Below are 105,949 nucleotides of genomic sequence, written 5' to 3'. Positions count from 1 at the left end.
CTGGGCAAGCATGACGGAGCCGATTACACCGCTGATCGCCGTATTCGGAGCTGCAGCGTCAAGCCACGATGATGGCGGCGATAGGTCGGAGACGGTCCAGTGCGCGGCGGCGGCCGCGGTGACGTGGCCGCCAGGCGATCGGCGCGCAGAGTTGGCCAGCTTATGGAGGCGCAGCAGCAGCCTGGAAAGGCTGGACACGACGGCGATCAGGGTGGCGCGGGCTTCATCCATGGCCCCAGGCTACGCCGGGGCGGTCTCACCGACTGGGAGCGCTGGTGATGTAGATCGAGCAGTTCAGGTTCGTGCCGTCGCCGGTGTCATACCATGCCACCAGGACATTCTCGGTGTTCGGGATGAGGACCGGGAAGGCATAGCCGAACTCCGAATCCGTCACCGACGTGACCGTCGTGTCGAACGACTTCTTGGCGCACGCGAGGATATTCCGCGGCGGGCTCTGCGAGGTGACACCGTCCCAGCCGACATAGGGAATCTGGAAGAAGGCGTCAAGGTCCACGACCGAGTAGCAGACTCGATTCGTCGACGTACGGGCCGCGAAGACCACGCCGACCTTCTTGGCGCTGATCTTCACGGCGTAGCAGGGGCACGCCAGGCTGATCGAGTCGCTGGTATAGAGCTGGCCGCCGAAGTATGCCCAAGTAGCGCCACCATCGGCCGACTTGTAGTAGCGGAATCGAGCATAGTCCGGCGTGGCGCCATCGTCGCGAAGGATGAGGATCACGCGACTGCTGTCCAGCGCGATCAGGTTCGGCTCATTGAACACCGCCGACTGGCTCAAGTTGTAGATGTAACCCTGCGCCGTCCAGGTCACACCGCCATCCGTGCTCTTGAGCAGGTAACACTTGTTGGCCTGGTAGAAGGTCATCAACCAGCCCAGCGAGGTGACCTGTGGCCGGCCGAACGGGCACCAGTCGACGCTGGCCGGCAGCGTGCTCACCAGAGACGTTGGAGACGACCAGGTTGCGCCGTTGTCCGTACTGGACACGAAGAAGACGTCGACGTTGGCATTGGACGTCACATTGTAGACGCGGCCGAAGACGACGATCCGCCCGCTCGTGGCATCGACGCCCACACCAGGGTTCCGCGTGTCGTATGTGCCCTGGTTGTAGATGGTGAACTCGGCTCCCCAGGTCGCTCCATTGTCGGTACTGATCTTGCCGACGATCAGGCCGCCATTGTTCTGATGCGCCGAGCCCTTGCGGTAGACGCAGAGCAGGTTGCCGTTGGCCATGTAGACCAGGTTGGGCTCGGACTTGTACTGCAGCGTGGCACCGGATCCGGAAGCCACAGTCGTCAGTGGAAGAGACATCGGCGCGGCGGCCGCGGCAACAGCCCAGGTGCCATCCTCACGCAGGAAACGCGTAGTGCCAGCGGTCGCTCCGGGGTCTGGCACAGCGCCTGCCGCATGGGAAGAGCCGGAGGGTCCGAAGACCGGCAGATCGGCGGCCACCAGCGCGCGAAACGACGGAGCGCCCGCACTACCCGATGCCGGACCGGCGAACACACGATTGGCCGACTGATTGACCCAGGCCAGGGTGATGGTGCCGGCGTTGGTGATCGGCGAGCCCGTCACGTTGAACTGCGCCGGCGCGCTGATGGCAACCGAGGTCACCGTACCAGCACCAGCGCCCGATACGACCACCCAGCCCCCATTCCGGCGACCATAGACGTTGCCGTCCGACGGAGCGTCGGAGATGAAGGGCGGCTTGTTCAGCAGGTCATTGTAGGAGCCGCTGAACGCCACCGTCGCCAGGCTGCTCACCTGCGCGGCGCCGTCAGCCTTGGCGCCCTGCGCCGCAGTCGCGAATGCTGCCGAGTTCTGGAACGCCGCCGAGCCGAGCGCCGGCCGGTTGATCAGGCTGTTGTAATCGCCGGTCGACGCCACCGGAGCCAGATTCGAGATCTGGACGAACAGATACTGCGTGCGGTTGAGCAGCGCCTGAGCCTGCGCGTTCATAGGCGCACCGGTACCACCCAGCGCAACGGTCGTCGTCTCAAGCTGGACGACGTTGTCGAAAGTGGCCGACGGAGTGAGATTGGACATGCGATTCCCCTATCGGCCGATGGCGATCCAGTAGAAGTTGATGAAAGTCGGCCCGGACTGATGCACGGCCACGCCCGTGGTCGTGGGAACATCCACCGCAAAGGTGTAGCCCGTGGGGATGATTCCGCCGTTGACCGGCGTGAGCGTCACGACCGGTGGCGATGTGAAGCCGCTTCCCGCCGGGAAGGTCAGCATCGTCGTGCTTCCGGTCTGCAGAAGCGCTCCGCGAGCGATGATCGTTCCGTCGGGAAACTTCGTCGTCGATCCATTCGAATCGGCAACCGTCGTGAACTGCGATCGCGTGACCACCGGAGATCCGGCGACGCTCAAATTTTGGGCCGTGGTCGCGCCTGTGAGGTTGGCGTTGTTGATGGGCGCCAGGAGGTTCAGCGTGGCCTGAAGGCCTGCGGTCTTGGCGATTGTCAGCGCGCCATCCGCGATCGACGTGGGCAGACTGATATTTCCCGATCCATCGAAGGACACCGCACCGCTGACGGTACCAGTCAGCGTCAGCGTGATCGGCGCCGCCCACTTAGACGAGCTCGCCGCATTGCCGGTGGTGCTCAGCTTTCCGTTGAGCGCCGTGGTCAGGCCGACCACATCGGAAATCTGGATCACTCGTCCGGCAGCCACGTTGAGGATGGCCTGCGCGAAGTTGGTCTCGATCGTCGCTATGGTGCCGTCGTCGACAACGTTGGCCGCCGCGTGATCGACGATGAACTGGCCTATCATGCTGGACATGATCGAGGTCTGGCGTAGCGTCTTGTTCACCGCCAGCGACGATGCCGTGCCAGTGACATAGCCCGTCTGCCGATCGGTGTTCGATGGGTCGGCATACGCCGACTGCGTCAGCACGTTCGCGCCGGATGCAGCGGCGAAGGTCAGGAAATCATTCGTTGCCATGGTCTGCCCAAAAAGAAAGGCGCCACCAGGGCGCCTTGAGTGTCAACAGGGATGTCGTGTCCTACCGATAGCCGTCCAGCGTCTCCGAGCCGTCCAGAGCAAACGAACCGTCGAGCAACAGGGTGTAGATGTTGTATTCGTAGTTCACCAGCACGCCGCAGGGGCGCACGGGGATGTAGCCGCCATCGATCAGCGCCTTCGAGAGCGCGGAGAGCTGGCCGCCGGCCAGGCTGATCGTCATGGTCATGTCCTGGTTGTCCGTCAGCGTCGGCGTCAGTCCCTCCGGCGCGAAGATGCCGTTGAGGATGGCGACCGAGTCCTCATTGGAGCCGTCCCAGTGGTTGGCGCCGATCTTGGCCCGGATCAACAGACGGTAGGAGTGATCGTCCAGCAGCGTGATCCCCGTGGCGGGATCGCTGGCCCTCTTCCACACACCCTGATCCCATCCCACGCCCAGCGTGTCCCAGGCGAAGTAGACGTTGCCGATCGGCACCCGGATGGCGCGCGACAGGCCTGCCCACAGCCCGACAGCATCCAGCTGTACACCAGAGGCTTGGTCAAGGTCGAAAGCCTTGACCATGTCCGATGTGGCATTGAACTGGTTGACGAAGCATCCAGCGACCAGGCCCAGCGTCGCCATGAACTTCGACTTGTCCGCGTGCTGCGGGGTGACCAGTGCCAGGTAATCGCTCACCTCGGCCATATCAGGTCACCGTCAGCACGATGGCCGAGGGAACGCAGGTCGCCGCCTGGTTGAAGGTAAGCGGGACGTCCGGGGTGCCGGCGCCGCCAGAGCCGGAGATGACAAAGCTGGAAATCTTGAAGGTGCCCGCTTGCGGAATGCTCTTGGCCGCAGTAATGCACTGGTCCCACTCCACCGCCGCCGCTTCGCCGCCACCGATCGGCACGCTGTTGACGTAGTCCGCCACGGCTTGCTGGATCGCAGCACCGATGTCCGAGGAATAACCGGGAAGCGCCTTCAGCGTGACCGCCGCGGTGATCGCCTGGTTGGTCGGCCGGTAGAAGTTGATGGTGATGGCGCCGCCGTACGGGTCGGTGACCACCTGGGGGGTCGTGCCGTAGGTGCCCGTGCCCGGCGTCTTCTTCAGGGCGATCTGCTGGGCAATCGCCGCCACGTCGCCGCCCTCCACCACCAGGCTGATGCTGTGTGCCGGAATGCCATTGGCGTCCGTCGTCCCGGTGGGGTTCTCGAAGGCGGCGTAGCGGGTGACGTTGGGCAGCGTGGCGATGGCGCCGACGATGCCGTCCAGGATCGACTGCGAAGGCAGCGCAGTGGACACCGCTTGCCGCGACCGGAGGGCGGCGTCGTTCTCCACGGGAACGCCAGGAGAGGCCGCGGTGGGGTTGGTGGCGGCCTGCCAGCCCAGCGTCGGGGTGGCGATCTGATTGACCGTATTGGTCGCCGCCGTGACCGCGCCCAGGGTCTGGCAGGTCGCGGTCACCGTGATGGTGCCACCCGAAGGGATGGTCACCGTCGCCGGCAGGCTCCAGCGGTTCTTGGCGATGTCCGTGACGACGCCGTTGGTGATCGTCGTCCCCGCCTGGCCGGTGAGTGTCAGGTCCACCGTGGAGAACGAGGCGACGTCCCGAGCGATGCCGTTGATCTTCACGTTGCTGCTGAGCGCGTCGCCGATCGCCGTGGCAGGGCTGAAGCTTCGATAGACCTGCGCCGTCACCGAATTCACGTCAAAGATGGCCTGGGCGATGATCGCTAGAAACTGGCCATCCTGCGAATCCGCTCCCAAGTAGACGTCGCTTCCGTAGATGCCTCGGTAGCCGGTCTGCAGGAAATCCAGGATGTCCGCCAGGCTCGGGGCGCTGAAGCCTGCGTCGCTGATCGTGGGGGCAACGGTCGTAATGGTCACAGAGTAGCCTGCACGGTCGCGGCTCCGAATGCGGTGTTGATCACCGCGCTGACGGAAAGGGTTCGAGACGAAGGGTCGAGAGTGCTGCTGTAGGAGTCGATCGAATCAACGCCAGGCGTAGAGACGATGCGATCCTTGATGATCGAGTCGTACAGGTTCGAGGTGTACTTTCCAAGGACGCCGCTCTGCCAATCGGTGCCTTCGGTGATGTCTAGAAACCATTGGCCAGTCCACAGCGCCAGCCGCGTCTCGACGGCCTGGGCCACCGCCTCAGGCTGGTCGACATAGAAATCAGCTTGGCTATGGCCGAAGGTGTAGTCACCGTTGGCGTCAAGCTTGCGATAGCGCATGGAGTCGTCCAATAAAAAACCCCGCCGAAGCGGGGTCGTGAATCGTGCTTTCTGCAATTACCCTATCGGCAACCATCCTGCACCCACTTGTCGTACCAGGCCGTGAAGTCCTGGCTGTTGCGGTGCATTTCCATGGTCTGCCGATCGTTGGCGCAGATGTAGTCGTGCTTCTGCTCCGGCGTCAGCTTGTTGAACCTCGCCTGCTCTTCAGCCGCCCGCTTGGCGTAGTACGCCTTGTCCGCGGCGATGCTTGCTGCGTGGTCCTTGTCGTACTGCGCATCCTTTGCCGCCAGGGCGCGGTTCTCGGCCACCTGAGGGTCAACCTGTTCTTGTGCAATCGCAGCAATCGAAACCAATGCAAGCGCTAAGACGATGATTCGCATATCCCTTACTCCGGCTGTCCAGTCGTACTGGAGCCGGATTGTACGTCCGGATGGACGTGATGCTGCAGGGAGATCGAGCCCGCCAGGACGTCACCGCCGGTAGAAGTGATTGTCTCGGCGGCCGTTACCGTCCCACTGAAGTTGGCCGAAGGTCCTTGAAACTGGAAACCGCCAGGGGCTACGAACTTCAGGATGCCGCCGGCGCTGTCCAGTTCCACATAGGTCGAGCCATCTCGACTACGTAGTTGCGTATGGTCGTTGTTGAACTCAGGAATCACCTTCGGCTGGCTCAAACCACCAAGCACGCAGATCGCATTGCGAAGGTCCAAACCTCTGGCGTCTGAAGGATCTTGCAAGCCACCGGATTGGATCCATGCCCCTATCGCCCGATTGGAGAAGGCCACCCAGCACTCGTCACCGGGCTGCACCGGAAAGGTGAGGACCGAATCAGCCGTCCCGGGGAACTGGACTGGCACATCCTTGAGCAAGGGGTACGGCACAGTATTCGAACTTCCATCCGAGGTGGCAACAACGCCACGTACGCCAATCTGTACCGTAGCGGTAACTGTAGACGGATTGAAATCCACGATGTAGCCAGGCATGCCTGTCCATGCCTTGACCATGAATGACTTGAAGGAGAGGCGATAAACCTCCTCGCTGTCATCCGTTCGCTGGGTGTTTTCAATCACTGGACGGCACCGAGTTTATGAAGTCCTGCGTAGCGGGAACGCCATCCTTTGGGTCGATCGATACGGACACGATGTCCGTGTACCACTGGTCACCGCGCGTGTCTCCGGTGTGCTTCACCTGAAAGGCGACGTAGAAACCATCATCGTTTAGCTTCGGCACCGGCAACTCATTGCCAGGCGAGGCCTTCTTGATGTCGAAGGTAGAAATGCTTTTGTTGCTCAGATTGAAAATACGACCGCACTTGATATCCGAACGGATCAAGCATCGAACATTGATGCCACCAATTGTCTGGACAGGAATGCCGATGAGACCACTTTCGGCATTTAGCTTTGGCACCGGCGCCTGGATGTACCCATTACGCTTCGGAACGAAGTTGAGCTTTCCATCTTCGAGGTTCCAGTAGCACTTCTGGTCATCGGCGAAGTCCCGAAGAATCTCTCTCGTCTGACCGAACATTGGCCACGCATTCACCGACGGCGTCGTGGTGAACTGCGGCGAGTAGCCGGCGGTGATGCCATATGGCGCCAAGTCGTTGAGCAGAGCCTTATGCACGTCCTGAGGCGTATGCCCCTTCGCCAGCGTCTGGTTCGTCACTGCCCAGTTGTAGACGTGGTCACCGTCCTGGCAATCCAATTCGAGGATCGTGTCCGTGGCGTTCACGCGGCCGTAGCGGACCATGTAGATCTCGCCACTGAAGATCAATCCCGGGCTGTCGCCGTACCCGGCCGACAGTTCGACCCGCTGGAACTCCTTTCGCGCCTTGGTCGCCAGCTGCGGCGACACATTGAAGATGCGAATGACAGCCGACTTCAGCGTCTGCGTCGTGGCGTTCCTTACCTCGAACTGGATGCGGAAATCTGACAAATCCACCGCCTCATCGCCCTGGCCGATCACCAGACGGCAGGATCGAATGTACTGGTCCGTCATGGCGTACCTACGTAGAGGTGGGATGTCAGGCCAAGGTTGTCGAACGTAGGGAGCGCCATGGGATCACCGTCTGAAACCACATAGACGGCGAAGCCGAGGCCAAGGTATGCGTATTGCGCCAGCAGATCAGCCCCGGTCACCAGCGGGATTCCGAGCACAATGGGTGCCTGGCTGACATCCATAATGTCCAGAAACCAAATCCCCGCAGCGTTGCGCCAGCTCACCGCAAAGACGTAGCTCACACCTAGGATCGTGACCTCCAGCGTCTGCGACTGGGGGATCAGCGGGATTTCATAGACCGAGTTGATGGCCATCACCCACCGGAGATCGTGCTGAGTACGCTGCGTGGAACCGGCTTCGGCTGGACCAGGCCGCGGTCCACCGGTGACGAGGTGGCGGCCGGATCAGCCTGGGTCGAATAGGCGAGCTGCGCTGTCTTTTCCGTCACGATGATGATCTGCTTGAAAATCAGCGTCACCAGAAGCGCGTTCTCGCTCTGCGCATCCGTTACGACTTCGATGCTCTTCAGGAGCATGTTGTCGTAAGACATCTTTCCCGTGACTAGACGGAAAGGCTGGCGTGACGCCTGCAGGTCGACCAGCTGCTGAAAGATGTCCTGCGGGTCCGACGAGATGATCTGGAACCGGTTGAAGTTAAAGATCGCCCCGCTATTGCTCCATGCGTAACGGGCCACGACTTCCGGCGGGATCGTGTAGGCGTGATCCGTGATCGACGCGCCGGCGCTGATCGGGTGCTGCGTGATTTCCAGGTCGTGCCGGTGCTGTTCCTCGATTGTGCACTGAGGGATGATGGCGCCGATGCTCCGGTTCACCTTCAGAAGGATGTCTTCGAGCTGCCCGGCAAGGACTACACCGGTCGCGGAAAGGATGCTCATTGCGTCGACGCCGCTTCGTAATTGCGCAGCTGCCGCTGGCTGGTCTCGCCCTGGGCGTCCGCTACCAGTTGCGCCGTCCGCATTGGGTCATTGGCACCCTGCACCACAATGGTGGTGTTGGCATTGAGCGTGCCTGGAGCACGCGATGTCGTTCCGCCGGCGCCCACCGCCCGGTTGAACATCTCCGCCGAATACGGGTTCTGGCCGTTTTCGTGCTGCACGATGCCCTTCATCAGCGCGGTCATCTGCGTCGGATCGTTGAGGTTCAACTGAGCGTCGGGGCTGACCCCCATCTGATCGGAGACGGCGCGGATGTATGCCGCAGTGTTGTTCTCGTTCTTCGGGGCGTAGGTGCTGATGATGTCGCGGACGGACTGCAAGGGCTTGTGGCCCGCCGCGGCAGACTGGCCGGTGTAGTAGAGGTTGAGCTGCCGATACAGAGCAGACAGGCCTTCGGCCGGCGATCCATAGGTGCCAAAGCTGCCGCCTGGCCCAGTGCGAAGGTTGCCCGGGTTGTTGTTTCGGATACCGATCGGCGATCCAGCCGCCGAAGAAGCAGCGCCGGTTGCGCCTGGATCGCTACCGAGCAGACGAATCTGCTCCGCCGACAGGTGGGTGGAAGCCCGTTCGGCGGGCGTCAGCGCCTTCCAGGCCGCGATGCGCTGGTTGCGCTGCTCGGTCGTGAGCGAGGCCCAGTTCGAGCGATCGATGGCGTCCTGGGCCTCCTGGCTACCGAAGAACGCCGCCACATGCGCCGCGGCATTGCCGATCGTGTCCCCCGCCTTGGTGCCGCCGAGGATCTTGTCCGAGACCTTTTCCATCCACTGGTAGGTCTTCTCCAGAAAGCCGATCAGCTTCTTCAATCCCTCGATGGCGGCCTCCACTCCAGGAGCCCACTTGTCCCAGTCGATGAGGTGCTGTCCGCCCTCCTTCCAGACCTTGTAGTCGTCCCACAGGGCGACAATGCCCGCGGCCAGGGCGGCGATGATGCCGATAGGTCCGGAATTGAGGATGGTCAGGCCGGCCACGATGCCGGCTACCCACTTGCCGAAGGTTTCGATGTTGTCCTTCGTGGTCTCGTCCAGCGAATCCCAGCGGTGAATCAGCTCGTCCAGCACACCGAGCACGCGGGTGCCGATCGTGATCCCGACCGACTCCAAGACCACCTTCGCGTCGCGCATGCGCAACATGAAGTTGCGACCCTGCTTGGTCACCTTGTCGTAGTCGATGCCCATCTTGGCCAGCATCTCGTGGTAGTGCCGCGAGAACTGGCCGACGCCTTGATCCAGCGCCAGCAGGGTCTTTTCGTCGATGCCGAGCAGGTTGGCGTATCGGTACTGCATGTACGGCTGCATCTTTCGCAGATGCTCGCCGATGTCCTCCAGGAGGTCGGAGGTATCCCGCAGATTGCCCTGGCCATCGCGCGTCTGAACGCCAATGGCACGGATCAGCGACTCGCCGGCTGGATTGGTGCGCAGGAACCTCGCCAGATTCTCGATCGAGCTGACGGCACCTTCCGCGGTTCCGCCCAACTGAGTGATCGCGTACTGCGTCGCCTTGATGTTCTCGGCGGATGCCCTGGAGCGCTGGCTGACGAAATACAGCTGCTCCATTGAGTTGGCGAGGTTGTTGATCCACGCCACAGCACCCGCCGCGCTCAACGCTCCCAGAGCGATGCCAAGACCTTCGACGGCCTTTGTCGCGCCCTTGATCGAGTCATTGAACTTGCGTTCGGTGCTGACGTCGATCTTGTAGCCGAGCGAGACCAGGAACTCCTTGATGACGTCGGTCATTTCCGCTCCACCGCGAGTCGCTCGTTCTCGGCGACCACATCAAGGCAATCGTTCATAAGGGCAATGTCAGCGAGATCTACGTCGCCGTTCTTCAGGCTTTCGTAGCGGCACATCCCGCGAACCACAGGGCGGAGTAACCAGTCCTCTCCGCCGGGCAGGGATTCCCACTTTACGGCGCTGCCTGCGCTTCCGCCTGAGGGGCGAGGCCGCCGCGAAAAAAATCGGTGAGGTTGTCCTGGAGCACGTTCTGCGCGATGGCAATCATGGCCCCCATATCGATGTCATCGAACATCAGCGACCTGCTTCGATCGTCGAACACCTTGGCCCACGACTGACCTTGTTGACGCTGTACGACCGAAAGAGCGGTGTTGAGGATGTAGTCGCAGTCGCCATCGCTCATACCTGCGATGGCATTGGAGATCGATTTGACGAAGCCGTCCATCGACGACTGGCCGGCCATGGAGCTCATGACCGGCACGAGGCGGCGGGAAACATGGAACTGCTTGAAGGCGTCCAGCTTGCCGCTGCGGTACTGCTGGCCCTTCACTTCGAACTCGGCCATCAGTAGGTCCCCAGCACGGTGTCGATGTAGACGGCGTTGAAGGACCATTCGTTGAACTGGCCCTCCTTCGCATAGACGACAGTGGGCTTCTTCTTGAACGCCACGCCGCGGCAACCCGTGTTGTCGTTGCTGCCGCTGTCCACGATGGCAATGACGTTCTGGCCGTGCAGACGCGAATTGGCGGTCTGGAAGTCATACATCGCCATCAACTTGGCATTGGTCGGCGAGGTCTTCAGCAGGCGCACCGTCACCGTACCGGACTTGTCGGCATGCAGGCTGTGCATGCCAGTTCCGTCGGCGCCGATGGTCATGGTGTCCTTGTCGCCGTTCATCTCGATGGTGATGCCCTCCTCGGCCACGCCAGCGCCCGAGGAAAGGTCCACCACGCCACCGGGACCGACCAGGCTGGCTTGGACATTGAGGAAGCTGTAGGTAGACATGGGCGCCCCTTAGCGGTTGACCGAAACGATCACGTTGACGAAATGGACGGCGCCGGCCAGCTTGATCGCGGCCTGGATGGTCGGAGCCTTGCGCGCCTGCCGATCCGCCGACGATTGGCTGGATACGGGCGCGGCATAGAGGTAGTAGCCCTTGGAGAGGTACTGGCCGGTCTGGATGGCACCGATCCCAGGTCCAGTCCAGGTGCCCGGAGCTACCAGGCCGTTGGTGACCGACTGCGCGAGCACCTGCTCCAGCGTGGTGAGGATCTGGTTCACGCCGGCATCGGTCTGCGGAATCTTCGTGGGGCTGGTGTAGAGCAGGTTGTAGGCCGCGGTCTGCATGGCGTTCTGCAGCCAGTCCAGGCCCTGCCGCTCGTCGAAGAAGGAACCGTTGGCCATCACGCCTTCCTGGATGATGGCGGTGGCGTTGTTGTAGTTGACGAAGACGTTGCAGCTCTTCGCCTTCAGCGTGGCCGCCTGCGTTTCGGTCAGTGTCTCCGCCGACACGCCCGGCTCGGTCTTGAACTTCAGCGTGATGGTCGTGTTGTTGCCGGTGAAGTCGACCGTGAAGGCTCGGCCGAACATGCTGGCGACGGCATACGGCGAGCTGCTGGAATACTGGGTGAAGGTTCGACTGTAGTTGCCGGCCTTGAGTTCGCTGGCGATGTCGGTGGTCTGCGTGCCATCCAGCACCGCGGCGGCCTGGGTGGTATGGCCGAAGACGCGCGAGGGATTCGCCGACTCGATGTAGGCGGCAATCGCCAGCACGTCCGAGTCGGAGACCGCCGTCACCGGGGCCAGGGCCAGCCCATACCAGTCGCTCGACTTCTGGGCGCAGGCCTGCACACCGGCCAGGAAGGTCTCCACGGCCGAGCCAGGCGCCGACCGCGCGCCCTCCGACGACTGCAGGCCCAGCAGTGGCGCCAGGTCGGTGCCGCTGGCCGGCGTCGTCGGGAAGGACACCGCCGAGCTGCCGCCGGTGGTGGAGCTGGTGACGACGAAGCGGCTATAGACGCTGTCCCAGACCACCGTGCCAGCGCCACCCAGCGCAGTGGTGACCGCGGACGCCACGCCGTTCAGATTGGTCACCAAGTGCAAGTCGATGCCAGTCAGGTCGTGCTCCGTGCCATCGATCGACACCGATAGCGACCCGCTGGTCACCGCGGTGAAGTTGGAGATCAGCTGCTGGGTGGCCGTCAGCGCCGCACCCAGCAGGCGCCCGGCCGTCGCCACCTGGGCGAACCGGCCGATGTACAGGATCGACGGCTGGGGCGACTGGGAGAAGTACAGGTTCGCCGCGAGGTATTCCGGCGCGGAACTGCCGAAGTCGGCAGCGACCTGGTCGATCGTCGCGTACTGCCGGATGCGCTCCTGCGTGTCGATGACATTCGACGATCCCAGCACCAGCAGCGCGCCGAAGTTTCGACCCGTGACCGCAGTGGGGGAAAGGTTGACCGAGACGTTGACCACGTCGCCGACAGAGAGACCGAGAGTCATGTAGTCGTTCCTCAGGGAGTGTCGGTGACGAGCTGCGTCGGAGCCGACAGAAGGTTGAGCACGGGGTAGATGCGTTCCACCTTGCGGCGGATGCGGATAGGCACGTCGTAACGACGGATCCATTGCAGATTGAGCTGTTCCGGCACGGCAACGATCCGGCCGACTTCTAGCAGCGCCATGTTGTTGGCGGTGAGCTGGTCGCGATTCTGGGCGACGTAAAGGCCGTTCTTCAGCAGCTTGGCGTTGGCGCCAGCGTTCGGGCCATAGAACGTCGCCAGCACCGGCAGCGTTTCGTGGACTGAGAAATTGTCGTGGCCGTCGCCGGTGCCGTCGTGCTGCTGCACCGGGTAGTCGTCCGAGTCCTCGCTCACGACGCCGATGGCACACCAGTCGACACTGGGTTCCGGCTGCTTCGGCACGGTGGGTTGCCAGCGCGGGCGAACCATGGGACCAGGCAGTCCCGTGATGCCGACCACGACCAGCTGGAGCAGGTTTTCCAGCGCTACATCTTCCAGCGGCGCAGGGCTGCTCGCCGGCGACAGATAGCCGCCGGTGGAGGAATCGTTCGCCATGGATCAGCCGCCGGATAGGTTGGTCGGGGTGCAGATCGCCGCGGTGAAGCCGGCGCCGTAGGTCGTCCAGTCGGACACGTTGAACACCGTGTACCAGCGTCCTTTCCAGTTCACGAGGTCCGCATCGTGAGTGTCATCGCTTTCGATCAGCGGGAATTTCGAATGCACCATGATCGAGCCGGTCACGTATGACCCCTCCGGCATGCGCTTCATGATGTCGCCCTGGTCGTTGGTGACTACCCCGGAGAAAGGCGTGTCCGCTGGCGTATCGACGGCCCGGCCGTCCTGGCCAACCGTCTGCGTGTTTCGACGGCACACGAGCGTACGGTCGACGAACTCGCGCGAGAACAACACGCGAGTGACGTTCAGACGCGCCATGGGCTACTTCTTCCGGATGACGTAGGTGATGGAGTTTCGGAGTTGCCCGGTATCGATCAGCGGCTTGGCCAGGTCGACACCAGCCTGCTTCCCTTCGGCGCGGCGGTCCAGCTCTTCCTGAGCCCCCTTCCTGCCGCGGCGCGCGCGTGCTTCCAGTGTGGCCTCGGCCAGCGGCGGCGGCACGCCTTCGTTGATCCTGGCCCGAACCGCGTTCTGGGCGACGATCCCAGCGTCATGCACGCGCTTGTCGGCGCCATCCATATTGCCGCCCAGCGCCGCCTGCGCCCCCTTCTTCAGCTGCTCCGTGGCGCCTGGCAGCGCGTCCTGCACGCCAGGGACCAGGAAGGGGCGCGCCGGTAGGTTGTTGGCCGGCGAGCCAGCCTCCTGGATGTACCCGATGGTGGCGTTGTTGATGGGCTCCGTGCCCTTCCGCTCGGTGGTGGTGGCCGGAATTCCCACCAGTACCTGCTGCGCCGCCAGCTGCTGAATCGACCGAAGGACTTTCTTGAGCTCGTCCTTCGTGACCTTGACGTTCATCTCAGCAGCCCCCGAACTGGAGACCTCCGGACCCGACCATCCGCGCGAACTGCAGGAACTGGATGCCATACCGGCTCATGTTCCAGAAGCCGCCGTCGGTCAACGACACCGCGCCGGAGTCATAGCCGACAGACACCTTGTCCACGGCCTTGGAATTGGTCGGACCGGTGACTTCGCCTGGCGTGGCTCCATCGGCCACGTCTTCCATAGCCTGGGCGGCCAGGACCAGGTGGTGAGCGGCGAATAGCTCCTGGCCAAGCACCCACCATGCGCCCCACCGGCTCTCCGGCAGACTGACCGCCGCCACGCCCAGCCACAGGTTGACCGCCGAGTCCGGATACACGGCGGTATCCGAGAACTCGGGAAAGTCTTCGCGCAGCTGGCTGGCGGGTACGGTCATGATCAGCTCTTGGGATTGGCCTTGGCGGCCGCTTTCGCCGCCTCGGCCTCAGCCTTGGCCTTGGCGGCCGCTTTCGCCGCCTCGGCCTCAGCCTTGGCCTTGGCGGCCGCTTCGGCTTCCTCGTCCGACTGGGTCACGCCTTCGGGGACGTCCGCCGAGTGTGCCTGCGTATACCAGTGCTCGGCAATGTCCTGCTCCAGGCGCTGAATGCCAGCCTTGATGGCTTCCTTCACCAGCTGACCATCGCGAACGATGGTCAGGGTGAAGCCCTTTACGATGTTGACGAGTTTCGTGGCCATCAGATGCCGTCCACGTAGCCGAGGGTTTCCGGATACACCACTTCCACGACGCCCAGGCGGCCGAAGTAGGTGGTGAGCTGGTGGATACCACGGTATTCCAGCGGGGTGCGCTGCAGGGGCACCAGCGGGAAGCGGACCAGGTTGCGGTCGTTGGTGTAGGCCACCATGCGCTGCTTGTTGGAGGCACCACGGTTGGTCAGCCACTTCAGCGGCTGGATGTCCAGCTCGCGGCCGTTGATGCTATTGCAGATGGAGTTCTTCTTGATGAACTCCAGGATGCTGATGTTGCCGGCGGTGCTGATCAGGGCGCTGACCAGGTAGCTGAACTGGATCGGCGGCAGCAGCAGCTTGTCCGGGCAGCGGGCGAAGGCCGAGGTCTGCCACACCGATTCCAGGAACGTGTTCACATCGGCCAGGATCTGCGCGGGCGTGGTGGTGCCGTTGTTCCAGTTGCCATTGACGGCATTGGTCACGGCGACGCTGGCGTTGTTGACCAGGCCGGTGAAGCCCAGCGGGCCGTCGCCGATGTAGACCTGCTCATCGACGTCCATGTTGTACTTCAGCTGCATGCCTTCGTACTTCTGCTGGTCGACCGGGCGGCCGAGCTTCTGGGCGGACTCCAGTTCCGGGATCGTCCAGCCGATCTGCTGGCCCCACAGGGTCAGCGGATTGGCGGTCTTGCCGATGTCCAGCTGGATGCCGGCGATGACGTTGGCGTCCTTGCCGATCCAGCTCTTGCCATTGGGCGACGGGCCGCCGGCCGCGGCGAAGGTGGAGTTCGTGAAGCTCGACACCTCGTCGGCGATCGAGACGTCTTCACGCAGCTGGATATCGCGCCCCCAGGTAACCGCCGCCAGCGGCATGTGCAGGGTCTGGTCCAGGCGTTCCAGCTCGCCGATGAGGAACGAGCCGGAGCTGTCGATGGTGGCCGCGTCGAAGGTCATCAGACCATCACGCGTGTAGGCGCGCTTCACCGAGCGCGGGAGGATCAGTTCTTTCATGTGTTTGGCTCCGAAACGCGCCCACAAAAAAACCGCCCGAAGGCGGTTTCAGTGCGTGGCAGCTTGTGGGTGGGATCAGATGTTGAAGGCGATCTCGACGTTGCCCGAGGCGTCGGCCGGACCCATGAAGGTGCAGTTCGCGACGACGATGGTGTTGGTGCTGTCCGCGGCGGCTTCGATACCACCGATCGGCTTGCCGGCGGAGGCGTTCGCCACGCGGACGTAGACAGTGCCGTTCAGCGCGGCCGTGCCGGCATTGAGCAGCACGGTGGCATAGCCACGGCGCAGCACATTGGCCGGCCCGGTGGTCGGCGGTACGGCCGTGCCCAGGCCTTCCTGGCTGGAGTTGGCCGGGTACGGCTTGACCAGCAGGCCGTAGACGGCGGTGGCAGCGTCGCCGGCGCCCACCGGCTGCAGCTTGCCGCTGACGATCTTGCCGAACAGGCCGAAGGCGGAGAACGGAGCCGTCGAATCGAACGGGACCGTTTCGATGGTCTTGTTCTCTTCGCGGGACACCATGCCGGGAATGCCCGACGGCATGCGATACAGGAAAGCGGTCATAGTCGGTGGTTCCTCAGCGCTTGGCGTAGAACTCGCGGTTCTTCGCGTTGATGTCGGAGACGGTGGTGGTGCGGCCGAAGTCGCGGGTGGTGAGGCTGGCCCGATGGTTGCCGTCGTTGTTCTTGGCGCGCATCAGGTTGGCGGCGCCGACGAACGCGGCGTTCAGGGCGGGCAGCGGCATGCGGCCGAAGTCGGCCTTCTGGCCGCCAAGGAAGGGGTCAATCGCGGACTTGCCGGCGTCGGTCTGGTAGGCCGCGTCCAGGGCCTTGCGCTGGCATTTGCAGAGCTGCAGCGCCCGCTGCGCGTCCGTGGTCTTGCCGTCGAAGGTGGGAAGCTTGGTGCCCGGCGCCAGGATCTCGGCCAGGGCCGGGATATGCTTGGCGCTGTCGCCGGTGTACAGCTTCACGCCGGCGTCGCTGAGCTTGCCCGCGGTCTCGGCGCCGATAACGGTGTCCATGGTGCCATCCGGGCCTTCCTCTTCTTCCTCGTCCTCGACCTTCTTCTTCAGCTCCTGGATGTCCGCATCCATGGCGGCGAGCTTGTCGAGTACCTTCTGCAGGCCGTCTGCGGTCTTGCCTTCCTTCTCGCGCTTCACGCGGTCTTCTTCGGACTCTTCCTCGTCCTTAACCTCGGAGGCGATCTTTTCGACCTCCTTCTCGTCGCCGGTCTTGAACGCCGCCATCATGCGGTCCTTCCACGACTTCTTTTTCAGTACGGGCATGTCTTCGTCTCCGATTGCGCACCGCGGGCCGCAACGGCCATTCGGAACCAGTGCGTTGTGGTTACCAATGATGTTGCGCTGAGCCGCGCGCCCCGGTTGCTGCTGTTCGTAGTCGGCTTCGTAGCCGTTGCTCACTTCTTCGATGCCACCCTTCTGAACCGCATCGATCGCCTTCCGATCGGTGATCAGAAAGTCGGCGAGCATGAGGTCATCCTGCATGCCAGTGCCGCGGCGCACGTTAAACATCGTGCCAACCGAGTACTGCTTAATGTTGTCCGGAGTGACGAACTCTTCCGGGTGGCCTAACGTGATCGGCTTTCCCTCGAAACTCGCGATGGTCTCAGGACGAAAAAGCTCTTCCGGACCGCGCGATACGCGGATCAGCTTGTCCGGGCCACCCAGGATCGCCTCGCCATCCTCGCCAGCGATCTCTCCCTCGGCGTAGACCATCTCGCCAGTGCGCGCCACTGGCACGTCCAGGCAGAGCAGATAGCCTTCCGGCGTCAGCGAACGCTTCGGACCGAGCTTGGACACCGTGTAATAGCGCGAATGACCAGCGCCGTCGAAGTCCGTAGTCTTGCGGGCTTCCTTGTAGGCGATGGCCTCCGCCTGGTCAGGATCATGCCCGGCCTCGATCAGCTCCTTGATGTTGGCCGAGATGACCTCGCGGGAGCTGCCTTTCTTCAGTGGCATTGCCTTACTCCGGTAGTACCGGCTCGGGGTAGCACCGGCAGTTGTAGATCTGACCGGCGTGCGTGGTGGTCCCGTCGGAGAGCTTCGGCGGCGAATCCCACCTGACGAACTTCCCATTCATCTGCTTGTGGCTGTGGCGCACATCGCCGTCACCGGCTGTTCGCCAGATGTAGCCATCCGATCCGACATGCTCCGCGCGGGCCTGCGTCAGCACTGAAGCACTGCGTGCAACTTCCGTCCTGGCGATCAGGTTGGCCCTACTGGCCGTCACCTGGCCGGACGCCGCGATCTCCTTCGCGATTTCGCTGGCCCGGGTCGAATCCTCCAATCCCTTCAACGTGAGTTCGTGCACTCGCTTCGCCGCATCCAGCGGCATGGACTTGATCAGCGTCACCTGCTCGTCCAACAGGCCACGCATCGCAACTCCTGTCGGCGCGTGGCGTATTTCCTGCTGAAGCTCGTGCGACATCTCGGCGGCCAACTCCTGCCAGGCCTGCCGGTCGCGCCGATTCACGTCCTCCAACATCGTGGCGGCCGTCCTGGTCGCCCAACCCGTCAGTGCTTCCGAGTAGTTTCGGAGCAGGTCAGTCATCGGTGGCACTGCGGCGGGATCGCCGGGCGGGAACAGATTGACGATCTGGCCTACCTGCCTGGCGACGCGCCTAAGCTGCGCGGCGTACTGGATTTCCGCCTTCCTGGCCCGGATGTGGCTTCGGTTCTTCAACCTGTCCCGGGTTTGCGTTCGCATCGGGAAGGTCCTCACTCATGTCCGGCAGCTCTTCTTCCGCTGCATTGATCAGTTTGTCGGTGATGTTGGACCAGACGCCAGTCACCTCGCTGGACTGCTTCAGCTCCTGCAGCGCCGTCTTCGCGCTGATCAGGCCAGCGTCGAAGGCTTCCAGCACCGTGGTGGTGGTCTTCTGGGCGATCTCGGCCTTGTCGCCGTCGGAGTTCTGCTCGAGCGAGTTGAACTCGAACCCGAAGTCGGCCGGCGGCGCATGCCCGAGCTCTGACCGGCACACCACGTCTAGCAGCTTGGTCACACCCGGGCGGAGGCGCCGTTCCTGCTTCGCACCGATGCCCTCGTGGTACTGCTTCATTTCGCCGTTGCCAGTAGCGTTCAGCCCGGACGGCGACTGACCGAACAGACGCGTAAGCGGCGTTTCCGCGGCGCCGGAGAGCTGCTGGCCAAACTGGGTCAACATGTCCGACAGGCCGGCAAACGTGTACTGGCTGGCGTCGAACTTGTCCTTGGCGTCAATGAGGGTCAGTCCCTCATTGCTCTGGAACCGGCGGATCATCTCGACGTTCTTGGCCAGCGCATCCAGCGCAGGGCCACCGGTGGCAATGATCTCGCGTAGCCCTTCAACCTGGATCGTGCGCAGGTGCGCCTTATAGACCAGCTGGGCCGCGCCCTGGGTCGTGCTGTCGAACGCCACCAGGCGGTCGAACAGGCGCTCCAGCACCGACTGACCCCACAGATTCTCGGCGATCTTTTGCCAGTACGGCAGGTCGACGCCGTCCACGCGGATCACTCGGCTATGGTGGATTCGCTGGCGTTTCAGCGCCATGGCATCCGCCACCACGTCGTAATACTCCGGCAGGCCGAAGTCGGGTCCGAAGTCCTTCACCAGCATCTGCAGCGTTGGCTGTACGAGCCAGCGGTCCAGCACCAGCAGGCCCTTAAACTGCCCTTCGCCGATGGAGTCGAGGTTCAGAGGCGTGTCCAGCTTCTGCCCGTCGATCAGCATCACCGCGATCGAGCCGCCGTACAGGCGACCCCACTTCAGGTTGTCGCAGAGCCGATCCCACAGCTGCATTCGTTCGAACGCGGCGTGGATCTTGGTCTGCTCCTCCGGGCTCAGCGACGTGTTCAGGTCGATGCCAGCCCGAGTCATGTCCTCGGCGATGCAATCCACGACCGCACCGCAGATCCAGCTGGAGCGATACATCGCCTCAATCTGGACGCGATTGCGGCTGATGTAGTCGAACTGGTAGCTGCTCTGGCTCGACTGGTTGTTCGTGCCAATGCCAACACGGGCTTCGAAGTTGGCAAAGCTGTCGATCGTGAATCGCTTTCCGGTGTTCCGCATGGGAGCCGCCGGCGCCCTCTGCTTTTGCCGGCGATGCTGTGCCATGTATTCGTCTCGTCAGGCGGCCAACTTGGCCCAAATCGAAAGTGCATGCGCGCCGGGCTGGTAGGCGATCATCACGGAGTCCGCCAAGTTGGGGGATTTCGCCCCTTCCGGCGCCTTATCCACGATGACCTTGCCCACCCCGTTGATCGTGTATGTCGGCTGCGAAAGCTCAGCCACCAGCGCTTCTCGGTGAGGAAGACCGCTGCTGATCGATATCAGATCGTCCTCATTGAACGGCATGCCCTCGACCACGGCGCGGTAGGTGGCCTGGAACCTAAGCCGCAATGCCCACCAGGCTTGAGCCTTGGCATTGGCGAAAAAGTCCTTGTTCTTGCGTCCCTTGACCATCTCGCCTTCGGGATCGTGCACACCACCAGAGCCGCGGAAGGGCTCAACGCGTAGCATCTCGCGCCCTTCATTGCGCCGGGTCTCGTTCAGAACCCTGGCATCGCCTCGCACGCCGGCACCAAGGCCGTCGGCGTCGTAGTCGAACTGGCGAATGCCATGCTGATCACACAGCCCGAACGCCCGTACCACGGTCCCGTAGATGTCCGATCCTTTACCGGACCACTGATCCAGAACATCCAGCACGATGCCGTGCCGGCCGGCGAACGCATTCAGATCGATTCCCTCATCCGCTACGTCCTGGCCCGCCTGTCGCGTTCCCGTGGGCGTGATGCCCAGCTTGACGTGCGCGTCGATGGCGGCCTGCACCCACGCCGATGGGATGAGCACACCTTCGACCGAGGCGGAGTAGTCGATGTCGACTTCTTGCGCCATCGTAACGGGGTCGCGCTTTTCCTTCTGCGCCGCATACCAAGCGTCGTCTTTCCTCGGATCATCGCGCCAGTGGAAGGTAAACACCTTGACCTTCCCGCTGAATCTCCGAACGGCAAATGAGTTTCCCCGTCCGTTCGGCGTACTGATGTCCTGGCGGCAGTTCGTCGTCGCTGAAAGCGATGCGTCTACGAGCTGTGGTCTGGCCAGGAATGCTGACTCGTCCACGATATAGAAGCTGGCTCGTCCACCTCGTCCAATGCCGTCGCCGGCCTCGCCGGTGATGATCGATCCCATTTCCGGGAACGACAGGCGCATGTACGACGCATGTTGCTTTCGATCCCATCCGCCACGGAATTCATGAGGCAACCCCTGAAGGAACAATCGTCCCTTCTCGAACAGTGAATCGGGGTCACCGATGACGTCGACGTATTCCTCTTTCCTTGAGCCGCATCCGACCGTGATCTCTGGACGAAACAGGCACACCGAGCACGACATCGCCATCGTGAGCCACGACATACCCATGTCGCGAGTCTTCTCGGTGATACCGTCCTCCTGGTTGCGCCATCGCTCCATAAACCATTCGACCCATTCCTCCTGCTTCGGGAACAGCAGGAACGGGATCGTGGATGGCAATCCGCGCTCTGGATTGCGAGGATCGAACGTCACGCCCCAGTCGATGATGAACTGGGCTGGATGATCCCGGTAATACGCTTTCAGCGCGGGTAGAACCGAAGGCTCCTTCCTTATCCTCTGCAGGCGTTCAATGCGCCACTGGAATACCGATGTGTAGTCGGGATTCTTGAAATCGAACGGAAACGGAATGGGCATCAGCCCTCTCCGGCCATGACCTTCTGGTAGATGGCAGCAGCCTCAGTCGGATCCTTGGCTGCAAACGTCACGCTGGTAGAAGCAAGAGGGATTGGCCCGCCATTGGGGCCGCTATGCTCCATCTTGTCGCCATACCGCTTCGGATCCCATTTCGCCAGCAACTTGAGGTCTGTCTCGACCGTCAGCTTGTCGCGCATGACGCTGGTAGCCGAATCCTTGCCCTTACGGTGCTCGCCGCGCGCGGTGGCGCGGGTGCGCTGGGCGATGACGTCGTAGCCGTCGTCCTTTGCCGCCTGCATCCGCGCGTCGATCTCCGGGTCTTCCTCGCGCCACTTGTTCACCGTGCGGCGCTCGAAGCCGATGTCGCGACAGATCACCGATAGCGGTTCGCCATCGGCCAGGCGCGGCAGAATCTTCGCCAGGATCGCCTCGCGGTCGTGCTCCTTCTTACCGGCCATGGCCTACTGCCCCAGGCTCCGGATCTGGTCCAGCTGCCGGTTGCACTGCTCCAGCGACTCCCTGCGCGCTGCGGCGACACGGACGGCTTCGGCCACGGTGCGCAGCTTCGGCTGCTCGATCGGGCAGGCAGCGGTGAGTTCGGCGGGCACGGCCACGTACTTCGTGACGGTCTGGGTCACCACCTTGGGCGTGACCACGGTCGGCTTCGTGGCGCATGCCGGCAGCACCAGCAGCACCGCGAGGATCAGTAGTTGCTGAGCGCGGGGCATAGCTCCTCCTGGGCCGCATGGCACGCTGGCGTCGCGAGTGCGGCCTGATATCGGGCCTGCCAGTTCGCGGCGTCCTGCTTGGCCTGCGCGGCCTGCTTCTGGATCAGCTCCACAGCGGCTTCGACCCGCCCCTGCTGGATGGCCGCATTCATCGCCTCGATGTGCGCGGTGGCGTTGACCTGCTTGAGCGCGGCGGCAGATTCGTCCACCTGGGCGATGGCCGCGGCGCGGTTCTCCATGGCCTGGGTGATCAGCGCCTGGTCTTTGGCCTGCTGGTGCGATTCGCCCTTGCCGTAGGCCCACCAGCCGCCGCCCAGAAGCAGACCGGCCAGCACTACCAGCACGGCGCCGTAGGCGTATAGGCGCAGGCTGATCACGGCTTGGAATCCTGGTTGGGCGGCGTGGTCACGGTCTGCGCGGGCGCCTGCAGGCTCTGCTGCTGCACCACGCGCGCGACAGCGGCCGACACCGACGTCAGCACCGTGGCACCGGCCAGCGCCAGCTTCACGCCGTTGGGAATGGCCGGTAGCCAATCCGCCGGCAGCGCCGCATAGGCGGTCGTCACGGCACCCGTGATCGAAGAGGCGATGGCGAAGCGGATCGACCAGAGGCGATGCCACTGGCTGGCTTGCGGGATCAGCTTCACTTCAGCCTCCTGACCTGTTCGAGATCACTGATGCGCCGCGTGTTGTCGTCCATCCTGACCTTCAGTGTCGAGATGTCGCTGTTCACCTGCGGCAGCGCATTGGTGAGGGCGTTGCTCATGGTGGCGTTGCTCTGCTGCAGCGCCTCAACCTGGGTCTGCAGGCGGACCGTGGCCTTCATCTGGTCAGACTGGTTGTTCAACGACCAGAGCAGCGCAGCGAGGATCAGGCCCTCAAGGATCGTCCGGACGCTCTGCCAATTCTTGCCGTCCGGCCGTTGCTCGGTCGTCATGCCTGCCTCAGGAAAAGGGTTCGCTCGGCGATGCGCCGGCGCAGCAGCCCCGGCAGCACGCGGCCGCCGGCGTAGCGCCACCGCTCGAACTCTGCGGCGGCGCCTTCGAAGTTGCGCTGGTTGATCAGCCGCAACATGGTCGAATCGTGGAAGGCGCCGCCGCCGACGTTGAAAACGAAGCTGGTAAGCGCATCAAACTGGTTCTGATTGAGCGGAACCTCGACGCGTTGAGCCACTGCAGCGGATGCCGTGGCGAGGTCATTCACCAGGAAGGCGTCAGCCTGGTCCTGGCTGATGGTCTGCCCGGGGCGCACGCCACCGGTATGGCCGTAGCCAATGGTCAGCACGCCGACCGAATCAGTGTACGCGGTCAGGCTGCAGCCCTCGAAGGACTTGACCAGATTGACGGCCTGCTGGCTGGGAAGCATGCGAATTCCGGGCAAGAAAAAACCCGCCTGGATGGGCGGGTTTGGGTATGCGGTTCGCGTTGTGGCTTCTTCGCGATGTAGCGAAAACTATCGGATTACCCTCTTGACAGTCAAGAGGCTGGAAGCGCCTGCCTCTTCCTGGGTTCCGATACCCGGCCACTCATGGCCCGCTCGGCCCGCTCTACAGCCATCTCCATGGTGATCCATAGCCAGCCGGCACCGATGTTCACCAGAAGCTCGAACTCCTTGGCGTGTTGCCGAGGCGGGCTGATGTGGCGCCGCAGACCGATGACGAGGTCATAGGACTGGCCGGCGATCAGGCCAAGTCTGGGTTGCGCCTTTCTACCGACCGATCCTGTTCCGCGCAGCAGCTTATCGGCCAACCATTCCATGACTTCGGTACGGTGGTGCGGAATCCCGGTTCCGACGCTGTATGCGACATCGGGGCCGACATCGCGGGGATTAGCGCGTGACATGGCCAGGGCGAGCGCCATGGCGTGCTCCATCGGGATCTTGCGCGTCACGTAAGACGTGCCATTGCCGCCACCCGGCTCGCGCCATGTCGTGCATCCCGCCAGTCGACCTAGCCGCTCAAGGAAGCCAGACCGATCCGCATGGTTGAAGGTATCGATGTTCATGGATTCACCCCTTGATGGTCGTCGCGTCGAATTCGAATGTAATGCCAGGTGTTTCTACGCAGGCCGGGAACTGGCGTCCTTCCCGTGGGCAGTGGCTGACACCCCAATGAGTCTGCCGATGGATGCAGTGGTCGCAGATGTTGACCATGTCGCTGCGGATGCGCTTCGCGAGTTCGCGTTCCGCTGATCGTTCCGGTCGGGTCAGCGCCTCACTCACTCCGGCGCGCCTCCTACGGCTTCTCATGGTCCCTGCAGTGGTGCTTCTGCGCCGGATACCGCGGCAGGTGCTGCTTCGCGCAGCTGCCCAGCCCGGCCGGCGGATTAACCGGATCGCGGCGGTAGTGGCGGCAGGTTTCGCAGGTGATCATCGCAGTGGACTCCAGCGCGACGTTTCCGGATCAATGGATGGCCTGCGCGGATACGCATGGCATGTCCAGTCGGCGCTTGCTCCGGCGGCAACCGGGATCGAACGATCCACCGTGACGAGGTAGCGGCACTGGACATCATCAGGCAGCGGCCGAATGTTCCTGATCACCCGTACGGTCAGAACGCGTGCAAAGCTGCACTTGCCAGTCGGGGTGACGTGCCGCACCAGCTGGCCAGGAGCTGGCGATCCTGCGCCGCGCCAGTCAATGCGCCACTTCGTCGGCTTGCGCTGGATCACGCCTCCACCTCCTCGCGCCGCGTGATCGACTCCGGCTCGGCGGGCGGGTCGAGCTTGCGTAACTGCCAATCGTGGATACAGCCCTCGAACCCGCCGACGACGGCGACAACATAATCAGCCCCACCGTTAACTGGTCGGCCAAAAGCGATCTCGTCGTGCTTCCATGGGCCAACCGCGATGACTTCGCAAAGTCGTCCGCGCAACTCATGCATCTCGCTGACCACAGCGATGATCGCAAGGTCACCCTCTTTGAATCGAAGTCCGCTCATGCCGTCGCTCCCAGATAAGCCCGCAGCACCACACGAGCCATCTCCCATCCATGGCAGACGACGGCCTTGTACTTCTGCTTGTTGAGCAGGTCGATCCAGACCTTCTGCTCGGCCGACACGCTGCCGCCCTTGCGCCGCTTCAGCTCGATATAGAGGCCGTGGTAGCCGCCGCGCGCGACCGGAAGGCAAAGATCAGGAACGCCGCAGCGCAGGCCCTCCGCCTTCATGTGCGCTGCCAGCCGAGGCGATCGCTTCGCTGCATTCGGGATGGCGTACAGCAGCCGCAAGTCGGGGTACTCGCATGTCGCCAGCCGAGCCCACTGCATCAGGCAAACCTGCTCCGAATGCTCCGTCGGCACCACCGCCTTCGGCTTGCGCGCGCGCGCGATCTGGGCCGTCATGCGTCAACCTCCGGTTCGGTGCCCATGAAGTAGGCGCCCGAATCCTTGACGTCCGTGGTATTGCCTTCGGCATACCGATCGAAGTCCCACATGCCCTGCGAATACCCGGCCTCGTAGCAGTCGCGCGCAAACGCCGCGATTTCTGGCGTGAGAACGATGGTCGGATTCCTGTGCAAGATGTCGTTGATATCGCTCATCGTTCGCTCCTATCCGGAATGCCATATCGAATGCGGCGATCCTCGTAGCTGCCATTGATATCGAACAGGGCCTCCCCGCATTCCTCTGAACACACACACGGATTGGTCGGCTGGCCCATGCACCCGCAATCGAATCCGCCGCCGCAGCAATAGATCGGCACGTATTGCTCGACCCATACGCTACAGATCAGGCAGTAGTCGCCCTGCTCGCTCATCGAATCCTCCTCGTAGTTTTGCCCGCCGCTATGTCGCGCATCATCTGCAGGCTGTACTGCGGCCACGCCTTGCCCTTCGTCGAAACACTTCCGGTGCGGCGAATCACCCCGCCGTCGCGGAGCGCATGAATGACACGGCTGACGGAATTGCGGGTGCTGGCCAGACACAGCGCGAGCTGGTCGACCGTCATGGGCTGCAGGGCGAGCGCAGCAGGGATGCGATCACGGAGCGGCGTCATGGCCCTGCTCCTCGTCGTCGTGGTTGATGCCCAGCATCGCGTTGATCTCGGCGATGGCGCGTATGCCGCAGGCCCGGGATTCGTCGCTGGTGAGGCGCCGGTGGCGCGGCTCGCCTGGTAGCGGCGGCATGGCATCGAGCAGGTCGCGCGGCGCCGGCCAGCTCTTGCAGCGGCCCTGCAGCGCACGGAACGCGGCCTTGAACCTCGGCGCGTCCCGCTGCTCCTCGAACACCCTGCCCTCCGTGATCGCTTCGACCCAGGCTGGGAGCGTGCCGCGCGTCAGCACGTCGAGCGCCGGTGCCCGATCAAGGCTCAGCAGGATCAGCTTCTGCAATCCGGAGCTGATCTCCCGGGTGATCCAGTCCTGTGCTGCCATGTTTCGCTGCCTCGAGTTCGTGAAGGGCTTGCAGGGTTTTGCTCATGGGGGGCGCGGTGTGGCCGTTGACCTGGCGCGGCGGCCCGGTGCTGATCGGCATCGCGCCCTCGGCGTGGCGGCTGCGTGCGGTGGTGATGGCCCAGGCGAAGGGCTTCGTCTTGCCGGCGGTGATCGCTTCCGCCGCGGTATCGGCCAGCTCCTCGGGCGTGACGCCTTCCCGGATGGCGGCGCGCAGGTCGGGGTGGCTGGGGTTGGTCTGGACGCACCCCGCCTTTCGCATCAGCAGGCACGCTCGCCCCTCCTCGGTCGGCGAGCCTGTAGTCCCCTGTGTGCTTGCCTCAGTACTACCTACGTAGTTATTGGCTTGTGGCTTGTGGCTAGTGGTAGCCGTGTTCACACCCGTGACATGGCGTGACATGTCACGGTCAGTCACGCGTGACATCACGTAATGGTCACGCGTGACATGTGCGGTGTGGAGGTCGCGAAGCTCGGCCATCGTGACCATCGCGTCAGGCACGATTCCCACCTCCCGCAGCTCCGCGAACATCTGCATCCGGCGCTCGCGGGTACGGCGCTGGCGCTCTGCCTCGTTGCTGCGCTTCTCGTCGGCACCGATTGCCCGCTCCCCGAACTTGGCTATCTCCGCATCGGCGCGCGCGTTGTGGCGCTTGCCGTCGGGGCCAATCGGAAAGAAGCGATCAGCGACCTTTCGTACAGCCGCCTTATCTGCCGCGCTGATGGCACCGGCGATGACATAGAGCTCTGCCGGCTCGGCGGGCAGCGGCGACTCCTCGGCGTAGTAGGTGAGCATCAGGCGCAAATAGGCGCCATGCTCGACGAGGCTGAGGCGCGTCGTATCGCGGAGGTAGTCGCCAGGGTAGAGCTCGAAGTAGTTCATGCGGCCGACCTGGCAACCGCCCTTCTTGCCTTCGCTTCCGCCAGAACCTGTGCATAGGCCTCCGGGTGCTGCTGGTCGAAGGCAGGAACGGTGCCGCGGCCCCAGCGTCCGTCACCGAGCTGGACGAGCCAGCCATCGGAGGCACAGAAGCGGCGCGCATCCACGTTGTGCTCGCGAACGCTCTTTGCCGTCACGAAGCCGTCAAGCTCAAGATCAGCCAGGACACGCAGCGCGCCGATCTTCCATGGCGTCAGTCGAATGGGCGCCGGAACGCCAGCGCGGACGTCGGGAACGATGCTGGGCAACTCACAGCGGCGCGGTGGATTCCAGTCGTGCCACGCCAAGTCCCACTCCATCAGCGAGCCGGAGGTGCTATCGAATGGACGCGCATCCGTTTCACCATATCGGCCCAGACGGAACTTCAGATGCCCATAGTTCTCCGGGGCGAAGACCTGCACGCCGAGGATGCGCAGCATCTCAGCGATGCCAGCATTGGACTCGGTTATGCAGGGGACGATGACGGCGCGGAAATCTGGGCCGGGACGATAGATCTCACAGCCCATATAGCCGCCTGGGATAATCTGACTGGCCACCTTGGCGTTGAGCTGCAGCTTGGCTTCTACGCCGAGCTGATGACCGGTGGCGTCACGCACCAGCAGGATGTCGAAGTCAGCGGTCTCCGGATAGATCGTCCACCCACCCATGGCACGCATGTCCCGGATGAACATGTCGCAGAGCGATGCCTCATCCGGGAAGTGGGCTTTGATCTCGGCTGCTTTCACGCCGCACTCCCCCCGAACACCAGCGACCGCCACAGCGGCGTGGGCGACAGGTGCCTGCGCTGGCTGACGCCGTAGCCGATGCGCTGGATGATGTTGTTGCGGGCGGCGCGCTGGAAGATGGCGCCCCATGCCCGCGGATCGGCCGGTGAGCTGTAGCCCATGCGGTCCGCCATCGCCGTCAGCTCCTCGCTGATGAACTGTTCGTGCGTTCTCGCATAGCGGACCAGGAAGCCGTAGGCCGCATCGGGCCAGTCTTCGTCGCGCCGTGCCGCGGCGTCGTGGGCGCGGCTCATGCCGGCATCGCGGTCAGCGCGCGCGGCGGTGAAGTCCAGGACGGACTGCTGCATATTCAGCTCCTCGCGCCTCTGCGCGATCTGCTTGCGGATGGCGCCGACCACTGGCTCCCAGCCGACCAGGTCGGGCTCGAGCGGCGGTAGCGAGTGGTCGTGGATGGTGGTCACTTGTCTGCGTACACCGCGCAGACGGCGACGATGCCAGTAACGATCAGCACCACCAGCAGCACAGCCAGCACGATCGCTAGCGGAATCCAGCTTGGTGCCAGCACCCACCACCAGGACCAGGTGATCTTGCCCAGCAGCTTCAAGACGATGAAGACGATGGTCAGCAGGCCGCAGAAGCCAATGCCGCCGGACGAACTCTTGCTGTTGTCGCTCATGCAGCTCTCCCATGTAGGGCATCAGTGAGGACGCGCACCTTCATGCGCTCGGCGTCCAGCGCTTCCTGGGCGTGGCGCAGTGCACGTTCGGTTTCGGTTTCCCGCTTCCGCAGGCTGGCGGCTTCGTAGCCGCGGGAATGCGTAAGCCAGATCAGTGGCGCTTCGTTGCCACACAGGTCCATCAGCGCCGGCAGCTTGTCGACCGGGAAATGGGCTTCGCCGCGGTGGATGCGCGTCCAGTGGCCGGCGTCGATATCCAGAGCGCCGTAGACCTGCTTGTCGGCCTCAAAGCCGCCGAGGGAGATGCAGAGCTTGATCGCGGCGAGCATGCTGGGCTGCGCGACTACCAGGGCCGGATCGACGGCCTGTGCCGTGCGCACGAGACGCAGGGGCAACTGGGGGTCGGCAAGCGTCGTCTTGACGTTTGACTTCATTGGACGGTCCTTGTCGGGGCAAAAAAGGGGGTATGAAACGTGAGCGAAAAAGACGAACCGATGCCCGACAAGCCGAAGCTGCCGGAGCCACTGGTGTGGGAGTCGGTGCCGGCGAACGACCCGCTATGGGAGGCGGACGTGGTGCCGCTGCCGTTGCCGGCGGCGCCCGAAAAGGAGGACTCCCCCCGGTGATAGGCTGGCTGTGCGACCAGTCCAACCACCACGCGGGAGGAATCCATGGAAGAGGCGGAACTTATTGCGCGGCTCAATCGAGCCGATGCAATGGCCTGCTTAGCAGCAGGCCGAACGAAAGCACTGGAATACGGCCTACGGTTGTTCATCGCGACGCATCCCGCCAGGGAAGAAGTCGCGAGAGCGTGGCAACAGCTGCTTGCGGTGATCGCCGAAGAGCACTGGAAAGCTTCACCAGCCATCCCAGACGTGTTGATGTATCAGGCTGGGATTCAGCAGGTACTGGAGGTGCTGACTGGTCAGTTCGAGGCGCGAGGCAGATCGCCAGATCCATCGGACTGATGCCGCGTCCGACTGCATCGATCAATGCTTGGCTGTCCATCTCAAGCCTCCCTCTTCCGCTGGACATAGGCCATGCCAGCATTGAGGACGCCGCCGAACACGATGCACGCGAGCGGGATCGCCCAGATTGGCAGCAGCCAGAAGAACGCTGCCACGATGCCGACACAGGAAAGGAGGAATGCGTAAACCAGCATTCCTTTGAGGAATTCCTTGACGAGGTAGCTCATGGCTCAAGCCACCCTCTTCCGCGGCTTGGCCGGGGCCTTGCCGAAGATGCGCGGGCACATGTCGTATCGGGTGACCTTGCCGCCAGTGGCCTCCTCGAGCGCAAGGCAGCGCTCAACGGGCACCTGCTTCCACTGGGAAACTGCCTGGCTGCTGATGCCAAACAGGGCCGCTACGGCGGTAGGACCGCCGGCTATCTCAATGATGGCTTTGATGTCCATGTGCGAATAGTAAGCATGGCTTACCCATGAGCGCAAGTATCACTTACTCGCGCCGCGTAAGGACTTCTTACAATTCGGGCATGACGACAGAACTGTGGCAACGACTTGCAGCAGCGCGGCGCCATGGGGGGAAAACCAAGACCCAGGCGGACATCGCAGCGGCGATCACGGCTGAATTGGGCCGCCCCATCACGCGTAATGCAGTTTCGTTGTGGGAATCCGCAAATCCTGAGACCAGGACGACTCCTAGCCTGGATCAGCTACGCGTTGTCTCGAAAGAGACCGGCGTGCCGCTCATCTGGCTGATGACCGATGCTGAAAACCTTGATATAGAGCCAATCTCAAACCATGAAGCGACGCTATACCAACCTTTCACGAACCAACGACAGAAGGTTCGCGTAGAGGGGATGGTGGCGATGGATGAGCATGGCTTCTGGAAACCTGGCTCGGACGAGGCGGACCTATGGGAGGTCAATACCGATGATCCTAAGGCCTACGCCATCCGCATGCTGACGCAGCACTTCCAGGACGTGGCCGCGCCTGGTCAGTGCCTACTGGTGTCGCCCAGCCAGGAACTGAAGCTCGGCCGGTGGGTGCTGGTGACGCTGCAGGATGGTCGCCAGACCTTCCGCACCTACCGTGGCCACGACTATGGGGTCTGGCACTTCGCCGCGGTGAATGATCGATCCGCTTACCTGGACCTGGCGGATGACGAAGTTTTGAAGGTCGAGCGGATCATGTCGGTGTCATGGACCGATTGACTAGAATTTCGAAAACACAGCTTCAACAAGGACGGGGGGAAATGCGATGGCTCTTATTCAATGCCAAGATTGCGGATCCAAGGTGAGTTCGGAGGCAGCGGCCTGCCCTACTTGCGCTAGGCCGATCAAGCCCGTTCAACCGCCGCCGGCAGCAGCAAAGAAAGTCGACAAAAGGCCTGAAAAGAAGAGCCTTTCGGTCGGACAAGTATTTTTGGGACTGCTTTTCGGCATCGGCGCGATCGTCTTCCTGGCCAGCCGAAACGATGATGGAAGTCCGAAACAGCAAGCCGACACTTCTGCCAATCCTGTCGGCCATGCCGCTGATCTACCACTGTTCGAAACCACGCCATCGCAGCTCTATCGCATGTATGAGCAAAACGAGGTGGCGGCGGATAACCAGATCGCAGGCCACACCATCAGCATGACCGGAAAAGTTAAGGAGATCCGCAAGGACTTCACCGACTCAGCGGTTCTTGTGTTCGACACCGGCGCGCCCTTTTCGGACGCACAGGCCGAGCTGAAGGATAGCGAGAAACCACGAGCGTCCGCTCTCCAGATCGGCCAGAACGTCACGGTTCATTGCGAGAAGGCCATGCGGGTCATGTCCTCCCCCATGCTGCGGAAGTGCGTAATGCTCTGACTAGCGCCCGCAAACCGAAAGTTCAAAGCCCGCTCCGGCGGGCTTTTTTGTGGCCGACGTCCAAATTTTCCTAAACGAACCATAAATGAGCGTAAGCTCAACTTACCCGCAGCGTAAGTAATGCTTGCATTCAAGGTAAGCCTGACTTACCTTAAGTCCCGACCCGCCACCCACCTGCGGAGAGGGAACCCATGCAGACCGACGCCAGCAAGACCCAGCAGCAGCCCGCTGCCAGCGTCCTCCAGGACCAAGCCCACCAGGACAACACCAGCCGCCTTCCGGCGATCGACGACGCGGTCCGCGCCCTGTTCGACGCCGACTTCCCGAACACGGCCGGCGAGCTGGTCAAGCTGGGCGACGAATATCTCGCGCTGCGTTCCGGCTTCCATGCGCTGTACCACGCCTACGTGGCGCAGCTGGAAGATTCCGCGCAGCGGATCATCGATCTGGGCGGCAGCTGCCATCCGGTCGAGGTGCTGGAGCAGAACGATCCGGCGCTGATGGTTGCCCGTGCACTCCTGGCTCGCCTCGGGGGTGCGGCATGAGCGCCCAGACCTACAACCAGCGCCACGCCCAGCAGGCGTACTGCGCTGTCCAGCGCGAGGAGCGCACGCAGCCCTGGCATGGCGAGGGCGTCGGTTATACGCCGGCGGTACCGGAGCCTGAGCTGGAGCAGCAGCCGGCCAGCTGGGCCGATGCCGCCCCTTTCCTCTGCGTGCTGTCGCTCTACATCGGCTTCCTGGCCGGTCTGAGCGCCGCGGGGGTGCTGTGATGGAAGTCATCACCGCAATCCACTCCCCGTTCGCCGTGAAGATCGGCTATGTCACCACGGGAATCCATGGAATGGCCGGCGAGAAGGCGTCTCTGGCGCTGAGCTTCATGACGGCCTCCTGCGGTCTCTCTGCGGGCTTCCATGGCACCACCGCTGAAATGCGTGCCTTCGCTGCCGAACTGATCCGCCACGCCGACATCACCGACGCCAAGCAGGCCGAGTTGAACGCGGAGGTGGTGGCATGAACGCCGACAAGACCCGCACCCACTACGAGACGCTGGCGAAGCAGGCGGCTGGCGAGAAGGTCGATGTGCTGGCACGCATCCTCAACTGCGGTGAATCGATGCGCGATGTGCACGAAGTCGCTGCCGAGCTGATCGCGGCGAATATCGAACAATTCGCCGCCACACAGGCATGCGTCGATGCGACGCGTTCCGGCGGGCACGACGCGATGTGCGCGGCCGGCTGGCGCGCATCCAAAGCGGGGGATCGTCTGCGTGAGGCCCTCGCCCGCATCGGGAGCACGCCATGAACAACGTGCACCCGATCTTCAAGGAAGCCCTGGCCCCGTTCGCCCCGAAGCCGCAGCCACCGACTCTCGACGACGTGCTGAAGCCATACGAGGTCGACATCAGCCCGAGCCACCACGCTGAGCCGACCTTTGTCACGCCTTCGCTGGACATCGTGAAGGCTGCTGCGGCCGAGGTGCTGCAGAACCACCCGCGTGAGATGGACGACGTGATCGTGCGGATGATCCGCGATCAGCGCCGGGGTGACCGCTGATGTGCCTCTCCGACCTGTACGACTTCACGCCCGAGCAGCGTATCGCTATTGCGCGCCTCGAACACCTCCGCGCGATGCGCTCCTACGTCCAAGGCGTACGCAATGCCATCCGCGCTGACCTTTCCATGCCGGCCAACGCGGGGAATGCGTCCCTCTGCGCGGAACCCGCTGCGGCCGGCGCCGCTTTCTCCATGGAGACCATCGCATGACCTCGAAGACTGCTGCCAAGAAGGCGGCGCCGAAGGTGGAAACGTCTCTCGTCCTGCGCGTCTGCCGCGAGGACTTCACCAGCCATAGCGGATTTGTCTGGCCCTCCGAGGTCGGCGCCGAAGTCTTGGCTCCGGATTGGAAGGAAAACAACAACTGCGGCAACGGTCTGCACGGCTGGCTTTACGGCCAGGGCGATGTCACCTGCGTCGATCATTGGGAGCGCGCCGGCGCGAAGTGGCTGGTGCTCGAGGTCGAGAGCGCGACCATCGTCATGCTCGGCGGCAAGGTGAAGTTCCCGCGCGCCGTAGTGCGCTTCGTCGGCGATCGCCAGGGCGCTGCGGCCTTCGTGCTGGAGCATGAGTCTCGCGCCAAGGCCGAGAACCTGATCGGGCATGCGGTGCATGTCGGTGACGGCCAGGTCGCCGCCGTTGGCTCCCTCGGCACGGCGACGGCTGGCGACAGCGGCACGGCGACGGCTGGCGACAGCGGCACGGCGACGGCTGGCTACCGCGGCACGGCGACGGCTGGCTACCGCGGCACGGCGACGGCTGGCGACAGCGGCACGGCGACGGCTGGCGACAGCGGCACGGCGACGGCTGGCGACAGCGGCACGGCGACGGCTGGCGACAGCGGAGAGCTACGGATCCACTGGTGGGATGCCAAAGCGGAACGCTACCGCACCCAGATTGCCTACGTTGGCGAGAACGGCATCAAGCCGAACGTGGCCTACCGGCTCAACGAGAAGCGCGAGTTCGTCGAGGTCGCGCCGTGAGCATGCCCTTCCCCGCCACCCTGGTTCTACACACGCCGAAGGGCGAGCAGCCTTATTGCGACAAGCACGCGGCCGAGGTGCGCGGCGCCATGTCGCTGCTCGGCGGCCAGGTGCTGACCGTGACGGCTCCCTTCGACAGCGAGTGCGCGGACTGCCGCGCCGAGGCGAGGGAGGTCGCATGAAGCCGCTCCTCTCCATCTTCCATACCAAGCCAAAGGACTGGTCCGGTTGCATGCCGATGAGCGCTGCCGAACGCATGGCTCGCTACTCGCCGCGGTACGCCGCCGAAATGCAGGACCGCGAGAACACGGGAGCCGCGCCGCCGCGCGTGCGCATCGTCGAAGGGCGCCCCGTGCTGGTCGCCCTGCCCGGCCGCCCAAATCTTCTTCCCAAGGACCAGGCCGAAGAACCGGCCAAACAGTAGCGCCATCACCCCATTCCAAGACCGCGCCGGCGGATACCGGCAAGGAATCTCAATGAATGCCATCGCTCAGGCAGTAGCCGTCCGCGAAGATTTCGGCGGCACCAGCACCACCCTTGCAGTACAGGAAACCGCGTCCTCGGCTGTCGCAGCCCAAGCGAAGGCCATGGTGGAGGCGCGCTATGTGATGGCCATGCGTCGCCCGCGCCAGTGGGACCAGGTGCGCCAGGACCTCCTTAAGGAGTGCCGTCGCCCGAGCTTCGCCAACAACAAGTCCGCGTACTACCGGAAGCCCATCGGCAAGGGCGTCGAAGGCTTGGGCATCCGCTTCGTGGAGGTGGCACTCCGGTGCATGACCAACGTCCTCGTGGAGACCACCATGATCTTCGAGGACGAGACGAAAGAGGTTCACCGTGTATCGGTGACGGACCTCGAATCGAACGTCACCTATCCGCTGGATGTGCGCGTCACGAAGACCGTCGAGCGCTCCAGCCCGAGCGACGACGGCAGCTATATCAGCGTCCGCAAGAACAGCTGGGGCAAGAACACCTACACCGTGCCCGGCACCGAGGACGACATCCTCAACAAGCGTGCGGCCCAGGTATCCAAGGCGATCCGTACCCTTGGCCTGCGCATCATCCCCGGCGACCTGCAAGACGAGGCCGAGGAAATCATCAAGTCAGTCCGCCTGAACGAAGCGGCACGCGACCCCGATGCCGAGCGCAAGCGCATCGCCGATGCCTTCGGCGAGATCGGCGTGAAGGCGGCCGACCTGTCCGCCTACCTCGGGCACGCTCTCGACACCTGTTCGCCGGCTGAGCTGGTCGACTTGCGCGGCATTTACGGCGCCATCCGTGACGGCGAGTCGTCCTGGAAGAGCGTCATGGAAAACAAGGCCGAGCAGGCTGGCAAGGGTGGCTCCGAATCCAAGGCGCTACCGACCTGCAGCGACGAATCGTTCGACAAGAAGAAGGCCGTATGGCGTAAGGCGGTCGAGGGCGGAAAGCCGGTCAACGACCTGATCGCCATGATCCAGACCAAGGAACTCCTCACCAGCGATCAGAAGATCGAGATCGCATCGTGGGCCAACGGCGGGGAGAAGCAGCCATGAAGATTCTCGATCTCGTCCAGGGATCGCCCGAATGGCACGCCCACCGCGCCACGCACTTCAATGCCAGTGACGCCCCGGCGATGCTCGGCGCGTCGCCTTACAAGAGCCGCGCTCAGTTGATCCGCGAGGCGACGACTGGCGTTTCGGCCGAGATAGACGAGGCCACTCAGCGTCGCTTCGATGATGGCCATCGCTACGAGGCCCTTGCCCGGCCGCTTGCCGAAGAGATCGTCGGGGAGGAGCTGTTTCCATGTGTCGGCGAAGACGGCAAGTTTTCGGCCAGCTTTGACGGCCTGACGATGCTCGGCGACATCGCGTTCGAGCATAAGACGCTGAACGATGCGCTGCGTGCGGCCATGCCGGCAACGGGCCTGAGCAGCGATGTGGCCCTGCCCGAAATGTTCCGCATTCAGATGGAACACCAGTGCCTCGTGTCCGGAGCCGGCCGCGTGCTGTTCATGGCGTCGAAATGGAACGGCAACGAACTGGTCGAGGAGCGCCACTGCTGGTACGTGCCGGATCAGGCCCTGCGCTCCCGGATCATAGCCGGCTGGGCGCAATTCGAGGCCGATGTTGCCGCCTATCAGCCCGACGAAGCTCCTGCGATCGTCGTCACCGGCCGCGCGCCTGACCAGCTTCCGGCACTCCGCGTCGAAGTCACCGGGATGGTCACCGCCAGCAACCTCGCCGAGTTCAAGGAAAACGCCCTGGCAGTGCTTGGCGCGATCAATCGCGACCTGCAGACCGACGAGGACTTCGCCGACGCCGATAAGACGGTGAAGTGGTGTAAGGACGTTGAAGAACGCCTGGAGCTGACCAAAGAGCAGGTCTTGAGCCAGACGGCCGACATAGCCGCCGTGTTCCGCACCATGGACGAGGTGGCCGAAGAGACCCGCCGCGTACGCCTGGACCTGGACAGGCTCGTCAAGGCCGAGAAGGAGCGGAGGCGCGGCGAGATCGTCGCCGAGGCGGCGGCCAGCGTTCGGGCGCACTACGAGGCGATCAACGCCTCCATGGGCGAGCACGCCATTCCGATCTGGGCATCCCTGTCTGCACATATCGGCGAGGCGATCAAGGGCAAGAAGACCATCGCCAGCATCCGCGAGGCGGCCAACGGCCGCGCGGCAACCATCAAGATCGAGGCTAGCCAACAGGCCGATCGCGTGCGCGCCAACGTCGCCGTGCTCGCCGATTACCCGGATCACGCCCATCTGTTCGCCGATCGCGTGACGCTCTGCGCCACAAAGACCGTGGAGGACCTACGCAACCTGGTCGCTGCGCGCATCGCCGAGCGGCTTCAGGTCGAGCCGGCCGCAGCGCCATCCAACACCCAGTCCATCGGAGCCGACCTGAAGGCCTTGGAAAGCCTACCATTCGATTCGATGCCCGACGTCGGCCCGCGCCGCACAGTGAAGCTCGGCGACATCAACCATCGCATCTCACCGCTGTCGATCACCGCCGACGGCCTTGCGCAACTCGGCTTCCATCCTGTCGGCACCGACCGCGCCGCAAAGCTCTACGCCGAGGACGACCTGGCCGCCATCTACCGGGGCTTGGTGCGAGTAATAAATCTGGCGGCCGATTCGACGATGAAGGCTGCGGCGTAGCCATGGCCGAGACCTACGTCCTCAACAAGGGCCATCCGGGGCGCGACCAGGTCAAGGCCAACCTGCACGCGATGATCGACCGCCTGCCGGAGTCGAAGTCCTGGCGCGTCGAGATCCGCATTGCACATCGCGAGCGCACCGACAAGCAGCTCGGCGCCCTGTTCGGCGTGGCCTACGACCGGATCATGGCCGCCACTGGCCTGCAAGGCGATTTCGAGAAGCGGAAGCTGCACCGGGACTTCTGCGGCGACTTCTTCGGCTGGGTGGATGGTCCGCTGGGCAAGCCACGCCCGCGCCGCACCACCACGACCGATGAGCGGGGCGAAGAGGACCGAATCGACACGGTCACCATGGCCGATTTCTACGACTTCATCCAGCGCCGCGCTGCGGAGTACGGCATCGACGTGCCGGACCCTGATCCGCTGTGGCGCGAGCACCAGAAGCACTGACCTTCAATGACGAGAGGAAGATCATGACCAAGCACCACGAAGAAATCCAAGCCGCCGCGAAGTCCGCCGCGGTCGAGATGGCCGCCGAGACCATGACCGGCGACCTTCTGGCCGCGTGCGTCGATGAGCTGAAGATCCAGCGCGACGTATGGGCCAAGCTCAACGAGCAGGATCAGCAGGAGGCGATCTACCGCCTCTCCAGCCGCATCACCGACAACGTGCGCCAGGCCGTCGAGATCATCGCCAGTGGCAACCGGCCAACCATCGTCGCCACCGTCGAAAGCGTCACGGTCAAGGACGGCATCAAGGCCGTGCTCACCCTGCAGAAGCACGACGCGCACCGCCATGAGCTGATCGACGCCGCCGGGCAGTCCGTGCTGCTGATCGTTGCCGGCGCCAGCGAGTTCTACGGCGGCACGGAAAACGTCAAGCCCGATCCCGACCAGACCACGCTCAGCGGCTTCGGCGAGGGCGAGCAGCCCATGCAGGACGCCGCCTGACCCCCACGGCCGGCGCCTTCGCTGAAGGCGCCTTCCGAGTGGGTTGGCCACAAAATTTATGGCAGTGAATGCGCAGTGGCGATGCGTAGGTCTATCGCCTGGACAACGAGATGCATGTAGGCGAGATGTCCGGACATCCTGCATCACAAAGCCGGGATCGCCTCCGGCCACTGCCGCCTACAAAGGAGAGCGTGATGAGTGAGATGGTCAAGATCAGGATTCATGTGCAAACCAACAAGGTCGGATCGAAGTGCGAAGCGCACCTTGAGATTCCTGCCGAGGAATGGGATGCCATGTCCGAGGACGAGCGAACCGAATGTTGCTCGGATGCCATGTGGAATATGGCCGAGTGGGGATTTAACGAAGAATCGCGCGGTTAAGCCAAAGGCCACTCCCTATGACGAGTTACACGGATGAGCAGGTGCTTAGCGCTATCGAAGCGCTCGGCAGCTACGAAACGATGTGCGGATTCGCTCACATCCTCGCATCAGTTCACAACGACCGCGCCCGCCTGCAAGCGGAGGTGGGGGCGTTGCGCCTGTGCGCCATCAAGTATCTGACGTGGCATCACGTCGTGAATCCGGTGGAAGGCTTGGATCGAGACTTGCGCGACCCCGATATGTGCGGTGACGCTGCGCTCAAGAGCGAATCCATCGACTCCGCCCGAGCCAAGAAGGGGGACGCATGACCACCAGCCACGAACATCTGCGCGACGTGGCGGAGAAGGCGACGCCCGGTCCGTGGTCGCGACTTAGCGGCAAGCTTCGCCCTCAGTTCTCGCTTCGCATAAACGAAATCCATGGACCCGACCATGAATGTCTAATTCGATGGAATGGCTTCGATGGCATTGACACAAACAAGCGTCAAGCAGACGCAAATGCGAAGTTCATCGCCGCCTTCAACCCCGCCACAGCCATAGCCATGCTTGACGAACTCGCCGCGCTACGTAAGGAGAACGAGGCGCTTAGGGCGTGTCTAAGCGATGTAACGGAATGCCTTGATCAACATGGTGGAGCGTATTGCGGCTTACGCGATGAAGGCGATGATCACTACATAGGCGAAGCGCGAAAGCTTCTCGCCGCCCGCGCATCCATCGGAGACAGCCATGAGCGTTGATCTGGCTTGGCTTCTGCTCACGATGGGTATTGCGATTCTCTACATTGCGGTGTTTGGATTTATCGCATACGTCGACGAATGCAGCCGCAGAGCAAACAAGAAGGACAACAGCCATGAGTGAGATGACGCTTGAGCAGATTCGCGACGAGTTGCGTAATTCGGTTTCCCTGGTCCATAAGCCGTCGTTTTCTAGGCTTGACGAACTCGCCGATGCCATCGACGCGCACCTGACCAGCGCTCCGGTGCAGATGACGGATGGCATGGTCTACGCCTCCGATGTCATGGCCGCACTTCGACAGGTAGCAGACTTCGTATTCGTGCATCAGGGCTGGGAACTGTCGAACATCCATCTCTGGATCGAAGAGTCATTCGGCGAATCCCTCTCCGCGCGTATGGCGCAGCCTATGGCGGCGAAGGTGCCGGAGGAACTGCCACGCAACGGGGTGACTGTTCGTGAGCATGAATACAACGCCGGCTGGAATGACTGCCGCGAAGTGATGCTGTCTCACATGAACGAATCCCAACCCCACTCGCAAGCCGCGCAAGGCGGTGAGGCGCAGGGGAAGGTGGTGGAGTGCGGAGGATGTGCGCCGCCCATCATCGCGATGCACAGCGCCGAGCGCGCGGCCGTGCCGGAGGGGATGGTGCTGGTGCCCCGTGAGCCGACACAGAAGATGATTATGGCTGGATCGGCATCGCTTAAATGCGATGTGGACTACACGCGCCGACCACAGATGCCGACTCGTCAGCGCGCAGCACGCAATGCCTATGTGTCGATGCTATCCGCCGCCCCGACGCTCGCCGGGAAGGAGAAGGGGTGATGATCGCTGCCTGCAAACGCCACAAGTGGAAGTGGTTAAAGAACGTCATCGTTAGAACCGAGCGCGGGTTCATGGTCCATATCATGAAACGCGGACGCTATGAATGCGAAAAGTGCGGCAAGCGTCGCATTGGCGTAGTCAAGCCGGAGGTGCAGCCATGACCGACGAGAAGAAGGTGCGAGAGGCGTTCGAGGCGTGGCTTGAAAGTTGCTACGGGCGAATTGCCATCGGCATGGATCGCGAAGGCAAATATGTGCGTGATTGGGTCAATGACCTATGGACCGGATGGAAAGCACGGGACGACCTATCCCACGCCAGCGCAACTGCCGAGGAATGCTCGGTAGATGCGAACGACGCATTCACGCTGATGCGCTTCATCTTCTCGCACTTCGGCGACGTGTCGATGTCGCATCACCTGACGGACGAAGTAGTCGCGGCAACTCGTCGAATCGAGTCCATGGCGGCGAAGACTGGCAACCAAGCGGCCGCCACTAAGCCACTCGGATGGTTCGACACACTCCGCGTAGGCACCAACTCCGGCCATGGACATGCGTGGGCGAGACCTGACGGTATGAAAGCACGCTGCGGCGGACCGGCGCTATGCAGTCAGTGTGCGAGAGACCAAGCCATCGCGGCCAAGAGGGGTGGGTGATGGGCGGCCTTCACTACTACAACGAAATCGACCCGTACTGCGCGGCCTGGCTGCGCAACCTCATGGACGCCGGCCACATCCCCGCCGGCGACATCGACACCAGGAGCATCGAGGATGTCATACCCGACGAGCTGCGCGGATACCGGCAGTGCCATTTCTTCGCAGGTCTCGGTGGCTGGGCCTACGCCGTCCAACTTGCAGGCTGGTCCGATCGGGAGTTATGGACCGGTTCCTGCCCTTGCCAGCCTTTCAGCGCGGCAGGTAAAGGCCTTGGGTTTAAAGACGAGCGGCATCTATGGCCCGCCTGGCAGCACCTCATCGCGCAGTGCCGACCTGCAGTCATCTTTGGAGAGCAGGTTGCGAGCAAGGACGCAGACCCTTGGATCGACCTTGTACACGCTGACATGGAGGGAATGGATTACGCCTTTGGGTGTGAGCCGTTTCCGTCTGCGGGCATCGGCTCAGCGCACATTCGAGATCGCAATATCTGGGTGGCCGACTTGCGCGGCGAGGGATTACCGGAGCGAGCAGGCAACGGACGAGTTCAACGAGAAGCGTTGGAGCCATCCGCGTGGCAAGCCACTGTCAGCGGTAGTGCTACTTGCGGGATGGCCGACTCCGACCTGTCCTGCGCCGCACGATTCAGATGCGACAGCGGGGCGAGCTCGCCCTCGGCCGGGATACGGAATGGACTTGCCGATCGCGGCAAACTTAGCCGGCTGGCCAACCCCGACCGCGCAGGACGCATCCAGGGGCACGGGAACATATCGGCCGCAGGACACGGGCATTCCACTGCCGCAGAGAGTAGCGATGCTGGATTTGGATTCGCCGGCGCGACTAACGGCTTCTGGCGAACTGCTGACTGGCTCCGATGCAGGGATGGGAAGTGGCGGCCTGTTGAACCCGGCACATTCCCGCTGGCTCATGGGATATCCAACCGTGTGGGACGACTGCGCGCCTACGGCAATGCCATCAACCCGTGGCAAGCGGCGGAGTTCATCCGCGCCTACGCCGAAGCGCGAGGGCTGAGCGTGGCCGATCCTGCTGAGGTGGTGGCCGCATGATCGCCGCCACGAACCGCCCACCCCGCAAGGTCGCCGACTTCACCTGGGGCCGCGTGGCGCCGAATGTCTTCGGTGGCAGCACCTACCGCCTGTTCTGGCGCGCCCACAACGGCCGGCTGCGCATGCTGGCCTGGACCTTCCCCACCGGCACGCCGCGGCGCGAGATCGCCAGCGAGCTGCGCCGGCTACGCAACAACGCCCGGGTGATGCGGGCGAACGATAGGAGTAAAGCAGCATGACCGAGAAGCGCCTCATCCCCCTGCCCGAAGTCACCCGGCTCACCGGGCTGAAGCGGACCGCCATTTATGAACGGATCGCCCGGAAGGAGTTTCCTCCGGTGATCAAGCTGGGCAGCACCTCCCGCTGGCTTCTTTCGGAGGTCGAGGCCTGGATTGACCAGAAAGTGGCGGCGCGAAACCAGCGGGAGGATCACCCAGCGGCTGCATAGGGAACCGCACCAGGTTGTGAGTACGGTTGTGAGTACGATTCGGCAATGGAAGGCCACAGACCGCGCCACAAAGCCATTTCTCGCAACTTTGACGGTCCTATTTCCGGCACCAGCTCGAAAACAAGAAAAGCCCTGGAAACCAAGCTTTCCAGGGCTTTTTTTGTGCTGTTCGGGCAGGCGCCGCCATCGCTTGCCATGCCCGCGCCGCTGCCTTGACGGCCCGCTCCTCCGCCTGCTGTGATGCCCCGGCCAGCGCTACGCCGCGGGCTGCGTGGCAGGGGCACGACACAGGGGGCAGGACCATGGATCGTCGAATCGCGGCGCGTCTTGCGCACGCTCAGCATGGAACACGCGCGGCCGGCCGCCGCCGATGCGGCTTCCGTTCGGACACCCCCGCGCCATTCCCATTCGCCTGACCACGAAAGCCCTGCCGCGCCCTTCCCGCCGGCGGCCTGCTTGTGCATCCGGTCGCAGGATCAGCGCCTTTTTCCAGCCGACAACGATCATCCCCTCAAGAAAGGAGTCCTTGAAGTGAAGCGATATCTCATCGAGCCCACGTTCCTGCCGGCGCACGAACCAGGTGCGGAAACCGGGCATGGCACCGGCGCCGCCTACCGGATCGTCGATACCAGGACGCAGCGCATCGTGCCTGCCGAAGGCGACGACATCGGCACCGTCGCGCGCGCCTGCGCCAGGCTCAACGAAGTGGACGAGCAAGCCGGGCCGGCATCCCCGAACCTGGCTTCGGGCGATTCGCTGCCAGACGACATCGTGCAGTCCATCGCCATCTCCAATGCGAAGTCGCTCGAAGCGCAACCGGCCATCCTGGCCAATCTCGAACTGGCCCAGCAGGTGTTCAACCAGAACCTGCGCCAGCAGAACGCGGTGGCCCAGCAGCAGGCGATGAACCTGATCCGCCTCGCCGTGGTGGCCAAGTGCGTGTCGATGATCGAAAGCGCCGACGGCAACGACGATTCGGCCATCGAGAAGATCGGCAGGAACGCGGAAAAACTGTTCCAGGACCTGGGCCGCAGCATCGCCGGCGAAGAACCGTCGCCGCACGCGCCCTGACGGTTGCCGGCCGCGGGCACCGCAAAGCCATCCGTACCCCATCACCATCATTCGAAGGAGCATCACCATGGCCAATCTTCCCGACGACATCATCGGCGCCGTCGCCATCGCCAACCTCAAGTCGATTGCCGAACAGCCCGCCATGCTGTCCAACCTGGCCTATTCGAACGCGGTGGCCACCACCAACCTGTCGCAGCAGAACGCCGTGGCCCACCAGCAGGCGATGAACGAGCTGAGCATCTCCATCCTGGCCAAGGCCGCCAACCTGATCAGCAACCTGGGCCCGCTGGAAGCGCGCTCGGCAGCCGAGGTGCTGACCAATAACGAGCTGGCGCAGACCATCGCCGACCTGAAGGCGACGACGCAGGCGTTTGCGGGCAAGTAAGCCGGCTGAAAAACGGAAGCCCCGGAAGGCGTGCTTTCCGGGGCTTTCTTATTCACCCATGCTTATCTCAAACGCTGGACAGCGAACGCGCCACGGCCTGCAGGCGGCGAGCGACGGGGGCAACCGTCTGCTTGTTCGCACCGAGCTTGAGCGCTGCCGCACCGGCCTCCGATGCGACCGCCACGATGTCGTCGACGATCCGCGCAGCCTCGCCGCGATCGATGCGGTAGTGATCCGCCAGGCGAAGCAGATCCTCGCGCGTGGGATCCGCCGACGTGCCGCCGGCGAAAGTCGTGGTGTGATGTCCGCCGGGGCCTTCCATGTAAGTCAGATCGAAAGCCGGCGACAGCTGCCACTGGCCGTGGCGGTCCAGCATGAAGGCGAAGTTCTTGGCGTGGTCGTCGCGCACGCTCATCGCGGCATTGAATACGGCACGCCGATAAGCCTGCGGATAAGCCGCTTCCGGTATCGAAAGCGCCTGCATGATCTCGGCCACGTTCGCATAATCGAGGCCGAGATCGCGATGCGAGAAATGAATCAGTCCGCCCAGCGACTGGCAGAAAACCCGCGCGCCTGCCGCGCGATCGAAGCGGCGGGTAGCGAAAGCCGGCTTGCCATTGACCTCCAGCAGCAGGCTTTCCATCACGTCCACGCCTGCTTCGCGGGCGCACTGCATATAGGCGAGTTCGAGTATTGGAGCATCCGCCGGTTCGTTGCGTGCGGCGAACTTGATCAGCCATGCGCTGTATCCCTGCTCCGGCACACCGGCGGTGACGCGTGCGCGCCGATGGTCGTCCGACAGGTCCACCATCACCTTGGGACGAGCGCCTTGAGGAGAACTTCCCGCGCGCAGAAGTTCGTCGGAAACCTCGTCGAGATGGCCCTCGATGGTCGCCTCGACGCCTCGGCCGAGCACTTCGAGCGACATCTCCTCGCCGTGATCGTCATCGATGGCCGGGCGAAAACTCAGCGAACCCCAGGCGCGATGGCCCAGATAAGCCAGGCGGACGGCGGGAGAAATGTATTCCGGCTTGATCGCCAGCCGGGCCAGCGCCTTGTCCAGCAGATACAGGCCCCAGCCGTCCGGCAGCGCGTCGTTGAGCATGCCCGGCAGGCCGCGATATTCCGTGGGCAGGTCGCCGGCGTTCCGGCTGGACCAGACAGCTTCGTGGAGCGGCAGCGTGAAGGGAGAAAGCTGCAGCTGGCGCTCGCGCGCCTCGTCGCTCCACTCGAAATATCCGGCCTTGGTTTCCGTCTCGTAGTTGAGACGACCGACCAGGACGGGCTCCGGAAGATGCTCGGTCCAGACTTCGAGCTGGTGGTTCTTGGCCTGGAGCCAGGCCTCGGTGAAGTTCACCGCGGTGCCTCCGCCACGGGCCGCACGCGCCTGGCCTTCAGCGTATCCGTCGCCGACAGCTCCAGATAAAGCTCCTGCGCGCGCAGCGTCGGAAAGTGGGGGGACTCCAGCATGCGCAGGAAGTCCGCGCCATGGCCGAGGGCAAGCAGCAGTCGAAGCAGGCTTTCGTAAGCGATGGACTCCCCTTTCTCCATCGCCTTGACGGTTTGCACGGACACACCGGCCCGTTCGGCGAGATCGGCCTGGCGCCAGCCAAACGCCATGCGCTGGCGGCGTAGCCTTGCGCCGACCTCGCTGGGGAAAGCAGATAGGGAGGGAGGCTTGCGCCGCGGCGCTGGGACGAGTTCATTCAGGCTTTTCATGCACTTAGCATACATCGCCACTTAAAGTATGTCCATGAATACCTTAATTTAAGGTATCCATGGACATACTTTATCTGGACGGAAACGCCGAGCCACGGCTTATCCGAGGGCATCCCGGCCCGCACCGATCGGGCACCCGTTTCCGGCACCCGCATGCAAAAAGGCCCGCATCAAGCGGGCCTTTTTCTTAAACGTCGAGCGGCCTCAGAGCCTGGCCGACGTCCCGCCCTCCGCCAGCCGCAGCTCCTTCGGCAGCGCGAAGGTGATGGTCTCCGCTTCGCCGTCCAGCTCGCGCACCTCGCCCGCGCCCCAGGACTGCAGGCGCGCGATCACGTCGCGCACCAGCTTCTCCGGGGCGGAGGCGCCGGCGGTAAGGCCGATGTGCTGCACGCCGTCCAGCCATTCGCGCTGGATATGTTCGGCGCCGTCGATCAGGAAGGAGCGCACGCCCTGCTTCTCGGCCAGTTCGCGCAGGCGGTTGGAGTTGGAGCTGTTGACCGAGCCGACCACCAGCATCAGGTCCACCGCGTCGGCAAGGCGGCGCACGGCGTCCTGGCGGTTCTGCGTGGCGTAGCAGATGTCGTCCTTGCGTGGGCCTTCGATGTCCGAAAACTTTTCGCGCAGGGCCGTGATGATCGCCTTGGTGTCGTCCACCGACAGCGTGGTCTGGGTGACGTAGGACAGCTCGTGCGGGAAGCGCGGCTCCAGCTTCGCCACGCATTCCACCGATTCGACCAGCAGGATCTCGCCGGCATTGGCCGGGTTCCACTGGCCCATGGTGCCTTCCACTTCCGGATGGCCGGCGTGGCCGATCAGCACCACGCTGCGGCCGGTGCGGCCCAGGCGCGCCACTTCCATGTGCACCTTGGTCACCAGCGGACAGGTGGCGTCGAACACGTTGAGCTTGCGGCTGTCGGCCTCTTCGCGCACCGCCTTGGACACGCCGTGCGCGCTGAAGATCACGGTGGCGCCGTCGGGTACTTCGTGCAGTTCCTCGACGAATACGGCGCCGCTGGCGCGCAGCTTGTCCACCACGTAGCGGTTGTGCACTACCTCGTGGCGCACATAGATGGGCGCGCCGTACGACTCGAGCGCGCGCTCGACGATGGCGATGGCGCGATCGACGCCGGCGCAGAAGCCGCGGGGGTTGGCGAGAAGAATGTCCACGTGAAGCCTCGACTGTCGCTGGCCGGCGCGCGGAGCGCCGAGACCGGAATTATCCCACGCCCCCGGCCTGCTTGCCGGTGAACAGGCCGAAAGCGATCAGCAGCACGGCGCCGACGGTAATCCCGCAGTCCGCGATGTTGAACACCGGGTAGTACCAGTCCTGGTAATGGACCTGGATGAAGTCGGTGACCTGGGCCGCGTGCAGGCGATCGATCAGGTTGCCCAGGGCGCCGCCGATGATCAGGCCCAGCGGCAGCGCGGTGCGCCAGTCGGCGCGCGCGGTGCGCTTGAGCCACACCAGCAGGGCGCCGCTGATCAGCACGGCCAGGCCGACGAAGAACCAGCGCTGCCAGCCGGCGCTGTCGGCCAGGAAGCTGAAGGCGGCGCCGGTATTGAAGGCAAGGGTCCAGTTGAGGAAGCCCGGGATGACGGCGTGCTGCACGCCGGCCGGTTGCAGCGCGGACAGCGCCCACCACTTGCTCGCCTGGTCCAGCGCGATCACCAGGGCGGACAGCCACAGCCAGGACAGGGCGTTGGGTTGCTTGCTCATGCGTCGTCCATGCAAGGGACTCAAAGAAAGCGGCCGGCTCGCGCCGGCCGCCCGCGTCTTCAGAACCAGCGGCGGTCTTCGCCCGGGCCGTCGACATTGCTCACGCAGCGTCCGCAGAGTTCCGGATGCTGCGCATGCTGGCCGACGTCGTCGCGGCGGTGCCAGCAGCGCACGCACTTGGCCGCGTCGCTGACCGTGGCCGACACCCACACGTCCGCGCCTTCCAGCTCCGACAGCACGGCGGTGTCCGGCTGGCCGCCGGCCACGTCCAGGCGCACGTCGGAAGTGATGAAGAAGAAGCGCAGCTCATCGGCTGCCGGCGCATAGCGGCTCACCAGCGCGGAGTCGGCGTGGATGGCCAGCTTCGCTTCCAGCGAGGCGCCGATCTGCTCGGCCTTGCGCATGCCTTCGAGCACGCGCGAGGCGGTGTCGCGGATGGCCAGCAGGTCGGACCAGTAGCGGCGCTGCTCCGGCGACCCTTGCGCGGCGGACAGGCCGTCGTACCAGGTTTCGAACAGCACGCTGTCGCTGCGCTGGCCCGGCATGGCCTTCCAGATTTCCTCGGCGGTGAAGCTCAGCACCGGCGCCAGCCAGCGCACCAGCGCCTCGGCGATGCGGTACATCGCGCTCTGTGCGCTGCGCCGGCCGCGGCTGTCGGTCGGCATGGTGTAGAGGCGGTCCTTGGTGATGTCCAGGTACAGCGCGCCCAGCTCGTTGGTGCAGAAGTTCTGCACGCGCTGGACGATCTCCGGGAAATCGTAGCGGTCGTAGGCCGCCGCCACCGCCTGCTGGGTGTCGTAGGCCTGCTGCACCGCCCACTGGTCCAGCAGCAGGCAGTCTTCCACCGGCAGCAGGTGCCGCGCGGGATCGAAGCCGTCCAGGTTGCCCAGCAGGAAGCGCGCCGTGTTGCGGATGCGGCGGTACATGTCGGAGACGCGCTTGAGGATCTCGTCCGACAGCGACATCTCGTTGCGGTAGTCGGTGGAGCAGATCCACAGGCGCAGGATGTCCGCGCCCAGGTTTTTCATGATGTCCTGCGGCTCGATGCCGTTGCCCAGCGACTTGGACATCTTGCGGCCCTGCGCATCCACGGTGAAGCCGTGGGTGAGCACGTCGTCGTAGGGCGCGCGGCCGTGGATGGCGGCCGAGGTGAGCAGCGAGGACTGGAACCAGCCGCGGTGCTGGTCCGAGCCTTCCAGGTACATCACCTTGTACGAATCGGCATCGCCCTGCTGCAGCTCCGGGCGCTGGCCGAGCACGGCGAAATGCGTGACGCCGGAATCGAACCAGACGTCGAGCACGTCGTTGACCTTCTCGTAGTCCGCCGCCTCGTCGCCGAGCAGCTCGGCCGGATCGAGCGCGTACCAGGCGTCGATGCTGCCCTGCTCCACGCGCTTCGCCACCTGCTCCAGCAGCTCGACCGAGCGCGGATGCGGCTCCTGCGTGCCCTTGTGCACGAACAGCGCGATCGGCACGCCCCAGGTGCGCTGGCGCGAGATGCACCAGTCCGGGCGGTCGCCGACCATGCCGGCGATGCGCTCCTCGCCCCAGCCCGGCACCCAGCGCACCTGGCGGATGGAATCCATCGCCGCCTTGCGCAGGCCGGCCTGCTCCATGCTGATGAACCACTGCGGGGTGGCGCGGAAGATCACTGGCGTCTTGTGGCGCCAGCAATGCGGATAGCTGTGCTCGATCTTGTGGTGGGCCAGCAGCACGCCGCGGCCGCGCAGCATCTCGACGATGGCGTTGTTGGACTTCCACAGATGGGTGCCGGCCAGCGCCAGCTCGCCGGCCGGCGGCGTGTCCGCGCGATAGGTGCCGCGCGGCTCGACGTAGTTGAGCGTCTCGATGCCGTACTTGCGCGAAACCACGAAGTCTTCCACGCCGTGGTCGGGCGAGGTGTGCACCGCGCCGGTGCCGTCTTCGGCCGACACGTGCTCGCCGAGCAGCACGGGAATCGTGCGCTCGTAGAACGGGTGCTGCAGCAGCACGCCTTCCAGCGCCTGGCCGGCGACGTGGCCGAGCACCGCCGGATGCTCCACGCCATAGCGATGCGAAGCCTTCTCCACCAGCGCGCAGGCCAGCACCAGCAGCACGCGGCGGCCGTCGCGCGCGGGGCCTTCGACCAGGGCGTATTCCAGTTCCGCACCCATCGACACCGCCTGGCTTTCCGGCAGCGTCCACGGCGTGGTGGTCCAGATCGGGATGGCCACGATGGCGTCGCCCGCGTCCACGCCGAACCTGGCGGCGAGCGCCTTCGGGTCGAGCGCGTCGTAGGCCACGTCGATCGCCGGCGAGACCTTGTCGGCGTATTCGATCTCCGCCTCGGCCAGGGCCGAGCCGCAGTCGAAGCACCAGTACACCGGCTTGAAGCCGCGCATCACATGGCCGTTGTCGACGATGCGCGCCAGCGCGCGCAGCATGTCGGCCTCGAACTTGAAGTCCATGGTGCGGTACGGGTTCTGCCAGTCGCCGAGCACGCCCAGGCGCTTGAAGTCGGTGCGCTGCAGGTCGATCTGCGCCTGCGCGTACTCGCGGCACTTCTGGCGGAAGGCCACCGCGTCGAGCTTGTCGCCGGCCTTGCCGTGCTTCTTTTCCACCGCGATTTCGATCGGCAGGCCGTGGCAGTCCCAGCCCGGCACGTAGGGCGAGCGGTAGCCGGCCAGCAGGCGCGACTTCACCACCACGTCCTTGAGCACCTTGTTCACCGCATGGCCCAGGTGGATCACGCCGTTGGCGTACGGCGGGCCGTCGTGCAGCACGAACACCTTGTCGCGGCCGGCGGTGCGCTGCTGGATCTGCGCGTAGCGGCCGACCGTTTCCCATTCCGCCAGCCACTGCGGCTCGCGCTTGGGCAGGTCGCCGCGCATCGGGAAGTCCGTCTGCGGCAGGTTGATGGTGTTCTTGTAATCCTGGGTCATTGCTCGGATGCCATCGGGGTTGTCGGGCGCGGCCCTCGTGCCGTCGCCGTGGGGTGTGCGGCCGGCGTGGAAGCGCCGGCTTGAAGCGGAAAGCTCAAGTCCATGCCTCGGTCAGGCGCGGATTCATGCCGAGCACCTCGCGCGCCATGCGGGCGTCGCGGCGGATCTGCTCGGTGAGCGCGTCCAGGCCGTCGAATTTCAGCTCGTCGCGCAGCTTGGCCACGAACTCCACCGCCATGCGCTGGCCGTAGAGGTCGCCTTCGAAATCGAACAGGTGCACTTCCAGCAGCGGCTGGGCCACTTCGTTGACGGTGGGGCGGACGCCGAGGCTGGCCACGCCCGGCCACGCGCATTCGCCCTCGCCCAGGCCCACGCGCACGGCGAAGATGCCCTGCACCGGCGGCACGCGGTCGCGCAGGTGGATATTGGCGGTGGGATAGCCCAGTTCGCGGCCGAGCTGGTTGCCGTATTCCACCTTGCCCTCGATCACGAAGGGCCGGCCCAGCAGCGGCGCGGCGCCGGAGAACTCGCCGGCGGCCAGCAGCATGCGCACGCGGGTGGCGGAGACGCGGGCGCCGTCGAGCAGCACCGGCGGCATCACGCGGGCGGCGAAGCCCAGTTCCGCGCCCATTTTTTCTAGCAGGGCGACGTCGCCGCCGCGCTTGTGGCCGAAGCGGAAATCGCCGCCGACCCACACCTCGCGGGTGCCCAGGCGCTGGACCAGCACGCGGCGCACGAAGTCTTCCGCCGGCATGGAGGTGAGCTCATGGTTGAAGCGCAGGATCAGCGCCTTCTTCACCCCGGCCGCCTCGAAACCCAGCAGCTTCTCGCGCACGCTGGACAGGCGCGGCACCGGCTCCTTCGAAAAGAAGGCGCGCGGCAGCGGCTCGAAACTCACCACGATCGGCGTCAGGCCGGTCGCCTGCGCGCGCTCGTGCACCTCGGTCAGCAGCGCCTGGTGCCCGCGATGCAGTCCGTCGAACGCGCCGACGGCGACTACGCTACCGCCGGGCGCCAGGCACGGACCGGCGATATCCCTGGAAAGTCTGGTCATCGCGCGAGTATAGCCGTAGGACCGCAGCCTGCGGCGGCGCATCAAACGCCGCGCAGTTCACGCAGCCGGAAGCCCGCGGCGAACAGCGTGGCGAGATAGGCGCCACCGCCGGCGCCGACCAGCGCGGCGAGATGCCACACGCGGGTCCACTTGTCCGCCGCGGTCCAATCCGGCCACAGCCACAGCCCCGCCAGCAGCACGCCGATCATCACCGCGCAGGCCAGCGCCAGCCGGCCCAGATGGCGCATCCAGCCCGGCTGCCGCTGGTACACCCCGGCCTTGCGCAGCCAGTGCCACAGCAGGGCCAGGTTGATATAGCTGGCCGCCGCGCTGGCCACGCCCAGCGCCATGTGCAGGCCCGGCACCTTGGCCAGGCCTTCGAACAGCGCGCCCTGCTTCACCTCGGCCGGCGCCCACAGCGCGTACAGCACGGCCAGGAACAGCACGTTCAGCACCATGTTGGCGATCAGCGAGGCCACGCCGGCGCGCACCGGGGTTCGCGTGTCCTGGCGGGCATAGAAGGCCGGCAGCACCACCTTGACCAGGGCGAAGGCCGGCAGGCCGAAGCTCAGCGCGGAGATCGACAGCGTGGCCATGCGCGTATCGAACGGGGTGAAGCGCCCATGCTGGAACAGCGTGGCGACCAGCGGTTCGGCCAGCAGCATCAGCGCGAACATCGCCGGCACCGCGATCAGCAGGGTGATGCGCAGCCCCCAGTCCAGCGCCTTGGAAAATCCCTCGCCATCGGTGGCCACGTGGTGGCGCGACAGCGACGGCAGGATCACCGTGCCCAGCGCCACGCCGAACACGCCCAGCGGCAGCTCCAGGAAACGGTCGGCCTGCGACAGCCAGCTCTGCGAGCCGATGAACAGCAGCGAGGCGATCACCGTATCCAGCAGCAGGTTGATCTGCGCCACCGAGGAGCCGAACAGGGTCGGCACCATCAGCTTGAGGATGCGCCGCACCTCCGGGTGGCTCCAGCCCCAGCGCGGCAGGGTGAGCAGGTCCAGCTGGCGCAGCGCCGGCAGCTGGAACAGCAGCTGCAGCATGCCCGCCGCCAGGATCGCCCAGCCCATCGCCATGATCGGCGTATGCAGCCGCGGCGCCAGCCACAGCGCGCCGGCGATCATGCACAGGTTGAGGATCACCGGCGTCAGCGCCGGCAGGCCGAAGCGGTGGAAGCTGTTGAGCGCGCCGCCGGACAGCGCGGTCAGCGAGACGAACAGCAGGAACGGAAAGGTCAGGCGCAGCAGGTTGACCGTGAGCTCGAACTTCTCCGGCGTCTCGATCGCGCCCGGCGAGAACAGCGTGGTGACCTGCGGCGCGAAGATCACGCCCAGCGCCGTGATCAGCATCAGCACCCCGCCCAGGGTGCCGGAGACGCGCGACATCAGCGTCTTCAGCTCCTGGTGGCTGCGTTTTTCCTTCACCTCGGTGAACACCGGCACGAAGGCGGTGGAGAACGAGCCCTCGGCGAACAGCCGGCGCATGAAATTGGGGATGCGGAACGCCACCCAGAATGCGTCGGTGGCCGCATTGGCGCCGAAAGCCGCGTTGATCGACATATCCCGGACCAGCCCGAGCACGCGCGAAATCATGGTCATGCCGCTGAACGACAGCAGCCCTCGGAACATGCTGGGTGACTTCATGCGCGCGCCGGTACCTTTCTTGTTGTGATGGTCATCGATGGAATCTGGCCCGCTCCGCCCCCTGGCGGCGCCGGCAAAGCGCGTAGTCTGACAGCGGCCGCGGGCGGGAACACAGCGCGTTTGTGGCAAAATCCCGCTTCTGTTCATGGGACCGGCCCGCCCCCCCGCCCGCAGGCCCCATCCGCACGGTCCAGGTGTCGCTAAGCTGTTGACGCAACGACCCATTACCGTCATAATTGCCCCCTTTTTCCAACCAACCCAAGCTATTTCGGAGTTCTACCTTGGCCAACATCAAGTCCGCGAAGAAGCGCGCGCGCCAGTCCGAGCAGCGCCGCCTGCGCAACGTCAGCGCCCGTTCCATGGTGCGCACCGCCCTCAAGAAGGTCGTCAAGGCCATCGAGAACAAGGACAAGGCTGCCGCTGTCGAGGCGTTCGCCGCCGCCCAGCCGGTCATGGATCGCTACGCTTCGCGTGGCCTGATCCACAAGAACAAGGCCGCTCGCCACAAGAGCCGCCTCAACGCGAAGATCCGCGAGCTGGCGTAAGCCGGCTTTATCAAGCGAATCGGGTTGGCGCAAAGGGCCGGCGAAAGCCGGCCCTTTCGTTATTTGGAAAACCAGCCGGCGCACCCTGCTCGTCATTCCGGCGCAGGCCGGAATCCAGTAACGAGGCGCTGCACGCAGGCGAGAGCGCCAAAAGGCTAGGTCTTGTGTTCTTCGCGACAAGCCAACCCTGACGCCACTGGATTCCGGCCTGCGCCGGAATGACGAGCCGTGGCGCTACGCCGGAATGACGGGCGAGCCGTGGCGTTCCCGGCCCCTTACCTACGCCACCGCCTCGCGCGCCTTCTCCGGCAACGCCAGCCGCCTCTCCTCCGCGTCGTACTCGATCAACAGCACGCCCGAATCGTGCCGTCCGTTGATATCCACGAAGCACGCGCCCCCGATAAACGGCTCCAGCGTCATCACCGACTTCAGCGGCGTCGCCACCACCATCTGGAAGCCGAAGTTCTCGAAGATATTCATTGCCAGTGCGGTGAATTCGTTGTCGGCCTTGTCGAAGGCCTCGTCCAGCACCACTGGCGCGTAGCGCGGCAGATGGCCGTCGTCGCCGCCGAGCTGATAGCGCAGCGCCGCGGCCAGGCAGGTGGTGGCCAGCTTCTGGCGCTGGCCGCCGGATTTGCCGGCGCCGCTGCGGTAGACCTCAACCTGGCGCCGCGTTTCCGCCTCGATCTCCACGCCGATGAATTCCACATGCAGGCGCACGTCCAGCACCTGCTCGCGCCAGCGGCGCAGTTCCGGATCCGGTGCGCCCAGCCGCTCGACCAGCCCGCGCAGCACGGCGAACTGCGCCTCGGCGCGTTCGCGGTCCTCGGTGGGGTGCTGCATCAGCACGTCGCGCAGCTGGGCCTGGAAATCGCGCACTTCCTGCAGGCCGCGGTCGCTCACTTCGATCTGCAGCAAGGTGCCGCGGTTGAACGGCACGCGCTCCAGGCTTTCGTTGACCTCTTCCATGCGCTGGCCGATCGACTTGCGCGCCTCGGTCATATGTTTCTGCAGCACCAGCAGGTCCTGCTTGCTCTGGCTCTGCAGCAGCTCGAAGAAGCGCGCCTCGTGCTTGGGCAGGCCGTCCAGCTCCAGCCGGCGCAGGCGGGCCAGGAAGCCTTCGGCGGAATCCAGGCGCGGAGTGAAATCGGCGCTGTCCTGCGGCCAGCGGCGGCAGAACGCGCGGAAGCATTCCTCCACCGACTGCACCAGCCGGTGGTCGCGTTCGGCCTGGCCGTCCAGCACCTCGTGCAGCGCGCGCTCCAGCGCGCGGAACTGGTGATCGATGTTCTCCAGCGACAGCAGCGGCTGCGCCGGCAGGCGGGCCTGCAGGCCTTCCTGCTGCAGCGGCGTCAGCGCGGCGGCGCTGGCGCGCATGGCGCAAGCTTCGCGCTGGTTTTCCACGCCGCGGCGCTCGCGCTCCACCGCGATGCGTTCGGCCGCGCTTTCCTCGTAGGACTTGGCGGCTTGCTGCCGCGCCGCGCGTTCGGCATCGAGGCGGCGGCCGAGCTCGTTGAGTCCTGCGTCGCCTTCGTTCAATTGCCGCAGCTGGTCCTCGATATCGGCCAGGCGCTGCAGCTTGGGCGCGATGTCGATCTCTTCCCATTCGATGCCGGCGAACGCGGCGGCGGCGACGCGGCGGTCGCCGTCGCGGTCGCGCTGCGCCTTCAGCTGGGCCAGCGCGTCGCCGGTGCGCGCGATGGACTGCGCCAGTTCCTGGCCTTCCTTCTCGAACAGCACCAGCTTGTCGCGGTTGTCGAAACCCAGCACCCAGTGCCGGCGGTCGTCGGCGGCGCGGCGATCGTCCTTCTCGTAGCGGTCGCCGGGATGCTTGACCTGGCCTTCGCGCGTGATCGCGCGGTCGGCCTGGCGCAGCGCCGCGGCGTTGTCGACGCAGGCGTAGTCGAAGCGGCGCGCCAGCTCGGCCTGCAGCCAGGCGCGATGCGCGTGGTCGCGCAGTTCCAGCCGATGCACCAGCGAACGGCCGTCCGGCTTGCGCTGGCCGAAGGCTTCCACGCGGCCGACGCGGTAGTACACCAGCTTGCCGCCCAGATGGGTCTTGTTGACCCAGGCCGCCACCGCCGCGTACTGCTGCTCGTCCACCAGCAGCGACAGCGCGAAGCCGTGCAGCACGCGCTCGATCGCGCCGCGCCAGGCGGCGAATTCGTCCTTTACCTGCAGCAACTCGCCGGCAAACGGCACGGTGTTCCCGGACCAGCCGAGTTCCTCGCACAGCCGCGCGCGCATGGCCTGGATCGGCGCGGGGATATTCGAAGGGTGTTTTTTCAGCGCGTCGATTTCCGCGCGCACCGCAGCGAAGCGCTGCGCGGCCTGGCCGCTGTCGCGCTTGATCGCGTCCATCTGTTCTTCCAGCGCGCCGCCCTGGCTGCGCACGCCGCTGGCCAATTCGCGCGCCTGCCCGGCCAGTTCGGCCAGCGCGCGCGCCGTGCCCGGCAGGGTCCAGCCCAGTTCGCGGCAAGCGCTTTCGAGCTTGTCGCGGCGGCGCAGGCGCTCGTCGCGTTCGCGCTGCACCTGGGCGCGCTCGCGTTCGAGCTGGTCGACCGCGTCGCCGCCCTGCTCGCGGCGCTGGCGCTCCATATCGGCCAGGCGCTGGTCGTGGTTCTCCAGCGCCTGCTTGCGCTGCGCCTGCTCGCCTTCCAGGCCTTGCGCCAGCACATCGAGTTCGGCGCGGCGGTCGTCCAGCAGGCGCAGGCGGCGCTGTTCGCGGAACAGGTCCACGCCCTGCTGCTGCTCGCGCAGCGCGGAAGTCTCGCGGCGCAGCGCCTGCAGTTCGTCGTAGGCCTGGCGCGCCGGTGCCAGCGTCTGCACCTGCTCCCGCGCGATCACCACGGCCTTGTGCGCGGCATCGAGCTCGGCGAAATCGGCGACGAGGCGGTCGGCCGCGGCGAAGGTTTCCGGCTCCTCCAGCATGAAGCCGCGCAGGAAATGATTGAGGTCGCCCAGGTTCTTGGCCGACTGCGTCTTGTGCAGCAGCTTCAGCGCCATGTCGTTCTGGATGCCGAGCAGGCGGCGGAAGCGTTCCGCGTAGCCGGCGAAGGCGTCGAAATGATGCACCTCGTCGCCCAGTCTGGCCTTGAGCCGGCGCAGGTCCAGGTCGAAGCCGTCCATCTCCTTGGCCACGTCGAACGCGCGCTCGGTGACCATGTAGTGCTTACGTACGTCGGCCGCGGCCGAGCCGTTGCCGGCGATCCAGAACAGGCGGATCAGCGAGACCGTCTCGCCCAGCGCATTGCGGTATTCCAGTGCCAGCGCCGACCAGGTGCTGCCCTTGCGCAGGTACTGGGTGGCGATCTCGCCGGAGTCGCTGTCGTGCTGGTCGGCCCAGGCGCCGCGCACGTACGAAGCGAGGCTGCGGTCGCGGCCACTGCGGTCCGCTTCGCGCGCGGCGGCGTTGAAGTCGACCAGGCTGGGCGGCACCAGCAGCGCGGACATCGCATCGAGCAGGGTCGACTTGCCGGAGCCGGAGCGGCCGACGAACAGGAAACCCTTCTCGGCGATCGGAATATCGACCAGGCCGCTGAAGGTGCCCCAGTTGAACACCTGCAGCCGGCGCATGCGGAACTGCTCATCGCGCGGGTCGGGCAGGTCGGAGAGGAACAGCGACGGCGCGGCGGGGCGTGCCGTCTTGGTTTTCGACGGGCGCACGGGAGATGCCGCGCCGGAATCAGGTTCCGGTGCGGCAACCGCCACAGGCGGCTGGATCGGTTCAACCGGCTTCGCTGCCTTCGCTTTCTTCGGCGCGGCCCTGTCGCTGACGCTCGCGCTCTTTGCCTTCGGCTGCTTCGCCACGGCCTTACTTGCCGTTTTCTTGGCGGCGGCCGTCTTCGCCGGCGCCTTGCTTTTACTGCTCATCCGCAGCCTCCTGCAGCACCACGTCCGCGCCGCGCAGCTCGCGGTACACCTGGGTCAGCGCCTGCACGTCCTCGGCCGAGAACAGCAGCTTCAGCGTGGGCGAGACCTCGTAGCGGTCCTCGCTGCCGCGCAGGCGTTCCAGCACGTGGCTCTCGCGCATCTTCGCGATCGCCGCGGCGACGCGCTTGGCAAAGCCGGCGCGGTCGGTGGAGAAATTCCTTTCGTAGACCGACAACGCATCCACCAGCGCGCCCTCCTCCACCACCGCGCGGCGCCCCTGCGCCTCGCCTTCCAGCAATTGCTGGCGCAGGTGCAGCAGCAGCACGGTGTCGATGAACGTGAGCGGCAGCGAGCGCAGCAGCACGGGCGTGTCGAGTTCGCCGGTGTCGGCCTGGCGCGCGAAGGCGACGCCGGCTTCGCGGTCGATCACCAGCTCCAGGAACAGCTCGCACAGCTGCGAATGCAGGGTGGCCTCGTAGCGCAGCAGCACCGGCCACAGCGCGGTGTGGCGGCCGGCGTCGATGCTGGGGCCGGCCAGCAGCTGGCACAGCACGCGGCGCACTTCCAGCGGCAGCACGCCGGTGTCGCCATCGAACAGCGCGCCCTTGGCGGTCGCGTCCGGCAGCGCCGGCGCTGTCACGGCCAGCTCGGCTTCTTCATGCAAATTCATGGCGTTTCTCTTTGAGGAACCACACCAGGGGCACGCGCGCGCGGCGCCACTGCCCGTCGCCGCCCTGCCACGACACTTCTTCCAACTCGCCTTCGGCCACCACGCCATGGCGCGTGGCCAGCGAGAGATAACCGATGATGCTGCCCAGGCCCTGCTCGGCCGGACGCGCGGCGAGCACTGCGCCGATCGACAGCTGGGGGGTGTCCTGCAGCAGTTCGTGCAGGTCGCGGCGCAGGCCGCGGTAATTGATTTCGGACTGCGCCACCAGCGCACCGACGCTGTCCAGCGAAATGGCGGCCGCGCCGGAGAGATCGATGCGCCCGTCGATGCGCGCATGCCGCGGATCGTGCAGGCGCCACTGCGAGAGCGAACGCAGGCGCGCGCCGGTCAGCGGCAGTTCGAGCGGCAGGCGGCGATGCGCGCCGAGTTCGTCGCGCAGCTGCAGCGCTTCGGCCTGGGCCTGCTTCAGCAGTTGATTGAGGCGGCGCTGCTCCAGGTAGCCGCGGCTCTGCACGAAGCCGCGCAAGCTGCGCGCGAAGTGCTGCATCACGTCGTGCACCTGGCCGCCGCGCTCCAGCATCACGCGGGTGAAGCCGCGCAGCAGCTGGCGCTCCTCGCGCTGCAGGCGGCGGGCGAAGCCGCGCGACAGCACGGTTTCCATGGCGGCGTCGAGCTGGTTGCTCTGCTCCACATTGTTGAGCAGTTTCCAGAACGCGCCGAAGCTGCGGCCGGCCTCGCTGCCGGCGATGACGTCGACGCCTTCGAACAGGCGGTCGAGCAGGTCGCCGCGCTGGCCTTCGTCGTCGATGATGCGTTCGCGGAATTCGCGGTTGAGGCGTTCGAAATCCTCGCGCACGCGGCGGAAATCCTCGGCCAGTTCGTCGGCGAGCTGGATCACCTCGCGCGTGCGTTCGAGCGCGCGCTGGCCGCCGACGGCGTCGAGCTTGCCGCTGCGCACGCGTTCGATCTCGGCGTCCAGGCGCGCGCGTTCGGCCAGCAGGCTGTCCAGGCGCGTGGCGGGATCGGTCTCGGTCTGCTCGGCCAGCTGCACCAGCTGCTGGATCACCAGCGACAGGCGGCTTTCGGTGGCGGCGTGGCGCGGCGAGTGCAGCCCGGCGATAAAGCGCACGGCCTGCACGGCCTGCGCCGACAGCTCGTATTCCTCTTCGCTCGAACCTTCCGGCAGGCGGCGTTCGAGATAACCCTGCGCCAGCCAGTGCGCCACGTAGGCCTGCGCGGTGCGCGGCAGCTCGGTGGGCAGCTCGGAGGCATTGATGGTGTCGAGGTGGTCCTGCAGGCGCTCATGCAGGGCCGAGGCGGGCAGCCGGCGCTCGCCGTCCTGCAACAGGGACTGCAGCAGGCCGATCAGTTCCGGCGCGTGGTCGGCGGCCAGCAGCCGCCACAGGGCTTGTTCGCGCAGCCGGCGGTAGCCGGCGATGCGGGCTTGCAGCTTCATGCGTGCGGGGTGCTCCGGGCGGGGCGCGGGACGGCGCGGGAGACGGCGTGGCGCGCGCGCTCAGTCGCGCGGCGCGTCCCCGCGCAGGCGCACGTCGCCCGGCAGCATGTCGGTGCGGCCTTCCTGCACTTCGCGCTGCGCCTCGAAGAACCGCTGGATCTGCTGGCACACCGCCAGGGTGTTGTCGCGCGCGATGGCCGAGACCAGGAACCACGGCTGGGTCCAGCCCAGGCGCTGCACGATGTCCTCGGCCACGGCCTGGCGCTCGTCTTCCGGCAGCACGTCGGCCTTGTTCAGCACCAGCCAGCGCGGGCGCTGCAGCAGTTCGGGGTCGAACTTCTGCAGCTCGTGCTCGATGGCGTGCACCTGTTCCACCACGTCGGAGCCGTCGATCGGCGCGATGTCTACCAGGTGCAGCAGCAGGCGCGTGCGCGCCACGTGGCGCAGGAACTGGATGCCCAGGCCGACGCCCTCGGCGGCGCCTTCGATCAGGCCGGGGATGTCGGCGATCACGAAGCTCTGGTCCGGCCCCAGGCTGACCACGCCCAGGTTCGGGTGCAGGGTGGTGAACGGGTAGTCGGCCACGCGCGGCGTGGCCGCCGACACGGCGCGGATGAAGGTGGACTTGCCGGCGTTGGGGAAGCCGAGCAGGCCGACGTCGGCCAGCAGCTTCAGCTCCAGCTTCAGCTCGCGCACCTCGCCCGGGGTGCCGGGCGTGGACTTGCGCGGCGCGCGGTTCACCGAGCTCTTGAAATGGATGTTGCCCAGGCCGCCCTTGCCGCCCTGCGCCACCAGCAGGCGCTGGCCGTGGGCGGTGAGGTCGCCGATGATTTCGTCGGTGTCGACATTGGTGACCACGGTGCCGACCGGCACGCGGACTTCGGTGTCGTCGCCGCCCTTGCCGTACATGTCGCTGCCCATGCCGTTCTCGCCGCGCTGCGCCTTGAACGCGCGCTGGTGGCGGAAGTCGACCAGGGTGTTGAGGCCTTCGTCGGCCACCAGCCAGATCGAGCCGCCGCTGCCGCCGTCGCCGCCGTCGGGACCGCCGAAGGGAATGAATTTTTCGCGACGGAAGCTGATGCATCCGTTGCCGCCGTCACCGGCCAGGACCTTGATGATGGCTTCGTCGACAAATTTCATGGCTTGGGTGCCGGGAATAGGGAATAGGGAATAGGGAATAGGGAATGGGGAATCGCAAAACCACGCGATCTCGGGAATTGTAGAGGAGGCTGGGTGCGGGGGCTCTTAAGCTATTCCCTATTCCCAATTCCCTATTCCCGCCCAAAAACAAAAGCCCCGCCGAAGCGGGGCTCTTGCGCTGCGCCGGCCGGGCTTAGCCCTGGACGACGTTCACGTACTTGCGGTTCTTCTCGCCACGGGTCTTGAACTCGACCGTGCCGTCGACCAGCGCGAACAGGGTGTGGTCGCGGCCGAGGCCCACGCCGGTACCGGGATGGAACTTGGTGCCGCGCTGACGCACGATGATGTTGCCGGCTTCGATGGCCTGGCCACCGTAGATCTTGACGCCGAGATACTTCGGGTTCGAATCGCGGCCGTTGCGCGACGAACCTACGCCTTTCTTATGTGCCATGACTGATTACTCCAGATTGGCGGATCAGGCGTTGATGCCCGTGATCTCGACTTCGGTGAAATGCTGACGGTGTCCCTGCTGCTTCTTGTGGTGCTTGCGGCGGCGGAACTTGATGATGCGGACCTTGTCGGCGCGGCCATGCTTGCGCACGGTGGCGGAGACGGTGGCGCCGGTCACGGTCGGCGCGCCGACGGTGATGGTCTCGCCCGAACCCACCAGCAGCACTTCGTCGAACTTCACGCTGGCGCCTTCTTCGGCGTTCAGCAGCTCCACGCGCAGGACGTCGCCCTGCTGGACGCGGTACTGCTTGCCGCCGGTCTTGATGACTGCATAACTCATGGGAATATCCCTTCTGTCGTTATTCTCTTGGGTGTTCTCGCTTGCGCGAGCCGGCGATCATAACCAAAAAAATCCCAAGGATCAATCCGATAGCCCCGGCCGCCGGCGACCCTGGCTCGCGGCGGTGGTGCCAGGCCCGTTCCGGCTCCGCGGTTACCCCCAACCGGCGGGCCTCGGCGCGCTCCAGGCGGGTGTCGCCAGCGGTCCGCCGGCCCTGGCGGGAGCCCGGCTATTGCGCGGGCGTGCTGGCCTTGCCGGTATCGGCCGCCGGCTTGGCCGGCGCCGCGGCGGGCTTGGCCGGCGCCTTGGTGGTGGTCTTGGCGGGCGTCTTCTTGGCCGGGGCCTTCCTGGTCGACTTCGATTTGGTCGTCGCCTTCCCCTTCGCCTTGCTCGCCGGCGCCGCCTTCTTGGCCGGAGCCGCCTCGGCCGCGGCCTCGTCGTCGTCATCGGCGCCGGCGGCATTCGCCGCCGCGGCGCCTGCCGCCACGCCGGTGGCCGCCGCCGCATGTTCGGCCGGGCAGCGGCCGCCCGCGTCGAGGCTGCCCTTCTGCTTGAGCTCGGCGATCATCTGGTCGCTGCGCTCCTTGCTCCACTGCAGGCCGGCCTGGTTGGCCTCGCCCATGGTGGTCGGCATCTCGGTGATCACTTTCTGGCCAAGTGGCGACCGGTAGAACTTCAGCATGCCGTCGATCTCGTCGGCGCTGAAATGGCGCTGGTAGATCGGCACCAGCCGCCCGATGAATTGCTGGGTGCCGTTGCTGTCCATGTAGCCCTGCCAGTAGCTGGCCGGGATGCACGGCAGCGACTGCTGCATCACCGTCACGGCCTGGCTGTTCATCTGGCTGAGCATCTTGCCCACCCCCACCACTTCCATCAGCTGGCGCACCTGCTCTTCGCTGGGCTGGGTCGCGGCCGAGGCCGTGCCCATGGATGCCACCAGCGCCAGGGAGAGCCCCCATCCTTTCCACTTGCGCATGTGTACTGGTCTCGCTGCATCGGCCTTGCGGCCAAAACGCGTATTAAGCCAAGCCACTTGTTAACACTTTGATGGAACCCCATTTTCAGGCTTCTCCCCCGATTCCTCCCCGACCCCGCCAGCGGCAATAACTGACCTGGCGAGTTTGGTATAGTGCAGTTTTTCCCCCTCCTACTGACTTCTCCCCGGCGTTCAATGGACACCATCCGCATCCGCGGCGCGCGCACGCACAACCTCAAGAACATCGATCTGGACCTCCCCCGCGACCAGTTGATCGTGATCACGGGCCTGTCCGGTTCCGGCAAATCCTCGCTGGCCTTCGACACCATCTATGCCGAAGGCCAGCGCCGCTACGTCGAGTCGCTGTCGGCCTACGCCCGCCAGTTCCTCTCGATGATGGAGAAGCCGGACGTCGACCATATCGAAGGCCTGTCGCCGGCCATCTCGATCGAGCAGAAATCCACCTCGCACAACCCGCGCTCTACCGTGGGCACCATCACCGAGGTCTACGACTACCTGCGCCTGCTGTACGCCCGCGTCGGCACGCCGCGCTGCCCGGACCACGGCATCCCGCTGGAAGCGCAGACGGTGAGCCAGATGGTGGACGCCACCCTGGCGCTGGATCCGGACAAGCGCTTCATGCTGCTGGCCCCGGTGATCCGCGAGCGCAAGGGCGAGCACGTGCAGGTGTTCGACCAGCTGCGCGCGCAGGGCTTCGTGCGCGCACGCGTCGACGGCGTGGTGTACGAGCTCGACGCCGTGCCGCCGCTGACCCTGCGCCAGAAGCACACCATCGAAGTGGTGATCGACCGCTTCCGCCCGCGCGACGACATCAAGCAGCGCCTGGCCGAATCCTTCGAGACCGCGCTGCGCCTGGGCGACGGGCTGGTGATCCTGGCCGACATGGACGATACGAAGGCACCGGAACAGCTGTTGTCCTCGCGCTATTCCTGCCCCGTGTGCGACTACTCGCTGCCGGAGCTGGAACCGCGCCTGTTCTCGTTCAACTCGCCGATCGGCGCCTGCCCCACCTGCGACGGCCTGGGTGTGACCCAGGTGTTCGATCCGGCGCGCGTGGTCGGCCATCCGGAGCTGCCGCTGTCCGGCGGCGCGATCCGCGGCTGGGACCGCCGCAACGCGCACTATTTCCAGCTGATCATCTCGCTGGCCAACCACTACCGCTTCGACGTCGACACGCCCTGGCAGAAGCTGCCGGCCGGCGTGCAGAAGGCCGTGCTGTACGGCAGCGGCAACGACAAGATCCAGTTCCGCTACCTCACCGAGCGCGGCGGCAAGGTCACCCGCGAGCACTCCTTCGAAGGCATCCTGCCGAACCTGGAGCGCCGCTATAAGGAAACCGAATCGCCCGCGGTGCGCGAGGAACTGGCCAAGTACATCGCGGACCATCCGTGCCCCGACTGCCACGGCCAGCGCCTGAACCGTTCGGCGCGCAACGTGTTCGTCGCCGACCACGCCCTGCCCTCGCTCACCTCGCGTTCCATCGACGACGCGCTGGGCTTCTTCGACACGCTCACCCTCACCGGCTGGCGCGGCGAGATCGCGGTGAAGATCGTCAAGGAAATCCGCGAGCGCCTGAGCTTCCTCAACGACGTGGGCCTGAACTACCTCACGCTCGACCGCCAGGCCGACTCGCTGTCCGGCGGCGAAGCGCAGCGCATCCGCCTGGCTTCGCAGATCGGCGCCGGCCTGGTCGGCGTGATGTACGTGCTGGACGAACCTTCGATCGGCCTGCACCAGCGCGACAACGAGCGCCTGCTCGGCACGCTCACCCGCCTGCGCGACCTGGGCAATACGGTAATCGTGGTGGAGCACGACGAAGACGCCATCCGCCTGGCCGACCACGTGCTCGACATCGGCCCGGGCGCCGGCGTGCACGGCGGCGAAGTGGTGGCGCAGGGCACGCTGAAGGACATCCTCGCCTCCAAGCGCTCGGTCACCGGCCAGTATCTTTCGGGCCGCCGCGCGATCGAGGTGCCGAAGGAGCGCCGCGAGCAGGAGGACAAGGACTCCTGGCTGCATCTGCGCGGCGCCACCGGCAACAACCTGAAGAACGTGGACCTGGCCATTCCAGCCGGCCTGTTCACCTGCATCACCGGCGTGTCCGGCTCGGGCAAGTCGACCCTGATCAACGACACGCTGTTCCGCCTCGCCGCCGCCGAACTCAACGGCGCCAGCGAGCAGCCGGCGGCGTACAAGTCGGTCGAAGGGCTGGAGCTGTTCGACAAGGTGGTCGATATCGACCAGTCGCCGATCGGCCGCACGCCGCGTTCGAATCCGGCTACGTATACCGGCCTGTTCACCCCGCTGCGCGAGCTGTACGCGCAGGTGCCGGAAGCGCGCTCGCGCGGCTACACCGCCGGCCGCTTCAGCTTCAACGTGCGCGGCGGCCGCTGCGAGGCCTGCGAAGGCGACGGCATGATCAAGGTGGAGATGCACTTCCTGCCGGACGTGTACGTGCCCTGCGACGTCTGCCACGGCAAGCGCTACAACCGCGAGACGCTGGAGATCGCCTACAAGGGCCACACGATCGCCGACGTGCTCGACATGACGGTGGAAGACGCGCTCAAGCTGTTCGAGAACGTGCCCACCATCGCGCGCAAGCTGGAAACCCTGCGCGCGGTCGGCCTGGACTACATCAAGCTGGGCCAGAGCGCGACCACGCTGTCCGGCGGCGAAGCGCAGCGCGTGAAGCTGTCGAAGGAGCTGTCCAAGCGCGACACCGGCCGCACGCTGTACATCCTGGACGAACCCACCACCGGCCTGCACTTCCACGATATCGAGCAGCTGCTCGACGTGCTGCACCAGCTGGTGGACCAGGGCAATACCGTGGTGGTGATCGAGCACAACCTCGACGTGATCAAGACCGCCGACTGGATCGTCGACCTCGGCCCCGAGGGCGGCGCCGGCGGTGGACGCATCCTGGTCGCCGGCACGCCGGAAGCGGTGGCCGAGACGGCCTCCTCGCACACCGGCCGCTTCCTTGCGCCGCACCTGGGCATCAAGCCGGCGAAGGCGCAGAACGATGCGCCGAAGAACGGTGCGCAGAAGACCGGTGCACAGAAGAGCAATGGCCGCGACACCAAGGCCGTACGGAAGAAGACCGCATGAGTTTCACCATCACCGAATCGAGCCCCGCGGCGGATGCCGCGGCGGAAGTCCAGCCGCTGTTCACCGCCTCCATCGGCGTGCGCTGGCGCGATCTCGACGCCTTCAACCACGTCAACAATTCCAACTACCTCACGTATCTGGAAGAAGCGCGGCTGCAGTGGCTGAAGCACGTGCCCGGGCCGTGGTTCGACGAGCAGTCGATGCCGGTGCTGGCGGCGAGCGAGATCAACTACCGCTTCCCGATCGAATGGCCGGCGCAGCTGCAGGTGGAGCTGTTCTGCCTGCGCCTGGGCAACAGCTCGATGACCATCGGGCATCGCATCGTCGATGCGGAACAGCCGGACAAGCTGTACAGCGACGGCCACGTGGTGATGGTCTGGATGAACCCGCACACCGGCAAGCCGGTGCCGCTGCCGCAGGCGATCCGCGACGCGGCTGAGCAGGCCTGATAGGCAACACACCGCCAACCAGCGTCATCCCGGCGCAGGCCGGGATCCAGTAACGTCACCGTTCGACCATCGCTGGAAGCTTCAAAGGCCCTGCCTTTTTGGGCCCGTATCTCCATGCAGCGCATCGCTACTGGATCCCGGCCTGCGCCGGGATGACGCATTAGCTAAGCTTCGCGGCTGGCGCGCATCTGGCGCCGACTTGAGTTGCGAAGGAATCCCGCCGTCATGTCCACGACATTCGCCCTCCCCCGCGTCGCCATCATCGGCTGCGGCGGCACCATCGCCTCGCTGGGCACTTCCAGCACCGACCTGATGGATTACCCGGAGCACGGCAGCAAGCTGGATGTCGCGCAGATCCTTGCGCGCGTGCCTGAAATCGCCGACGTGGCCGAAGCGGTGCCGGTGCCGTTCCGTTCGGTGGGCAGCAACAATCTCACCATGGCCGACTGGTTCGAGCTGCGCGCCACGCTGCGGCGCCTGTCGCGCGAGCAGCCGGAGCTGGCCGGCTTCGTGATCCTGCACGGCACGGCCACGCTGGAAGAAACCGCGTTCTTCCTCAACCTCACGCTGGATATCCCACAGACCGTGGTGCTTACCGGTTCCCAGCGGCCATTGAGCGCGGTGGGTTCGGATGCGCCGTCCAATCTGCTGGGTGCGATCCGCGTGGCCGGCGATGCGGATGCGCGCGGGCGCGGCGTGCTGGTGGTGTTCAACGACGGCATCTATCCGGCGCGCGACGTGATCAAGGTTTCCACCTTGCGGCTGGATACGTTCCGCTCGATGGATCACGGCGTGCTCGGCACGGTCGATCCGGACCGCATCCGCTACCGCCGCCGTCCCGAAGGCCGCCATGCCCCCGGCGCGGCGTTCGCGGCATTGCCCGACGATGCGCGGCCGCCGCGCGTGGACATCGCCTATTCGTACGTCGGCGCCGACGACACCATGATCGAAGCCGCACTGGCCAAGGGTGCGCAAGGCATCGTCTCCGCGGGCCTGGCGCCCGGCCTGGTCACCCAGGCCGAGCGCATCGCGCTGGAAGCGGCCATCGCCGGCGGCATCGCGGTGGTGCAGTGCACCCGCTCGCCGCTGGGCAGCGTGGCGCAGCGGCGCTACCTGCAGGAGACGGGCTTTATCGCGGGCGAGGATTTCAGCCCGCAGAAGGCGCGCATCCTGCTGGCGCTGGGCCTTGCGCTCACGCGCGACCTGGCCGCGCTGCGCGGCTTCTTCGCCACGCACTGAATTCCTCCGGGTCGGCCACAACGCAGCCGGCGCGATCCGGGGTTAACGCATTGGCGGCCACGGATGCCGCATCTTCATGCGCGCTGCGTAAGATCGGCGGCGCCCAACGAAAGGAGTTCGCCCGTGAGCAAGTTCCCCTTCACCACCCTCGCCCTGGCCTGCGCCACCACCCTGGCCGGCACCGCCGCCGCGGCCACGCCCGAACGCACCGAGCTGACCCTGTACCGCAGCGACGACGCCTCCCTGTTCACCGGCGGCGATGGCAGCAGCGTGGACAGCGGCTACGCCATGGCGCGCGAACCGCGCCGGCTGGATCTGCAGCAGGGTGTGCAGGACGTAAGCCTCGGCGGCCTGCCCGCCTTTCTCGATACCGAAGCGCTCTCGCTCGACGTCGAAGGCGACGCCGTCAAGGTGCTGTCGCAGCGCCTGCTGCTGGCCCAGGGCCGCGACGCCGCGCTGGGCAGCCTGGTCGGCCAGCCGGTGGAAGTGCTCGGCAGCAACGGCCAGCCACTGGCCAGCGGCACCTTGCTGCGCGCCGGCAACGGCCTGCTGGTGAGCGATGCCAGCGGCCGCACCAGCCTGGTCCGCGACTACGCGGCGGTGCGCGCCAGCGGCCACTTCAATACCGGTTCCAGCCTGGAACTGCGCGTGGATGCGGCCAGGGCCGGCAATGCGCGCGCCACCTTGAGCTATCCCACCGCCGGCCTCGGCTGGCGCGCGGCGTATATCGGCACCGTGCTGCCGGGCGCCGGCTGCAAGCTGCGCTTCGAGGCGCGCGCCAGCATCGCCAACCGCAGCGGCCGCGACTGGAACGACGTGCACCTGACCCTGATCGCCGGCGAACCGCAGATCACCCGCACGCCCGGCCCGATGCCGGCCGCCGCGCCGCGGATGATGTCCTTCAACGCCAAGGCGCAGGCGGCGGACATGCCGCAGCAGGGCTCGGTCGCCGACTACCGCAGCTACACCCTGCCCGGCGCGGTGAACCTGCCCGACGGCAGCGTCAGCCAGGTGCCGCTGTACGAAACGCGCCAGCTCGATTGCGAACGCACCCTGCTGTATGAAACGGGCGGCCACTGGACCCCGCCGCAACCGGCGACCAACCGCGACTTCAACACCGGCGGCAGCAATACCGTGACCAGCACGCTGAAGCTGCGCGCCTTCGACAGCCTGCCGGCCGGCAACCTGCGCGTGATGACCACCGACCGCAACGGCACGCCGCAATTCATCGGCGAAGGCCGCATCGAGGACACGCCCAAGGGCAGCGACGCCACCATCACCCTGGGCAATGCCTTCGACCTGCGCGCCGAGCGCGAACGCACGCAGTTCAAGCTGGACAAGGCCGGCCGTTCGATGGACGAAGCCTTCCGCATCACCCTCACCAATGCCGGCGACAGCGCGCGCACGGTGACGGTGCGCGAACACCCCAGCCGCTGGCGCGAATGGACGCTGCAGTCGTCCAGCACCAAGCCTTCGGAGCAGAAGCCCGACCTGCTGGAATTCCGCATCGAAGTGCCGGCCGGCGGCAAGGCCACGCTGGACTACGCGGTGCGCTACCGCTGGGCCGAGACCGACCAGCCGCAGCAGTAAGCCCGGCGTTTAAAGCGCCGGCGAGGCCCGCGAGTTTGCTACGCTCGCGGGCCTTACTTCTTTCGTCCGGGGACGCCGCCATGCTCAACCTCGTCAAGCACGACGCCATCGTCGAGATCAATCTCGCGCGCCCGCCGGTCAATGCGCTGAACCTCGAACTGCTGCAGGCGATCCAGGCGGCCATCGCCACCGCCGTGCAGGACGGCGCCGCGGGCATCGTGCTGTCGGGTACGTCCGGCATGTTCTCCGCGGGCGTCGACGTGCCCGCCCTGCTCGGCCAGGACCGCGACGGCGTGCGCCGCTTCTGGAGCACCTTCTTCGCCACCTGCTCGGCCATCGCCATGGCGCCGGTGCCGGTGGTGGCCGCGATTACCGGCCACGCACCCGCCGGCGGCGCGGTGCTGTCGCTGTTCTGCGATTACCGCGTGATGGCCGAAGGCCCGTACCGCATCGGCTTGAACGAAGTGCAGGTCGGCCTGATCGTGCCGGACTGCATCCAGCTCGCGCTGCGCCGCGTGGTCGGCCCGTATCGCGCGGAGCGGCTGCTGGTGGCCGGCGCGATGATCGATGCGCAGCAGGCGCTGTCGTTCGGCTTCGTCGACGAGCTGACCGGCGTGGACCAGGTCACCACGCGCGCCCTGCACTGGCTCAACGAACTGCTGGCGCTGCCGGCGGGCGCGATGCTGGCCACGCGCCAGCTGGCGCGCGCGGATCTGACCGAAGTGTGGGCGGATCCGGAAAAGCTGCCGATCGACGTGTTCGTCGATGCGTTCTTCAGCGAAGAGACGCAGGCGGTGCTGCAGCAGCTGGTGGCACGCCTGAAAAAGAAATAATCGCCACGGCGCCACGGCGTAGGTTGGGGTGAGCGCAGCGAACCCCAACAATGCGAGGCGCCTGGCGGTGCGGTGTTGGGGTTCGCTGCGCTCACCCCAACCTACGGTTACGCGGTTACGCGGTTACGCGGTTTCGACGGGCCGTGCCGGATCGCTGACCCAGCCGCTCCACGACGGCGCGTACAGGCGCGAACCCGCCAGCCCCGCGTGTTCCATCGCCAGCAGGTTGTGGCAGGCGGTGACGCCGGAGCCGCACATGTGCACGACCTGCGCGGGCGGCGTGTCGCCGATCAAGGCGGCGAAATCGCTGCGCAGCTGCCCTGCGGATTTGTAGCGGCCGTCCGCATCGAGATTGTCCGAATACGGGCGATTCAAGGCGCCGGGCACATGGCCGCCCACGCGGTCGATCGGTTCCACTTCGCCGCGGTAGCGCGGCGTGGCGCGCGCATCGATCAGCAACTCCGAGCGATCGGCAATCGCGCGGTGATCGACGATGTAGCGCGAGGCGTCGTAGCGCAGCGCAACGTCGCTCGGCTCGCGCGCCACCTCGCCGGACTCCAGCGGCAAGCCCGCCGCCTGCCATGCCTGGAAACCGCCATCGAGCACCGCCACCTCGCGCACGCCGGCCAGGCGCAGCAGCCACCACAGCCGCGCCGCGGCCAGCGCGCCGCCAGCCGCGTCGTAAGCCACCACCTGCAGGCCCGGACGCCAGCCCCAGCGCGACAGCACCGCGGAAAACGCCTGCTCGGACGGCATCGGGTGCCGGCCCAGCCCTTCGCTCTTGCGCGAGAGATCCGACAGGTCGCGATCCAGATGCGCATAGACCGCGCCCGGGATATGCCCCTCGCGATACGCGCGCTCGCCCTTGTCCGGATCGCCGCCGGCCACGGCCAGTTCGAAGCGGCAGTCGACGATCAGCACCTCGCGCGGCGGCAGCGCCGCCAGCGTGCGCGCATCGATCAGCGTGGTGTATGCAGCAGTCATAGACGCCCCATGCGGTGCAGCAGGTTGACCAGCATGGCGGCCGTCGCGCCCCAGATGCGATGGCCGCCGTGGATGAATTCCACCATCTCGCGGCGATGGCCGCGGAAATCCATGGTGTAGCGGCGCAGGTTGGCCGGGTCGAGGAAAAACGCCAGCGGCACCTCGAACACTTCGGCCACTTCCGCCGGTGCCGGATACAGGCTCGCTTCCGGCGCGATGCGCGCCACCACCGGCGTGATGCGGTAGCCGCTGATGGTGTCGAAGCTGTCGAGAAAGCCGATCGGCGTGACCAGGCGGCGATCGAGGCCGACTTCCTCCTCGCTCTCGCGCAAAGCGGTGGCGACGGCGTCGGCATCTTCCGGATCGGTACGTCCGCCGGGAAACGCCACCTGCCCTGCGTGCGCCTGCAGGCTGTCGTTGCGCACGGTCAGCACCAGGCGCGGCTGCACGCCTTCGCGCCAGCCCACCAGCACTGCGGCAGGACGGCGCGGCGCATCGCCGATCAGCTCGGCCATCTCGCGGTGGTTCCAGCCCGGCCCCTGCGGCGGCTCGGCCAGCGGGAGCACGGCGGCGGCGACCGGCGCCAGCGGGTCGCTCATGGCTGCGGTTCCCGCGCCGGCAGTACCTCGTGCATGTAGCGCAGGCGTTCGGCGTCGCTCATGCCGCGCCAGCGCGCGATCTCGTCGCCGGTGCGCAGGCAACCCTCGCAATAGCCGCGCTCGTCGAGCCGGCAGATGCCGATGCAGGGACTCAGGACGGCGGCAGGGATGGGGGCGGGATCGTTCGGCATGGACCGCACATCTTAGCCGAAGGCCCCGCCCGCGGCGGCGAACGCTTGCCTTACTGCTTGATTTCCAGCAGCTCGATCTCGAACACCAGGGCCTCGTTCGGGCCGATGCGCGGCAGGTTGCCGCGTTCGCCGTAGGCCAGCGCGGGGGGAATGACCACGCGCCACTTGTCGCCGACGTGCATGCGCTGGATCACGTCCTGCCAGCCGGGGATCACCTTGTTGTTGACGATGAAGCTCACCGGCGAACCGTGCGCCCAGGAGCTGTCGAACTCGGTGCCGTCGATCAGCGTGGCGCGGAAATTCACCGTGACGGTGCTGTTCACCGCCGGCTGGTCCTTGCCCGTGCCTTGCTTGAGCACCTGGTACTGGATGCCCGAAGGCAGCTGCACCACGCCGGGCTTCTGGCGGTTCCTGGCGAGGAAGTCGGCGCTCTTGCTGGCGTTGGAATTGGCCAGTTGCTGGAACTGGGACTCCGCCTTGTCGTGCATGTGCTTGTCGAGGCGGCGCAGCTGCTCGTGCATGTCCTGCATCGGCACGGACGGGCGGCGCTTGGTGTAGGCGTCCTGGATCGCGCGCTGCATCACGGCGATGTCGACGTCCGGGTCGCCGCTGGCGAACTGGCTGCCGATCTGGTAGCCGATCGCATAGGACAGCTTGTTCTTGTCCAGCCCCGCGGCCTGCGCGTCGGACGCGCTGTCGCGGCTCTGCGCATGCGTGGCCATCGCCGCGCTCATCAGCATCGTGAGCATCGTGCCATGGGCCAACCAACGCAGTCGTGTCATGCCTATCCTCCATCGCGGATGCGCGAAGCCCGGCCATCGTAAGGGGTTTGCCGGGCGCGTGCAGCGGGGCCGGGCGGGGGTGCCGGCGCCACCGGCATGAGAACGCCCGCGGCGGCAAAGGTTCCCGCCGCAACCCCACTGCTACCATGGGCGTTTTCGACCTCCGCTGGGAACCGCCATGGCTTATCGCAATCTGGAAATCGGCAACCGCGGCGAGGTGCGCCTGATCACCGTCAACCGCCCCGACAAGCTCAACGCGCTGAACCGCGACACCCTCAACGAACTGACCCTGGCCTTCGCCCAGGCCGCCCAGGACGACGCCGTGCGCGCCGTGGTGCTGGCCGGCGCGGGCGACAAGGCCTTCGTCGCCGGCGCCGACATCGCCGAGATGAACGGCTACACGCCGGTGCAGGCGCAGGGCTTCTCGCGCGCCGGCCAGCGCCTGATGAGCTCCATCGAGCGCCTGGGCAAGCCGGTGGTCGCGCGCATCCAGGGCTTCGCCCTCGGCGGCGGCATGGAGCTGGCCATGGCCTGCCACCTGCGCGTGGCCAGCGAGAAGGCGCGCTTCGGCCAGCCGGAAATCAATCTCGGCCTGATCCCCGGCTTCGGCGGCACCCAGCGCCTGCTGCGCCTGGCCGGCCGCGGCGCCGCGCTGGAGCTGTGCCTGACCGGCGCGATGATCGGCGCCCAGCGCGCCTGCGAGCTGGGCATCGTCAACCGCGTGGTGGCGCCGGAGGCGCTGGACGAAACGGTGGACGCGCTGGCCGACCGGCTCGCCGCCTCGGCGCCGCTGGCGGCGGCGGGCATTCTCGACGCCGTGCTGCAGGGCGGCGAGACCGCGCTGGATCAGGGGCTGGAGTTCGAGACGCAGGCGTTCGCGCTGGCGTTTTCGACGGAAGACATGCGCGAAGGGACCACGGCGTTCCTGGAGAAGCGCAAGCCGGAGTTCAAGGGACGCTGATTCGAAGGAAAACCTTCCGGCGTAGGTTGGGGTGAGCACAGCGAACCCCAACAATGCGCTACGGCTGAAAGTGCGATGTTGGGGTTCGCTGTGCTCACCCCAACCTACGCCGGGCGATCTAGTGCCCTGCGCCCTGGAACTTCTGCTCGCCCGCGGTCACTTCCAGCTTCATCCGATTCTCCGGCGGCGCCAGCGGGCACACCACGTGCGGCGTGATCGCGCACGGCGGGTTCTCGGCCAGATTGAAATCCAGCGTCACCTTGCCGTCCTTCGGCATGTCGGCATAGAGAAAACGCGCGCCGCCATAGGTGAGCTTGCCGGCGGTGCGGTCGCTGAACACGAAGAACAGGCGGCCGTCTTCTTCCATCGGTGTGAGCGTGTAGCGCTGGCCGCCGCGTTCGAACACCGCCTGGCCCGGCACCGGCTCGTCGTTTTCCGTGCCGACCACGTTGGCGATGCGCAGCGTGTGCGGCGTGGTGTACGCCCGCCACTGCGCTTCGATCTTCCACGAGGGATCGATCGGGAAATACGGAATGCCGGGGAAGTTCGTCCGCAGCGGCGCGGCATTGTCCTTCACCCGCAGCCCGCGCTGCTTGCCGCTTTCGACGACGTACAGATAGCGCTCCGCGCCGAGATAGGCGCGGGTGGGCTTGCGTTCGCCATGCGCGCCTTGCGTGAGCATCGGCGCGGCGGAGACGGGATGGCCGTCGATCGTCACCGTCACGCCGTCGGCGGTGCGCAGATCCACCGCGCCACTGGCATCGAGATGCAGCACGCCCAGATGCGCGGGTGCGCCCGGCACCTGGAAACGGTTGTCGGCGGCGGCGCCGACCGTGTTGTCACCTGGCTCGAGCCAACCGGAAGCGATCAGCGTGAGATAGCCATCCGCCCGCTTCAGCTTCGTCACGCGTTCGGCGCGCGCCTGCTCGACCTGTGCCGTGTAGTCGCTGGGCTGCGCATACACCGGCGCAGTCCATAGCGCGACCAACGCCGCGCCCGCAACGACGAGCGAACGCACGGCGCTCAATGATGGCCGCCGCGATACTTCTTCTCGCCCGCCGTCACCGCGACATCCAGCCGGTTCTCCGGCGGCGCCAGCGGACAGGTGGCGAACGGCGTGAACGCGCAGGGCGGGTTGTAGGCCTTGTTGAAATCCAGCACCACCTTGCCGTCCTTCGGCAGCGCGGCGTAAAGGAAACGCGCGGCGCCGTAGGTCTCCTTGCCGGAGGTGCGGTCGGCCAGCACGAAGAACAGTTCGCCACCCGGTTCTTCCTGGTACGGCAGCAGTTCAAAAGTGTGGCCGTCGCGCTGGAACACCGCCTTGCCCGGCACGTCGACCTTGTCGATGGTGCCGATCACCGAGCCGATCTCCAGCTTGTGCGGCGGATCGAACGGCACCCAGTCGGCCACCACGCGCCAGGACGGGTCGATCGGGAAGTAGTCGATGCCCAGGAAGTGCTTGCGCGTTTCGGCGTTGCTGTCCTTCACGCGCAGCGCCTTGCGGCCATCGCGCTCGATCACGTAGAAGTTGGCGCTGCCGAACGCCACCGTGGTGGGCGTGGCTTCGCCGGCATGCATGTCGTCGATCAGCGCGGCTTCGCGCACCTGCTTGCCGTCGATGGTGGCGCCGGATTTTTCATCCAGCACGATGTGCAGCGCGCCGCCCTTGCCCTGTGTCACCACGCCCAGATGCGCCGGGCCGGCCTTCAGCACGATGTCGTTGTCGCTGGCGCTGCCGATGCGGTTGGCGCCTTCCTGCAGCCATTCCAGGCCGATCAGGCTGAGCCAGCCGGTGGGCGCGGTGAGGTTGGCGGTGCGCTTGGCGCGCCACTGCTCGATCTCGTGCGGATAGTCGCCGGCAGCGGCGGCGGTGGCGGTTTCGGCTTGCACGGCGACGACTCCAAAGCTCAAGGCGACAACGAGGGCAAAGGCAACGCTACGCGACATGGCACGGCCCGCTCGACAGAGGAAGCCCGAGTATGGACGTCTATTTGCCGCAGCCGCAAGCGCCGGCTCAGCGCCCGCGCAGGAACAGTTTGTCCAGCTCGGCCAGGCCCAGCTGGGTCCAGGTGGGGCGGCCGTGGTTGCACTGGCCGGAGCGCTCGGTGGCTTCCATCTCGCGCAGCAGCGCGTTCATTTCCGGCGCGGTGAGGCGCCGGCCAGCGCGCACCGAGCCGTGGCAGGCCATGGTGGAGAGCAGTTCGTTCTCCAGCTCCTGCAGGCGGCGCGAACTGCCGTGCAGGGCCAGCTCCGCCAGCACGTCGCGGCACAGCTGCGCCACGTCGGCGCCTTCCAGCAAGGCCGGGATGCGCCGCACCACCACGCCGGACGGACCGCTGCGCGACAGCTCCAGGCCCCAGTCGGCCAGCGCGTCGGCGTGTTCCTCGGCGGCGGCGGCTTCCTTCGCGCTGACCGACACGTTGAGCGGCACCAGCAGCAGCTGCGAGCGCAGGTTGCTGCAGGCGCGGCCGCTTTTGAGCTTTTCGTAGGTGATGCGCTCGTGCGCCGCGTGCATGTCCACCAGCACCAGGCCGTGCGCATTCTCGGCCAGGATGTAGATGCCCTTGAGCTGCGCGATGGCGAAGCCCAGCGGCGGCGCCTCGTCGTCCTGCGCGGGCGGCATCGGGGTGTTGGCAGCATAGGCCGGCACCGCCTCGCGCGAAGACTCGCCCAGCAGCGCGGCGTAATCGGCCAGCGGCTCGTCGCGCACGCCCAGGCTCAGGCGGCTCTGGCTGAACTGCCCGGACCAGGCCGGCGTGGAGGTGACGGGCGCGCCGGCGGAGGCGGCCGCGGCATAGCTGACCAGCGTGGGCGCCGTGTCGATCGAGTCGACCACGCTGCCCACCTGCCCCGCGCGCGTCTGCGCCAGGGCCTCGTGCAGGGTGCGGAACAGGAAGTCGTGCACCAGCCGCTGCTCGCGGAAACGCACTTCGTGCTTGGCCGGATGCACGTTGACGTCGACGCCGGCCGGATCGAGTTCCAGATACAGCACGAAGGCCGGGTGCCGCCCGTGGAACAGCACGTCGGCATACGCCTGCCGCACCGCGTGCGCCACGATGCGGTCGCGCACCAGGCGGCCGTTGACGTAGAAGTATTGCGAATCGGCCTGCGAGCGCGACGCCGTGGGCAAGCCGACCCAGCCCGACAGATGCAGGCCGGCCGCCACATGATCGATACGCAGGCTCTGCGCGGGAAATTCCTCGCCCAGCACGTCGGCCACCCGCAGCAGAGCCGCCTGTTCGTCCTTGGCGGCCTTGAGGATGCGCACCGGCTTGCCGTTGTGGCTGAGGCGGAATTCCACCGAGCCGCGCGCCAGCGCCAGCGACTTCAGCAGGTCGTCGATATGCGCGAACTCGGTGCGCTCCGCGCGGAGGAATTTGCGCCGCGCCGGCACGTTGTAGAACAGGTCGCGCACCTCGACGCTGGTGCCTTGCGGATGCTGCGCGGGGCGCGCCGCCTGCAGCTTGCCGCCGTCCACTTCGATGCGGAAGGCGGTGTCCTGTCCGCGTGCGCGCGAGGTGAGCGCAAAGCGCGCCACCGACGAGACCGAGGCCAGCGCCTCGCCGCGGAAACCCATGCTGGCCACGTGTTCCAGGTCGTCGAAGCTGCGGATCTTGCTGGTGGCGTGCGAGGCCACCGCCAGCGGCAGGTCGTCCGGCTCGATGCCGCCGCCGTCGTCGCGGATGCGGATCAGGCGCTGGCCGCCCTGCTCGATATCCACTTCGATGCGGGTGGCGCCGGCGTCGAGGCTGTTTTCGACCAGTTCCTTCACGACGGAGGAAGGCCGTTCGATCACTTCGCCGGCGGCGATCTGGTTGATGAGTTCAGCAGGCAGGGGACGGATGACAGGCATCGCGCAAGCTTAAAGCAGGAACGCCACCCGAGGGGTGGCGTTCGTAAAAACAACATGTTGCGGCGGGACGAGCCGAATGGAATCGGCCGAACGGATCGGCCGGATGGATCAGCCGGATGGAATCGCCAGCACCATGCCCGCACGCACCGTGTCGCTGTTGATGCTGCGGTTGGCGTTCTTCAGCGCGGTGATGCTCACGCCGTACTGGCGCGCGATGCTGCGCAGGCTTTCGCCCGCGGTGACGCGGTGCAGGTCGCGCACGTTGGCGTCGGCGCGTTCGCTGTCGGCCTTCACGCTGGCCACCTTGACCTCGCCCGACTTCGAACCGGTCATCGCCTGCGCCACCGCCTTGTTGGCAGCGGTGGACACGGGATTGCCGTCGCCGTCGTCATCGTCGTTCTTCGCCGCCGACGCCACCACGTTGCCGTTGCGGCGCGCGGCCTGCGCGGCGAACCACGAACCCGGCGGCGGGGTCGCCTCGAAATAGCTGCGCACGCCGCCCATCACGGCTTCGGCCAGGTGCGCCTGGTGCGAGGGATCGCGCAGCTTGCGCTCTTCGTCCGGATTGCTGATGAATGCCGTCTCGACCAGGATCGAGGGCACGTCCGGCGAGCGCAGCACCACGAAGTTGGCGCGCTCCACGAAGCCGCGGTGGGTCGGCCCCAGGCCGCCCAGCGCCTTCAGCACATTGGTGGCCACCGCTTCGCTGGCCTGCATGGCGTAGCCCTGCTGCAGGTCCAGCAGCACGGCGGCGAGGCTGTCGTCCTTGTCGTCCAGCGACACGCCGCCGATCAGGTCGGCGCGGTTTTCGCGGTCGGCCAGCCAGCGGGCCGCCTCGCTGGTCTTGCCGCGCGGCGACAGCACCCACACCGAGGAACCCTTGGCGTCGCCGTTGACGAAGGCGTCTGCATGGACCGAGACGAACAAATCGGCGTTGTTGCGGCGGGCGATCTCGTAGCGCTGCTTGAGCGGGATGAAGAAATCCGCATCGCGCGTCAGCACCGCCTTCATGCCCGGCTGCTTGTTGATCTGTGCGGCCAGCTCGCGCGCCACCGCCAGGGTGACGTTCTTTTCCAGCGTGCCGCCGGGGCCGTGCGCGCCCGGGTCCTGGCCGCCGTGGCCGGCGTCGACCGCCACTACCACCTTGCGCTCGCCGTTGAGCAGCGCGGCGGCCTGGCGGGTGGAGGCCATGCCGCTCTGGGTGGAGCGCAGGCTGTTCTTGCTGGAGGCGGCGAGCTTGACCGCCACCGGCGCGGGCGGCGGCGCGGCGTCATCGTCGCCGTCGTCCTGTACCGGGGCCGGAGCGGGTGCGGCCTTGGCCGACGAGGCCACCCCGTTGCCGGGATAGACGTCGACCACCAAGCGGTAGCCGTAGCTGGCCTGCGGCTGCAGCACGAAGCTCTTGTAGTGGCTGGACGGGTCGACCTTGGCCACCAGCTGCAGGCGGTTGCCCTGCTGGCTGCTGTCCAGGCCCTTGAGCAGGCCCTGCGACTTCGGCGCCGAGTAGTCATCGCCCAGGGCGCTGCGGCCCAGGTCGATCACCAGCTGGTCGCCGTCCTGGCGGGTCTTGTAGTCCACGGGACCGGATACATCGAGCACCAGCCGGGTGTATTCCGGGCCGGCCCAGACGCGGGCCGACTTCACGTCGGTGGCGTGGACGGCGCACAGCTGCGCCATCGCCAGGGCGACGAGACAGGAAAACTGACGGATGCTGGCCGGATATCCCCTCATGGTCGCGCATTGAAGCTCAGCACTTTCCTGAATGCAAGTGCTTTTTCCTTGAAATATCCATAACCTGCAGCTGTTTTGTCAGGCTGGGTCCAGCTATCGGACGCAAGCCGCGCTGACGGAAGGGTTTCGCCCGGGGGCGAGACGGAACCCAAAATCTCATTAACGACGGATACTTAGCGCCGCGCCTCAGCTTGAGGCCGGCACCCGCGCCAGCAGGCGCTCGCCGCGCGGGCTGCGCGCGGCCACCTGAACGGTGCGGCCGGTGCCGGCATAGGCCAGGTCGATCTGCAGATCCGGCGCGGGCAAGGCCCCGGCGCCCCGCTCCGGCCATTCCACCAGCACCAGGGCGGCGGGGTCGGCCAGCGTGTCCAGGCCCAGCCATTCCAGTTCGCCGGGGTCGGCGATGCGGTACAGGTCCAGGTGCCAGGCCGTGCGGGCGGCCAGCCGGTAGGACTCGACCAGGCTGTAGGTCGGGCTTTTCACCCGCTCGCCCACGCCCAGGGCTTGCAGGAAGGCGCGGGCGAAGCTGGTCTTGCCCGCGCCCAGGTCGCCGTGCAGGTAGATGACCGCGCCCTCGTCCACCGCGCCGGCCATGCGCGCGGCGAAGCCGGTGGTGGCCTGTTCGTCGGGAAGCGCCTGCTGCAGGGTGGTCATGCGTCGAGTCCGTTGAGCAGCCGGCGCAGCGGCGCCAGCAGGTCGGTGGCCATCAGGCCGCGCTCGCCGCCGTCGGCGGCGGCCGCGTCGCCCGCGCGGGCATGCAGGCCGACGCCCAGGCAGGCGGCTTCCCAGGCTTCGCAGCCCTGGGCCAGCAAGGCGGCGACGATGCCGGTGAGCAGGTCGCCCATGCCGCCGGTGGCCATGCCGGGGTTGCCCCAGGGGCAGACGGCGACGCGGCCATGCGGGTCGGCGATCAGGCTGCCGGCGCCTTTGAGCACCGCCACCGCGCCGTATTTGCGCGCCAGTGCGCGTACCGCGGCGTAGCGGTCCGCTTCGATCCCGGCGACCGAGCTTTCCAGCAGCCGCGCCGCTTCGCCGGGATGCGGCGTGATCACCGTGGCCGCTTCGAACACCCGCGGCTCGCGCGCCAGCAGGTTGAGGCCGTCGGCATCCAGCACCGTCGGCATGGCCATGTCCAGCGCGGTCAGCCACAGCGCATGGCCCCAGGCGCCCTGCCCCAGGCCGGGGCCCAGGGCCAGCACGTCGGCGCGCTGCAGCAGCGGCTGCAGGGACTGCGGGCCGTCGACGCCGTGCGCCATCAGTTCCGGACGGGCGCTGTTGAGCGCGGTGAGATTCGCCTCGCGCGTCGCCACGCTGACCAGCCCCGCGCCGGCGCGCAGCGCGGCCTCTCCGCTCATGCGGATGGCCCCGGCGGTGCCGAGGTCGCCGCCGATCGCCAGCACGTGGCCATTGCTGCCCTTGTGGGCATGGCGCGGGCGCGGCGGCAGCGTGGCGGCGTGCAGCAGCTCGGCGTCGGGCGCGATGCCGTCCCAGAGTTCTTCCGGCAAGTCCAGCGTATCCAGCTCCAGCACGCCCACGCGGTCCGCCGCCTGGCCGGTATGCAGGCCGCGCTTGTGCGCGATGAAGCTGACGGTGACATCGGCCTTGATCGCCTCGCCGGGGCATTGCCCGGTGTCGGCGTTGAGGCCCGAAGGCACGTCCAGCGCGAGGATCGGTTCGCCCCCCGCGTTCAGCCGCCACAGCAGGTCGGCCACCGCAGGCTCCGGCGCGCGCGCGAGACCGGTGCCGTACAGCGCATCCACGTGCACGTCGGCCACCGGCAGGCCGGTGACGGCGCTCCACATTTGCACCTGTCCGCCGGCCTCCTCGAAACGCGCGCGCGCCGCCGCGGCATCGCCGCGCGCTTCGCCGCTGAGCGCGAACAGCATCACCTGATAGCCCTCCTGCAGCGCGAGCGCGCCGAGCAGGAAACCGTCGCCGCCGTTATTGCCCGGCCCGCAGTACACCGCGATGCGCCGCGCCTGCGGCCAATGGCGCTGCAGCGAGGCGAACGCGGCCGCGGCCGCGCGGCGCATCAGCTCGATGCCTGGAATGCCCAGCACCTCGATGGCGCGGCGATCCAGCGCGCGCACCTGGTCGACGGTATGGAGCTCGTGGCTGTGCGGGCGTGGCGTCATGCGCCGGATTATAGGCGGAGGCCGCGGCCCGGCGGACTTACAATGCCCGCCATGTCCGCCTCCTCCGCCCTCGCCCACGACTACGCCGCGCTCGCCGCGGACATCAAGCGCTGGGCGCGCGAGCTCGGCTTCGCCGACGCCGGCATCGCCGGCATCGAGCTGGGCGAGGACGAGCAGCACCTGCGGCGCTGGCTGGACGACGGCCACCACGGCGAGATGGACTACATGGCCCGCCACGGCACCAAGCGCAGCCGCCCGGCCGAACTGGAACCGGGCACCCTGCGCGTGATCTCGGTGCGCATGGACTACATCCCGCCCGGCACGCGCAATGCCTGGGCCGTGCTGGAAGACGCGGACGCCGGCTATGTCGCGCGCTACGCACTGGGCCGCGACTACCACAAGCTGATGCGCAACCGCCTGCAGAAGCTGGCCGAACGCATCCACGCCAAGGTCGGCGACTTCGGCTACCGCGCCTACGTGGATTCGGCGCCGGTGCTGGAGAAAGCCCTGGGCCGCAATGCGGGCCTGGGCTGGATCGGCAAGCACACCGTGCTGATCAACCGCAGCGCGGGTTCGTATTTCTTTCTCGGCGAGCTCTACACCGACCTGCCGCTGCCGGTGGACGAAGCGGCCACCGCGCACTGCGGCACGTGCCGCCGCTGCATCGATATCTGCCCGACCCAGGCCATCGTCGCGCCGTACCGGCTGGATGCGCGCCGCTGCATTTCCTATCTCACCATCGAACTCAAAGGCAGCATTCCGGAAGAGCTGCGCGCGCCGATGGGCAACCGCATCTTCGGCTGCGACGACTGCCAGCTGATCTGCCCCTGGAACAAGTTCGCGCGCGACGCGGCGGAGCCCGACTTCGCGCCGCGCCACAGCCTGGACGGCGCGCGCCTGGTGGAACTGTTCGCCTGGAGCGAAGAGGAATTCCTGCGCCGCACCGAAGGCATGGCGATCCGCCGCACGGGCTACGAGGGCTGGCTGCGCAATATCGCGGTGGCGCTGGGCAACGCGCCGGGCTCGGGCGAAGTGCTCGACGCGCTGCGTGCGCGTGCGGCGCATCCGTCGGAGCTGGTGCGCGAACACGTCGCCTGGGCGCTGGCGCGGCACCAGGCGACGTAAGAAAGAATCAACCCTCGCGGCGCTGGGCGATCTCGTCGAGCAAGGCGCGGGTGGCGGTGTCGAACGAAGACAGATCGTCCGTCTGGCCTTCCAGCGCCGGCAGGATCTGCCGCGCGATCGACTTGCCCAGCTCCACGCCCCACTGGTCGAACGCGTTGATGCTCCACAGATGGCCGAGCATGAACACCTTGTGCTCGTACAGCGCGATCAGCGCACCCAGGCTTTCCGGGGTGAGCGAATCGAGCAGGATCACCGTGCTCGGGCGGTCGCCCGGGAAGGTGCGCTGCGCGGCGAGCACGCGGCGTGCCTGTTCGTCGCCGCCCTTGCTCTCGGCGAGGGCCTCGTCGAAGGTCTTGCCCAGCGCCAGCGCGGCGGCCTGCGCCAGCAGGTTGGACAGCAGCGCGTCGTGATTGGCGCGCAGCGGATGCGCCGGGCGCACCACGCCGATGAATTCCAGCGGCACGGTGTCGGTGCCCTGGTGCAGCGACTGGAAATACGCATGCTGCGCATTGGTGCCCACGCTGCCCCACACCACCGGCGAGGTGGACTGCGCCACCGGCTCGCCCTGCGGAGTCACCTGCTTGCCCAGGCTCTCCATTTCCAGCTGCTGCAGGTACGAGGTGAGGTCGCCCATCAGATCGGCGTAAGGCACCACCGCGCGGCTGCTGCGGCCCAGCGCATTGCGGTTCCAGTATTCGACCAGGCTGAGCAGCACCGGCAGGTTTTCCTGCCACGGCTTGCTGCGGAAGTGGTCGTCGATCTGCGCCGCGCCGGCGAGCAGCGCGCGGAAATGCTCCATGCCGATGGCCAGCGCCAGCGACAGGCCCACCGCGGACCACAGCGAGAAACGGCCGCCGACGAAATCCCACATCGGATAGATGTTGGACGTGGCCACGCCCCAGCGCTCGGCTTCGGCGGTGTTGGCGCTGACCGCCAGGAAATGCTTCGACGCGGCGCGCGCATCGCCCTCGTACGAGCGCACGATCCAGTCGCGCAGCACGTTGCCGTTGAGCAGGGTTTCCTGCGTGGTGAAGGTCTTGGAGACCACGATCACCAGGGTGCGGCGCGGGTCGAGCTGGCGCATCAGCTCGTAGGCGGCCTGGCCGTCGACATTGGTGAGGAAGTGGCTGCGCAGCTCCGGCACGTGGAACGGCGCCAGCGCGCGCACGGCCAGGCGGGGGCCGAGGTCGGAGCCGCCGATGCCGATGTTCACCACGTCGGTGATCTTCGGCGGCAGGCCCATGCTGGCGGCGTCGCCGCGCTCGATCGCGCGCACCAGTTCGTCGATGCGCTGCAGGGTGCGTTCGATCTCGCTGCGCGCCTCGCGCGGCGCCAACGGCGGCAGGCGCGAGGCGCCGCCGCGCAGCGCGGTGTGCAGCACGGCGCGGTGTTCGGACGTGTTGATCGGCTCGCCGGCGAACATGGCGTCGCGGGCCTGCTGCCAGCCGCTGGCTTCGGCGTGCTCGCCCAGCGCCTGCAGCGCTTCGTGGTCCAGCTTCTGCCGGCTCAGGTCCAGCAGCAGCGGCCCCACGCGGTGGCGCAGGCGTTCGCCGCGCTCCCGGTCCTTCAGCAAGTCGCGCAGATGGGTGCGCGAAAGACGTTCGACGTGTGCTGCCAGGAAGGACGGACTGCGCTGCTGCGACATGGGCTCGTACTTGGCGGGAAGGGGAACCCCGATCTTAGAGCCATTGAGTGGCGCGTGAGTAGCGCGCCACGTGCCAATTCCGGCAGTTTTTGCCTTGAGCCGCGGCCTCAGGCCGCGGCCATCTGCTTCGGGATCGAGCGGTTGGTATGCGAGATGCGGTTGTCGGCATCCACGTACACCAGGGTCGGCTGGAACTGCTCGACCTCGGCCTCGGACAGCTGGGCGAACGCGGCGATGATGATCAGGTCGCCCGGCTGGGCGCGATGGGCCGCGCTGCCGTTCACCGAGATGATGCCGGAGCCTTCTTCCGCGCGCAGCGCATAGGTGACGAAGCGCTTGCCGTTGTTGATGTTCCACGCGTGGATCTGCTCGTACTCGCGGATGCCGGAGGCATCGAGCAGCAGGCCGTCGATCGCGATCGAGCCTTCGTAGTGCAGCTCGGCGTGCGTCACCGTGGCACGGTGGATCTTGGCCTTGAGCATGTTCAGGTTCATGGCATGACTTCCAGCAGAAAAGGTCTGCGTAGCGGGCAATTATCGATGGGCGGGCCGTCCGGCCGCAACGAGGCCGGATGCCGCGCTATGTGGGGTGCCTCAGTCGAAAGGCAAGTTGTCGATCAGGCGGGTCTTGCCCAGGCGGGCGGCGATCAGCGCCACCAGGCCTTCGCGCTCGCCTTCGGCCGGCTCGGACAGGTCCTCGGCCCGGCGGATCGCGGCGTAGTCCGGATCGAAGCCGCCGCGGGCCAGCTTGGAGGCCGCGGCCTGCTCCACCACCTTGATGGCGTGGCCTTTTTCGACCAGCTCGCGCATCTGCTGCAGGGTGGCGTAGATCTGCGGGGCCAGCTCGCGCTCGTCGCGCGACAGGTACTGGTTGCGCGAGCTCAGCGCCAGGCCGTCGTCGGCGCGCAGGGTGGGCGCGCCCATCACCTTCACCGGCAGGGCCAGGTCGCGCACCATGCGCTCGATCACCTTCAGCTGCTGGAAGTCCTTCTGGCCGAACACGGCCACGTCCGGCTGCACCAGGTTGAACAGCTTGCACACCACGGTGGCCACGCCGTCGAAATGGCCGGGACGGTGCGCACCTTCGAGCGTGTCGGTGATGGCCGGCACATGCACGCTCACGCTGCTGGCCGGGCCGAACGGATACATGGTGGCCACGTCGGGCGCGAACACCAGGTCGCAGTGCTGCTCGGCCAGGCCGGCCTGGTCCTGGCTCAGCGTGCGCGGATAGCGGTCGAAATCCTCGTTCGGGCCGAACTGGGTCGGGTTGACGAACACGCTCGCCACCACGCGGTCGGTGCGCGCGCGCGCCAGCTTGATCAGCGAGTGGTGGCCGGCATGGAGGTTGCCCATGGTCGGCACGAATCCCACGGTCTGGCCCTGGGAGCGCCAGCCGCGGATCACGGCACGCAAGGCCGCGGCGTCTTGCACAGTCTGCATGGGTGTGTCTCAGCTGAAACAGTGTTCGGGTGCGGGAAAGGCGCCGCTGCGCACGTCTTCCGCATACGCGGCGAGCGCAGCCGCCACAGAATCGCGTCCGGCCAGGAAATCCTTGCTGAACTTGGGGCGCTTGCCCGGCGTGATGCCCAGCATGTCCTGCAGCACCAGCACCTGGCCGTCGCAATGCGGGCCCGCGCCGATGCCGATCACGGGAATGCCGACGGCCTTGGTGACGCGCTCGCCCAGCGAGGTCGGCACGCCTTCCAGCACCAGCAGATCCGCGCCGGCCTGCTCCACCGCCTTGGCCTCGGCCACCACGCGGTCGGCGGCTTCCTGCTCGCGGCCCTGGATGCGGAATCCGCCGAACTTGTGCACCGACTGCGGCGTGAGGCCCAGGTGCGCGCACACCGGAATGGCGCGCGTGGCCAGCGCATGGATGCCGTCGAGGATATGCGGCGCCGCGCCTTCGATCTTCACCATCGCCGCGCCGCCTTCGCCGACCAGGCGCGCGCCAGCGTCGAGCAGATGCGGCACGTCGCGGTCGCTCATGAACGGCAGGTCGCTCACCAGCAAGGTGGCGGACAGGCCGCGCGCCACGGCGGCGGTGTGGTAGACCATGTGATCGAGCGTCACCGGCAGCGTGCTCGCATGCCCCTGCACCACCATGCCGAGCGAATCGCCGACCAGGGCGACGTCGATGCCGGCGGTTTCCAGCTGCCAGGCGAAGCTGTAGTCGTAGGCGGTGAGCACCACGATCGGCTTGCCTTCCGCCTTCATGGCCCGCAGGCCGGGCACCGTCACGGGCTTGCGGGCGGGAGCACTGGCATTCTGGACGTACACGGCAACGCCTTCAGGTGGGTAAGAAGCGGATTATCCGCCGCATTGCACAAAAGGCTCAAGGCAGCACTTCACAGCCGCTGCGATCGAGCGCGGCGAGCAGCGCGCCCACCTTGCCCTGCCCCGGCAGCTCCAGTTCCGGCGCCAGGTCCGCCAGCGGCAGCAGCACGAAGGCGCGTTCGGCGATGCGCGGGTGCGGCAGGGTCAGGCGTTCGCCGTCGCGGCGCACGCCGTCCATGTGCAGCAGGTCCAGGTCCAGCGTGCGCGGTCCCCAGCGCTCGCCCTCGCGGACGCGGCCGGCGGCGCGCTCGATCGCCAGCAGGGCGTCCAGCAGCTCGTCCGCACTCAGCCCGGTATCCAGCTGCACGGCGGCGTTGAAGAACGGCGGCTGCTCCAGCATGCCCCACGGCGGCGTGCGGTACAGGCGCGAACGCGCGGTCACCCGCGTCGAGGGCAACTGCGCCATCGCTTCGATGGCTTCGCTCAGGTAGCGCCGGGAATCGCCCAGATTGCTGCCCAGCGCCACATAGGCGGTGCTCACGCCGCGCCCGATTTGCCGCCGGATTTGCCACCCGGCTTGCGGCGCCGCCGCTTGCGCGGCTTGCTCGCCGGCGCGGGCTCGGCATCGCCCGCCGACGGCACGTCGGCGCCGGTGCCGGACAGCGCGGCGGCCAGCGTCTCGTGCGACAGCTGCTGGGCATGCGCCCACCACTGGCCCAGCTGGTCGATCGCCTGGGATTCGGTGGCGCGCAGCAGCAGGAAGTCGAACGCGGCGCGGAAGCGCGGATGCGCCATCAGGCGGAACACGCGCTTGCGCTGCACCTGCTCGAAGCGCGGCTGCAGCGCCCAGATCTCTTCCATGGTGATGGTGAAGCGGCGCGGGATGGCCACGCGCTGGCACTGCTCCGACACCACGTGCGCCACCGCGCGGCCCCAGGCCGTGGCGCTTTCCACGCCCTTGACGATCCACGCATGCGCCAGGTCGCGCACCTCGCCCCACAGCAGCACGGCGAACAGAAAGGCCGGCGTCACCGACTTGCCTTCGGCCACGCGCGCATCGGTGCTGCCGAGGCCTTCCTCGATCAGCTTGCGCAGGGCCTCGTCACCGCGCTTGAGCGAGCGCGCGGTGGCCGGGAACATGAACTTCAGCAGGCCGCTCTTCTCCAGCATGCGGAAGCTCTTCAGGCCATGGCCGCTCAGGAACAGCTTGAGCGATTCGTCGAACAGGCGCGCCGGCGAGGCATCCAGCAGCAGCGGGCCGAGTTCCTCGAACGGCGCGGCGGCCGCGGCGTCGATGCGGAAGTTGAGCTTGGCCGCCAGGCGCACCGCGCGCAGCATGCGCACCGGGTCCTCGCGGTAGCGCGTGACCGGGTCGCCGATCAGGTGCAGCACGCGGTTCTCCACGTCCTGCATGCCGCCGACGTAGTCGCGCACGGAGAAGTCGCTGATGTCGTAGTACAGCGCGTTGACGCGGAAGTCGCGGCGCAGCGCGTCTTCCTCGATGCTGCCCCATACGTTGTCGCGCACGATGCGGCCGTCGACGATGTGGCGGTCGCCGCCGCCTTCGTTGCCGTCGTCCTCGCCGGTGCCGCGGAAGGTGGCCACCTCGATGATCTCCGGCCCGTACACCACGTGGGCGAGGCGGAAACGGCGGCCGATCAGGCGGCAGTTGCGGAACAGCTTCTTGACGTCTTCCGGCGTGGCGTTGGTGGCCACGTCGAAGTCCTTGGGATGGCCGCCGAGCAGGAGGTCGCGCACGGCGCCTCCGACCAGGAAGGCGTCGTAGCCGGCTTCATGGAGGCGGTACAGCACGCGCAGCGCGGCCTTGCTGATGTTCTTGCGCGATATCACGTGCTGCTCGCGCGGAATGATGCGCAGCGATGGCGTGGCCTCGTTCCTTGCTTTCAAGTTCAAGCGGTTTGAATCCTTGCAGCGAAAGGGTTGCCGCATGGCCTTGGGCCTAGGCTGGCGCCGGGTCGGAACCCGTGGCTGCGCATGGCTTCGGGCATGAGACAGCTGTCACGGAGGGCATTGCCGGCCGCAACAATTTCGCTATACTAGCGCGCTCCGGTGCTTTTCGCTCCCTTCGTCTAGTGGCCTAGGACACCGCCCTCTCAAGGCGGGAACACGAGTTCGAACCTCGTAGGGAGCGCCACTTCCGGGCCGCACAGGCCCATCCGGCATACACAGGCCCGCGATCGCATGACCTTTGTCGTCACCGACAACTGCATCAAGTGCAAGTACACCGACTGCGTCGAAGTCTGCCCTGTCGATGCCTTCCACGAAGGCCCGAATTTCCTGGTGATCGATCCGGACGAGTGCATCGACTGCACCTTGTGCGAGCCGGAATGCCCGATCAACGCCATCTATCCGGAAGACGACGTGCCCGCCGGGCAGGAGTCCTTCGTGGCGCTCAACGCAGAACTGGCCAAGGCCTGGCCGGTGATCACCGAGCGCAAGGACGGCCTGCCGGACGCCAAGGAATGGGAAAACAAGCCGGGCAAGCTGGACCAACTGCAGCGCTGATTTTCCGACTGTTCCGAATCTTTTCTTCGGACTTCGCCCTATAAAAAAGCCGCCCGATGGGCGGCTTTTTCGTTCAATGAGCAACCGGGGCGCGGAATCAATTACCGCCCAGGCGCGACTTCAGCGTATCCACCACCTTGGCCACGGCGGCGGCATCGCCCTGCGCGCGCACTTCGCTGGCGCTCTGGCCGCTGGGGCCGATCACCACCTGCACCTGGTGCGGCGCGGCGCCCGGCGCGGGGGCGGAGGCGTCCTTCTTGCCGCCGCCGAACATGCGGCGGAAGAAGCCCGGCTTGCTGCCCTGCGTGGCCGAGGCCACCACGCTCAGCGTGTAGGCATGGCCGGCGTCGTCGTGGCTCAGCACCTGGCCGATGTCGCCCTGCTCCAGCGCCTGGCCGACGCGGCGGTAGGCGTTGTCGACCGTGTCGGTGAGCACGAAGCCGTCGGCGATCACGCCGCCGCCCTTGCCCACGCGCGCCGTGGCGCCGTTGGAGGTGGGGTTGTTGGCGCCCTGCTCCGGGATCACCAGGGCGGCGCTGGTCGACGGCGTATCCAGGCCCGGCGGGATCTCCAGCGGCGTTTCCTGCTTGGCGGCCTCCCAGGCCTTCTCCGAGCGGAACATGCCGCAACCGGAAAGCAGCAAGGCGGACAGGGCGAGGGCCGGCATGGCGAGGAGGAGCGGGGATTTCTTCATTGAATTGGAGTTCCGTTGAGAGATCGGGCGGCCGTCAGGCCGCGTTTGCCAAGGATGCCAGAGCCGCCAGCGCTTCGGCGATGCGCGCCCGTTCCGGCCCTTCCTGCAGTTCGACCAGGGGCAGGCGCGGCACCGCCGAACCCAGCCCCAGCGCCGGCAGGCCGGCCTTCACGGCGATCGGGTTGGGAGCGCAGTTCAACGCCTGAACCAGCGCGGCGAGGACATCGTCGCAGCGCGCGGTGGCGGCCGCGTCGCCCGCGGCCGCCGCGTCGCACAGCGCGCGGAAGGCCTTGGGCGCCAGGTTGGCCACCACCGAGATGGTGCCGGCCGCGCCGGCCAGCATGGCCTTGCCGGCGGTGGGGTCGTCACCGGACAGGTAGACGAAATCGGCGCGCGCAAGTTCCGCCAGGGCGTGGATGCGCTCGTCGCTGCCCACCGCTTCCTTGATGCCGACGATGGCCGGATGGTCGCGCAGCGCGGCCACCGTCTCCGGCAGCAGGTCGCAGCCGGTGCGGCCGGGCACGTTGTAGAGGATCACCGGCAGCCCGCCCTGCTCGGCCACCGCGAGGAAATGCCGGCGCAGGCCTTCCTGCGTGGGGCGCACGTAGAACGGCGCCACCACCAGCGCGACGTCCGCGCCCAGTTCGCGCGCGCGGCGGGTCAGCGCCACGGTCCTGGCCGTACCTGCCTCGCCGGTGCCGGCGAGCACCGGGATGCGTCCGGCCACGCGTTTCACCGCGAAGGCCAGCAGGGTTTCGTATTCGTCGTGCTCGAGCATGTGGGCTTCGCCGGTGGAACCGGCCACCACCACGGCCTGCGTCCCGCCGGCGATCTGGTAGTCCAGCAGCCGCCCGAAGGCGTCCAGATCCAGCGCGCCGTCCGACGTGAACGGGGTCGCCAGGGCGCAGATGCTTCCACGAATCTTCAAGACATACTCCGGCCAGAAGCCAAGCCCTGCATGTTACTTGCGACCTCGGAGGGGCGACAAGTAAGCTCGCCGGGCCTTGCGCCGCCGTCCCGCGCTGCGCGGGTCCACGCTACAGGCCGACCTCCTTGAACCGTTCCTCGCGTACCGGCAACGACCACCAGCTGCTGATCCAGGCCCTGACCCCGTCGCCGCGCACTCCCCTGCTGAACCTGGCCCGCCGCATCGCCGATGCCGGCTGCAATCTGGCCGACGCGCGCGTGTCGACCATCGGCGTGGACACCTCGCTGACCCTGCTGGCCACCGGCTCCTGGGACGCGGTGGCGAAGCTGGAGTCCGCCCTGGCCAAGTTCGCGCGCGAAGAAGACGTGCACCTGATGCACTACCGCACCGACGGCCGCAGCCAGGCCTCGCGCCTGCTGCCCTACCTGGTGGAAGTGATCTCGGCCGACCGTCCCGGCATCCTGGTACGCATCATCGATTTCTTCGACCGCCACGGTATCGCGGTGGAACAGCTGCACTCGATGCGCTACCAGGCCATGCAGACCGGCGCGGCGATGTTCCAGGCGCAGATCACCGTGGGCATTCCCGCCGACACGCACATCGCCGCCTTGCGCGACGACTTCCTGGAGTTCTGCGACGGCCTCAACCTGGATGCCATCATGGATCCGGTCAAGTTCTAAGCGCCTGGATTCCAGAGCGGGGCCGCCAAAAACTTCTTCCGGGCCCCAGCGCGAGGGAAAGCCAGCATGCCCCCGCCACGCCGCGGTTGGCAAGGGCTGTCATCCGCCGCCGCAGGCGCGCTAGTCTTGGCCCCGAAGAGGCAATACCGGAGGGCCGGCGCGCATGCAGTACGCAGATCGAGCGAGCACCATCGCACGACGCGCCGCCTTCCCCTCCGTGCCGGCCACCGGCCGCCAGCCTCACTCCCCCACTAAAACCACAAGACGAAGCCAGGTGCTGGCTTCGCAGGAGCAGTCATGCCAGACCTCGGCAAAAAAGCCCCCAAGCTCAAAGGCCCGCTCGGCGACGGCGGCGAGCTGAAACTCGACAGCCTCAAGGGCCAATGGGTGGTGGTGTACTTCTATCCCAAGGACAGCACGCCGGGCTGCACCAACGAAGCCAAGGACTTCCGCGATCTCTACCCGAAGTTCCGCAAGCGCAACGCCGAGGTGATCGGCGTCTCGCGCGACTCGGTGAAGTCGCACGCCAACTTCGCCGCCAAGCAGGAGCTGCCGTTCCCGCTGGTTTCCGACCCCGAGGAAACCTGGTGCCAGGCCTTCGACGTGATCCACGAGAAGGTGCTGTACGGAAAACGTCACATGGGTGTCGTACGAAGTAGCTTCCTGATCGATCCCGAAGGCAGGCTGGTGCAGGAATGGCGCAACGTCAAAGTCCCAGGTCACGCTCAAGCCGTGCTCGACGCCATCCCCGCCAAGTGAACCCTTCCGACCTATCCGCTCCGTTCCGTCGGCGCTCACCGCGCAGGCGGCACGGACGCGCATGTTCCGGCCCGCGGGGCCGGATTCCCACGGCATCCCGCATGCCGCGTTTTCTCAACCAGCACGCCAGCGAGGCAACTTCCGTATGACCGGAAGCAAGCGCATTTACGCTCTCGATACCAATGTTCTGCTGCACGATCCCACGTCGCTGTTCCGCTTCGAGGAGCACGACGTGTTCATCCCCATGACGGTGCTGGAGGAGCTGGACGAAAAGAAGAAAGGCGGCTCGGAAGTCTCGCGCAACGGCCGCCAGGTCAGCCGCTTCCTCAACGAGCTGATCGAGCGCGGCAATGGCCACGGCATCAGCAACGGGCTGGAATTGAGCAGCCCGCAGGGCATCAAGCTCAAACGCAACAACACGGTGGGCCGGCTGTATTTCCAGCAGCGCGCCACCAACGGCCACGGCAAGGCCGACAACCTGATCCTGGCCGCGGTGATCGAGCTGCGCGACCAGAATCCCGACCGCGCGGTGATCCTGGTCAGCAAGGACATCAACCTGCGCATCAAGGCCAAGATCTACGGCATCGATGCGGAGGACTACGAGAACGACCGCGCGCTCGACGACTTCGCCCTGCTCTACACCGGTTCCACCGAACTGACCGAGGACTTCTGGGACCGCCACCCCGAAGTGCAGTCGTGGAACGAGCGCGGCCGCACCTTCTACAAGGTCAAGCGCCGCGACGACGAGGACTGGCATCCGAACCAGTGCCTGTTCCTGCCCGGCGACAACAGCGTCGAGCTGCGCGTGCTGCACGTCGACGAGGAAGAAGCCACCCTGGTGCTGCTGGACGACCACAGCCATGCCAACCATGCCGTATGGGGCATCGCGGCGCGCAACCGCGAGCAGAACTTCGCGCTCAACGTGCTGATGGATCCGGACGTCGACTTCGTCACCCTGCTCGGCACCGCCGGCACCGGCAAGACCTTGCTCGCGCTGGCCGCCGGCCTGGCCCAGGTGATGGACCAGCAGCGCTACCGCGAGATCATCATGACCCGCGCCACGGTCTCGGTCGGCGAGGACATCGGCTTCCTGCCCGGCACCGAGGAAGAAAAGATGACGCCGTGGATGGGCGCGCTCACCGACAACCTCGAAGTGCTCGCCAACCCCGAGGAAGGCGGCAGCTGGGGCCGCCAGGCCACCAACGACCTGCTCGCCTCGCGCATCAAGATCCGCTCGCTGAACTTCATGCGCGGCCGCACCTTCCTGTCGCGCTACCTGATCATCGACGAGGCGCAGAACCTCACGCCGAAGCAGATGAAAACCCTGATCACCCGCGCCGGCCCCGGCACCAAGATCGTCTGCCTGGGCAACGTGGAGCAGATCGACACGCCCTACCTCACCGAAACGACCTCCGGCCTGACTTACGCGGTGGATCGCTTCAAGGGATGGGAACATTCGGCGCATATCACCTTGCGGCGCGGCGAGCGTTCGCGGCTGGCGGATTTCGCCTCGGAGGCTTTGTAGAATTAGAGCAACCTCACCCCTTCACCGTCATTCCGGCGTAGGCCGGAATCCAGTAGCGACCACGCCATGGACAGGCGACAACCCTGCGTCTACATGCTCTCCAGCGGACACAACGGCACCCTCTACACAGGCGTGACCAGCGACCTCCTGAAGCGCGTATGGCAGCATAAACATGGCGTGGTCGATGGTTTCTCCAGGCAATACGACGTCCATGATCTCGTGTGGTACGAACTGCACGAGACCATGGAGTCGGCCATCCTCCGCGAGAAAGCCCTGAAGAACTGGAAGCGGCAGTGGAAGATTCGCCTTATCGAAGGCGAAAACCCTGAATGGAACGACCTTTACCCAGCGTTGCTGTAACTGGATTCCGGCCTGCGCCGGAATGACGAGCAAAAAAACGTGTCGACGAATCCCCCCTCCATCGCCCTCACCATCGCCGGCTCCGACTCCGGCGGCGGCGCCGGCATCCAGGCCGACCTCAAGGCCTTCCATGCGCGCGGCGTGCACGGCCTTTCCGCCATCGCTGCCATCACCTCGCAGAACACGCGCGGGGTCAGCGCCGTGCATCCGGTGCCGCTGGCGCATATCCGCAGCCAGCTCGATGCGGTGTTCGACGACTTCGCCATCGGCGCGGTGAAGACCGGCATGCTCGGCAACGCCGCGATCGTGCGGCTGGTGGCGCGCGAATTGCGCCGACGCCAGCCCGCATGGCTGGTGGTGGATCCGGTGATGATCGCCACCAGCGGTGCGCGCCTGCTGACGGAAGACGCGGTGCAGGCCGTGGTGCGCGAGCTGATCCCGCTGGCCGACGTGCTCACGCCCAATCTGCCGGAAGCCGAAGCCCTGCTCGGCTACTCCATCCGCAACGCCCGCGACTACGACCGCGCCGGCGGCGACCTGCGCGCGCTGGGCGCGCAGGCCGTGCTGCTCAAGGGCGGCCACGCCCGCGGCGGCGAGGTGGTGGACCGTTTCTACGACGCCGCCGGCGTGATGGAACTGCGCCACCCGCGCCTGCGCGTGGAAGGCCACGGCACCGGCTGCACGCTGGCCTCCGCGGTCGCCGCGGAGCTGGCCAAGGGGCGCACGCCGCGCGCCGCGGTGCGCCAGGCGGTGGCCTATGTGCAGCGGGCGCTGGCCCAGGGCTACCGCCCCGGCAAGGGCGCGGTGCGGGTGCTGCGGCACTGAGCCTCAAGGCGGCGGCAGGCTTGGGAGTAGAATGGCGGCTGGTCTTTCCGCCTTCGCCGCCCACGACATGATCCTCGCTCCGCGCCTGATCCTGCTGCTCATCTTCGCCGTGTTCGCGCTGTGCGTGCTCGCGGTGCATCTGCGCGGCCGCTCGCGCCTGCGCTTCGACCGGCAGCTGGTCGACCATTCGGCGATCTTCGCGCCGTACAACCTGCTGATGTACACCTTCTCGGCGGTGCCGGCGCGGCCGATCCTGGACCGCCGCGGCTTCCCCCAGCTGGACCTGCTGCAGGCGAACTGGCAGGTCATCCGCGAAGAAGCCATGCACCTGTTCGACGAGGGCTTCATCCGCGCCGCGGAAAAGCACAACGACGCCAGCTTCAACAGCTTCTTCAAGCAGGGCTGGAAGCGTTTTTACCTGAAGTGGTACGGCGAGCCGCTGGCCTCGGCCGAGGCGCTGTGCCCGGAGACGGTGAAGCTGCTCAACGCCATTCCCAGCGTGAAGGCGGCGATGTTCGCCCTGCTGCCGCCGGGCAGCAAGCTCAATCCGCACCGCGATCCGTTCGCCGGTTCGCTGCGCTATCACCTGGGTCTCATCACGCCCAACTCCGAGGACTGCCGCATCTTCGTCGACGGCGAGATCCACGCCTGGGGCGACGGCAAGGACGTGGTGTTCGACGAAACCTACGTGCACTGGGCCGAGAACCGCACCGACCAGACCCGCGTGATCCTGTTCGCCGACGTCGAGCGCCCGCTGCGCACGCGCCTGATGACCGCGGTCAACCGCCGCGTCGGCGCCTTCATGGGCAAGATCACCGCCTCGCCCAATACCGAATCGCCGGAGGAGAAGACCGGCTTCGTCAATCGCATGTTCGCGCTCAACCAGCGCTCGCGCGAACGCAGCCGGGCCTTCAAGAAGCGCAGCCCCCGGCTGTTCCGGGTGCTGAAATACATCGGCATCGTGCTGATGATCTGGCTGGTATTCCTGGCGCCGTATCCGTTCTTCCGCTGAGGCGGTCACGTTCCGCCCGCCTGGCGCGTCCTGGCCTTGTCATCCACGCTCAGGAACCGCCAATGGACCCGCAGACCGCCTTGTTCCAGCAGCATCGCCAGCGCCTGTTCGGCCTGGCCTACCGCATGCTCGGCCGCCCGGCCGATGCCGAAGACGTGCTGCACGACGCCTGGCTGCGCTGGCACGAGCAGGACACCTCCACCCTGGACGACCCGGAAGCCTGGCTGGTCACCGTCACCACCCGCCTCGCCCTGGACCGCCTGCGCCGCGCCAAGACCGAGCGCGAGCACTACACCGGCCCCTGGCTGCCCGAGCCGCTGGAACCGATGGACGAAGCGCCATCGGAACAGCTCGAACGCGCCGAGACGCTGAGCCTTTCGTTCCTGCTGCTGCTCGAACGGCTCAGCCCCGAGGAACGCGCGGCGTTTCTGCTGAAGGAAGTGTTCGACTACAGCCACGCCGAGGCCGCCGCCATCCTGGGCATCGCCGAGGACGCCTGCCGCCAGCGCGTGCATCGCGCGAAGACGCGGCTGCGCGAAGGACGCCCGCGCTTCAACGTGGACCATTCGATGCAGCAGCGCATGCTGCAGCGCTTCCTCGCCGCGATGGACCGCCCGGATCTCGATTCGCTGCGCGCGCTGTTCGCTGAGGATGCCGTGCATATCTCCGACGGCGGCGGCGTGGTGCGCGCGGTGCTGCGTCCGCTGTACGGGCAGGATCGCGTGGCGCGGCTGTATCGCCAGATCGCGCTGCATTCCGGCGGCCCGGAAACGGTGCGCCAGCTGAGCCAGCTCAATGGCGCGCCGGCGTTGCTGATCTGGACCGGCGGCCGCCTCACCTCCGCGCTGTGGGTGGAGTGCGATGGCGAGCGGATCACCGCGATTCACTCGATCCGCCATCCGGAAAAACTCGCGCGGCTGGAAGCGGTCACGAAACGCGCGGCGTCTGCGTCCTTGCATTGAAGAGCGGCCATTGCGGCCGTTCCCTTTCAAGGAAACCGCCATGTCCCGCTTCAATATCGCCCATCACTTCAAGTCGCTGCAGCCGCTGTTCGTGCTGAGCAAGAACCTCAAGTCCGGCGGCCTGGAGCCGGCCATGATCGAACTGGTGCTGACCCGCGTTTCGCAGATCAACGGCTGCTGCTACTGCCTGGACATGCACACCAAGGACGCGCGCGCCGCCGGCGAAACCGAGCAGCGCCTGTACCTGCTGGCCGGCTGGCGCGAAGCGGCGTGCTACAGCGAACGCGAACGCGCGGCTCTGGCCTGGGCCGAGGCGCTGACCCGCCTGGTGCCCGGCGACTCGGTGCCGGACGCGCTGTACCAGCAGACCAGCCAGCTGTTCAATGAGAAGGAGCTGGTCGACCTGACCTTGCTGGTCACGCTGATCAACAGCTGGAACCGCATCAACCTGGCGGCGCATACGGCGGGCGGGGATTACCAGCCGGGGATGTTCGGCTGAGCAGGGCTCGTCATGCCGGCGCAGGCCGGAATCCAGTGGTGAAAGCGCCGCAATAGAAGCGGAAAACCACCCAGCGCTTTCGCGATAATCGTACGGCATCGTTACTGGATTCCGGCCTGCGCCGGAATGACGGCAGAAAAGAAAAAAGCCGCGGCGAACGCCGCGGCTTTTTCGTGAAACGGCGGAAAACTCAGGCCGCTTTGACGCGCTTGACGATGGCGTCGCCGAAGCTGTCGGTGTTGCCCTTGCCGCCCAGGTCCGGGGTGACGGCGTCGCGGTCGTTGGTCAGGGTGTCGCGGATGGCCGCGCGCACCTTGTTGCCCTTCTCCGCCATGCCCAGGTGGTCGAGCATGTCCGCCGCCGCCAGCAGCAGCGCGCAGGGGTTGGCGACGCCCTTGCCGGCGATGTCCGGCGCCGAGCCGTGCACGGCCTCGAAAATCGCCGCGCCCGCGCCGATGTTGTCGCCCGGGGCCAGGCCCAGGCCGCCGACCAGGCCGGCGCACAGGTCGGACAGGATGTCGCCGAACAAGTTGGTGGTGACGATCACGTCGAACTGCTCGGGTCTCATCACCAGCTGCATGCAGGTGTTGTCCACGATCATCTCGTTGAACTCGATGTCGGGATATTCCTTGGCCACTTCGCGGGCCACATTGAGGAACAGGCCCGAGCTGGTCTTCATGATGTTGGCCTTGTGCACGGCCGTGATCTTCTTGCGGCCCTTCTGGCGCGCCATCTCGAAGGCGTACTTGACGATGCGCGTGCTGCCCTTGCGGGTGTTGCGCACCATCGAGGTGGCGACCTCGCCGTCTTCGGACAGGGTCTGGCCTTCGGACAGGTAGGCGCCTTCGGTGTTCTCGCGCACCGTGATGATGTCGATGTTCTCGAAGCGCGCCTTGGTGCCCGGGAAGCTGATCGCCGGACGCACGTTGGCGTACAGGTCGAAGTGGCGGCGCAGGGTGACGTTGATCGAGGTGAAGCCGCCGCCGATCGGCGTGGTCAACGGGCCCTTCAGGGCGATCTTGTGCCTGGCGATGGCGTCCAGCGTGTCCTTGGGCAGCAGGTCGCCGTGCTTCTCCAGCGCCACCATGCCGGCGTCGACGAACTCGTAGGACAGGCCGCAGTCCAGGGCGTCGAGCACGCGCAGCGTCGCCTTCATGATCTCCGGGCCGATGCCGTCACCCGGGATTACGGCGATGGTCTTGCTCATGGGGGAACTCCTTGGAGGAAAGAAATCGGGCGGCGCGGCGGGGGAAGGCCGGCCGAAAAATCCTATGAATTATCCCCGATGCCGGCAGGAGCGGCCAGTGCGGGCGCCCGCCGCGGCGTTGCAAATCCTCGTACGGAGCATTTCGCAAACTCGCACGGACGAGCCCGGCGCGGGGCCGGGCCCGCGGGGCGGATCAGGCAGGCGGATGGATCAGGCGTGGTCGGCGCAGGCGTCGCCGGAGCCGGAGGCGCCGGCTTCGAGCTGATCCAGGAAGTCCACCGCGCGGCGCAGGTGAGGAATCACGATGGAACCGCCCACCACCAGGCCGACGCTGAAGGTCTCGAAGAATTCCTCGCGGCTGACCCCGGCTTCCTTGCACTGGGCCACGTGGTAGCTGATGCAGTCGTCGCAGCGCAGCACCATCGAGGCGACCAGGCCGAGCAGTTCCTTGGTTTTGACGTCCAGGGCGCCAGGCTTGTAGGTCTGCGTGTCCAGGGCGAAGAAGCGGCGCACGACCTGGTTGTCCTCGGCCAGGATGCGTTCGTTCATGCGCTGGCGGAACGCGGTGAACTCGGCCACGCGGTCCTTGCTCTTGTCCGCACCGTTGTCATGGGCGCTCATGCCGCGCTCCCCAGCAGCTGGGCCAGCTTGCCGCTGCGGTCGGCGGCGACCAGGTCGTCGAAGCCGCCGACGTGCTGGTCGTTGATGAAGATCTGCGGCACCGTGCGGCGGCCGCCGCTGCGCTGGAGCATTTCGTCGCGGCGCGCCGGATCGGTGTCGACCATCACCTCGGTCCACTCCAGTCCCTTGGATTTCAGCAGGTTCTTGGCGGATACGCAGTAGGGGCAGTAACCGGTCGAATAGACCTCGATCTTGGGCACGACGGACTCCGGAAAAGAAACGGCGATGGCGGCCTAACTGGGGGCCATGGCCCCTGAAAACAAGCCGCCTGAGACGGTGAACCGGACCCATGGGACGCGGTCACAAGTGCTATTGTCACCTACCTATGCGCATGGCACCACGTACCGTTACCACCCGTCTGGCGACCGCCCTGGCCTGCGCCCTGCTGAGCTTCGGCGCGGGCGCCCAGGACACCAATGTGCGCCTGCCGGACCTGGGCAGTTCCGCCAACGCCCTGGTCTCCCCGCAGGAGGCGCAGGAATACGGCGCCGCCATGCTGCGCCAGATGCGTTCGATGGACATGGTGGTCGACGACGCCCTGCTCGACGACTACATCAACGACCTCGGCTACCGCCTGGTCGCCGCCAGCGACAAGCCCAAGGACCACTTCTCCTTCTTCATCGTGAAGGAGGACGTGATCAACGCCTTCGCCGCCCCCGGCGGCTATATCGCGGTGAACTCGGGCCTGATCGACATCACCAACAGCGAAAGCGAACTGGCCGGCGTGATCGCGCACGAGATCGGCCACATCACGCAGAACCACCTGCAGCGCGCGTTCGAGTCCTCGAAAAAAGATGCGCCGCTGATGGCCCTGGTGCTGCTGGGCGCGATCGCCGCCGGCGCCGGCGCGCATGCCGGCGACGCCGCCGGCGCGGTGCTGATGGGCGGCCAGGGCCTGATGCTGCAGCGGCAGATCAACTTCACCCGCAAGGACGAGGTCGAGGCCGACCGCGCCGGCATCCAGACGCTGTCCAACGCCGGCTACGATCCCAACGCCATGGCCACCTTCTTCGAGCGCATGCAGGACACCCTGCGCGCCGGCGCGGGCGGCGACCGCGACGTGCCCGAACTGCTGCAGACCCACCCGGTGACGCTGTCGCGCATCAGCGACGCCAAGTCGCGCGCCGACGCCCTGGCCGCGCAGCAGAAGCTGCGTCCCACCGCGCCCACGCTCACCAAGACGCAGTGGGAAAAAAGCACTGCGCCGATCGCCTACGTGAAAGACCCGACCGTGCTGGCCGGCGCGCGCGGGCAGAAGGACGGCCTGGACACCTATGCGCTGATGCGCGAGCGCGTGCGCGTGCTGTCCGGCGACGCGCTGCCGCTCAGCACCTACTACGCGAACAACCTGGACAAGCACCAGGAATTCAACACGCCGGCCAACCACTACGGCTATGCGCTCGCGCTTACCCGCAGTGGCCGCGGCGCCAAGGCGGTGGAGGAACTGCAGCCGCTGCTGAAGAACCATCCGGACAACCAGATCGTGCAGCTGGCCATGGCCGACGCGAAACTGCAGTCCGGCCAGCGCGGCGAGGCGCTGGCGATGTATGCCGCGCTCAACGGGCAGTCGCCGCGCAACCGCGCCATCGCACTGGGCTATGCGCATGCGCTCACCGAAGGCGGCAGCCATGCGGATGCCGTGCAGGCCGCCGACATGCTGCGCCCGATGCTGGACAACGCCGACGAGCCCGAGCTCTACCGCAGCTACGCCCGCGCCAGCGAGAAAGCCGGCGAGGCGATCCGCGCGGGCGAGGCCTATGCCGACGCCAGCTATCTGTCCGGCCGCCCGTTCGACGCCATGGAACAGCTCAAGCGCCTGCTCAAGCGCCAGGACCTGGACTACTACGCCCGCGCCCGCATCCAGGCCCGCATCGCCGACCTCACTCCGCTGGTGATGGAGCTGCGCAAGCGCCGCGTGCAGACCGAGGACAACCCGGACGGCCGCACCCAGCAGCTGCAGCAGCAGCCGAACCAGGCCTGCGCCGGCCGCCTGTGCTTCAGCGCGGGGCGCTGAAAGCCCGCCGGCACCCCGCCGCCGGGGCCAAAAATCGACGATTTCGTTGCGTTCTCGTGAAATGTCATAGGGGCGTAACATTGAATCGTTGCAATATTTGCGTCACAGGCCCCCAAGCGGACCCCTACGCGTGCACAAGCGCATTCTTATCGTCGAAGACGAAGCTTCGATCCGCGACATGGTCGCCTTCGCCCTGCGCAAGGCCGGCATGGACGCAGTCCACGCCGCCGATGCCCGGGCTGCCCAGATCGCCATCGCCGAACAGGTCCCCGACCTGATCCTGCTCGACTGGATGCTTCCGGGCACCAGCGGCCTGGAACTGGCCCGGCGCCTGCGCAAGGAAGAACTGAGCCGGGAAGTCCCGATCATCATGCTCACCGCCCGCGGCGAGGAGATGGACCGGGTCAACGGCCTGGAAGCCGGCGTCGACGACTACGTGGTCAAGCCCTTCTCCACCCGCGAGCTGATCGCCCGCATCAAGGCGGTACTGCGCCGCAGCCAGGGCGACGACGGCTCGGGCATGGTGGAACTGGGCGGCCTGCGCATCGACGGCCCGGCCCACCGCGTGTTCGCCGGCGAGGACTCGGTGCCGATCGGCCCGACCGAATACCGCCTGCTGTACTTCTTCATGACCCATCCGGAACGCGTCTACTCGCGCGCGCAGCTGCTCGACCACGTGTGGGGCGGCAGCGTGTACGTGGAGGAGCGCACCGTCGACGTGCATATCCGCCGCCTGCGCAAGACGCTGGAGCCGTGGAAGCTGGACGAGATGGTGCAGACCGTGCGCGGCGCGGGCTACCGTTTCTCGGCCAGCGTCTAAGCGCCCGCGGGCGATTGCCGGGCCGGCGGCGGCTGTCGACAGCATTTGCCGATATGCTTGCCCGCCTTGTGGCGACCATGGCCCGACTGCATGCCTGAGCCGTTCGATCGTTCGTGGAAACTGCCGGCCGCCCTCGCGGCCGGCCTCGTGCTGGGCGGCCTGATCGGCGCCTGGGCGGGCGACCGCGCGGTGCTTGGCGTGGCGCTTGTCGCTATCGCGGAAACCGTCTTGCTGCTGACCCGAATCCGTCATGAAACACGGCACATCATGCCGCCGCCCCCCACCATCAGCCCCCTGCAGCATGACCGCTTCATGACGCGTTCCCGTCGCATTGCCTCCAGTTTGCGCGATCTGCGCAGCGCCGCCGGCAGCCTGCCGGATGCCGTCGTGCTGCTCGACAACGAGCAGCACGTGCGCTGGTTCAATCACGCCGCCGAAGACCTGCTCGGCCTGCGCCGCCCGCAGGACCGCGGCATCCACCTGCATGAGCGCCTGGGCACCACCGAGCTGGCCGGCTGGCTGCAGGACGGCGCGCACGAGCCGCTCAACGACGTGGTCGCGCCCGGCCATCCGAACCGGCACATCAATGTCACCCTGCTGCCGTTCGGCCGCCGCCAGCGCCTGTTGCTGGCGCGCGACATCAGCCACCTGACCCGGCTGGAGCAGATCCGCCGCGACTTCGTGGCCAATGTGTCGCACGAGCTGCGCACGCCGCTGACGGTGATCCACGGCTATCTGGAACTGATCGATCCGGAAGACGTGCCGGAACTGGCGCCGGTGCTCGGCGAGATGCGCGCGCAGTCCAAGCGCATGGGCCAGATCGTGGAAGACCTGCTCACCCTGTCGCGCCTGGAAACCCAGGACCACGTCACCGACGAACGCGTGCCGATGTCGCCGCTGCTGGCCACCGTGCGCAAGGAAGCCGAGGCGCTGAGCCAGGGCCGCCACCATATCGCGGTGGAAAACACCGCCGAGGCCGACCTGCTGGGTTCGTCCAAGGACCTGCACAGCGCGCTGTCCAACCTGGTCAGCAATGCCGTGCGCTACACCCCCACCGGCGGCAATATCACGATCCGCTGGAAGCGCACCCCGGAAGGCGCCACCTATTCAGTCAGCGACACCGGCTTCGGCATCCCCGCCGCGCACCTGGCCCGCCTGACCGAGCGCTTCTACCGCGTCTCCTCCAGCCGCTCGCGCGACAGCGGCGGCACCGGGCTGGGCCTGTCGATCGTCAAGCACGTACTGAACCTGCACCAGGCCAGGCTGGAGATCCAGAGCGAGCCGGGCCAGGGGTCGACGTTCTCGTGCTGCTTCGGGCATGAGCGGCTGTTGAAGCCGGGCGGCCCGGACGAGGCCTGAGGACTTACTCCCTCTCCCCTCCGGGGAGAGGGCTGGGGTGAGGGGTCGGGCGGAGCGGCCAAGCAGGAGCGGCAAGCGCGCCTCGCCCTGTCGATCTTCCACCGCAAGCCCCGGCCCCTCATCCGGCTGCCGCCACCTTCTCCCCGGAGGGGAGAAGGATTCGATTTGGCGAAGCCAGATGAATCCCACATCACACTACGCGGCACCGCCGCATGAGCTTGCGCCCCGCATCGGCCAGAATGCCGCGATGCGCCGTAAACCGTCCTCGTCGTCCCCCGTGATCGACCACACCATCGACCCCGCCGCCCCCGAGCTGTACCTCAGCCGCGAGCTGGCCGCGCTGGAATTCAATTTCCGCGTGCTGGCCCAGGCCCGCGACACCGCCGTGCCGCTGCTGGAGCGCCTGCGTTTCCTCAGCATCGTGGCCAATAACCTCGACGAGTTCTTCGAGGTGCGCGTGGCCATGCTCAAGCATCACCACAGCTTCGGCTCGGCCGCGCCGGGGCCGGACGGCATTCCCTCCGGCGAGCTGCTGGCGCGCATCCGCAAGCGCGTGCTGGACCTGGTCGACGCGCAGTACACCACCTGGCAGCACGAGCTCAAACCCGCGCTGGACGCCGAGGAGATCCATTTCCTCACCCGCGACCGCTGGAGCGAGCGCCAGCGCCGCTGGCTGCAGGGCTATTTCGAAAACGAAGTGCTGCCGGTGCTGTCGCCGCTGGGCCTGGACCCGGCGCATCCGTTCCCGCGCATCCTCAACAAGACGCTCAACCTCGCCGTGGTGCTGAAGGGCCGCGACGCCTTCGGCCGCGAAGGCCACATGGCCCTGGTGCGCGCGCCGCGCTCGCTGCCGCGGATCATCCGCCTGCCCAACGAGGTCTGCGGCGAGGGCGACCATTTCGTGTTCCTGGCCGAGCTGCTGCAGGGCTTCGTCGACCAGATGTTCCCCGGCTTCAAGGTGGCCGGCTCGTACCAGTTCCGCGTCACGCGCAACAGCGAGCTGATGGTCGAGGAAGCCGAGGTGGAGAACCTGGCGCGCGCGCTGAGCGAGGAGCTGCTCGGCCGCGGCTATGCCAAGCCGGTGCGGCTGGAGATCGGCGCGGATTGCCCGAAGGCGATCGTGTCGATGCTGATCGCCAACTTCGAGCTGGAAGAGAACGACGTCTACCGCTGCGACGGCCCGGTCAACATCATCCGCGCCGGCAGCGTGTACGACAGCCTGGACCGCCCCGCGCTGAAGTTCCCGCGCTTCACCCCGCAGCTGCCCAAGGCCTTCGACGCCAGCAAGTGCAAGTTCGAAGTGCTGCGCGAGCGCGACGTGCTGCTGCACCATCCGTACGAGTCCTTCATGACCGTGGTGGAACTGCTCGGCCAGGCCGCGCAGGACCCGAGCGTGCTGGCGATCAAGCAGACCCTGTACCGCGCCGGCGCCGACACGCCGCTGGTGGACCTGCTGGTGGAAGCGGCGCGCAACGGCAAGGACGTCACCGTGGTGATCGAGCTGCGCGCGCGCTTCGACGAGGAGGCCAACATCCGCCTCGCTACGCGCCTGCAGGAAGCCGGCGTGCAGGTGGTGTACGGCGTGGTGGGCTACAAGACCCACGCCAAGATGCTGCTGATCGTGCGCCGCGAAGGCGAGGTGCTGCGCCGCTACGTGCACCTGTCCACCGGCAACTATCACCAGGCCAACAGCCGCGCCTATACCGACATCGGCCTGATGACCGCGCAACCGGAGATCGGCGAGGACCTGCACAAGGTCTTCCAGCAGCTCTCCGGCTTAGGTCCCATGATCCAGCTCAAGCGCCTGCTGCATTCGCCGTTCACGCTGTACAAGAGCGTGGTGGCCAAGATCGAACGCGAAACCGCACATGCCCGGGCCGGCAAGCCGGCGCGTATCGTGGCCAAGCTCAATGCGCTGAACGAGGCGCATGTGATCGAGGCGCTGTACCGCGCCTCGCAGGCGGGGGTGGAGATCGACCTGATCGTGCGCGGCGCCTGCACCCTGCGGCCGGGGCTGGCGGGCGTATCCGAGCGTATCCGCGTGCGTTCCATCGTCGGCCGCTTCCTGGAGCACAGCCGGGTGTACTGGTTCGCCAACGACGGCGCGCCGGAAACCTATTGCGCCAGTGCGGACTGGATGGAGCGCAACCTGATGCGCCGCATCGAGGTGGCCTTCCCCATCCTCGAACCGGCGCTGGCCCAGCGCGTGTACGACGAAACCCTGGCCAACTATCTGGCGGACAACACCCAGGCCTGGCTGCTGGACAGCGAGGGCCGCTACACCCGCGCCGAGGCAGGCGACGCCGCGCCGCACAGCGCGCAGGAGTACCTGCTGAACAAGCTCAGCCCCACGGTGCCCAAGGCCGTCCGCGGCTGAGGTGCCGCGGACTGACGCAGGCCGGCGCCTGCGTGCGAGAATTCGTACTCAATCGCACGGAATACGAGCCCCGGATGATTCAAGGCGAGCAGTCCCCGATCAAGGATGGCGAGCTGATCGCCGCCATCGATATGGGTTCCAACAGCTTTCACATGGTCGTGGCGCGGGTGGAGCATGGCGAACCCCGGGTGATCGACCGCCTGCGCGACACCGTGCGCATGGCCGCCGGCCTGCGCGCCGACGGCACGCTGGACGCCGAGCACCGCGCGCGGGCGCTGAACTGCCTGGCCCGCTTCGGCCAGCGCATCGCCGGCCTGCCCTCGGCCCGGGTGCGCGCGGTGGCCACCAATACGGTGCGCCGGCTGGCTTCGCCGCAATCCTTCCTGACTGCCGCCGAGACCGCGCTGGGCCATCCGGTGGAAATCGTCTCCGGCCGCGAGGAAGGCCGCCTGATCTTCCTGGGCGCCTCGCACGACCTGCCCGCCTCGCGCGAGAACCGCCTGGTGATCGACGTCGGCGGCGGCAGTACGGAATTCATCATCGGCCGCGGCCTGGCCCCGATGCACACCGAAAGCGTACAGGCCGGCTGCATCGCCTCGACCATGCGCTTCTTTCCCGGCGGCAAGCTCAATCGCAAGCGCTGGCAGCGCGCCACCGGCGAGCTGGGCGTGCTGCTGCAGCAGTTCGCCGAGGATTACCGCGAGGCCGGCTGGGTGGATGCCTTCGGCTCCTCCGGCACGGCCAAGGCGATCGGCGGCGTGGTGCAGGCCATGAAGTTCTCCGACGACGGCATCACGCCGGCCTCGCTGGCCCAGCTGCGCGACGCCCTGCTGGCCCAGGGCCAGATCGGCGCGCTGAAGCTGCCGGGCCTGTCCGACGACCGCGCGCCGGTGATTGCCGGCGGCGTGGTGATCTTCGAAGCCGCCTTCGAGGCGCTGGGCATCCAGCG

132 protein-coding genes, 1 tRNA gene and 2 pseudogenes (2 of these 135 cut by a window edge) are annotated in these 105,949 nt (G+C 66.3%); 53 read left to right on the top strand and 82 right to left on the bottom strand.

What is annotated here, in order from left to right; all coding sequences use genetic code 11:
• From FHW84_RS09185 to FHW84_RS08960, 46 genes are all read right to left on the bottom strand, one after another.
• Positions 1 to 231: the start of a hypothetical protein gene (locus FHW84_RS09185; protein WP_167254622.1), read on the bottom strand. Its footprint begins 261 nt before the window's first position; only the first 231 of its 492 coding nucleotides appear in the window; it begins with the start codon at positions 229 to 231; the stop codon falls past the left edge of the window.
• 25 nt (positions 232 to 256) lie between these two features.
• Positions 257 to 2,062 carry a sialidase family protein gene (locus tag FHW84_RS09180; protein ID WP_167254620.1) on the bottom strand — a complete coding sequence of 602 codons (1,806 nt, stop codon included), beginning with the start codon at positions 2,060 to 2,062 and terminating at the stop codon, positions 257 to 259.
• A 9-nt stretch (positions 2,063 to 2,071) separates the two neighbouring features.
• On the bottom strand, positions 2,072 to 2,965 hold the full coding sequence (locus FHW84_RS09175) for a hypothetical protein (protein ID WP_167254618.1): 894 nt from the start codon (positions 2,963 to 2,965) through the stop codon (positions 2,072 to 2,074).
• Between the two features lie 61 nt (positions 2,966 to 3,026).
• Positions 3,027 to 3,668: a DUF2612 domain-containing protein gene (locus tag FHW84_RS09170; protein WP_167254615.1), complete on the bottom strand. Its 642-nt coding sequence runs from the start codon at positions 3,666 to 3,668 to the stop codon at positions 3,027 to 3,029.
• A gap of 1 nt (position 3,669) precedes the next feature.
• Positions 3,670 to 4,851, bottom strand: a complete 1,182-nt coding sequence (locus FHW84_RS09165; RefSeq protein WP_167254613.1) for a baseplate J/gp47 family protein — start codon at positions 4,849 to 4,851, stop codon at positions 3,670 to 3,672.
• On the bottom strand, positions 4,848 to 5,201 hold the full coding sequence (locus FHW84_RS09160; RefSeq protein ID WP_167254612.1) for a hypothetical protein: 354 nt from the start codon (positions 5,199 to 5,201) through the stop codon (positions 4,848 to 4,850). Before FHW84_RS09160 ends, FHW84_RS09165 begins: the two co-directional genes overlap by 4 nt.
• A gap of 62 nt (positions 5,202 to 5,263) precedes the next feature.
• Entirely contained in the window at positions 5,264 to 5,584 is a 321-nt protein-coding gene (locus FHW84_RS09155; RefSeq protein ID WP_167254610.1) for a hypothetical protein, read from the bottom strand.
• A 5-nt stretch (positions 5,585 to 5,589) separates the two neighbouring features.
• Complete coding sequence (locus FHW84_RS09150) at positions 5,590 to 6,273, bottom strand: Gp138 family membrane-puncturing spike protein (RefSeq protein ID WP_167254608.1); 684 nt, start codon at positions 6,271 to 6,273, stop codon at positions 5,590 to 5,592.
• Positions 6,266 to 7,201 carry a hypothetical protein gene (locus FHW84_RS09145; protein ID WP_167254607.1) on the bottom strand — a complete coding sequence of 312 codons (936 nt, stop codon included), beginning with the start codon at positions 7,199 to 7,201 and terminating at the stop codon, positions 6,266 to 6,268. The genes FHW84_RS09150 and FHW84_RS09145 overlap by 8 nt, the downstream gene beginning before the upstream one ends.
• Positions 7,198 to 7,515 carry a hypothetical protein gene (locus FHW84_RS23230; RefSeq protein WP_167254605.1) on the bottom strand — a complete coding sequence of 106 codons (318 nt, stop codon included), beginning with the start codon at positions 7,513 to 7,515 and terminating at the stop codon, positions 7,198 to 7,200. The genes FHW84_RS09145 and FHW84_RS23230 overlap by 4 nt, the downstream gene beginning before the upstream one ends.
• Complete coding sequence (locus FHW84_RS09135; protein ID WP_167254603.1) at positions 7,515 to 8,096, bottom strand: phage baseplate protein; 582 nt, start codon at positions 8,094 to 8,096, stop codon at positions 7,515 to 7,517. The genes FHW84_RS23230 and FHW84_RS09135 overlap by 1 nt, the downstream gene beginning before the upstream one ends.
• Positions 8,093 to 9,889: a hypothetical protein gene (locus FHW84_RS09130; protein ID WP_167254601.1), complete on the bottom strand. Its 1,797-nt coding sequence runs from the start codon at positions 9,887 to 9,889 to the stop codon at positions 8,093 to 8,095. Before FHW84_RS09130 ends, FHW84_RS09135 begins: the two co-directional genes overlap by 4 nt.
• A gap of 169 nt (positions 9,890 to 10,058) precedes the next feature.
• Positions 10,059 to 10,451, bottom strand: a complete 393-nt coding sequence (locus tag FHW84_RS09125; protein ID WP_167254600.1) for a phage tail assembly chaperone — start codon at positions 10,449 to 10,451, stop codon at positions 10,059 to 10,061.
• Complete coding sequence (locus tag FHW84_RS09120) at positions 10,451 to 10,891, bottom strand: phage protein (RefSeq protein WP_167254598.1); 441 nt, start codon at positions 10,889 to 10,891, stop codon at positions 10,451 to 10,453. The genes FHW84_RS09125 and FHW84_RS09120 overlap by 1 nt, the downstream gene beginning before the upstream one ends.
• A gap of 9 nt (positions 10,892 to 10,900) precedes the next feature.
• Positions 10,901 to 12,388, bottom strand: coding sequence for a DUF3383 domain-containing protein (locus tag FHW84_RS09115; RefSeq protein ID WP_167254596.1), 1,488 nt, complete (start codon positions 12,386 to 12,388; stop codon positions 10,901 to 10,903).
• 11 nt (positions 12,389 to 12,399) lie between these two features.
• Positions 12,400 to 12,960 carry a hypothetical protein gene (locus FHW84_RS09110; RefSeq protein ID WP_167254594.1) on the bottom strand — a complete coding sequence of 187 codons (561 nt, stop codon included), beginning with the start codon at positions 12,958 to 12,960 and terminating at the stop codon, positions 12,400 to 12,402.
• Between the two features lie 3 nt (positions 12,961 to 12,963).
• A complete protein-coding gene (locus tag FHW84_RS09105) occupies positions 12,964 to 13,338 on the bottom strand; it encodes a hypothetical protein (RefSeq protein WP_167254592.1) in 375 nt (124 codons plus the stop codon).
• A gap of 3 nt (positions 13,339 to 13,341) precedes the next feature.
• Positions 13,342 to 13,875, bottom strand: coding sequence for a hypothetical protein (locus FHW84_RS09100; protein ID WP_167254590.1), 534 nt, complete (start codon positions 13,873 to 13,875; stop codon positions 13,342 to 13,344).
• 1 nt (position 13,876) lies between these two features.
• Complete coding sequence (locus FHW84_RS09095; protein WP_167254588.1) at positions 13,877 to 14,275, bottom strand: DUF4054 domain-containing protein; 399 nt, start codon at positions 14,273 to 14,275, stop codon at positions 13,877 to 13,879.
• A 2-nt stretch (positions 14,276 to 14,277) separates the two neighbouring features.
• Positions 14,278 to 14,574 carry a hypothetical protein gene (locus tag FHW84_RS23080; protein WP_208399707.1) on the bottom strand — a complete coding sequence of 99 codons (297 nt, stop codon included), beginning with the start codon at positions 14,572 to 14,574 and terminating at the stop codon, positions 14,278 to 14,280.
• On the bottom strand, positions 14,574 to 15,575 hold the full coding sequence (locus tag FHW84_RS09085) for a DUF2184 domain-containing protein (protein ID WP_167254586.1): 1,002 nt from the start codon (positions 15,573 to 15,575) through the stop codon (positions 14,574 to 14,576). Before FHW84_RS09085 ends, FHW84_RS23080 begins: the two co-directional genes overlap by 1 nt.
• 75 nt (positions 15,576 to 15,650) lie before the next feature.
• Positions 15,651 to 16,136 (bottom strand): hypothetical protein, encoded by a 486-nt coding sequence (locus FHW84_RS09080; protein WP_167254584.1) that lies wholly within the window; start codon positions 16,134 to 16,136, stop codon positions 15,651 to 15,653.
• 13 nt (positions 16,137 to 16,149) lie between these two features.
• Complete coding sequence (locus FHW84_RS09075; protein ID WP_167254762.1) at positions 16,150 to 17,550, bottom strand: DUF2213 domain-containing protein; 1,401 nt, start codon at positions 17,548 to 17,550, stop codon at positions 16,150 to 16,152.
• A gap of 4 nt (positions 17,551 to 17,554) precedes the next feature.
• Positions 17,555 to 18,142 carry a phage minor head protein gene (locus FHW84_RS09070; RefSeq protein WP_243868010.1) on the bottom strand — a complete coding sequence of 196 codons (588 nt, stop codon included), beginning with the start codon at positions 18,140 to 18,142 and terminating at the stop codon, positions 17,555 to 17,557.
• A gap of 70 nt (positions 18,143 to 18,212) precedes the next feature.
• Complete coding sequence (locus tag FHW84_RS09065; RefSeq protein WP_208399706.1) at positions 18,213 to 19,688, bottom strand: DUF1073 domain-containing protein; 1,476 nt, start codon at positions 19,686 to 19,688, stop codon at positions 18,213 to 18,215.
• 12 nt (positions 19,689 to 19,700) lie between these two features.
• Positions 19,701 to 21,296 carry a TerL protein gene (locus tag FHW84_RS09060; RefSeq protein WP_167254580.1) on the bottom strand — a complete coding sequence of 532 codons (1,596 nt, stop codon included), beginning with the start codon at positions 21,294 to 21,296 and terminating at the stop codon, positions 19,701 to 19,703.
• Complete coding sequence (locus FHW84_RS09055; RefSeq protein WP_167254578.1) at positions 21,296 to 21,754, bottom strand: helix-turn-helix domain-containing protein; 459 nt, start codon at positions 21,752 to 21,754, stop codon at positions 21,296 to 21,298. Before FHW84_RS09055 ends, FHW84_RS09060 begins: the two co-directional genes overlap by 1 nt.
• A gap of 3 nt (positions 21,755 to 21,757) precedes the next feature.
• The gene (locus tag FHW84_RS09050; protein ID WP_167254576.1) at positions 21,758 to 22,024 is read right to left on the bottom strand and encodes a hypothetical protein; all 267 of its coding nucleotides are present in this window, start codon (positions 22,022 to 22,024) and stop codon (positions 21,758 to 21,760) included.
• Positions 22,000 to 22,401 carry a hypothetical protein gene (locus FHW84_RS09045; RefSeq protein ID WP_167254574.1) on the bottom strand — a complete coding sequence of 134 codons (402 nt, stop codon included), beginning with the start codon at positions 22,399 to 22,401 and terminating at the stop codon, positions 22,000 to 22,002. Before FHW84_RS09045 ends, FHW84_RS09050 begins: the two co-directional genes overlap by 25 nt.
• Positions 22,398 to 22,670, bottom strand: a complete 273-nt coding sequence (locus tag FHW84_RS09040; protein ID WP_167254572.1) for a hypothetical protein — start codon at positions 22,668 to 22,670, stop codon at positions 22,398 to 22,400. Before FHW84_RS09040 ends, FHW84_RS09045 begins: the two co-directional genes overlap by 4 nt.
• On the bottom strand, positions 22,667 to 22,960 hold the full coding sequence (locus tag FHW84_RS09035) for a hypothetical protein (RefSeq protein ID WP_167254570.1): 294 nt from the start codon (positions 22,958 to 22,960) through the stop codon (positions 22,667 to 22,669). Before FHW84_RS09035 ends, FHW84_RS09040 begins: the two co-directional genes overlap by 4 nt.
• Complete coding sequence (locus FHW84_RS09030; RefSeq protein ID WP_167254568.1) at positions 22,957 to 23,388, bottom strand: lysozyme; 432 nt, start codon at positions 23,386 to 23,388, stop codon at positions 22,957 to 22,959. The genes FHW84_RS09035 and FHW84_RS09030 overlap by 4 nt, the downstream gene beginning before the upstream one ends.
• Before the next feature lie 110 nt (positions 23,389 to 23,498).
• Positions 23,499 to 24,026: a hypothetical protein gene (locus tag FHW84_RS09025; protein WP_167254565.1), complete on the bottom strand. Its 528-nt coding sequence runs from the start codon at positions 24,024 to 24,026 to the stop codon at positions 23,499 to 23,501.
• A gap of 230 nt (positions 24,027 to 24,256) precedes the next feature.
• Positions 24,257 to 24,394, bottom strand: a complete 138-nt coding sequence (locus tag FHW84_RS09020) for a hypothetical protein (protein ID WP_167254564.1) — start codon at positions 24,392 to 24,394, stop codon at positions 24,257 to 24,259.
• Positions 24,391 to 24,690 carry a hypothetical protein gene (locus tag FHW84_RS09015; RefSeq protein ID WP_167254561.1) on the bottom strand — a complete coding sequence of 100 codons (300 nt, stop codon included), beginning with the start codon at positions 24,688 to 24,690 and terminating at the stop codon, positions 24,391 to 24,393. Before FHW84_RS09015 ends, FHW84_RS09020 begins: the two co-directional genes overlap by 4 nt.
• Entirely contained in the window at positions 24,687 to 24,959 is a 273-nt protein-coding gene (locus tag FHW84_RS09010) for a hypothetical protein (protein WP_167254559.1), read from the bottom strand. Before FHW84_RS09010 ends, FHW84_RS09015 begins: the two co-directional genes overlap by 4 nt.
• Positions 24,956 to 25,360 carry a VRR-NUC domain-containing protein gene (locus tag FHW84_RS09005; RefSeq protein WP_167254557.1) on the bottom strand — a complete coding sequence of 135 codons (405 nt, stop codon included), beginning with the start codon at positions 25,358 to 25,360 and terminating at the stop codon, positions 24,956 to 24,958. Before FHW84_RS09005 ends, FHW84_RS09010 begins: the two co-directional genes overlap by 4 nt.
• The gene (locus tag FHW84_RS09000; protein ID WP_167254555.1) at positions 25,357 to 25,557 is read right to left on the bottom strand and encodes a hypothetical protein; all 201 of its coding nucleotides are present in this window, start codon (positions 25,555 to 25,557) and stop codon (positions 25,357 to 25,359) included. The genes FHW84_RS09005 and FHW84_RS09000 overlap by 4 nt, the downstream gene beginning before the upstream one ends.
• Positions 25,554 to 25,772, bottom strand: coding sequence for a hypothetical protein (locus tag FHW84_RS08995; protein ID WP_167254553.1), 219 nt, complete (start codon positions 25,770 to 25,772; stop codon positions 25,554 to 25,556). The genes FHW84_RS09000 and FHW84_RS08995 overlap by 4 nt, the downstream gene beginning before the upstream one ends.
• Entirely contained in the window at positions 25,769 to 26,011 is a 243-nt protein-coding gene (locus FHW84_RS08990; protein ID WP_167254551.1) for a helix-turn-helix domain-containing protein, read from the bottom strand. Before FHW84_RS08990 ends, FHW84_RS08995 begins: the two co-directional genes overlap by 4 nt.
• Entirely contained in the window at positions 25,995 to 26,387 is a 393-nt protein-coding gene (locus tag FHW84_RS08985; protein WP_167254549.1) for a hypothetical protein, read from the bottom strand. The genes FHW84_RS08990 and FHW84_RS08985 overlap by 17 nt, the downstream gene beginning before the upstream one ends.
• Entirely contained in the window at positions 26,317 to 27,285 is a 969-nt protein-coding gene (locus tag FHW84_RS08980) for a YdaU family protein (RefSeq protein WP_167254547.1), read from the bottom strand. The genes FHW84_RS08985 and FHW84_RS08980 overlap by 71 nt, the downstream gene beginning before the upstream one ends.
• Complete coding sequence (locus FHW84_RS08975) at positions 27,282 to 28,067, bottom strand: hypothetical protein (RefSeq protein WP_167254545.1); 786 nt, start codon at positions 28,065 to 28,067, stop codon at positions 27,282 to 27,284. The genes FHW84_RS08980 and FHW84_RS08975 overlap by 4 nt, the downstream gene beginning before the upstream one ends.
• Positions 28,064 to 28,528, bottom strand: coding sequence for a hypothetical protein (locus FHW84_RS08970; protein ID WP_167254543.1), 465 nt, complete (start codon positions 28,526 to 28,528; stop codon positions 28,064 to 28,066). Before FHW84_RS08970 ends, FHW84_RS08975 begins: the two co-directional genes overlap by 4 nt.
• Positions 28,525 to 28,743, bottom strand: a complete 219-nt coding sequence (locus FHW84_RS08965; RefSeq protein ID WP_167254541.1) for a hypothetical protein — start codon at positions 28,741 to 28,743, stop codon at positions 28,525 to 28,527. Before FHW84_RS08965 ends, FHW84_RS08970 begins: the two co-directional genes overlap by 4 nt.
• Complete coding sequence (locus FHW84_RS08960; protein WP_167254539.1) at positions 28,740 to 29,177, bottom strand: hypothetical protein; 438 nt, start codon at positions 29,175 to 29,177, stop codon at positions 28,740 to 28,742. Before FHW84_RS08960 ends, FHW84_RS08965 begins: the two co-directional genes overlap by 4 nt.
• A gap of 39 nt (positions 29,178 to 29,216) precedes the next feature.
• Here FHW84_RS08960 and FHW84_RS08955 point away from each other — a divergent pair, with 39 nt between their 5' ends.
• Together FHW84_RS08955 and FHW84_RS08950 are read left to right on the top strand one after the other, a co-directional pair.
• Positions 29,217 to 29,369 carry a hypothetical protein gene (locus tag FHW84_RS08955; RefSeq protein WP_167254537.1) on the top strand — a complete coding sequence of 51 codons (153 nt, stop codon included), beginning with the start codon at positions 29,217 to 29,219 and terminating at the stop codon, positions 29,367 to 29,369.
• Between the two features lie 45 nt (positions 29,370 to 29,414).
• On the top strand, positions 29,415 to 29,711 hold the full coding sequence (locus FHW84_RS08950) for a hypothetical protein (RefSeq protein WP_167254535.1): 297 nt from the start codon (positions 29,415 to 29,417) through the stop codon (positions 29,709 to 29,711).
• A gap of 41 nt (positions 29,712 to 29,752) precedes the next feature.
• Here FHW84_RS08950 and FHW84_RS08945 read toward each other — a convergent pair whose 3' ends face one another.
• Both FHW84_RS08945 and FHW84_RS08940 read right to left on the bottom strand, forming a co-directional pair.
• Positions 29,753 to 29,938, bottom strand: a complete 186-nt coding sequence (locus tag FHW84_RS08945) for a hypothetical protein (protein WP_167254533.1) — start codon at positions 29,936 to 29,938, stop codon at positions 29,753 to 29,755.
• 3 nt (positions 29,939 to 29,941) lie between these two features.
• Complete coding sequence (locus FHW84_RS08940; RefSeq protein WP_167254531.1) at positions 29,942 to 30,157, bottom strand: Cro/CI family transcriptional regulator; 216 nt, start codon at positions 30,155 to 30,157, stop codon at positions 29,942 to 29,944.
• Between the two features lie 26 nt (positions 30,158 to 30,183).
• On the opposite strand from FHW84_RS08940, the gene FHW84_RS08935 reads away from it, so the two are divergent.
• The 28 genes from FHW84_RS08935 (at position 30,184) to FHW84_RS08805 (ending at position 43,740) form a co-directional block, all read left to right on the top strand.
• On the top strand, positions 30,184 to 30,918 hold the full coding sequence (locus tag FHW84_RS08935; RefSeq protein ID WP_167254529.1) for a helix-turn-helix transcriptional regulator: 735 nt from the start codon (positions 30,184 to 30,186) through the stop codon (positions 30,916 to 30,918).
• Between the two features lie 46 nt (positions 30,919 to 30,964).
• Positions 30,965 to 31,558: a hypothetical protein gene (locus FHW84_RS08930; RefSeq protein WP_167254528.1), complete on the top strand. Its 594-nt coding sequence runs from the start codon at positions 30,965 to 30,967 to the stop codon at positions 31,556 to 31,558.
• A gap of 191 nt (positions 31,559 to 31,749) precedes the next feature.
• On the top strand, positions 31,750 to 32,103 hold the full coding sequence (locus tag FHW84_RS08925) for a hypothetical protein (protein ID WP_167254526.1): 354 nt from the start codon (positions 31,750 to 31,752) through the stop codon (positions 32,101 to 32,103).
• On the top strand, positions 32,100 to 32,330 hold the full coding sequence (locus FHW84_RS08920; protein ID WP_167254524.1) for a hypothetical protein: 231 nt from the start codon (positions 32,100 to 32,102) through the stop codon (positions 32,328 to 32,330). The genes FHW84_RS08925 and FHW84_RS08920 overlap by 4 nt, the downstream gene beginning before the upstream one ends.
• The gene (locus FHW84_RS08915; protein ID WP_167254522.1) at positions 32,330 to 32,575 is read left to right on the top strand and encodes a hypothetical protein; all 246 of its coding nucleotides are present in this window, start codon (positions 32,330 to 32,332) and stop codon (positions 32,573 to 32,575) included. The genes FHW84_RS08920 and FHW84_RS08915 overlap by 1 nt, the downstream gene beginning before the upstream one ends.
• Positions 32,572 to 32,862 (top strand): hypothetical protein, encoded by a 291-nt coding sequence (locus FHW84_RS08910; RefSeq protein WP_167254520.1) that lies wholly within the window; start codon positions 32,572 to 32,574, stop codon positions 32,860 to 32,862. Before FHW84_RS08915 ends, FHW84_RS08910 begins: the two co-directional genes overlap by 4 nt.
• A complete protein-coding gene (locus FHW84_RS08905; RefSeq protein ID WP_167254518.1) occupies positions 32,859 to 33,113 on the top strand; it encodes a hypothetical protein in 255 nt (84 codons plus the stop codon). Before FHW84_RS08910 ends, FHW84_RS08905 begins: the two co-directional genes overlap by 4 nt.
• Positions 33,113 to 33,322, top strand: coding sequence for a hypothetical protein (locus tag FHW84_RS08900; protein WP_167254516.1), 210 nt, complete (start codon positions 33,113 to 33,115; stop codon positions 33,320 to 33,322). The genes FHW84_RS08905 and FHW84_RS08900 overlap by 1 nt, the downstream gene beginning before the upstream one ends.
• The gene (locus FHW84_RS23225) at positions 33,319 to 34,095 is read left to right on the top strand and encodes a hypothetical protein (protein ID WP_243868008.1); all 777 of its coding nucleotides are present in this window, start codon (positions 33,319 to 33,321) and stop codon (positions 34,093 to 34,095) included. Before FHW84_RS08900 ends, FHW84_RS23225 begins: the two co-directional genes overlap by 4 nt.
• Entirely contained in the window at positions 34,092 to 34,277 is a 186-nt protein-coding gene (locus FHW84_RS08890; protein ID WP_167254514.1) for a hypothetical protein, read from the top strand. Before FHW84_RS23225 ends, FHW84_RS08890 begins: the two co-directional genes overlap by 4 nt.
• On the top strand, positions 34,274 to 34,519 hold the full coding sequence (locus FHW84_RS08885; protein ID WP_167254512.1) for a hypothetical protein: 246 nt from the start codon (positions 34,274 to 34,276) through the stop codon (positions 34,517 to 34,519). The genes FHW84_RS08890 and FHW84_RS08885 overlap by 4 nt, the downstream gene beginning before the upstream one ends.
• A gap of 52 nt (positions 34,520 to 34,571) precedes the next feature.
• Complete coding sequence (locus FHW84_RS08880) at positions 34,572 to 35,627, top strand: hypothetical protein (protein ID WP_208399705.1); 1,056 nt, start codon at positions 34,572 to 34,574, stop codon at positions 35,625 to 35,627.
• Positions 35,624 to 37,234 (top strand): YqaJ viral recombinase family protein, encoded by a 1,611-nt coding sequence (locus tag FHW84_RS08875; RefSeq protein ID WP_167254510.1) that lies wholly within the window; start codon positions 35,624 to 35,626, stop codon positions 37,232 to 37,234. The genes FHW84_RS08880 and FHW84_RS08875 overlap by 4 nt, the downstream gene beginning before the upstream one ends.
• A gap of 2 nt (positions 37,235 to 37,236) precedes the next feature.
• The gene (locus FHW84_RS08870; RefSeq protein ID WP_167254508.1) at positions 37,237 to 37,683 is read left to right on the top strand and encodes a hypothetical protein; all 447 of its coding nucleotides are present in this window, start codon (positions 37,237 to 37,239) and stop codon (positions 37,681 to 37,683) included.
• A gap of 23 nt (positions 37,684 to 37,706) precedes the next feature.
• The gene (locus FHW84_RS08865; protein WP_167254506.1) at positions 37,707 to 38,183 is read left to right on the top strand and encodes a hypothetical protein; all 477 of its coding nucleotides are present in this window, start codon (positions 37,707 to 37,709) and stop codon (positions 38,181 to 38,183) included.
• A gap of 194 nt (positions 38,184 to 38,377) precedes the next feature.
• On the top strand, positions 38,378 to 38,563 hold the full coding sequence (locus FHW84_RS08860; protein WP_167254504.1) for a hypothetical protein: 186 nt from the start codon (positions 38,378 to 38,380) through the stop codon (positions 38,561 to 38,563).
• A 17-nt stretch (positions 38,564 to 38,580) separates the two neighbouring features.
• A complete protein-coding gene (locus tag FHW84_RS08855) occupies positions 38,581 to 38,871 on the top strand; it encodes a hypothetical protein (RefSeq protein ID WP_167254502.1) in 291 nt (96 codons plus the stop codon).
• A complete protein-coding gene (locus tag FHW84_RS08850; protein ID WP_167254500.1) occupies positions 38,868 to 39,299 on the top strand; it encodes an ead/Ea22-like family protein in 432 nt (143 codons plus the stop codon). Before FHW84_RS08855 ends, FHW84_RS08850 begins: the two co-directional genes overlap by 4 nt.
• Entirely contained in the window at positions 39,289 to 39,420 is a 132-nt protein-coding gene (locus FHW84_RS23375) for a hypothetical protein (RefSeq protein WP_279589704.1), read from the top strand. The genes FHW84_RS08850 and FHW84_RS23375 overlap by 11 nt, the downstream gene beginning before the upstream one ends.
• Positions 39,413 to 40,120, top strand: a complete 708-nt coding sequence (locus tag FHW84_RS08845) for a hypothetical protein (protein WP_167254498.1) — start codon at positions 39,413 to 39,415, stop codon at positions 40,118 to 40,120. The genes FHW84_RS23375 and FHW84_RS08845 overlap by 8 nt, the downstream gene beginning before the upstream one ends.
• Positions 40,120 to 40,281 carry a hypothetical protein gene (locus FHW84_RS08840; protein ID WP_167254496.1) on the top strand — a complete coding sequence of 54 codons (162 nt, stop codon included), beginning with the start codon at positions 40,120 to 40,122 and terminating at the stop codon, positions 40,279 to 40,281. Before FHW84_RS08845 ends, FHW84_RS08840 begins: the two co-directional genes overlap by 1 nt.
• On the top strand, positions 40,278 to 40,772 hold the full coding sequence (locus FHW84_RS08835; protein WP_167254494.1) for a hypothetical protein: 495 nt from the start codon (positions 40,278 to 40,280) through the stop codon (positions 40,770 to 40,772). Before FHW84_RS08840 ends, FHW84_RS08835 begins: the two co-directional genes overlap by 4 nt.
• Entirely contained in the window at positions 40,772 to 41,836 is a 1,065-nt protein-coding gene (locus FHW84_RS08830) for a DNA cytosine methyltransferase (protein ID WP_167254492.1), read from the top strand. The genes FHW84_RS08835 and FHW84_RS08830 overlap by 1 nt, the downstream gene beginning before the upstream one ends.
• Positions 41,833 to 42,075, top strand: coding sequence for a hypothetical protein (locus FHW84_RS08825; protein WP_167254490.1), 243 nt, complete (start codon positions 41,833 to 41,835; stop codon positions 42,073 to 42,075). The genes FHW84_RS08830 and FHW84_RS08825 overlap by 4 nt, the downstream gene beginning before the upstream one ends.
• Positions 42,072 to 42,284 carry an AlpA family phage regulatory protein gene (locus FHW84_RS08820; protein WP_167254488.1) on the top strand — a complete coding sequence of 71 codons (213 nt, stop codon included), beginning with the start codon at positions 42,072 to 42,074 and terminating at the stop codon, positions 42,282 to 42,284. The genes FHW84_RS08825 and FHW84_RS08820 overlap by 4 nt, the downstream gene beginning before the upstream one ends.
• A gap of 45 nt (positions 42,285 to 42,329) precedes the next feature.
• The gene (locus FHW84_RS08815) at positions 42,330 to 42,500 is read left to right on the top strand and encodes a hypothetical protein (protein WP_167254486.1); all 171 of its coding nucleotides are present in this window, start codon (positions 42,330 to 42,332) and stop codon (positions 42,498 to 42,500) included.
• Positions 42,501 to 42,815: 315 nt separating this feature from the next.
• Positions 42,816 to 43,355 carry a hypothetical protein gene (locus FHW84_RS23220; RefSeq protein WP_243868006.1) on the top strand — a complete coding sequence of 180 codons (540 nt, stop codon included), beginning with the start codon at positions 42,816 to 42,818 and terminating at the stop codon, positions 43,353 to 43,355.
• Between the two features lie 67 nt (positions 43,356 to 43,422).
• On the top strand, positions 43,423 to 43,740 hold the full coding sequence (locus FHW84_RS08805) for a RebB family R body protein (RefSeq protein WP_167254484.1): 318 nt from the start codon (positions 43,423 to 43,425) through the stop codon (positions 43,738 to 43,740).
• A 67-nt stretch (positions 43,741 to 43,807) separates the two neighbouring features.
• On the opposite strand, the gene FHW84_RS08800 is transcribed toward FHW84_RS08805, so the two are convergent.
• The 7 genes from FHW84_RS08800 to murJ form a co-directional block, all read right to left on the bottom strand.
• Positions 43,808 to 45,097: a type II toxin-antitoxin system HipA family toxin gene (locus FHW84_RS08800; protein ID WP_167254481.1), complete on the bottom strand. Its 1,290-nt coding sequence runs from the start codon at positions 45,095 to 45,097 to the stop codon at positions 43,808 to 43,810.
• The gene (locus FHW84_RS08795; protein WP_167254479.1) at positions 45,094 to 45,459 is read right to left on the bottom strand and encodes a helix-turn-helix transcriptional regulator; all 366 of its coding nucleotides are present in this window, start codon (positions 45,457 to 45,459) and stop codon (positions 45,094 to 45,096) included. Before FHW84_RS08795 ends, FHW84_RS08800 begins: the two co-directional genes overlap by 4 nt.
• 204 nt (positions 45,460 to 45,663) lie before the next feature.
• Complete coding sequence (gene ispH, locus FHW84_RS08790) at positions 45,664 to 46,626, bottom strand: 4-hydroxy-3-methylbut-2-enyl diphosphate reductase (RefSeq protein WP_167254478.1); 963 nt, start codon at positions 46,624 to 46,626, stop codon at positions 45,664 to 45,666.
• A gap of 49 nt (positions 46,627 to 46,675) precedes the next feature.
• Positions 46,676 to 47,176 carry a signal peptidase II gene (gene lspA, locus FHW84_RS08785; RefSeq protein ID WP_167254476.1) on the bottom strand — a complete coding sequence of 167 codons (501 nt, stop codon included), beginning with the start codon at positions 47,174 to 47,176 and terminating at the stop codon, positions 46,676 to 46,678.
• A gap of 59 nt (positions 47,177 to 47,235) precedes the next feature.
• Entirely contained in the window at positions 47,236 to 50,097 is a 2,862-nt protein-coding gene (ileS, locus tag FHW84_RS08780) for an isoleucine--tRNA ligase (RefSeq protein ID WP_167254474.1), read from the bottom strand.
• A 94-nt stretch (positions 50,098 to 50,191) separates the two neighbouring features.
• Positions 50,192 to 51,151 carry a bifunctional riboflavin kinase/FAD synthetase gene (locus FHW84_RS08775; protein WP_167254472.1) on the bottom strand — a complete coding sequence of 320 codons (960 nt, stop codon included), beginning with the start codon at positions 51,149 to 51,151 and terminating at the stop codon, positions 50,192 to 50,194.
• A 41-nt stretch (positions 51,152 to 51,192) separates the two neighbouring features.
• Positions 51,193 to 52,800: a murein biosynthesis integral membrane protein MurJ gene (gene murJ, locus FHW84_RS08770; RefSeq protein ID WP_167254470.1), complete on the bottom strand. Its 1,608-nt coding sequence runs from the start codon at positions 52,798 to 52,800 to the stop codon at positions 51,193 to 51,195.
• 281 nt (positions 52,801 to 53,081) lie between these two features.
• Here murJ and rpsT point away from each other — a divergent pair, with 281 nt between their 5' ends.
• A complete protein-coding gene (rpsT, locus tag FHW84_RS08765) occupies positions 53,082 to 53,345 on the top strand; it encodes a 30S ribosomal protein S20 (RefSeq protein ID WP_167254468.1) in 264 nt (87 codons plus the stop codon).
• Positions 53,346 to 53,642: 297 nt separating this feature from the next.
• Here the strand turns inward: rpsT and FHW84_RS08760 are convergent.
• From FHW84_RS08760 to FHW84_RS08730, 7 genes and pseudogenes are all read right to left on the bottom strand, one after another.
• Positions 53,643 to 56,966, bottom strand: a pseudogene (locus FHW84_RS08760) (SbcC/MukB-like Walker B domain-containing protein); the annotation flags it as partial.
• 241 nt (positions 56,967 to 57,207) lie between these two features.
• Entirely contained in the window at positions 57,208 to 57,888 is a 681-nt protein-coding gene (locus FHW84_RS08755; RefSeq protein WP_167254466.1) for a DUF4194 domain-containing protein, read from the bottom strand.
• Positions 57,875 to 59,344: a DUF3375 domain-containing protein gene (locus FHW84_RS08750; RefSeq protein ID WP_167254464.1), complete on the bottom strand. Its 1,470-nt coding sequence runs from the start codon at positions 59,342 to 59,344 to the stop codon at positions 57,875 to 57,877. Before FHW84_RS08750 ends, FHW84_RS08755 begins: the two co-directional genes overlap by 14 nt.
• A gap of 60 nt (positions 59,345 to 59,404) precedes the next feature.
• A complete protein-coding gene (gene cgtA / locus FHW84_RS08745; protein WP_167254462.1) occupies positions 59,405 to 60,484 on the bottom strand; it encodes an Obg family GTPase CgtA in 1,080 nt (359 codons plus the stop codon).
• 193 nt (positions 60,485 to 60,677) lie between these two features.
• On the bottom strand, positions 60,678 to 60,935 hold the full coding sequence (gene rpmA / locus FHW84_RS08740; RefSeq protein ID WP_026636285.1) for a 50S ribosomal protein L27: 258 nt from the start codon (positions 60,933 to 60,935) through the stop codon (positions 60,678 to 60,680).
• 24 nt (positions 60,936 to 60,959) lie between these two features.
• Positions 60,960 to 61,274 (bottom strand): 50S ribosomal protein L21, encoded by a 315-nt coding sequence (gene rplU / locus FHW84_RS08735; RefSeq protein WP_167254461.1) that lies wholly within the window; start codon positions 61,272 to 61,274, stop codon positions 60,960 to 60,962.
• Positions 61,275 to 61,503: 229 nt separating this feature from the next.
• Complete coding sequence (locus FHW84_RS08730) at positions 61,504 to 62,202, bottom strand: DUF2059 domain-containing protein (protein WP_243868004.1); 699 nt, start codon at positions 62,200 to 62,202, stop codon at positions 61,504 to 61,506.
• Positions 62,203 to 62,445: 243 nt separating this feature from the next.
• Here FHW84_RS08730 and uvrA point away from each other — a divergent pair, with 243 nt between their 5' ends.
• From uvrA to FHW84_RS08705, 5 genes are all read left to right on the top strand, one after another.
• Complete coding sequence (uvrA, locus tag FHW84_RS08725) at positions 62,446 to 65,379, top strand: excinuclease ABC subunit UvrA (protein ID WP_167254457.1); 2,934 nt, start codon at positions 62,446 to 62,448, stop codon at positions 65,377 to 65,379.
• Positions 65,376 to 65,828 carry a thioesterase family protein gene (locus tag FHW84_RS08720; RefSeq protein ID WP_167254455.1) on the top strand — a complete coding sequence of 151 codons (453 nt, stop codon included), beginning with the start codon at positions 65,376 to 65,378 and terminating at the stop codon, positions 65,826 to 65,828. Before uvrA ends, FHW84_RS08720 begins: the two co-directional genes overlap by 4 nt.
• Positions 65,829 to 66,053: 225 nt before the next feature.
• Complete coding sequence (locus tag FHW84_RS08715; protein WP_167254453.1) at positions 66,054 to 67,067, top strand: asparaginase; 1,014 nt, start codon at positions 66,054 to 66,056, stop codon at positions 67,065 to 67,067.
• Positions 67,068 to 67,190: 123 nt separating this feature from the next.
• Positions 67,191 to 68,657 (top strand): DUF4139 domain-containing protein, encoded by a 1,467-nt coding sequence (locus tag FHW84_RS08710; protein ID WP_343203582.1) that lies wholly within the window; start codon positions 67,191 to 67,193, stop codon positions 68,655 to 68,657.
• An 80-nt stretch (positions 68,658 to 68,737) separates the two neighbouring features.
• Entirely contained in the window at positions 68,738 to 69,490 is a 753-nt protein-coding gene (locus tag FHW84_RS08705; RefSeq protein ID WP_167254449.1) for an enoyl-CoA hydratase/isomerase family protein, read from the top strand.
• A 123-nt stretch (positions 69,491 to 69,613) separates the two neighbouring features.
• On the opposite strand, the gene FHW84_RS08700 is transcribed toward FHW84_RS08705, so the two are convergent.
• The 3 genes and pseudogenes from FHW84_RS08700 to FHW84_RS08690 all read right to left on the bottom strand — a co-directional run bounded on the left by FHW84_RS08700 (position 69,614) and on the right by FHW84_RS08690 (position 72,046).
• Complete coding sequence (locus FHW84_RS08700) at positions 69,614 to 70,474, bottom strand: sulfurtransferase (protein ID WP_167254447.1); 861 nt, start codon at positions 70,472 to 70,474, stop codon at positions 69,614 to 69,616.
• A pseudogene (locus FHW84_RS08695) lies at positions 70,471 to 71,264 on the bottom strand (CoA pyrophosphatase). The gene FHW84_RS08700 and the pseudogene FHW84_RS08695 overlap by 4 nt, the downstream one beginning before the upstream one ends.
• Positions 71,265 to 71,314: 50 nt before the next feature.
• Entirely contained in the window at positions 71,315 to 72,046 is a 732-nt protein-coding gene (locus tag FHW84_RS08690) for an FKBP-type peptidyl-prolyl cis-trans isomerase (protein ID WP_167254445.1), read from the bottom strand.
• 178 nt (positions 72,047 to 72,224) lie between these two features.
• Here FHW84_RS08690 and FHW84_RS08685 point away from each other — a divergent pair, with 178 nt between their 5' ends.
• Complete coding sequence (locus tag FHW84_RS08685; protein ID WP_167254442.1) at positions 72,225 to 73,007, top strand: enoyl-CoA hydratase-related protein; 783 nt, start codon at positions 72,225 to 72,227, stop codon at positions 73,005 to 73,007.
• Positions 73,008 to 73,125: 118 nt separating this feature from the next.
• On the opposite strand, the gene FHW84_RS08680 is transcribed toward FHW84_RS08685, so the two are convergent.
• From FHW84_RS08680 to FHW84_RS08655, 6 genes are all read right to left on the bottom strand, one after another.
• Positions 73,126 to 74,025: a DUF1684 domain-containing protein gene (locus FHW84_RS08680; protein ID WP_343203581.1), complete on the bottom strand. Its 900-nt coding sequence runs from the start codon at positions 74,023 to 74,025 to the stop codon at positions 73,126 to 73,128.
• 5 nt (positions 74,026 to 74,030) lie between these two features.
• Positions 74,031 to 74,954, bottom strand: a complete 924-nt coding sequence (locus FHW84_RS08675) for a DUF1684 domain-containing protein (RefSeq protein WP_167254440.1) — start codon at positions 74,952 to 74,954, stop codon at positions 74,031 to 74,033.
• Between the two features lie 67 nt (positions 74,955 to 75,021).
• A complete protein-coding gene (gene mutL, locus FHW84_RS08670) occupies positions 75,022 to 76,860 on the bottom strand; it encodes a DNA mismatch repair endonuclease MutL (protein WP_167254438.1) in 1,839 nt (612 codons plus the stop codon).
• A gap of 108 nt (positions 76,861 to 76,968) precedes the next feature.
• Positions 76,969 to 78,591, bottom strand: a complete 1,623-nt coding sequence (locus FHW84_RS08665; RefSeq protein WP_167254436.1) for an N-acetylmuramoyl-L-alanine amidase — start codon at positions 78,589 to 78,591, stop codon at positions 76,969 to 76,971.
• A 186-nt stretch (positions 78,592 to 78,777) separates the two neighbouring features.
• Positions 78,778 to 79,245 carry a tRNA (adenosine(37)-N6)-threonylcarbamoyltransferase complex ATPase subunit type 1 TsaE gene (gene tsaE, locus FHW84_RS08660; protein WP_167254434.1) on the bottom strand — a complete coding sequence of 156 codons (468 nt, stop codon included), beginning with the start codon at positions 79,243 to 79,245 and terminating at the stop codon, positions 78,778 to 78,780.
• Positions 79,242 to 80,726 (bottom strand): NAD(P)H-hydrate dehydratase, encoded by a 1,485-nt coding sequence (locus tag FHW84_RS08655; RefSeq protein WP_167254425.1) that lies wholly within the window; start codon positions 80,724 to 80,726, stop codon positions 79,242 to 79,244. The genes tsaE and FHW84_RS08655 overlap by 4 nt, the downstream gene beginning before the upstream one ends.
• Positions 80,727 to 80,777: 51 nt before the next feature.
• Between FHW84_RS08655 and queG the strand changes: the two genes are divergently transcribed.
• Positions 80,778 to 81,851, top strand: coding sequence for a tRNA epoxyqueuosine(34) reductase QueG (gene queG, locus FHW84_RS08650; protein ID WP_243868002.1), 1,074 nt, complete (start codon positions 80,778 to 80,780; stop codon positions 81,849 to 81,851).
• Between the two features lie 7 nt (positions 81,852 to 81,858).
• Here the strand turns inward: queG and pgi are convergent, their stop codons facing one another.
• The 6 genes from pgi to pcnB form a co-directional block, all read right to left on the bottom strand.
• The gene (gene pgi / locus FHW84_RS08645) at positions 81,859 to 83,496 is read right to left on the bottom strand and encodes a glucose-6-phosphate isomerase (RefSeq protein ID WP_167254421.1); all 1,638 of its coding nucleotides are present in this window, start codon (positions 83,494 to 83,496) and stop codon (positions 81,859 to 81,861) included.
• A 107-nt stretch (positions 83,497 to 83,603) separates the two neighbouring features.
• Entirely contained in the window at positions 83,604 to 83,990 is a 387-nt protein-coding gene (gene panD, locus FHW84_RS08640) for an aspartate 1-decarboxylase (protein ID WP_090450268.1), read from the bottom strand.
• 99 nt (positions 83,991 to 84,089) lie between these two features.
• Entirely contained in the window at positions 84,090 to 84,935 is an 846-nt protein-coding gene (gene panC / locus FHW84_RS08635) for a pantoate--beta-alanine ligase (RefSeq protein WP_167254419.1), read from the bottom strand.
• A gap of 9 nt (positions 84,936 to 84,944) precedes the next feature.
• Positions 84,945 to 85,775 (bottom strand): 3-methyl-2-oxobutanoate hydroxymethyltransferase, encoded by an 831-nt coding sequence (panB, locus tag FHW84_RS08630; protein WP_167254417.1) that lies wholly within the window; start codon positions 85,773 to 85,775, stop codon positions 84,945 to 84,947.
• A 55-nt stretch (positions 85,776 to 85,830) separates the two neighbouring features.
• Complete coding sequence (folK, locus tag FHW84_RS08625; RefSeq protein WP_167254415.1) at positions 85,831 to 86,313, bottom strand: 2-amino-4-hydroxy-6-hydroxymethyldihydropteridine diphosphokinase; 483 nt, start codon at positions 86,311 to 86,313, stop codon at positions 85,831 to 85,833.
• Positions 86,310 to 87,686, bottom strand: coding sequence for a polynucleotide adenylyltransferase PcnB (pcnB, locus tag FHW84_RS08620; protein WP_167254413.1), 1,377 nt, complete (start codon positions 87,684 to 87,686; stop codon positions 86,310 to 86,312). The genes folK and pcnB overlap by 4 nt, the downstream gene beginning before the upstream one ends.
• Before the next feature lie 165 nt (positions 87,687 to 87,851).
• Between pcnB and FHW84_RS08615 the strand changes: the two genes are divergently transcribed.
• Together FHW84_RS08615 and fdxA are read left to right on the top strand one after the other, a co-directional pair.
• Positions 87,852 to 87,927, top strand: a tRNA-Glu gene (locus FHW84_RS08615).
• Positions 87,928 to 87,974: 47 nt separating this feature from the next.
• Positions 87,975 to 88,298 carry a ferredoxin FdxA gene (gene fdxA / locus FHW84_RS08610; protein ID WP_167254411.1) on the top strand — a complete coding sequence of 108 codons (324 nt, stop codon included), beginning with the start codon at positions 87,975 to 87,977 and terminating at the stop codon, positions 88,296 to 88,298.
• A 97-nt stretch (positions 88,299 to 88,395) separates the two neighbouring features.
• On the opposite strand, the gene FHW84_RS08605 is transcribed toward fdxA, so the two are convergent.
• Complete coding sequence (locus tag FHW84_RS08605; protein ID WP_167254409.1) at positions 88,396 to 88,992, bottom strand: hypothetical protein; 597 nt, start codon at positions 88,990 to 88,992, stop codon at positions 88,396 to 88,398.
• 34 nt (positions 88,993 to 89,026) lie between these two features.
• A complete protein-coding gene (dapA, locus tag FHW84_RS08600; RefSeq protein WP_167254407.1) occupies positions 89,027 to 89,920 on the bottom strand; it encodes a 4-hydroxy-tetrahydrodipicolinate synthase in 894 nt (297 codons plus the stop codon).
• Positions 89,921 to 90,045: 125 nt separating this feature from the next.
• Between dapA and FHW84_RS08595 the strand changes: the two genes are divergently transcribed.
• From FHW84_RS08595 to FHW84_RS08560, 8 genes are all read left to right on the top strand, one after another.
• On the top strand, positions 90,046 to 90,600 hold the full coding sequence (locus tag FHW84_RS08595; RefSeq protein ID WP_243868001.1) for a glycine cleavage system protein R: 555 nt from the start codon (positions 90,046 to 90,048) through the stop codon (positions 90,598 to 90,600).
• 297 nt (positions 90,601 to 90,897) lie between these two features.
• Positions 90,898 to 91,359, top strand: coding sequence for a peroxiredoxin (locus tag FHW84_RS08590; protein ID WP_167254405.1), 462 nt, complete (start codon positions 90,898 to 90,900; stop codon positions 91,357 to 91,359).
• 145 nt (positions 91,360 to 91,504) lie between these two features.
• The gene (locus FHW84_RS08585) at positions 91,505 to 92,884 is read left to right on the top strand and encodes a PhoH family protein (protein WP_167254403.1); all 1,380 of its coding nucleotides are present in this window, start codon (positions 91,505 to 91,507) and stop codon (positions 92,882 to 92,884) included.
• A 66-nt stretch (positions 92,885 to 92,950) separates the two neighbouring features.
• Positions 92,951 to 93,244, top strand: a complete 294-nt coding sequence (locus FHW84_RS08580) for a GIY-YIG nuclease family protein (RefSeq protein WP_167254401.1) — start codon at positions 92,951 to 92,953, stop codon at positions 93,242 to 93,244.
• A 39-nt stretch (positions 93,245 to 93,283) separates the two neighbouring features.
• Entirely contained in the window at positions 93,284 to 94,069 is a 786-nt protein-coding gene (thiD, locus tag FHW84_RS08575) for a bifunctional hydroxymethylpyrimidine kinase/phosphomethylpyrimidine kinase (protein WP_167254399.1), read from the top strand.
• Between the two features lie 85 nt (positions 94,070 to 94,154).
• On the top strand, positions 94,155 to 95,081 hold the full coding sequence (locus FHW84_RS08570; RefSeq protein WP_279589716.1) for an aspartyl/asparaginyl beta-hydroxylase domain-containing protein: 927 nt from the start codon (positions 94,155 to 94,157) through the stop codon (positions 95,079 to 95,081).
• 62 nt (positions 95,082 to 95,143) lie between these two features.
• Positions 95,144 to 96,043: an RNA polymerase sigma factor SigJ gene (gene sigJ, locus FHW84_RS08565; protein WP_167254397.1), complete on the top strand. Its 900-nt coding sequence runs from the start codon at positions 95,144 to 95,146 to the stop codon at positions 96,041 to 96,043.
• 40 nt (positions 96,044 to 96,083) lie between these two features.
• Positions 96,084 to 96,542, top strand: coding sequence for a carboxymuconolactone decarboxylase family protein (locus FHW84_RS08560; RefSeq protein WP_167254395.1), 459 nt, complete (start codon positions 96,084 to 96,086; stop codon positions 96,540 to 96,542).
• 190 nt (positions 96,543 to 96,732) lie between these two features.
• Here FHW84_RS08560 and FHW84_RS08555 read toward each other — a convergent pair whose 3' ends face one another.
• From FHW84_RS08555 to grxC, 3 genes are all read right to left on the bottom strand, one after another.
• The gene (locus FHW84_RS08555) at positions 96,733 to 97,749 is read right to left on the bottom strand and encodes an isocitrate dehydrogenase (RefSeq protein ID WP_167254393.1); all 1,017 of its coding nucleotides are present in this window, start codon (positions 97,747 to 97,749) and stop codon (positions 96,733 to 96,735) included.
• A gap of 210 nt (positions 97,750 to 97,959) precedes the next feature.
• Positions 97,960 to 98,370 carry a carboxymuconolactone decarboxylase family protein gene (locus tag FHW84_RS08550; RefSeq protein ID WP_167254391.1) on the bottom strand — a complete coding sequence of 137 codons (411 nt, stop codon included), beginning with the start codon at positions 98,368 to 98,370 and terminating at the stop codon, positions 97,960 to 97,962.
• Positions 98,367 to 98,630 (bottom strand): glutaredoxin 3, encoded by a 264-nt coding sequence (grxC, locus tag FHW84_RS08545; RefSeq protein WP_167254389.1) that lies wholly within the window; start codon positions 98,628 to 98,630, stop codon positions 98,367 to 98,369. The genes FHW84_RS08550 and grxC overlap by 4 nt, the downstream gene beginning before the upstream one ends.
• Before the next feature lie 125 nt (positions 98,631 to 98,755).
• On the opposite strand from grxC, the gene FHW84_RS08540 reads away from it, so the two are divergent.
• From FHW84_RS08540 to FHW84_RS08520, 5 genes are all read left to right on the top strand, one after another.
• Positions 98,756 to 100,444, top strand: coding sequence for a M48 family metalloprotease (locus FHW84_RS08540; protein WP_167254387.1), 1,689 nt, complete (start codon positions 98,756 to 98,758; stop codon positions 100,442 to 100,444).
• A 130-nt stretch (positions 100,445 to 100,574) separates the two neighbouring features.
• Positions 100,575 to 101,264 (top strand): phosphate regulon transcriptional regulator PhoB, encoded by a 690-nt coding sequence (gene phoB / locus FHW84_RS08535; protein ID WP_026636248.1) that lies wholly within the window; start codon positions 100,575 to 100,577, stop codon positions 101,262 to 101,264.
• Between the two features lie 267 nt (positions 101,265 to 101,531).
• On the top strand, positions 101,532 to 102,623 hold the full coding sequence (phoR, locus tag FHW84_RS08530) for a phosphate regulon sensor histidine kinase PhoR (protein ID WP_243868042.1): 1,092 nt from the start codon (positions 101,532 to 101,534) through the stop codon (positions 102,621 to 102,623).
• A gap of 247 nt (positions 102,624 to 102,870) precedes the next feature.
• The gene (gene ppk1 / locus FHW84_RS08525) at positions 102,871 to 105,000 is read left to right on the top strand and encodes a polyphosphate kinase 1 (protein ID WP_167254746.1); all 2,130 of its coding nucleotides are present in this window, start codon (positions 102,871 to 102,873) and stop codon (positions 104,998 to 105,000) included.
• Positions 105,001 to 105,074: 74 nt separating this feature from the next.
• A protein-coding gene (locus FHW84_RS08520; RefSeq protein WP_167254383.1) for a Ppx/GppA phosphatase family protein crosses the window boundary here: on the top strand, positions 105,075 to 105,949 show its 5' portion. The gene runs 643 nt beyond the window's last position; 875 of the gene's 1,518 nt are visible here — the first part of the coding sequence; the start codon lies at positions 105,075 to 105,077; its stop codon lies off the right edge, out of view.

Origin of the sequence: Dyella sp. SG562 (genome assembly GCF_011759495.1) — a bacterium.
In the GTDB taxonomy this organism is placed as follows: domain Bacteria; phylum Pseudomonadota; class Gammaproteobacteria; order Xanthomonadales; family Rhodanobacteraceae; genus Dyella_D; species Dyella_D marensis.
Note: the sequence above shows the minus strand (reverse complement) of the source record. Positions and strands in the feature narration are given on the sequence as shown.

What these genes read in the sequence shown, in the direction of transcription:
- FHW84_RS09180 (WP_167254620.1), bottom strand. Translation starts at nt 2,062, where the DNA reads ATGTCCAATCTCACTCCGTCGGCCACTTTCGACAACGTCGTCCAGCTT.
- FHW84_RS09175 (WP_167254618.1), bottom strand. Translation starts at nt 2,965, where the DNA reads ATGGCAACGAATGATTTCCTGACCTTCGCCGCTGCATCCGGCGCGAAC.
- FHW84_RS09170 (WP_167254615.1), bottom strand. Translation starts at nt 3,668, where the DNA reads ATGGCCGAGGTGAGCGATTACCTGGCACTGGTCACCCCGCAGCACGCG.
- FHW84_RS09160 (WP_167254612.1), bottom strand. Translation starts at nt 5,201, where the DNA reads ATGCGCTATCGCAAGCTTGACGCCAACGGTGACTACACCTTCGGCCAT.
- FHW84_RS09155 (WP_167254610.1), bottom strand. Translation starts at nt 5,584, where the DNA reads ATGCGAATCATCGTCTTAGCGCTTGCATTGGTTTCGATTGCTGCGATT.
- FHW84_RS09145 (WP_167254607.1), bottom strand. Translation starts at nt 7,201, where the DNA reads ATGACGGACCAGTACATTCGATCCTGCCGTCTGGTGATCGGCCAGGGC.
- FHW84_RS23230 (WP_167254605.1), bottom strand. Translation starts at nt 7,515, where the DNA reads ATGGCCATCAACTCGGTCTATGAAATCCCGCTGATCCCCCAGTCGCAG.
- FHW84_RS09135 (WP_167254603.1), bottom strand. Translation starts at nt 8,096, where the DNA reads ATGAGCATCCTTTCCGCGACCGGTGTAGTCCTTGCCGGGCAGCTCGAA.
- FHW84_RS09130 (WP_167254601.1), bottom strand. Translation starts at nt 9,889, where the DNA reads ATGACCGACGTCATCAAGGAGTTCCTGGTCTCGCTCGGCTACAAGATC.
- FHW84_RS09125 (WP_167254600.1), bottom strand. Translation starts at nt 10,451, where the DNA reads ATGGCCGAGTTCGAAGTGAAGGGCCAGCAGTACCGCAGCGGCAAGCTG.
- FHW84_RS09120 (WP_167254598.1), bottom strand. Translation starts at nt 10,891, where the DNA reads ATGTCTACCTACAGCTTCCTCAATGTCCAAGCCAGCCTGGTCGGTCCC.
- FHW84_RS09115 (WP_167254596.1), bottom strand. Translation starts at nt 12,388, where the DNA reads ATGACTCTCGGTCTCTCTGTCGGCGACGTGGTCAACGTCTCGGTCAAC.
- FHW84_RS09110 (WP_167254594.1), bottom strand. Translation starts at nt 12,960, where the DNA reads ATGGCGAACGATTCCTCCACCGGCGGCTATCTGTCGCCGGCGAGCAGC.
- FHW84_RS09105 (WP_167254592.1), bottom strand. Translation starts at nt 13,338, where the DNA reads ATGGCGCGTCTGAACGTCACTCGCGTGTTGTTCTCGCGCGAGTTCGTC.
- FHW84_RS09100 (WP_167254590.1), bottom strand. Translation starts at nt 13,875, where the DNA reads ATGAACGTCAAGGTCACGAAGGACGAGCTCAAGAAAGTCCTTCGGTCG.
- FHW84_RS09095 (WP_167254588.1), bottom strand. Translation starts at nt 14,275, where the DNA reads ATGACCGTACCCGCCAGCCAGCTGCGCGAAGACTTTCCCGAGTTCTCG.
- FHW84_RS23080 (WP_208399707.1), bottom strand. Translation starts at nt 14,574, where the DNA reads ATGGCCACGAAACTCGTCAACATCGTAAAGGGCTTCACCCTGACCATC.
- FHW84_RS09085 (WP_167254586.1), bottom strand. Translation starts at nt 15,575, where the DNA reads ATGAAAGAACTGATCCTCCCGCGCTCGGTGAAGCGCGCCTACACGCGT.
- FHW84_RS09080 (WP_167254584.1), bottom strand. Translation starts at nt 16,136, where the DNA reads ATGACCGCTTTCCTGTATCGCATGCCGTCGGGCATTCCCGGCATGGTG.
- FHW84_RS09075 (WP_167254762.1), bottom strand. Translation starts at nt 17,550, where the DNA reads ATGCCACTGAAGAAAGGCAGCTCCCGCGAGGTCATCTCGGCCAACATC.
- FHW84_RS09070 (WP_243868010.1), bottom strand. Translation starts at nt 18,142, where the DNA reads ATGACTGACCTGCTCCGAAACTACTCGGAAGCACTGACGGGTTGGGCG.
- FHW84_RS09065 (WP_208399706.1), bottom strand. Translation starts at nt 19,688, where the DNA reads ATGGCACAGCATCGCCGGCAAAAGCAGAGGGCGCCGGCGGCTCCCATG.
- FHW84_RS09060 (WP_167254580.1), bottom strand. Translation starts at nt 21,296, where the DNA reads ATGCCCATTCCGTTTCCGTTCGATTTCAAGAATCCCGACTACACATCG.
- FHW84_RS09055 (WP_167254578.1), bottom strand. Translation starts at nt 21,754, where the DNA reads ATGGCCGGTAAGAAGGAGCACGACCGCGAGGCGATCCTGGCGAAGATT.
- FHW84_RS09050 (WP_167254576.1), bottom strand. Translation starts at nt 22,024, where the DNA reads ATGCCCCGCGCTCAGCAACTACTGATCCTCGCGGTGCTGCTGGTGCTG.
- FHW84_RS09035 (WP_167254570.1), bottom strand. Translation starts at nt 22,960, where the DNA reads ATGACGACCGAGCAACGGCCGGACGGCAAGAATTGGCAGAGCGTCCGG.
- FHW84_RS09030 (WP_167254568.1), bottom strand. Translation starts at nt 23,388, where the DNA reads ATGCTTCCCAGCCAGCAGGCCGTCAATCTGGTCAAGTCCTTCGAGGGC.
- FHW84_RS09025 (WP_167254565.1), bottom strand. Translation starts at nt 24,026, where the DNA reads ATGAACATCGATACCTTCAACCATGCGGATCGGTCTGGCTTCCTTGAG.
- FHW84_RS09020 (WP_167254564.1), bottom strand. Translation starts at nt 24,394, where the DNA reads ATGATCACCTGCGAAACCTGCCGCCACTACCGCCGCGATCCGGTTAAT.
- FHW84_RS09010 (WP_167254559.1), bottom strand. Translation starts at nt 24,959, where the DNA reads ATGAGCGGACTTCGATTCAAAGAGGGTGACCTTGCGATCATCGCTGTG.
- FHW84_RS09005 (WP_167254557.1), bottom strand. Translation starts at nt 25,360, where the DNA reads ATGACGGCCCAGATCGCGCGCGCGCGCAAGCCGAAGGCGGTGGTGCCG.
- FHW84_RS09000 (WP_167254555.1), bottom strand. Translation starts at nt 25,557, where the DNA reads ATGAGCGATATCAACGACATCTTGCACAGGAATCCGACCATCGTTCTC.
- FHW84_RS08995 (WP_167254553.1), bottom strand. Translation starts at nt 25,772, where the DNA reads ATGAGCGAGCAGGGCGACTACTGCCTGATCTGTAGCGTATGGGTCGAG.
- FHW84_RS08990 (WP_167254551.1), bottom strand. Translation starts at nt 26,011, where the DNA reads ATGACGCCGCTCCGTGATCGCATCCCTGCTGCGCTCGCCCTGCAGCCC.
- FHW84_RS08985 (WP_167254549.1), bottom strand. Translation starts at nt 26,387, where the DNA reads ATGGCAGCACAGGACTGGATCACCCGGGAGATCAGCTCCGGATTGCAG.
- FHW84_RS08980 (WP_167254547.1), bottom strand. Translation starts at nt 27,285, where the DNA reads ATGAACTACTTCGAGCTCTACCCTGGCGACTACCTCCGCGATACGACG.
- FHW84_RS08965 (WP_167254541.1), bottom strand. Translation starts at nt 28,743, where the DNA reads ATGAGCGACAACAGCAAGAGTTCGTCCGGCGGCATTGGCTTCTGCGGC.
- FHW84_RS08960 (WP_167254539.1), bottom strand. Translation starts at nt 29,177, where the DNA reads ATGAAGTCAAACGTCAAGACGACGCTTGCCGACCCCCAGTTGCCCCTG.
- FHW84_RS08950 (WP_167254535.1), top strand. Translation starts at nt 29,415, where the DNA reads ATGGAAGAGGCGGAACTTATTGCGCGGCTCAATCGAGCCGATGCAATG.
- FHW84_RS08945 (WP_167254533.1), bottom strand. Translation starts at nt 29,938, where the DNA reads ATGAGCTACCTCGTCAAGGAATTCCTCAAAGGAATGCTGGTTTACGCA.
- FHW84_RS08940 (WP_167254531.1), bottom strand. Translation starts at nt 30,157, where the DNA reads ATGGACATCAAAGCCATCATTGAGATAGCCGGCGGTCCTACCGCCGTA.
- FHW84_RS08935 (WP_167254529.1), top strand. Translation starts at nt 30,184, where the DNA reads ATGAGCGCAAGTATCACTTACTCGCGCCGCGTAAGGACTTCTTACAAT.
- FHW84_RS08930 (WP_167254528.1), top strand. Translation starts at nt 30,965, where the DNA reads ATGGCTCTTATTCAATGCCAAGATTGCGGATCCAAGGTGAGTTCGGAG.
- FHW84_RS08925 (WP_167254526.1), top strand. Translation starts at nt 31,750, where the DNA reads ATGCAGACCGACGCCAGCAAGACCCAGCAGCAGCCCGCTGCCAGCGTC.
- FHW84_RS08920 (WP_167254524.1), top strand. Translation starts at nt 32,100, where the DNA reads ATGAGCGCCCAGACCTACAACCAGCGCCACGCCCAGCAGGCGTACTGC.
- FHW84_RS08915 (WP_167254522.1), top strand. Translation starts at nt 32,330, where the DNA reads ATGGAAGTCATCACCGCAATCCACTCCCCGTTCGCCGTGAAGATCGGC.
- FHW84_RS08910 (WP_167254520.1), top strand. Translation starts at nt 32,572, where the DNA reads ATGAACGCCGACAAGACCCGCACCCACTACGAGACGCTGGCGAAGCAG.
- FHW84_RS08905 (WP_167254518.1), top strand. Translation starts at nt 32,859, where the DNA reads ATGAACAACGTGCACCCGATCTTCAAGGAAGCCCTGGCCCCGTTCGCC.
- FHW84_RS08900 (WP_167254516.1), top strand. Translation starts at nt 33,113, where the DNA reads ATGTGCCTCTCCGACCTGTACGACTTCACGCCCGAGCAGCGTATCGCT.
- FHW84_RS23225 (WP_243868008.1), top strand. Translation starts at nt 33,319, where the DNA reads ATGACCTCGAAGACTGCTGCCAAGAAGGCGGCGCCGAAGGTGGAAACG.
- FHW84_RS08885 (WP_167254512.1), top strand. Translation starts at nt 34,274, where the DNA reads ATGAAGCCGCTCCTCTCCATCTTCCATACCAAGCCAAAGGACTGGTCC.
- FHW84_RS08880 (WP_208399705.1), top strand. Translation starts at nt 34,572, where the DNA reads ATGAATGCCATCGCTCAGGCAGTAGCCGTCCGCGAAGATTTCGGCGGC.
- FHW84_RS08875 (WP_167254510.1), top strand. Translation starts at nt 35,624, where the DNA reads ATGAAGATTCTCGATCTCGTCCAGGGATCGCCCGAATGGCACGCCCAC.
- FHW84_RS08870 (WP_167254508.1), top strand. Translation starts at nt 37,237, where the DNA reads ATGGCCGAGACCTACGTCCTCAACAAGGGCCATCCGGGGCGCGACCAG.
- FHW84_RS08865 (WP_167254506.1), top strand. Translation starts at nt 37,707, where the DNA reads ATGACCAAGCACCACGAAGAAATCCAAGCCGCCGCGAAGTCCGCCGCG.
- FHW84_RS08860 (WP_167254504.1), top strand. Translation starts at nt 38,378, where the DNA reads ATGAGTGAGATGGTCAAGATCAGGATTCATGTGCAAACCAACAAGGTC.
- FHW84_RS08855 (WP_167254502.1), top strand. Translation starts at nt 38,581, where the DNA reads ATGACGAGTTACACGGATGAGCAGGTGCTTAGCGCTATCGAAGCGCTC.
- FHW84_RS08850 (WP_167254500.1), top strand. Translation starts at nt 38,868, where the DNA reads ATGACCACCAGCCACGAACATCTGCGCGACGTGGCGGAGAAGGCGACG.
- FHW84_RS23375 (WP_279589704.1), top strand. Translation starts at nt 39,289, where the DNA reads ATGAGCGTTGATCTGGCTTGGCTTCTGCTCACGATGGGTATTGCGATT.
- FHW84_RS08845 (WP_167254498.1), top strand. Translation starts at nt 39,413, where the DNA reads ATGAGTGAGATGACGCTTGAGCAGATTCGCGACGAGTTGCGTAATTCG.
- FHW84_RS08840 (WP_167254496.1), top strand. Translation starts at nt 40,120, where the DNA reads ATGATCGCTGCCTGCAAACGCCACAAGTGGAAGTGGTTAAAGAACGTC.
- FHW84_RS08835 (WP_167254494.1), top strand. Translation starts at nt 40,278, where the DNA reads ATGACCGACGAGAAGAAGGTGCGAGAGGCGTTCGAGGCGTGGCTTGAA.
- FHW84_RS08830 (WP_167254492.1), top strand. Translation starts at nt 40,772, where the DNA reads ATGGGCGGCCTTCACTACTACAACGAAATCGACCCGTACTGCGCGGCC.
- FHW84_RS08825 (WP_167254490.1), top strand. Translation starts at nt 41,833, where the DNA reads ATGATCGCCGCCACGAACCGCCCACCCCGCAAGGTCGCCGACTTCACC.
- FHW84_RS08820 (WP_167254488.1), top strand. Translation starts at nt 42,072, where the DNA reads ATGACCGAGAAGCGCCTCATCCCCCTGCCCGAAGTCACCCGGCTCACC.
- FHW84_RS08815 (WP_167254486.1), top strand. Translation starts at nt 42,330, where the DNA reads ATGGAAGGCCACAGACCGCGCCACAAAGCCATTTCTCGCAACTTTGAC.
- FHW84_RS08805 (WP_167254484.1), top strand. Translation starts at nt 43,423, where the DNA reads ATGGCCAATCTTCCCGACGACATCATCGGCGCCGTCGCCATCGCCAAC.
- FHW84_RS08795 (WP_167254479.1), bottom strand. Translation starts at nt 45,459, where the DNA reads ATGAAAAGCCTGAATGAACTCGTCCCAGCGCCGCGGCGCAAGCCTCCC.
- lspA (WP_167254476.1), bottom strand. Translation starts at nt 47,176, where the DNA reads ATGAGCAAGCAACCCAACGCCCTGTCCTGGCTGTGGCTGTCCGCCCTG.
- ileS (WP_167254474.1), bottom strand. Translation starts at nt 50,097, where the DNA reads ATGACCCAGGATTACAAGAACACCATCAACCTGCCGCAGACGGACTTC.
- FHW84_RS08775 (WP_167254472.1), bottom strand. Translation starts at nt 51,151, where the DNA reads ATGACCAGACTTTCCAGGGATATCGCCGGTCCGTGCCTGGCGCCCGGC.
- murJ (WP_167254470.1), bottom strand. Translation starts at nt 52,800, where the DNA reads ATGAAGTCACCCAGCATGTTCCGAGGGCTGCTGTCGTTCAGCGGCATG.
- FHW84_RS08755 (WP_167254466.1), bottom strand. Translation starts at nt 57,888, where the DNA reads ATGAATTTGCATGAAGAAGCCGAGCTGGCCGTGACAGCGCCGGCGCTG.
- FHW84_RS08750 (WP_167254464.1), bottom strand. Translation starts at nt 59,344, where the DNA reads ATGAAGCTGCAAGCCCGCATCGCCGGCTACCGCCGGCTGCGCGAACAA.
- cgtA (WP_167254462.1), bottom strand. Translation starts at nt 60,484, where the DNA reads ATGAAATTTGTCGACGAAGCCATCATCAAGGTCCTGGCCGGTGACGGC.
- rpmA (WP_026636285.1), bottom strand. Translation starts at nt 60,935, where the DNA reads ATGGCACATAAGAAAGGCGTAGGTTCGTCGCGCAACGGCCGCGATTCG.
- rplU (WP_167254461.1), bottom strand. Translation starts at nt 61,274, where the DNA reads ATGAGTTATGCAGTCATCAAGACCGGCGGCAAGCAGTACCGCGTCCAG.
- FHW84_RS08730 (WP_243868004.1), bottom strand. Translation starts at nt 62,202, where the DNA reads ATGGGCACGGCCTCGGCCGCGACCCAGCCCAGCGAAGAGCAGGTGCGC.
- uvrA (WP_167254457.1), top strand. Translation starts at nt 62,446, where the DNA reads ATGGACACCATCCGCATCCGCGGCGCGCGCACGCACAACCTCAAGAAC.
- FHW84_RS08720 (WP_167254455.1), top strand. Translation starts at nt 65,376, where the DNA reads ATGAGTTTCACCATCACCGAATCGAGCCCCGCGGCGGATGCCGCGGCG.
- FHW84_RS08715 (WP_167254453.1), top strand. Translation starts at nt 66,054, where the DNA reads ATGTCCACGACATTCGCCCTCCCCCGCGTCGCCATCATCGGCTGCGGC.
- FHW84_RS08705 (WP_167254449.1), top strand. Translation starts at nt 68,738, where the DNA reads ATGCTCAACCTCGTCAAGCACGACGCCATCGTCGAGATCAATCTCGCG.
- FHW84_RS08700 (WP_167254447.1), bottom strand. Translation starts at nt 70,474, where the DNA reads ATGACTGCTGCATACACCACGCTGATCGATGCGCGCACGCTGGCGGCG.
- FHW84_RS08690 (WP_167254445.1), bottom strand. Translation starts at nt 72,046, where the DNA reads ATGACACGACTGCGTTGGTTGGCCCATGGCACGATGCTCACGATGCTG.
- FHW84_RS08685 (WP_167254442.1), top strand. Translation starts at nt 72,225, where the DNA reads ATGGCTTATCGCAATCTGGAAATCGGCAACCGCGGCGAGGTGCGCCTG.
- FHW84_RS08675 (WP_167254440.1), bottom strand. Translation starts at nt 74,954, where the DNA reads ATGTCGCGTAGCGTTGCCTTTGCCCTCGTTGTCGCCTTGAGCTTTGGA.
- mutL (WP_167254438.1), bottom strand. Translation starts at nt 76,860, where the DNA reads ATGCCTGTCATCCGTCCCCTGCCTGCTGAACTCATCAACCAGATCGCC.
- FHW84_RS08665 (WP_167254436.1), bottom strand. Translation starts at nt 78,591, where the DNA reads ATGAGGGGATATCCGGCCAGCATCCGTCAGTTTTCCTGTCTCGTCGCC.
- tsaE (WP_167254434.1), bottom strand. Translation starts at nt 79,245, where the DNA reads ATGACCACCCTGCAGCAGGCGCTTCCCGACGAACAGGCCACCACCGGC.
- FHW84_RS08655 (WP_167254425.1), bottom strand. Translation starts at nt 80,726, where the DNA reads ATGACGCCACGCCCGCACAGCCACGAGCTCCATACCGTCGACCAGGTG.
- queG (WP_243868002.1), top strand. Translation starts at nt 80,778, where the DNA reads ATGTCCGCCTCCTCCGCCCTCGCCCACGACTACGCCGCGCTCGCCGCG.
- pgi (WP_167254421.1), bottom strand. Translation starts at nt 83,496, where the DNA reads ATGTCGCAGCAGCGCAGTCCGTCCTTCCTGGCAGCACACGTCGAACGT.
- panD (WP_090450268.1), bottom strand. Translation starts at nt 83,990, where the DNA reads ATGAACCTGAACATGCTCAAGGCCAAGATCCACCGTGCCACGGTGACG.
- panC (WP_167254419.1), bottom strand. Translation starts at nt 84,935, where the DNA reads ATGCAGACTGTGCAAGACGCCGCGGCCTTGCGTGCCGTGATCCGCGGC.
- fdxA (WP_167254411.1), top strand. Translation starts at nt 87,975, where the DNA reads ATGACCTTTGTCGTCACCGACAACTGCATCAAGTGCAAGTACACCGAC.
- FHW84_RS08605 (WP_167254409.1), bottom strand. Translation starts at nt 88,992, where the DNA reads ATGAAGAAATCCCCGCTCCTCCTCGCCATGCCGGCCCTCGCCCTGTCC.
- FHW84_RS08590 (WP_167254405.1), top strand. Translation starts at nt 90,898, where the DNA reads ATGCCAGACCTCGGCAAAAAAGCCCCCAAGCTCAAAGGCCCGCTCGGC.
- FHW84_RS08585 (WP_167254403.1), top strand. Translation starts at nt 91,505, where the DNA reads ATGACCGGAAGCAAGCGCATTTACGCTCTCGATACCAATGTTCTGCTG.
- FHW84_RS08580 (WP_167254401.1), top strand. Translation starts at nt 92,951, where the DNA reads ATGGACAGGCGACAACCCTGCGTCTACATGCTCTCCAGCGGACACAAC.
- sigJ (WP_167254397.1), top strand. Translation starts at nt 95,144, where the DNA reads ATGGACCCGCAGACCGCCTTGTTCCAGCAGCATCGCCAGCGCCTGTTC.
- FHW84_RS08560 (WP_167254395.1), top strand. Translation starts at nt 96,084, where the DNA reads ATGTCCCGCTTCAATATCGCCCATCACTTCAAGTCGCTGCAGCCGCTG.
- FHW84_RS08555 (WP_167254393.1), bottom strand. Translation starts at nt 97,749, where the DNA reads ATGAGCAAGACCATCGCCGTAATCCCGGGTGACGGCATCGGCCCGGAG.
- FHW84_RS08550 (WP_167254391.1), bottom strand. Translation starts at nt 98,370, where the DNA reads ATGAGCGCCCATGACAACGGTGCGGACAAGAGCAAGGACCGCGTGGCC.
- FHW84_RS08540 (WP_167254387.1), top strand. Translation starts at nt 98,756, where the DNA reads ATGCGCATGGCACCACGTACCGTTACCACCCGTCTGGCGACCGCCCTG.
- phoR (WP_243868042.1), top strand. Translation starts at nt 101,532, where the DNA reads ATGCCGCCGCCCCCCACCATCAGCCCCCTGCAGCATGACCGCTTCATG.
- ppk1 (WP_167254746.1), top strand. Translation starts at nt 102,871, where the DNA reads ATGCGCCGTAAACCGTCCTCGTCGTCCCCCGTGATCGACCACACCATC.